Origin of the sequence: Pseudomonas sp. PB103, assembly GCF_009764635.1 — a bacterium.
Lineage (GTDB): Bacteria > Pseudomonadota > Gammaproteobacteria > Pseudomonadales > Pseudomonadaceae > Aquipseudomonas.
Genome location: NZ_RWIL01000127.1, coordinates 1 through 109226 on the forward strand (window position 1 = coordinate 1; position 109226 = coordinate 109226).

Below are 109226 nucleotides of genomic sequence, written 5' to 3' on the forward strand. Positions count from 1 at the left end.
GAACCACCGCTATCGCTGGCAAGCCAGCTCCCACATTTTTTGCAGCGGCTTTGAGGTTACTGTTCGGCCTTCAGGCGATCGCGGAAGGCTTTTGGTGAGATCCCGACCCTGCGGCGGAACAGCCGTGTGAAGTTGGTCGGATCGGAAAAACCGAGCAGTTCCGACATCTCGTAAATGGTCATGCTGGTGTACGTCAGCAGGCGCTTGGCTTCCAGCAACTGGCGTTCGTGCATGATCTGCAACGCCGGTTGCCCCGCCAGTTCACGGCACGTGCCGTTGAGGTGCGACACCGAAATTCCCAGTCGATGCGCCAGGTCTTCGACCTTCACGTGCTGGCGATAAGTCTCCTCCACCAGTTGAATGAAACCGTTGAGGTACTCGCGCTGACGCTGCGGCCGCTGGCTGGCGTTATGCCGAACAATCGCCTGGCGACTGACCCAGACCATGATCACGCTGACCAGCGCATGCATGAGCATTTCCCGCGCCGGTTGATGACCGTTGTATTCGGCCTGCAACGCACAAAACAGACTGTTCAGGTATTCGCCGTCCGCGCCTGCCGGGTAACTTTCGGTTTCGGCAAGTGCGTGTACCGCGTCGCCCAGTTGCGCCTGCAAATGGTTGATCAGCGGTGTGGCGAGGGTGACGATGAATCCTTCAACGTCCTCGGAAAAACGAAAGCCGTGCACCGACAGCGGTGGCAGGACTTGAATGGCGGGTGTCTTGAGCTGCGTGCGTTGCCCTTCGATTTCAAGCTCTGCCTGACCTTTGAAAACGAAGAGTAATTGGCACAAATCGGCGTGGCGGTGGGGTTTGATTTCCCATTGATGTTCGCGGCTGCGGGAGGAAATGGTTTCACAGTGCAGCAAGTCAGGGGTGGGCCAGTCCAGGCTTTCACCGTAGAGCTTGAACACCGGAATCGAAGGCAGGTCAGGCTTGTTCATCACTTCAATCCAGGCCTCGGGGTTTGCGGGCGATAATCGCACCGATTGGCAGAATGTACAGGTATCGGCTCAGTTTTCACCTTCAATTGACAGACCCGCAAGGGAAAAATGCAAGCACTCGATCCATAAAAATCATTCAGCGGCGATTGTCGCGTGAAGCTTGCGAGTTATAAAAACAATGAAAACGCTGAAAACCCAAGTCGCCATCATCGGCGCCGGTCCGTCCGGTTTGCTCCTCGGTCAGTTGCTGCACAACGCCGGCATCGACACTCTCATTGTCGAACGTCAGGCCCCCGACTATGTGCTCGGGCGTATCCGCGCCGGCGTGCTTGAACAAGGCATGGTAGAGCTGTTGCGTCAGGCTGGGGTGAGTCAGCGGATGGACGCTGAAGGTCTGGTTCACCACGGTTTCGACCTGGCCCTCAATGGGCAACAAGTACACATCGATTTGCATGCGCTGACCGGCGGCAAGAGCGTGATGATCTACGGCCAGACCGAAGTCACCCGCGACCTGATGGCCGCTCGTCGGGAGGCCGGTGCGCCGACTGTTTATCAAGCAAGCAATGTCGTTCCCCACGGCATGAAAAGCGACGAAGCTTTTGTCACCTTCGAAAAGGACGGCGAAACCTGGCGCGTCGATTGCGACTACATCGCCGGTTGCGACGGTTTCCACGGGGTCGCGCGGCAGTCGATTCCTGCTGAATGCTTGAAGGTGTTCGAACGGGTTTATCCGTTCGGCTGGCTGGGCATTCTTGCCGACACGCCGCCGGTGCATGAGGAACTGGTCTACGCCCGCCACGAGCGCGGGTTTGCCTTGTGCAGCATGCGGTCGGCAACGCGCACCCGCTATTACCTGCAAGTGCCGGCGGAGGAAAACGTCGATGACTGGAGCGATCAACGCTTCTGGGATGAGTTGAAACGTCGTTTGCCTGAGTCGCTGGCCGAGCAACTGGTCACCGGCCCGTCCATCGAAAAAAGCATCGCGCCGCTGCGCAGTTTTGTCGTCGAGCCAATGCAGTACGGGCGGATGTTCCTCGTCGGTGACGCGGCGCACATCGTGCCGCCGACTGGCGCCAAAGGCCTTAATCTGGCGGCAAGCGACGTCAGCACCTTGTTCAATATCCTGCTGAAGGTTTACCGCGACGGTCGCACCGAGCTGTTGGATAAATACTCGGAGATCTGCCTGCGCCGCGTGTGGAAAGCCGAACGGTTTTCCTGGTGGATGACCTCGATGCTGCACCGCTTCGACGATCACGATGCGTTCAGCCAGCGCATCAGTGCCTCGGAACTGGACTACTTTGTCAGTTCAGAAGCGGGCCGAAAAACCATTGCAGAAAATTACGTCGGACTTCCTTATGAGGCTATCGAATAGCCTGCTACCGACTTACACTGGCGAGCATCCCCGCTCGCCTGACGATCTGCGGGACTCTCACTGCCCGCAGGTTTTGCCCGTGACCAATCTCAATCACCCCGAAACGCCCAAACCGGCCATTCGCAGCGTGCTGGTCGCGCTGATGATGGCGATCTTTCTTGGTGCACTCGATCAGACCATCGTCGCCGTGTCGATGCCGGCCATTTCTGCTCAGTTCAAGGACGTCAGCCTGCTGGCCTGGGTGATTTCCGGGTACATGGTGGCGATGACCGTGGCCGTGCCGATCTACGGCAAGCTCGGCGATTTGTACGGGCGACGCAAACTGATGCTGTTCGGCATGGGCCTGTTCACCCTCGCCTCGCTGTTTTGCGGCATGGCGCAGAGCATGGAGCAACTGGTGCTGGCTCGGATCCTTCAGGGCATCGGCGCCGGCGGGATGATTTCGGTGAGTCAGGCGATCATCGGCGACATCGTGCCGCCGCGTGAACGCGGGCGCTATCAGGGTTACTTCAGCAGCATGTACGCGGTGGCTAGCGTCGCCGGGCCGGTGCTCGGTGGTTACATGACCGAATACCTGTCGTGGCGCTGGGTGTTTCTGATCAACCTGCCGCTGGGCCTCGGCGCTTACTGGGTGGCACGGCGCAACTTGCGCGGCCTGCCGATTCCGCAGCGCAAACCGGTCATCGATTATCTCGGCACACTGCTGATGATCATTGGCCTGACGGCGCTGCTGCTGGGCATTACTCAGGTCGGTCAGGGTCATTCGTGGCGCAGCGGCGAAGTGCTTGGCTTGTTCGCGTGTGCGGTGGTGGTTTTGGCGGTATTTGTCTGGCACGAACGCCGTGCGCGTGAACCGTTGCTACCGATGCACCTGTTCGCCAACCGCAATGCCTTGCTGTGCTGGTGCACGATTTTCTTCACCAGTTTCCAGGCGATTTCGTTGATCGTATTGATGCCGTTGCGCTTTCAGACCGTCACCGGTGCCGGCGCCGACAGCGCGGCGTTGCACTTGCTGCCGCTGGCGATGGGCCTGCCGATCGGTGCCTATTTCGCCGGGCGTCGCACGTCGATCACCGGGCGCTACAAACCGCAGATTCTGACCGGCGCGCTGCTGATGCCGATCTCGATTCTCGGCATGGCATTCAGTCCACCCGAGGCGACTTTCATCAGCGGCTTGTTCATGTTGCTCTGCGGCATTTCCAGCGGCATGCAGTTCCCGACCTCGCTGGTCGGCACGCAGAACTCGGTGGAGCAGCGCGACATCGGCGTGGCCACCAGCACCACCAACCTGTTCCGTTCACTGGGCGGCGCGGTGGGTGTGGCGTTGATGTCGGCGCTGCTGCTGGCGCTGTTGCAGGATTCAAGTTTCGCCCATTTGGCGAGCAGTTCGCTGATGAGCGAGGGGCATTCGGGCAACGTCTTGCTTGATGGTTTGAACGCAGCACCGGGGGATGCACAAAATGCCTTGCGCGCCGAGTTGCTGGTGACATTCCGCCATTTGCTGTGGGTGAGTGCGGCGGTGTCTTTGCTCGGGCTCGCGGCGGCGATTGCGATGCCCAATAGCCTGCTGCGCGGGCGCGAGCACGGCGCCAAATAAAACAGCAAAAGATCGCAGCCTGCGGCAGCTCCTACAGGGGAATAATCATGTAGGAGCTGCCGCAGGCTGCGATCTTTTGATCTTCAAGGGCTGTAGTAACCCACCGCCACCAGAAAATGCCCAGCCTTCTTCAGGTAGGCATGTTTATCCTCGACCTTGCCGGTGACCGGGTTCTTCCAGCGATACTCATACTCGCCGTCATCCTGCTTGCCGATCAGCGCCAGAATCGGCTCGCCGACCGGTTTGCCCTCCGGATCCTTGACCTTGCCGAAGTCGGTATTGACCAGCCGCAAATTGGTGCCATGCGCGACATAGCGCTGGGTGTTCAGGTCGACCACGAACACGTACAGATCATCCTGCAAATACCCGCCCTTGAGCGAATTGATCGCCGTCAGCGTGCCCTTCTCATCCTTGCTCAGATCGGTCGCGGCTTTGTCCAGCAGGGCTTTGGCCTGCTCGGCCGAGGCGCGCGGCAGGTAATAGCCGACCGCCAGAATCCGCTGCCCGATGCGTTGGTAGAACACATGCTTGCGCTCGACCTTGCCATCTGCCTGGTTCTGCCAGCGGTATTCGGCTTGCTGAATGCCATTGCCTTCCGGCACCCGCAACGCCTCCTTGAAGGCCTTTTGCAGATCTGGCCCGAGCACTTCACTGACGTCACGGCCGATCAGCGCTGAAGACGGCCCGCCGCTGGCAAGCATCACGCCTTTGGTATCGACCACGAATACATAGCGATCCTTGTCGACGAACTCGCCTTGGCGGCTGAACGCGGCGAAGGCCTTGTCGCCGTTGTCGTGGTAATAGGCCAGCGCTTTTTCCAGCAAGGCGATGGCGGCCTGGCTGTCATCTTTTGCGGCGGTCGCGGCGCTGGCCTGGCCGAATCCGGCCAATAACAGCAAACAGAGCCAGGCGAATTTATGCACAAACCCCATGACGCATCCCTCGTTCCTGTTGGTGTTTCAAGAGCGTAGACGGGTTGGCGTTAGACGGAGGTTGAAGATGAATCGAGAGATTGCCGCATCTTCCTGTGACAAAGGAGATTTCTGTGGTGAGGGGATTCATCCCCGATGGGTTGCGAAGCAGCCCCAAAAACTGAGCAATCGGTATTGCTGGAGAAATGCAGGGGAGCGCTCCGCACTCCATCGGGGATGAATCCCCTCACCACAAAGGCTCCCCGCATTAAGTGATCTGAGTTATGGCCGGGAATTTATTTGCTGCTGCAAGTTCTGGATCTGCGCCTGCAGTGTGTTGATGTTGCGCGTCATCTGCCCACGGAACGCGTCGAACTCAGCCGTATTGCCGCCACCCTGCGGGGCTGCCGGGCGGTTGTCCTGTTCGCTTTTGAGGACGACGATTTCCTGTTCCAGACGATCAATCGCCGCGCTCGGATTGCCCTGTTTCTTCAACGCGGCAATATCGGCGCCAAGGCTCTTGAACTGCGCCTCGAAGGACTTCAACTGCGCATCGACCTTGCTGGTGTCGGCCGGGGTGCTTTTCACCGTCGCCAGCTCCGCACTCAAGGCTTTGACCTGTGCCTGCAACTGGGTGTTGGCGTTTTGTTGTTCGGTAGTTTGCGCGGTCATCTGCGCAAGGCGCTTATCGAGATCGCTGGCCTGACCGGCGACGCCCTGCTGCTGTTTGCTCTGATCGAGCAGCTTGCCTTCAAGCTGTTTGATCTGCAGCTTCAGGGCTTCGCTGTCACTGGTGACGTTGCTCTGGCTGGCCACGACCTTGCCGGAAATGTCCTGCAGGCGCCCCGCCGCTTCTTCACTGATGCGCGCAAAGCTTTCCTGGGTCGCGACCAGTTGTTGTTCCATCAGCGAAATCTGCTGGAAACTCCACCAGGCCAAGCCGATGAAGGCAAAGAACAACGCGCCGACCAATGCCCACAGCGGCCCGGTGCTTGCGGCTTTGACCTGGACCACCGGTGGCGTGCGCGAGTGCACGGAGGTGCGCGCAGTGGTCGGAATGTCATCGTCGTCGAAGGTGTCGGCACGCAGGCTCGGGACATCGTCGAAATCGTCGTGGGCATCATTACGCATGGACATTGAGGCAACCTTTGTGAAACGCGGTGATGGCTAAATGCTGCGAAGTATAACCGCCGCAACCGCAGGGATTGACCCCCAACGGGCGGTGCGGTTCATTGCCGCCGGGCCGAATCGTTTCAACGAATGTCCTGAGCTTTCCACCACGCGCAGAACTCATCCAGCGCCGACCACAGGCTGACTTTCGGATCGTAGTCCAGATAATGCCGGGCGCGACTGATGTCGAGGGTGAAATTTTTCTTCATGACTTGCATGCCCAGCCGCGACAGCGTCGGCTCCGGACGCCCCGGCCAGAGTTTGCAAGCGCCTTCATTCAACGCGGCGACACTGTAGGCCAGCCCGTAGGACCGGTACTGGGTGACCTGTGGGACTTCCATCCTGCGCATCACGTAATTGACCACATCCCACAATGGCACCGGCGCGCCGTTGCTGATGTTGTAAGCCTTGCCCAACGCGGAGCCGGCGGCCAGCAGACTGCTGAGCATGGCTTCGTTGAGGTTTTGCACGCTGGTGAAATCGACCTTGTTCAGGCCATTGCCGATGATCGCCAGCCGGCCCTTGCGCTGCATGTTCAGCAGGCGCGGGAAGATGCTCATGTCGCCGGCGCCGGTGACGAAGCGCGGACGCAAGGCGATGGTTTCCAGACCGAACTCCTGGGCGCCGAAGACTTTTTGCTCAGCCAGGTATTTGGTCGCGGCGTAGTGATGCTTGAAGCGTTTTGGCACTTGTTCTTCGGTCAGGCTCAGGTGGTCGCGGCCATCGAAATAAATCGACGGCGAAGACAGGTGTACCAAACGGCGGACGCGTTGCTTGAGGCAGGCTTCGACGACGTTTTCGGTGACCTGCACGTTGCCCTGATGAAAGTCCTGATAACGGCCCCACAGGCCGACGGCGCCAGCGCAATGCACCACGGCTTCTACGTCGGAGCACAGCTCGCGCACCAGATCAGGATCGGTCAGATCGCCGGGCACAAATTCGGCGCCACGGCGTACCAGATGCTCGACGCTCTCGGCCCGGCGACCGTTGACCCGCACGTCCAGGCCCTGCTCCAGGGCGAAACGCGCAAAGCGCCCGCCAATGAAGCCGCTTGCGCCGGTGACCAGAATTTTCATGCAAAACTCCAACAAAAAAGCAGCTGCGAGCGTCAAGCCTCTAGCTGCAAGTTTAAAACGGTGCGCAGCGCTTGACTTGCCGCTTGCAGCTTGACGCTCGCAGCTGCTTTTAAGCCACCAGCCATTGCGCGGATGAACGCACCAATTGCTCGGTCAGCAACCCCAGCAGCTGACCGCCATTGCGCCAATGATGCCAGTACAACGGCACGTCGATCGGTTTATCTGGCAACAGTTCGCGCAATTCGCCGCGTTGCAACTGCTCGCGCACTTGCAGTTCCGGCACCAGGCCCCAGCCCAGTCCGGCCTCGGTCAGGCGGATAAAACCTTCCGAGGACGGGCACAAATGGTGCTCGAAGCCACCATCGACGCCCAGCGACGCCAGGTAGCGGTGCTGCAGGAAATCGTCCGGGCCGAACACCAGCGCCGGGGTGCGCGGCAGTTGTTCGGCGCGCACGCCATCAGGAAAATGCCGTTCGATGAACGCCGGGCTGGCCAGCGCGCGATAGCGCATCGCACCGAGCAACACGCTGCGCGCGCCGGCCACCGGCCGTTCACTGGCGCACAGGCACGCGGCGACCTCACCGGCACGCATGCGCTTGAGGCCGACGGTCTGGTCTTCGACGATCAGGTCGAGCAGCAAATGCTGCTCGGCGCAGAAATCCCCCACCGCCTGCGCCCACCACGTCGCCAGGCTGTCGGCGTTCAGCGCGATGCGCAGGCGCTCGGGCAGGCCCTCTTCGTCCAATGCCGGCACGAGGGTCTGCAAGTCGCGCTCAAGCAAGCGCACCTGTTGCACATGGTTGAGCAGCCGCCGGCCAATCTCGGTGGGCGACGGCGGTGTGCCGCGCACCAGCACCGGTTGGCCGACCCGCGCTTCAAGCAGTTTGATCCGCTGGGAGATCGCCGACTGCGACAAGCCCAACACCTGCGCGGCCCGTTCGAATCCGGCCTGCTCGACCACGGCGGCCAGAGCGGAAAGCAATTTGTAGTCGAACATCAGTTTTCCTAATGAGCGATCAGCACTATTGGTTTTTCTTATACAGGTTTCGCCCGGAGAATAGCCAGCAAGCACTCTTTACCAAGGACCACTCCAATGGCTGGCGAAATTTCACTCACAACCCTGTTGCGCAGCATGAGCCCGCAACTCAACGCCGGCGAATACGTGTTCTGCACCCTGCGTGACGGCCAGATGCCCAATGGCCTGGAGATCGTCGGCAGCTTCCGCGAACAGGAAGGCCTGACGCTGATTCTCGAACGTTCCCGCGCCGAACAGGCCGGTTTCAGCTTCGACTATGTCGCCGCGTGGATCACCCTCAACGTGCATTCGGCGCTGGAAGCCGTCGGCCTTACCGCCGCATTTGCCACGGCATTGGGCAAGGCCGGGATCAGCTGCAACGTGATTGCCGGTTACTACCACGACCATTTGTTCGTCGGTCAGGCCGACGCCGAACGCGCCATGCAAGCGCTGCGCGATCTCGCAGCCAACGCGGAGTAATGGTTATGTGGCAAAGCTATGTGAACGGCTTGCTGGTGGCGTTGGGGCTGATCATGGCGATCGGTACGCAGAACGCCTTTGTATTGGCGCAAAGCCTGCGCCGTGAACATCACCTGCCGGTGGCGGCATTGTGCGTGGTCTGTGATGCGCTGTTGGTTGCGGCCGGGGTATTCGGCCTGGCGACGGTTCTGGCGCAGAACCCGACATTGCTGGCGATTGCCCGTTGGGGCGGCGCGACGTTTTTGATCTGGTACGGCAGCCAGGCGCTGCGTCGGGCCTGTTCGAAACAGAGCCTGGATCAGGGTGAAAACCAGACAGTGCGTTCGTTGCGTGCGGTAATGCTCAGCGCTTTGGCCGTGACGTTACTCAACCCGCACGTTTATCTGGATACGGTGCTGCTGATCGGTTCTCTCGGTGCGCAGCAATCGGTGCCGGGAGCTTATGTGGTCGGCGCGGCGAGTGCTTCGCTGTTGTGGTTTTTTACCCTTGCGCTAGGCGCGGCATGGCTGGCGCCATGGTTGGCCCGGCCGAGCACCTGGCGGATTCTCGATCTGGTGGTGGCGTTGATGATGTTCACGGTCGCCGGACAACTGATATTGGCGTCGTGATTTATTCCAAACAGCTCTGGAACCTCTATCCCACACAGTTGTTGCGTGGTTAAGCCGCAACCCCGGTGCTATGATCCGAACCCTGCGCCGCAAAGAGTAAAAACTCGCCGGTGCATTTCTGGCCGCCCGTGATCGGCCTTGCGCTCACCGCAACAGACCTGATTAGGAGAATCATCATGGCTTTCGAATTGCCGCCGCTGCCTTACGCACACGATGCCCTGCAGCCGCACATTTCCAAGGAAACCCTGGAATACCACCACGACAAGCACCACAACACCTATGTCGTGAACCTGAACAACCTGGTGCCAGGCACCGAGTTCGAAGGCAAGACCCTGGAAGAAATCGTCAAGACTTCCTCGGGCGGTATCTTCAACAACGCCGCTCAGGTCTGGAACCACACTTTCTACTGGAACTGCCTGGCGCCAAACGCCGGCGGTCAACCTACCGGCGCGCTGGCTGAAGCCATCAACGCTTCGTTCGGTTCGTTCGACAAGTTCAAGGAAGAGTTCAGCAAAACCTCGATCGGCACCTTCGGTTCCGGCTGGGGCTGGCTGGTGAAAAAGGCTGACGGTTCCCTGGCCCTGGCCAGCACCATCGGCGCCGGCAACCCGCTGACCAGCGGCGACACCCCGCTGCTGACCTGCGACGTCTGGGAACACGCTTACTACATCGACTACCGCAACGTTCGTCCGAAGTATGTCGAAGCGTTCTGGAACCTGGTCAACTGGAAGTTCGTTGCTGAGCAGTTCGAAGGCAAAACCTTCACCGCTTAAGCTGCGCGCCAGTCAAAAAACCCGGCTTCGGCCGGGTTTTTTTATGCCTGTGATTCATACGCACGGCCGAAACCTGCGAACACTCAACGCTTTTGACTTCCTGTAGGAGCTGCCGAAGGCTGCGATCTTTGGCGTATTCAGGTACGCCGAAGATCAAAAGATCGCAGCCTTCGGCAGCTCCTAAATTGGGCTCGGTTTTTTCCCACTGCCTTGGCTTGCTGCCGCCGTACAGAGGGCTAACATCAAAACAGCGGAAAAAATGCTGCGAAGCGCTCAAGTTGAGGGTCGAAACTACCGACATAGTACAGATTAGGGCTAATACTCCAGACAGCAGCATTTCGGCCAACGCCACAGGCTAATTATCCTCGGCCTGATTGTCCCTTTGACTGCCAACACGGGATTGCCAATACTCATGGCAACTTGACGCTACCCGCACGGATTAAGGAATAACCCTTTGAAGCTGGAACTCAAGAACAGCTTGTCGGTGAAGTTGCTCCGGGTCGTGCTCCTGTCGGCATTGATCGTCGGCGTAGTCTTGAGCTGCGCGCAGATTGTTTTCGATGCCTACAAAACGCGTCAGGCAGTTGCCGGCGATGCCGAACGCATCCTCGACATGTTCCGCGACCCCTCGACCCAGGCGGTTTACAGCCTTGATCGGGAGATGGGCATGCAGGTGATCGAAGGCCTGTTCCAGGACGACGCCGTGCGCCAGGCCTCCATTGGCCATCCCAACGAAGCCATGCTCGCGCAGAAATCCCGCGAGTTGCAGCATTCCAACAGCCGCTGGCTGACCGACCTGATCCTCGGCCAGGAACGCACCTTCACCACGCAGCTGGTGGGGCGCGGTCCGTACAGCGAGTATTACGGCGACTTGAGCATCACCCTCGACACCGCCACCTATGGCGAAGGGTTTATCGTCAGTTCGGTAATCATTTTCATTTCCGGCGTGTTGCGCGCACTGGCCATGGGCCTGGTGCTGTATCTGGTCTATCACTGGCTGCTGACCAAACCGCTGTCGCGGATCATCGAGCACCTCACCGAGATCAACCCCGACCGCCCCAGCGAACACAAGATTCCGCAGCTCAAGGGTCACGAGAAAAACGAGCTGGGCATCTGGATCAACACCGCCAACCAGTTGCTTGAATCCATCGAACGCAACACCCATCTGCGCCACGAAGCAGAAAACAGCCTGCTGCGCATGGCCCAGTACGACTTCCTCACCGGCCTGCCAAACCGCCAGCAATTGCAGCAACAACTGGACAAGATTCTGGTCGACGCCGGCAAGCTGCAACGCCGGGTCGCGGTGTTGTGTGTAGGGCTGGACGATTTCAAAGGCATCAACGAACAATTCAGCTACCAGACGGGCGACCAGTTGCTGTTGGCGCTGGCTGATCGCCTGCGCGCCCACAGCGGCCGCCTCGGCGCCCTCGCCCGTTTGGGTGGCGATCAGTTCGCTCTGGTCCAGGCGGATATCGAACAGCCTTACGAAGCAGCGGAACTGGCGCAAAGCATTCTCGATGACCTCGAGGCGCCGTTCGCTCTCGGCGATCAGGAAATCCGCCTGCGCGCGACCATCGGCATCACTCTGTTTCCGGAGGACGGCGACAGCACCGAAAAGCTGTTGCAGAAGGCCGAGCAGACCATGACCCTGGCCAAGACCCGCTCGCGCAACCGCTATCAGTTCTACATCGCCAGCGTCGACAGCGAGATGCGTCGTCGCCGCGAACTGGAGAAAGACCTGCGCGATGCCTTGCTGCGCGATCAGTTCTATCTCGTGTATCAACCGCAGATCAGCTATCGCGATCACCGTGTGGTCGGCGTCGAAGCGCTGATTCGCTGGCAGCATCCGGAACACGGCCTGGTGCCGCCTGACCTGTTCATTCCGCTGGCGGAACAGAACGGCACGATCATCGCGATTGGCGAGTGGGTGCTGGATCAGGCCTGCAAGCAGTTGCGCGAATGGCACGATCAGGGTTTCGCCGATCTGCGCATGGCGGTGAACCTGTCGACGGTGCAATTGCACCACGCCGAGCTGCCACGGGTGGTCAATAACCTGCTGCAGATGTACCGCCTGCCGCCGCGCAGTCTGGAACTGGAAGTCACCGAAACCGGCCTGATGGAAGACATCAGCACCGCGGCCCAGCACCTGCTGAGCCTGCGTCGCTCCGGTGCACTGATCGCCATCGACGACTTCGGCACCGGCTACTCATCGCTGAGCTATCTGAAAAGCCTGCCGCTGGACAAGATCAAGATCGACAAGAGCTTCGTGCAGGACCTGCTCGATGACGACGACGATGCGACCATCGTTCGCGCGATCATTCAGTTGGGCAAAAGCCTTGGCATGCAAGTGATTGCCGAGGGCGTGGAGACGGCCGAGCAGGAAAGCTACATCATTTCCGAAGGCTGCCACGAAGGTCAGGGTTATCACTACAGCAAGCCGTTGCCGGCGCGTGAGTTGAGCGCCTACCTCAAGCAGGCACAACGCAGTAACGCGGCCATTCTTTAAAAGTCAAAAGATCACAGCCTGCGGCAGCTCCTACATAAATCGCATTCCCCTGTAGGAGCTGTCGAGTGAAACGAGGCTGCGATCTTTTGATCCGCGCAAATAAGAAATATTTCCAGCCACAACCCTTTACACATAATGCGAAAGATTTGCATTATGTCGCAGTTTTGCGCACCCCCGCGCCTGTCCTATAAACCACCGAAGCAGGATGTTCGCCATGATTCGTATGCCTCTGGCTACCGCCAGTCTGCTGGCCATCGCTATTTCCCTCGCCGGTTGCGGCGAAGGTAAAGACAAGGCCGCCGCACCGGCCGCGCCGACTCCAGCCGCCAGCACCACCGCACCTGCGGCTGCTCCTGCCGCTGCCGGTAAAGTCGATGAAGCGGCCGCCAAGGCTGTGGTCGCGCACTACGCCGACATGGTCTTCGCGGTTTACAGCGATGCCGAATCCACCGCGAAAACCCTGCAGACCGCCGTCGACGCGTTCCTCGCCAAGCCGAACGCCGACACCCTGAAAGCCGCCAAGGCCGCCTGGGTCGCTGCGCGCGTTCCGTACCTGCAGAGCGAAGTGTTCCGCTTCGGCAACACCATCATCGACGATTGGGAAGGTCAGGTTAACGCCTGGCCACTGGACGAAGGCCTGATCGACTACGTCGACAAGTCCTACGAGCACGCACTGGGTAACCCGGGCGCTACCGCCAACATCATCGCCAACACCGAAGTTCAGGTCGGCGAAGACAAGGTCGACGTCAAAGACATCACCCCGGAAAAACTCGCCAGCCTCAACGAGCTGGGCGGCTCCGAAGCCAACGTCGCCACCGGCTACCACGCCATCGAATTCCTGCTGTGGGGCCAGGATCTGAACGGCACCGGCCCTGGCGCTGGCAACCGTCCCGCCTCCGACTACCTGGAAGGCGCCGGCGCCACTGGCGGTCACAACGATCGTCGCCGTGCCTACCTGAAGTCCGTGACCCAACTGCTGGTCAGCGACCTGGAAGAAATGGTCGGCAACTGGAAGCCGAACGTAGCTGACAACTATCGCGCCACCCTGGAAGCCGAGCCGGGCGAAACCGGTCTGCGCAAAATGCTCTTCGGCATGGGCAGCCTGTCCCTGGGCGAATTGGCGGGCGAGCGCATGAAGGTTTCCCTGGAAGCCAACTCCCCTGAAGACGAGCAGGACTGCTTCAGCGACAACACGCACTACTCGCACTTCTACGATGCCAAAGGCATTCGTAACGTTTACCTGGGCGAGTACACCCGTGTTGACGGCACCAAAATGACCGGCGCCAGCCTGTCGTCGCTGGTGGCCAAGGCTGATCCGGCGGCCGACACCGCGCTGAAAGCCGATCTGGCTGCGACAGAAGCGAAGATCCAGGTCATGGTCGATCACGCCAACAAAGGTGAGCACTACGACCAGTTGATCGCTGCCGGCAACACCGCTGGCAACCAGATCGTTCGCGACGCGATCGCCTCGCTGGTCAAGCAGACCGGTTCGATCGAAGCCGCTGCCGGCAAACTGGGCATCAGCGACCTGAACCCGGACAACGCTGATCACGAGTTCTGATCAAACGCGTCCGCGTCAAAAAAGGCGACCTTCGGGTCGCCTTTTTCATCCCTGCCGTACACGACCCCATGTAGGAGCTGCCGAAGGCTGCGATCTTTTGACCTTGCTTTTAAAAAGACAGATCAAAAGATCGCAGCCTTCGGCAGCTCCTACATGGGGGTTTGCATTTGCGCTGTATCAAGCAAACGATAATTCCTCTTATTCAAACCCCCTCGCCCTGTTAGACTTTGCGCCTTTATTTTGCCCGTCCGCAGGATGTCTGATGCCCTCGCTGCCTCTTCGCTTGTCCGCACTGTTGCTGGCCCTAGGCCTGAGTGCCTGCGATGACGCCCCGCGTTTCACCAAGGCCGAGCCCGGTGAAGCGCGTTCCGGCGGTGCGGCGACCGTGCGCAAGACGGATCAGAATGCGTTCTCCCTGCCCTCGGCGAATCTGCCACCCTCGCGGCGGGTGGATTTCAGTGTCGGCAACAGCTTCTTTCGCAGCCCGTGGGTGATCGCGCCGTCGACCACCACCGCGCGCGATGGACTCGGCCCGTTGTTCAACACCAATGCCTGCCAGAACTGCCACATCAAGGACGGTCGCGGCCATCCGCCGACGCCGGATGCGGCCAACGCGGTGTCGATGCTGGTTCGGTTGTCGATTCCCGATGCACCGGAATATGCCCGGCTCATCGAGCAGGTCGGCGTGGTGCCAGAGCCCGTCTACGGCGGCCAGTTCCAAGACATGTCCGTACCGGGAGTTGCCCCGGAAGGTAAGGTGCGCGTCGACTACACGCCGGTGCCCGTGCGGTTCAAGGACGGCACCGAAGTCGAACTGCGCAAACCGGTATTGCAGATCACTCAACTCGGCTACGGCCCGATGCATCCCGACACACGTTTTTCCGCACGCGTCGCGCCGCCGATGATCGGCCTCGGCCTGCTTGAAGCGATCCCTGAGGAAGCGATCCTCGCCAACGCCGCCGCACAGGCCAAAGAAAAAAACGGCATCAATGGCCGGCCCAACCAGGTCTGGGATGACGCGTTGCAAAAAACCGTCATGGGCAAATTTGGCTGGAAAGCCGGGCAGCCGAACCTCAATCAACAGAATGTTCACGCGTTTTCCGGTGATATGGGCCTGACGACCAGCCTGAGACCGTTCGATGATTGCACCGACGCGCAAACCGCCTGCAAACAGGCGCCGAACGGCAATGGGCCGGACGGCGAGCCGGAAGTCAGCGACAACATTTTGCGTCTGGTGCTGTTCTACAGCCGCAACCTCGCCGTGCCTGCACGCCGCGGCGTCAACGAAGCAGACGTCATCGCCGGCAAAAACCTGTTCTTTCAGGCCGGTTGCGACTCGTGCCACACGCCGAAATACACCACCGCCGCCAACGCGGCCGAACCTGAACTGGCCAATCAAGTGATTCGCCCGTACAGCGATCTGCTGCTGCATGACATGGGCGACGGTCTGGCCGACAACCGCACAGAGTTCCAGGCCTCCGGCCGCGACTGGCGCACACCGCCGTTGTGGGGGATTGGCCTGACGCAAGCGGTCAGCGGCCACACACAGTTTTTGCATGACGGTCGCGCGCGCAATCTGCTCGAAGCGGTGCTCTGGCACGGCGGCGAAGCGACGGCGGCGCAGCAACAGGTTTTATCTTTCAATGCCGAGCAGCGTGCCGCGCTGCTGGCGTTTCTGAACTCACTTTAAACACTGATAAAAGAATCGGGAGCCCGACATGTTCCGTCCCAAGCTACTGTTCACCAGCCTTGCCGCGCTCGCCCTCGGCGCCTGCTCGCCGCAGGATCCGCAAGCGGTCACCTCGGCGGCCATCGCCAAATCGGTGATCCTGCCGACCTACACCCGTTGGGTCGAAGCCGACAAGCAACTGGCGGTCAGCGCCCTCGCCTACTGCCAGGGCAAAGAAACCCTGGAGACCGCCCGCGCCGACTTCCTGCACGCGCAGAAAGCCTGGGCCGAGTTGCAACCGCTGTTGATCGGTCCGCTGGCCGAGGGCAACCGCGCCTGGCAAGTACAGTTCTGGCCGGACAAGAAGAACCTTGTCGGTCGCCAGGTGGAGCAACTGGTTGTCGCCCAGCCGCAGATCGATGCCGCCGCACTGGCCAAATCGAGCGTCGTGGTGCAAGGCCTGTCGGCTTACGAGTACATCCTGTTCGACGCCAAGCCTGACGTGGCCAACGCCGATCAGAAAGCCAAATACTGCCCACTGCTGATCGCCATCGGCGAACGTCAGAAGCAACTGGCCGAAGAGATTCTGCAGAACTGGAACAACACCGACGGCATGCTTGCGCAGATGACCAAGTTCCCCAACCAGCGTTACGCCGACTCCCACGAAGCGATCGCCGATCTGCTGCGCGTGCAGGTCACCGCGCTGGACACCCTGAAGAAAAAACTCGGCACGCCAATGGGCCGCCAGAGCAAGGGCGTGCCACAACCGTTCCAGGCCGATGCATGGCGTAGCCAGTCGGCGATGACCGCGCTGGAAGCCAGCCTTGCCGCTGCCAAAACCGTGTGGGAAGGCGTCGACAACAAAGGCCTGCGCGGTCTGTTGCCGGCTGAGCAAAAGCCGTTGGCCGACAAGATCGACGCTGCTTACGCCGCTTCGCTGAAACTGTTCGACAGCACTCAGCGCTCGCTCGGCGAAATGCTCGAAGACGACGCCGGTCGTCAGCAACTCAACGACATCTACGACAGCCTCAACGTCGTCCATCGCCTGCACGAAGGCGAACTGGCCAAGGCGCTGGGCATCCAACTGGGCTTCAACGCCAACGACGGTGACTGATGAGGGCAAGTGCCATGCTGCGACGCCAGGCTCTGACTTTAGCTAGTACGCTGCTGGGAGCAGTGACACTGGGCGGCTGGACGCTGTTCAAACGCAAGGATCAGAGCCCGCTGCTGTTGTCGGCGCGCGATGACACCGACGGCAAGCACTACGCCGTCGGTTATCGACTGGATGGCACGCGGGTGTTCGCCACCGAAGTCGGCCAGCGTTGCCACGACATCATCAACCATCCGACGCAGCCGATTGCGCTGTTCGTCGCGCGGCGTCCGGGCACCGAGAGTTACCTGATCGACCTGCGCGACGGCAAGTTGCTGCAGACGGTAACCTCGCAGCCGAACCGGCACTTCTACGGCCACGCTGTGGTGCACAAGGACGGCGAGTACCTGTACGCCACCGAGAACGACACCACCGATCCTGGCCGTGGTTTGCTCGGCGTGTACAAGTTCGAAGGCGAGCGGCTGGTACACAGCGGCGAGATTTCCACCCACGGCCTCGGCCCGCATCAGGTGTCATGGATGCCCGATGGCGAGACGCTGGTGGTGGCCAACGGCGGGATTCGTACCGAGGCGGAAAGTCGCGTCGACATGAACCTCAGCGCGATGGAGCCGAGCCTGGTGCTGATGCAGCGCGACGGTACGTTGCTGAGCAAGGAAACCCTCGCCCAGCAGATGAACAGCGTGCGCCATTTGGGCATTGCCAGTGACGGCACCATCGTTGCCGGTCAGCAATTCATGGGCGCATCGCACGAGCGTTCGGAACTGCTGGCGATCAAGCGTCCGGGGCAGCCGTTCGTGGCGTTCCCGGTGCCGGAGCATCAGTTGCAGTCGATGGGGCACTACACCGCCAGTGTTGCGGTGCACAGTGAGTTGCGTCTGGTCGCACTGACGGCGCCGCGTGGCAATCGCTTCTTTATCTGGGACCTGGACAGCGGCGAAGTGCGCCTCGATGCACCGTTGCCGGATTGCGCAGGTGTGGGTGCGGTGCAGGACGGTTTTGTCGTGACCTCCGGTCAGGGCCGTTGCCGCTACTACGATTGCCGTCAGGATGAACTGCTGGCCAAACCGCTGGAACTGCCGGCAGGGCTCTGGGACAACCATCTGCACCTGATGGCCTGATACCCATAGTTAAAATTAACGCCGTCCCTGTGGCGAGGGGATTTATCCCCGATGGGTGGCGAAGCCGCCCCAAAACCTGCAACCGCAGTCTGTCGGTTTTACCGTGTCGGATGGTTTTGCGACTGCTGCGCAGCCGGTCGGGGATAAATCCCCTCACCACAGGGTTTGTGTCCGGCCGAATGTGTAAAAAGTGGCAGTTGGATTACCTGCCTCTCTCGGAGTAATGTTCGGGCCTGTCTCGCCTGATTTATCCAAGGAACTGGAAATATGCTGCGTCGCCGCATGCTGATCATGTTGGGTGTTGTGTTGCTGATCGTCCTGGTGCTGGGCGGGTACAAAGCCTTTTCGATCTACACGATGATCCAGGGCTTTTCCAAGCCGAAACCGCCGATCAGCGTCGCCGTGGCCAACGCCAACGAACGGCCGTGGCAGATGCGCTTGCCCACCGTCGGCACGCTCAAGGCATTGCAAGGCGTCGAGCTGAGTCTGGAAGTCGCCGGCACGGTCACTGAACTCAAGTTCGAATCCGGACAGAAAGTCAAAGCCGGGCAACCGTTGCTGCAACTCGACAGCGCCGTCGAAACCGCCCTGCTGGAAACCGCCAAAGCAGACTTGGGTCTGGCGCAACTGGACTTCGGCCGTGGCGCGCAACTGGTCGATAGCCGGGCCATCTCCAAAGGCGAATTCGACCGCCTCTCCGCCGTGCTGCAAAAGAACAAAGCCACGGTCAATCAGCTCAACGCGTCGCTGGCGAAAAAACGCATTCTCGCGCCGTTCAGCGGCACCATCGGCATCCGTCAGGTCGACATCGGCGACTACCTCGCCAGCGGCACCAAAATTGCGACGTTGCAGGACTTGAGCAGCCTCTACGCCGACTTCTACCTGCCCGAACAATCGGTGCCGAAACTGGCCATCGGCCAACCCGTACAGATCTCGGTTTCGGCTTACCCCGGGCAAAATTTCGCCGGCAAGATCAGCGCAATCAACCCGATCGTCGAAAGCACTACGCGCAACATCCTGATCCGCGCCACGTTGGCCAACCCCGACGGCAAACTGTTGCCCGGCATGTTTACCAGCCTCGAAGTGCTGCTGCCCGATCCGCAGAAACACATCGTCGTGCCGGAGAGCGCGATCACCTACACCCTCTACGGCAACTCGATCTACGTGGTCGGGCAGAAAAAGGCCGAAGACGGCAGCGTCGAAAAAGACGACAAGGGCCAACCCGTACTGATCGCCGAACGCCGCTTCATCGAAACCGGTGAACGCCGCGATGGCCTGGTGATGATCAACAAGGGCGTGCAGAACGGCGAACAAGTGGTGACGGCTGGCCAGATCAAACTGGACAACGGCGCGCACATCGCCATCAGCGACGACAAGACCCTCGGCGAGCAGAACAGTCCGCCCCGCGCCGACTGATCAAGGAAAACCCATGGCTTTTACTGATTCGTTCATCCGCCGCCCGGTGCTCGCCACCGTGGTCAGCCTGCTGATTGTGCTGCTCGGCTTTCAGGCCTGGAGCAAGTTGCCGCTGCGCCAATACCCGCAAATGGAAAACGCCCTGATCACGGTGACCACCGCCTACCCCGGGGCCAACGCCGAAACCATTCAGGGCTACATCACCCAACCGATGCAGCAGAGCCTGGCCAGCGCCGAGGGCATCGACTACATGACCTCGGTCAGTCGCCAGAACTTCTCGACGATCTCGATCTACGCGCGCATCGGCGCCAACACCGACCGTTTGTTCACCGAGCTGCTGGCCAAGGCCAACGAAGTCAAAAATCAGCTGCCGCAGGATGCCGAAGACCCGGTGCTGAGCAAGGAATCCGCCGACGCTTCAGCGCTGATGTACATCAGCTTCTTCAGCGAAGACCTGAGCAATCCGCAGATCACCGACTACCTGTCACGGGTGATCCAGCCAAAACTGGCGACCCTGCCGGGCATGGCCGAAGCGGAGATTCTCGGCAATCAGGTGTTCGCCATGCGCCTGTGGCTCGACCCGATAAAACTTGCCGGTTTCGGCCTCAGCGCCGCCGACGTGACCAACGCTGTGCGCCAGTACAACTTCCTCTCCGCCGCCGGCGAAGTGAAAGGCGAGTACGTGGTGACCAGCATCAACGCCAACACCGAGCTGAAATCCGCCGAAGCCTTCGCCGCCATTCCGCTCAAGGTCAGTGGCGACAGCCGCGTGCTGCTCAGCGATGTCGCGCGGGTGGAAATGGGCGCGGAAAACTACGACTCGATCAGTTCGTTCGGCGGCACGCCATCGGTGTACATCGGCATCAAGGCGACACCGGGCGCCAACCCGCTGGACGTGATCAAGGAAGTGCGCAAGATCATGCCGGAGCTGGAAGCGCAGCTGCCGCCGAACCTCAAGAGCGAGATTGCTTACGACGCCACCCTGTTCATCCAGGCTTCTATCGACGAGGTGGTAAAAACCCTGTTCGAAGCGGTGCTGATCGTCATCGTCGTGGTGTTCCTGTTCCTTGGCGCGTTGCGCTCGGTGGTGATCCCGGTGGTCACTATTCCGCTGTCGATGATCGGCGTGATGTTCTTCATGCAGATGATGGGCTACTCGATCAACCTGCTGACGTTGCTGGCGATGGTGTTGGCCATCGGCCTGGTGGTGGACGATGCGATTGTCGTGGTGGAGAACATTCACCGGCACATCGAGGAAGGCAAAACACCGTTTGACGCGGCCCTTGAAGGCGCGCGGGAAATCGCCATGCCGGTGGTGTCGATGACCATCACGCTGGCGGCGGTGTATGCGCCGATCGGTTTTCTCACCGGCCTGACCGGGGCGCTGTTCAAGGAGTTCGCGCTGACGCTGGCCGGGGCGGTGGTGATTTCCGGGGTCGTCGCCCTGACCCTGTCGCCGATGATGTGCGCCTATCTGCTGCGCCACGAACAGAACCCCAGCGGTCTCGCCCATCGCCTCGACCGCCTCTTCGACGGCCTCAAGCGCCGCTATCAAAGCACGCTGCACGGCACGCTGAACACGCGCCCGGTGGTGCTGGTGTTTGCAGTGATCGTACTGTGCCTGATTCCGGTGTTCCTCAAGTTCACCAAATCTGAACTGGCGCCGGACGAGGATCAGGGCATCATTTTCATGATGGCCACCGCCCCGCAGCCAACCAACCTTGATTACCTGAGCACCTACACCGACGAGTTTATCAAGATCTTCAAGGAATTCCCGGAGTACTACTCCTCGTTCCAGATCAACGGCTACAACGGTGTGCAGGCCGGCATCGGCGGCTTCCTGCTCAAGCCGTGGAACGAGCGCAGCCGCACGCAGATGCAGATCCTCCCCGAGGTGCAGGGCAAACTGGGCGCGATCCCGGGATTGCAGATTTTCGGTTTCAACCTGCCCTCCCTGCCCGGCACCGGCGAAGGCTTGCCGTTCGAATTCGTGGTCAACACGGCCAACGATTACGAGCTTCTGCTGCAAGTGGCTGACCGGATCAAGAAACGCGCGATGGAGTCGGGCAAGTTCGCCTTCGTCGACCTCGACCTGGCGTTCGACAAACCGGAAGTGGTGGTCGACATCGACCGCGCCAAAGCGGCGCAGATGGGCGTGTCGATGCTCGATCTGGGCAGCACCCTGGCAACGCTGCTCGGCGAGGCGGAAATCAATCGCTTCACCATCGAAGGGCGCAGCTACAAGGTCATCGCCCAGGTTGAACGGCCGTACCGCGACAACCCGGACTGGCTGAACAACTACTACGTGAAAAACACCCAGGGCGAATTGCTGCCGCTGTCGACGCTGATCAAGGTCAGCGACCGTGCCCGACCGCGCCAGCTCAACCAGTTCCAGCAACTCAACGCGGCGAAGATTTCCGGGTTTCCGCTGGTGAGCATGGGCGAAGCCATCGACACGGTGTTGCAGATCGCCCGCGAAGAAGCACCGGCCGGTTTTGCTTTCGACTACGGCGGCGCCTCACGGCAGTTCGTCCAGGAAGGGAGTGCCTTGTGGGTGACGTTTGCTTTGGCGCTGGCGATCATTTTTCTGGTGCTGGCAGCGCAGTTCGAGAGCTTCCGCGATCCGCTGGTGATTCTGGTGACGGTGCCGCTGTCGATCTGCGGGGCGCTGATTCCGCTGTTCCTTGGCTGGTCGAGCATGAACATCTACACCCAGGTCGGGCTGGTGACGCTGATCGGGCTGATCAGCAAGCACGGGATCCTGATCGTCGAATTCGCCAATCAACTGCGCAAGGACAAAGGCCTGAGCGCGCGCGAGGCGGTGGAGGAAGCGGCAGCGATTCGTCTGCGGCCGGTGCTGATGACCACCGCGGCGATGGTGTTTGGCATGGTGCCGCTGATTCTGGCCACCGGTGCCGGGGCGGTCAGCCGTTTTGATATCGGCATGGTGATTGCGACGGGGATGTCGATCGGTACCTTATTTACCCTGTTCGTCCTGCCGTGCATCTACACCCTGCTGGCAAAACCCGACAAAGCCTGACCCCTGTAGGAGCTGCCGCAGGCTGCGATCTTTTGATCTGAACTGTAAAACAAAATCAAAAGATCGCAGCCTGCGGCAGCTCCTACAGGGGAACAAAAAAGGCCTCGCATCTGCGAGGCCTTTCATTTGGGCTTCAATCGATTCAACTTTGTGGCCTCATCCCTTGAGACAATCCGAACATGAACAGCAACAAATCATGGTCGGGTTTGCTGGCCACGGAGGCTTTGGCCACCCGTGGTACTGCGCAGTGATCATCCGTTGTGGATGCACCGATGACTTGCATGCGGGGCTGCTCCCAAGCCGCCACCGCCAATGAAGCAACTGCCAAGGCTCCAACCAAAAACAAACCTCGTGCAATTTCTAGTTTCATCGCTATAAACCTTTGATAGCGCTGCCAAACGCCGTCTCATAAAAGTAGACGAGTTTTTTCCAGTCCGTATCGTTGAACGACGAATGGCGGCGCAATTGCTTCATGTCATGGGCGGCGGCGCGATGGGCGGTCAGACGTTGGCGGCACTTTTCCAGATCGATCAATGCCACTTCGACCTTGGCCGATTCGCCCTCGCCCGTCACCCGTACAAAGACGTGTTTGATATAGATGCAGCTGTGCTGCCAACGGCCCTTGTGCATACGCGCAAGGTTTTCGGCGAGGTCTTTGAGTACGCGCTCGTAAACGGCTTCGCCGTATTGCGCACGACCACCCGCCGCTTCCCACTTTTCCAGTTCGTCAAAACCGTCCAGCGACTTGGTCACCAGCAGCGCACGCCACTTGTATTGCGGGTCAGGCTGCGCGCCACAGAAAACGATTTCCGGCACGCGCACTCCCAGTTTGCTCACGCCGGTCAGCGCGTCGAGCTCACGCAATACCGTCGGGCGGCCAAACGGGTGCAGCCAGCTGCGGTAAATGTGTCCAGTCTGGCGTTTGGCATACAGCAGTTGCCCGTCACGTCCGATGACTCGTTGCACACCACTTTCGCCACCACGGCGGACGTTGGGCTCTTCGACCCACTCACCCTGCTGGTTCCAGTAATAGTCAAAGCGATCCTGCGGAGCGACGTCCGTTTCTGCTGCAAATTGCACTGCCATCCCACTACCTCTTGCGTAATACGTAAACCCGCCACATGGCATAGAGCGGGATGAAATCCAGTTGTTCCTGAATGCGGAACCCTGCTTCTTCAAATTCTTTTTCAACCGTAACAGCCGGTAACACAAAACGGTTCTGGTAACCTTCCTGCCCACGCTTGGCCTCGGCCTTCTTGCGTTTCCAGGCCTTGAAATTGCCATCCACCCACAGCGAAATGATCACGCTGTCACGGGTGACGCGCTCAAATTCACGCAGAATGGCCCGTCGATGCTCGGCTTCACCGATGTGATGGAGCAAACGCATGCAGAAAATGCTGTCGACGGCGTTATCAGGCAAGGCAATGTCGAACGCAGAGGTGTGCAAGGGTTGTACCCGTTTCACCACATCGGCCGGTTGCGCCTGCATCGCGGTCTTGATCATCGACTCGGAGTTGTCCGCGCCGATGATCACCCGGTTCGGTTTTTCCGCCAGCAGTGGCCAGAAACGACCCGCACCACACGGCAAATCCAGCACCAGCCCCGGCTCACCGGCCAATGTCAGCGCCTTGCGTGCCAGTTGTTCATCACGCCAGTGAGACAAGCGACGACCGAGATTGGCTTGATGCTTTTGCAGATATTTCTGCGCATGCGTGTCGTCGTACTTTTCGGAAAAATCGAGCTTGATCGGACCGGCCATCACCAGGACTCCTGAATTACTGATGCCCCCACCTTAAGCAGGGGCGTGTCAGCGTCAGGTCATCCATTTGTGAAAAAAATGTCCGGTAAACCTACAAACTATTTCAAGGTTATACAGGATTTAGACAGGTTGGCGGGAGTGGCTGGATGCCACCACTGCGTGTCAGACTTTGCCCAGATCAACCTCAAAACGACAGCCATTGGGCTCCATGGTGCTCAGGTTCACCGTCCAGCCCTGGTTCTCGCAGATGCGCTGGACCAGTGACAATCCAAGGCCCAGGCCTTCGCCACGGTTTTCGGTGCCGCGCACAAACGGCTGGAACATTGCCTCGCGTTTTTCTTCGGGAATTCCGACGCCCGAATCCTCGACGACAAAACCGTTAGCGTTGAGCGTCAGGCGAATGAAGCCCTGTTCGGTGTAGTGGCAGGCATTGCGCAGGAGATTGCCCATCACCGCTGTCAGCAAGGTGGCGTTGTAACAGGTGTCCGGCGGGTTGCCAGGTTCGAACTGCAGCTTCAGCCCTTTGCTTTTGATGGGCTCGCGCCATACGCACAGCAGGTTATCGGCGACCTGAGCGAGAGTGTGTTGCGGCGCCATGCCGGCGTCTTCACGCTGAGCACGGGCGAGCATCAGGAAGGTCTGCACCAGTTCGCGCATTTCCTCACTGGCCCGGGCAATGCGCTCGACCTGAGAACGGCCGCGCTGATCGATCGCCGGGTTTTCCAGCAACAGCTCACACGAACTCGCCAGCACCATCAGCGGCGTGCGCAATTCGTGGCTGACGTCACTGGTAAACAAGCGCTCGCGGGTCAGTGCCTGACGCAAACGTCCCAGCGTGGCATCGAAGGCCACCGCCAACTCACCGACTTCATCAGCAGCGTAATCCGGGGCCAGTGGAGGCGCCAGTCCAAGCAACTGGTCGCGATGGCGCACTTGCCGCGCAAGACGCACCACCGGCGCCATCACTTTGCGCGCCAGCACCCAGCCGAGGAATACCGCCAGCGCCAGACTGAGCACGAAGCCCACCAGCACCACGGCAAACAGCACGCGCTCACGCTCTTCGAAATCGCTTTGATCCTGCAGCAGTACATAGCGACGACCGTCGACGATCTCGACCATCGCGTGATACGACAATTGTTCGCGGAAGACTTCGTGGAAGCCGGAATCCAGATGGCGCAGATCTTTCGGCAACTCGAAATCGCCCGGGCCGCCACTGAAATAGAACAACTGATCCGGCTCGGGACGATGGCTCCAGTCCGAGACGTTGTCCATCAGCAGCAAACGCTGCAAATCGCCGCCCAGCCCGGCGGAAATCAGTTTCTCCTCGACCAGATGCACCGTCGCAACGATGCCCATGGCGAAGGCGCCGGCCACCAGTGCGCTCATCAGCGCGAAAGCGATGATGATCCGTTGAGAAAGGCTCTGTCTAAACTCCATTACGCATCGGCCAGGCGGTAACCCACGCCGTGCACGGTATGCAGCAGTGGCTTGGCGAACGGCTTGTCGATCACCTGACGCAACTGGTGAACGTGGCTGCGCAGGCTGTCACTGTCCGGGCAATCATCGCCCCACAGCGCTTCTTCGAGCACTTCGCGACGCAACACGTGCGGGCTCTTCTGCATCAACACTGCCAGCAGCTTGAGGCCAACCGGGTTGAGTTTCAGCAGTTTGCCTTCGCGGGTCACTTCCAGCGTATCGAGGTCGTAACTCAGGTCGCCAACCTGCAACGCCCGGCGTCCGCCGCCCTGAGCCCGGCGCATCACCGCTTCGACGCGCGCGGCCAGCTCGGACAAGGCAAACGGCTTGATCAAGTAATCGTCGGCACCGGACTTGAAACCCTGCAAACGATCATCGAGTTGATCGCGGGCGGTGAGCATGATCACCGGGGTGTCGCGGCGGGCATCTTCGCGTAGGCGCTTGCACAGCGTGTAGCCGTCAATCCCCGGCAACATGATGTCGAGAATGATCAGGTCGTAATGTTCGGTTGCCGCCAGATGCAGGCCCGACAGACCGTCCTGCGCGCAGTCGACGGTATAGCCTTTGAGGCCCAGATAATCGGCCAGATTGGCGAGGATGTCGCGGTTGTCTTCGACCACCAGGATTCGCATGGGCACCTCTTCCGTACACAGTAATGGCCGTCTTGGCCCGCGCAGCTTACGGCCAACTCAGCCTCAGGGCTAGGCTGAAAACCACTGAAATCGACGCTCTCAACCAAATTTGCGGGTTAACAAGATTTTCACTATCGGTTCACAACCTGACTACAGTGACAACGCGACACTCTCGCGCCATTAGATATAAGGAATGTAGACAATGGACTCTTTGAAGATGGCGCCCCTGCGCCTTCTGCTGCTGATCACCGGTGCCTGGCTGGTGATCTTTTCCGCGACTCGCGCTGTCCTCCTGCTGGCTCATCTGGATGAGGCCGGTGGCGGAGCCTTTTCGGTATTCGGCATCGGTCTGCTTTACGACCTTGGCTTTCTGGCGTATGCAGCACTGCCGATGGGCCTGTACTTGTTGCTGTGCCCGCCGGCGTTATGGCGTCGTCGCGGCCATCGCTGGTTTCTGCAAGGCCTGTTCACCGTCAGCCTGTTCGCCATGCTGTTCGTTTCAGTGGCCGAATGGCTGTTCTGGGACGAATTTGGCGTGCGCTTCAACTTCATCGCCGTCGACTACCTGGTGTATTCCGATGAAGTGCTGAACAACGTCTTGGAGTCGTACCCGATCGGCACGTTGCTGAGTATTTTGGCGCTGTTGGCCGTCGCCATCAGTTTTGCTCTGCGCAAGCCGTTCAAGGCTGCGCTGGACGCTCCGCTGCCACCGTTGCGTGGACGTTTGCTCAACGCATTGGCTTTGCTGGTGGTCGCCGGCCTGAGCCTGCAACTGCTCAGCCAGGACGCCCCGCGCGCGCAAGGTGGCAATGCCTACCAGAACGAATTGGCGAGCAATGGCCCGTACCAGTTCTTCGCCGCATTCCGTAACAACGAGCTGGATTACACGCAGTTTTACAGCAGCCACACGCCTGACGTGGTCGCCCGGCAGATTCGCGCCGAACTGAGCGAACCCAACGCCCGTTTCATCGGCCAGGATCCGCAGGATATCCGCCGAATGATTGACAACCCCGGCACTGCGCGCACGCCGAACATCGTGCTGGTGACCATCGAAAGCCTCAGCGCCAAGTATCTAGGCAGCAATGGTGACGAGCGTAACCTGACGCCGAACCTCGATGCCTTGCGCAAACAGAGCCTGTACTTCAACAATTTCTACGCCACTGGCACCCGTACCGACCGCGGCCTGGAAGCCATCACTCTGGCCATTCCACCGACACCGGGCCGTTCAATCGTCAAGCGCATCGGCCGTGAAAGCGGCTTCGCCAGCCTTGGCCAGCAACTGAGTGCGGTGGGTTACGACAGCGTGTTCGTTTACGGCGGACGCGGTTACTTCGACAACATGAACGCGTTTTTCAGCGGCAATGGTTATCGCGTAGTCGACCAGAGCAGCGTCGATGAGGCCGACATTCACTTCAAGAACGCCTGGGGCATGGCCGACGAGGACCTGTACAAACAGACCCTGAAACTGGCCGACGCGGACTACGCCAAGCAACAGCCATTCCTGTTGCAATTGATGACCACCTCTAACCATCGTCCTTATACCTATCCGGACAATCGAATCGACATCAAATCCGGCAACGGTCGCGATGGCGCGGTGAAGTACACCGACTATGCGATCGGCCAGTTCCTTGAGCAGGCGCGGCAGAAACCGTGGTTCGACAACACGATCTTCATCTTCATCGCCGACCACACGGCGGGCAGCGCAGGTAAAGAAGACTTGCCGATCGCCAACTACCAGATTCCGCTGTTCATCTATGCGCCTAAGATGATCGAGCCGCGCGAGAGTAGCCAGCTGGCCAGTCAGATCGACCTTGCGCCGACACTGCTCGGTTTGCTGAACATGGACTATCAGTCGACGTTCTTCGGTCGCAATTTGTTGCAGGAAAATCCGCTGCCACCGCGCGTGGTGGTCGGTAACTATCAGCATCTGGGCCTGTTCGACGGCAAGGATCTGGCGATCCTCAGTCCGCGTCAGGGCCTGCGTCGGCATGATGATGCGCTGACCGAAAGCCGCGAATCCCGAGCGACCAGCGATGACCCGCTGATCAGCCGCGCGATCACCTATTACCAATCCGCCAGTTATGGCTTCAAGCAACAGCTGCTTGGCTGGAAAGCACCCAAGGAGGGTGCTCCGCAAGTCAGCGAACGTTAATCGAACCGCCCCGGGCTGATGTTCCGGGGCGTTTTCTTTTGTTCAGGATCCGTCATGTCATCAAACGTTGTACGTCCCACCCCTCGCCCGCTGAACTGGTGGATATGCCTGGGGATACCTGCCGTAGCGGCAATCGCTCTGGTTTTGCTGGAGCTGACCGATCTGGACATGAATCTGGCCCAGCTGTTTTATGACCCTACCGCCGGCGACTTTATCGGGCGGCACAGTTACTTCCTCGAAAATATCCTCCACGACCGCGCCAAAGAGGTGGTGATCGCGTTTTCGGTGTTTGCGGTGATTGGCTTTATTGCCGCGTTTTTCGTTGAGCGGTTGAAACCGTTCAAGCGCGAATTGGGCTGTCTGGTGTTGTCGCTGGGGCTGGCGACTTCGTTCGTTACGCCGATGAAAGCGGTGACGGCGGTGCAATGCCCGTGGAGCCTTGAGCAATTTGGCGGCCATGAGACTTACAGCAAGTTGATGGAACATCGTCCGCAGACCAACAAGCCTGGGCGTTGCTGGCCGGGTGGGCATGCCGCTACGGGGTTTACCTTGTTTGCGTTGTTCTTTGTACTGCGTGATCGTCGTCCGCGTTTGGCCAAGCAGGCGTTTATCTTTGCCTTTGCGCTGGGTTCGGTGTTTTCGATCAGCCGGATGATGCAGGGCGCGCATTTCTTTTCGCACAACGTGTGGACGGCGATTTTCTGCTGGCTGATTTGTCTGGGGTCGTATTACTGGGTGCTGTATCGCCCGGCGGTGAAGGCTGAGGCTGTCGTCAGAGCACAACCCGTCCGCGCCTGATCTGACGCCATCGCTGGCAAGCCAGCTCCCACAGAGTCCAAGGTGAAATACATATTGTGTGAACCTTACAAATCCCTGTGGGAGCTGGCTTGCCAGCGATGGTCGCACCTCGGTCTGAAGCCACACCAAATCGAAGGCAATAAAAAACCCCGCTGACTCGCGTCAGCGGGGTTTTGCGTTACGGGGGTAAGGCTGGCTTACATCATGCCGCCCATGCCACCCATGCCGCCCATGTCTGGCATGCCGCCGCCAGCGCCGCCGTCTTTCTTCGGCGCGTCAGCTACTGCAGCTTCGGTGGTCAGGATCAGACCGCCGATCGACGATGCCGCTTGCAGAGCGGAACGAGTCACCTTGGTTGGATCCAGGATGCCCATTTCGATCATGTCGCCGTATTCGCCAGTCGCAGCGTTGTAACCGAAGTTACCGGTGCCGTTCTTGACTTCGTTGACCACAACGCTTGGCTCGTCACCGCTGTTGGCAGCGATCTGACGCAGCGGAGCTTCAACAGCGCGACGCAGAACAGCGATACCGACGTCCTGATCAGCGTTGTCGCCTTTCAGGTCGTTCAGGGTTTGCAGAGCGCGGATCAGCGCAACGCCACCGCCAGGTACCACGCCTTCTTCAACGGCTGCACGGGTTGCGTGCAGGGCGTCTTCAACGCGGGCTTTCTTCTCTTTCATTTCTACTTCGGAACCAGCGCCAACCTTGATTACTGCAACGCCGCCGGACAGCTTGGCCAGACGCTCTTGCAGTTTTTCACGGTCGTAGTCCGAGGAAGTTTCGGCAACCTGAGCGCGGATCTGAGCGATACGCGATTCGATGTCGCCAGCAACGCCAGCACCGTCAACGATGATGGTGTTTTCCTTGGAGATGGTCACGCGCTTGGCGCTGCCCAGGTTTTCCAGGGTGGCTGCTTCCAGGCTCAGGCCGATCTCTTCGGAGATAACGGTACCGCCGGTCAGAACAGCGATGTCCTGCAGCATGGCCTTGCGACGGTCGCCGAAGCCTGGCGCCTTGACGGCTGCGACTTTGACGATGCCACGCATGTTGTTCACAACCAGAGTCGCCAGGGCTTCGCCTTCAACGTCTTCGGAAACGATCAGCAGTGGACGGCCAGCTTTGGCAACGGCTTCCAGCACTGGCAGCATTTCGCGGATGTTCGAGATCTTTTTGTCGACCAGCAGGACCAGTGGGTTGTCCAGTTCGGCAACCATGGTTTCCGGCTTGTTGACGAAGTACGGGGACAGGTAGCCACGGTCGAACTGCATGCCTTCTACAACCGACAGTTCGTTTTCCAGGCCAGTGCCTTCTTCAACGGTGATCACGCCTTCTTTACCGACTTTTTCCATGGCTTCGGCAATGATGTCGCCGATGGAGTTGTCGGAGTTGGCCGAGATGGTACCTACCTGAGCGATTGCCTTGGTATCAGCGCAAGGCTTGGACAGGTTCTTCAGCTCTTTGACGATAGCGATGGTCGCTTTGTCGATACCGCGCTTCAGATCCATCGGGTTCATGCCGGCAGCGACGGCTTTCAGGCCTTCGTTGACGATCGACTGAGCCAGAACGGTAGCGGTAGTAGTACCGTCACCAGCGTCATCGTTGGCACGGGAGGCAACGTCTTTGACCAGCTGCGCGCCCATGTTTTCGAAACGGTCTTCGAGTTCGATTTCTTTAGCGACGGAAACGCCGTCCTTGGTGATGGTCGGAGCGCCGAAGCTCTTCTCGATGATCACGTTACGGCCTTTCGGGCCCAGGGTCGCTTTTACTGCGTCAGCCAGGACGTTGACGCCCTTGAGCATTTTTTTACGGGCGGAATCGCCAAACAGAACTTCTTTAGCAGCCATGATCGATATTCCTTAAATACTTTGTAGTAGCGGGAAAATGAGCGGGGAAATCAGCCTTCCAGTACAGCGAGAATCTCGTTCTCAGCCATTACCAGCAGGTCTTCGCCGTCGACTTTCACTGTGTTGCTGCCGGAGTAAGGACCGAACACAACCTTGTCACCGACTTTAACGGCCAGCGCACGCACTTCACCGTTTTCCAGAGTCTTGCCTGGGCCTGCAGCGACGATCACACCGTGGTTGGCTTTTTCAGCAGCCGAACCTGGCAGGACGATACCGCCAGCGGTTTTCTTTTCTTCTTCGCTGCGACGGATTACGACGCGGTCATGCAGAGGACGAAGCTTCATTGTCGATCTCTCCTAATTGTGGTTTTCATCGGCCGGTGTATTCCCGGCGGGTTTAACAAATCCGGCCTTCGCCGGTTGCGCCTCGTCGAGCGAGACGCGGAAGACTGACTGGCGCAAATGCCAGAAACCTTTCGGTGACCGATACATAAGGGCGCATAAGCTTATTACAAGGGCGAGGCTAAAAAAATTTCACCGAGGCTCGTCATAAAAGCAGCCCACAAATGAACGCGGCACCCGAAGGTGCCGTGTCGATATAGCCGTTACTTGGTGTCGCGGTGTTCGAACTCGCCTTCGATGACATCACCCTCGCGGCCCAGAGGCTCGCGCGGCGCAGGACCGCCACGGGGTTGCAGGTCGTCGGCGAATGCGCGTTGGCGCATGGCCTGGTCTTCGGCACGCTGGCGCATTTTGTTTGCCAGCAACCGGCGGCTGAGTGGCAGCAGCATCACCAGACCGACCACGTCGCTGATGAAGCCCGGCAGGATCAACAGGCCACCGGCCAATGCCAGCATCAGGCCTTCGAGCATGGTTTGCGCGGGCAGTTCGCCGCGATTCAGGCTTTCACGGGCGCGCAGGGCCGTGGCCAGACCGGCGACGCGCAGTACGAACACGCCGAACATCGAGCCGACAATGATCAGCAGCAGGGCCGGGAAAAACCCGATAGACCCTGCCACTTTGACGAATACGAACAGCTCCAGCACCGGAAACAGCAGAAAGAGCAACAGAAAAGGGCGCATCAAAGTTTCCTCAACGCAAGAAATGCCTTGCAGTAAGCCTTAGATGACGTCGCCCTTTCGTGAATTCAAGCACCAGCCATCTCATTTTTTGGCCAGACCTCGGCGTGAGCCAGAGAAACCAAGGCTTCGCGCACTTGTGTCGGCGTATTACAAGGCGTTGGGAACGGCAGCCAATACAGCGCCTGACCGATGCGCAGGTGCATGCCTTCGGTGTCGATACCAGCCAGTTGCGCCGGCACGGTTTTCGGCAGACCGGCAAGATCGACGTAATGCGCGATGGCTTTGCCGTGGTCGCTGTTCATGTGCTCGACCATGCTGATCTCAGCCTTGCCGGCGAACGGGTTGGCCAGGGTCAGTTGATCGACCCAGTGAATCGCGCCGAACCCGCCGATGTAGCGATGCCGCACCGGCGTCAGCACCCAGAAATCGAAATCGTGGGCCTTGTGGTAATTCTGCGAGTCAGGGAAATAGCGGTAGTAACGCTCGGCAGCCGCTTCGATGGCCGCGGCGTCTTCAAGCTTTTGCGCTTCGGCGAGATAGGTCAGGCGACCAACGGCTTGCACGTCGTCGGCTTCACGCTCACCCACCAACAGCGAGCATTTCGGATCTTTCTGCAGGTTGTGGGTGTGCTGGGCGATGCGGCTGATCAGGATCAGCGGGCGGCCCTGCTCGTCCAGGCAGTACGGCACCACGGAGCCAAAGGGAAAACCGGGCATCGATTTGGAGTGCGTCGACAGCACTCCGCGGTATTCCTTGAGAAGCAATTCTCGGGCATTCTTCGCCACTTCAACGCTCAATTTATGACTCCTTAAATAGAATCCGTCGAAAAAACGGACAGGCGTCGGGGATAAAGTCCCTGTCACGCCATCGGGCAATTCTCATGTGCAATCGCGCCCAGGCCGGTGCAGATCGGGAGTCGCTGACAATAAAAACTACTCAGACCTGCTATCGGGGCATGCGAATGCAACTCAACGACAAAGTAATCATTATCACTGGCGGTTGCCAGGGTTTGGGCCGCTCCATGGCCGAGTATTTCGCCGGCAAAGGCGCGAAACTCGCGCTGGTCGACCTCAATCAGGAAAAACTCGACGACGCGGTGGCCGCTTGCAAGGCCAAGGGCGTCGAGGCGCGCAGCTACCTGTGCAACGTGGCCAATGAAGAACAGGTCGAGCACATGGTCGCTCAGGTTGCCGCCGATTTCGGTGCGATTCACGGCCTGATCAACAACGCCGGGATCCTCCGTGATGGCCTGCTGTTGAAGGTCAAGGACGGAGAAATGACCAAGATGAGCCTGGCACAGTGGCAGGCGGTGATCGACGTCAACCTGACCGGCGTGTTCCTCTGCACCCGTGAGGTGGCGGCGAAAATGGTCGAGCTGAAGAACACTGGCGCGATCATCAACATTTCGTCGATTTCGCGGGCGGGCAACGTTGGCCAGACCAACTATTCGGCGGCCAAGGCTGGCGTGGCAGCGGCGACGGTGACCTGGGCCAAGGAACTGGCGCGTTACGGGATTCGCGTGGCGGGGATTGCGCCGGGCTTCATCGAAACCGAGATGACCCTGGGCATGAAGCCGGAAGCGCTGGAGAAGATGACCTCGGGGATTCCGCTCAAGCGTATGGGCAAGCCGGAAGAGATTGCGCATTCGGCGGCGTATATCTTCGAGAACGACTATTACACTGGCCGGATTCTGGAGATGGATGGCGGCTTGCGTATCTGAAGCAAGATCAAAAGATCGCAGCCTGCGGCAGCTCCTACATGGGATTTCTGTAGGGCTGCCGAAGGCTGCGATCTTTTTCGATTAATCGTCGCTGATGGTGATGTTCGGCATCGCCGGCGTTGCCGCTTCCTGCAACACGATCCGCGCGCCAACGTGGCGGGCCAGTTCCTGATAAACCATGGCAATCTGGCTGTCCGGCTCGGCGATCACCGTTGGTTTGCCGCCATCGGCCTGCTCGCGGATCAGCATCGACAATGGCAGCGAAGCCAGCAGTTCGACACCGTACTGGGTCGCCAGCTTCTCACCACCACCCTCACCGAACAGATGCTCGGCATGCCCGCAGTTCGAGCAGATATGCACGGCCATGTTTTCCACCACGCCCAGCACTGGAATGTTGACCTTGCGGAACATTTCCACGCCTTTGCGCGCGTCGAGCAGGGCCAGATCCTGTGGCGTGGTGACGATCACAGCGCCCGCCACCGGGACTTTCTGCGCCAAGGTCAGCTGGATATCGCCGGTGCCTGGCGGCATGTCGATGACCAGATAATCCAGGTCGCCCCACGCGGTTTGCGTGACCAGTTGCAGCAGCGCGCCGGAGACCATCGGCCCGCGCCAGACCATCGGCGTGTTGTCGTCAGTCAGGAACGCCATCGACATCACTTCGACGCCATGGGCCTTGAGCGGCACAAACCACTTCTGATCCTTGACCTCAGGGCGGGTGCGTTCGGGGATACCGAACATGATGCCTTGGCTCGGGCCGTAGATATCGGCGTCGAGAATGCCGACCTTGGCGCCTTCACGGGCCAGCGCCAGGGCGAGGTTGGCGGCGGTGGTCGACTTGCCCACACCGCCCTTGCCCGAGGCCACGACAACCACGTTCTTGACGTTGGCCAGCCCCGGGATCTGCGCCTGGGCCTTGTGCGCGGCGATCACGCTGTTGACTTCAACCTTGGCCATCACCACGCCGTCGAGGTTTTCGATGGCCAGTTGCAGCAATTGCGCCCAGCCACTCTTGAACAGACCGGCGGCGTAACCGAGTTCCAGCTGCACATTGACGCGATCACCGACGATTTCGATGTTCTTCACGCATCCGGCGCTGACCGGGTCCTGGTTCAGGTAAGGGTCGGTGTATTGGCTGAGGACGGCTTCCACCGCTGCGCGAGTGACGGCGCTCATGGGCAACTCCGATAACAAGACTGGGAAAAGATGGCGGGTATCGTACCGTGCTGATTCATTTGAGTTCAGGAGATTTATAGCCAAACACACTCAGTTGAGCTGGAAAACCATTGTGGTGAGGGGATTTATCCCCGACCGGCTGCGCAGCAGTCGTGAAATCATTGAACACGGTATGCCTGATTTACCGAGTTGTCTGGTTTTGGGGTGGCTTCGCCACCCATCGGGGATAAATCCCCTCGCCACAAATGTACTCAAAGTACCCAGCGGCGCAGGGGTGAAAAATATGCGCCAGCGCTTTATAGTGGCCGACCTCCGTTTCATCAAGTAGCGAAGCCCCACATGTCCGAACCACGCAAGATCCTCGTCACCAGCGCCCTGCCCTACGCCAACGGTTCGATTCACCTTGGCCATATGCTGGAATATATCCAGACCGATATGTGGGTGCGCTTCCAGAAGCATCGCGGCAATCAATGCATCTACGTCTGCGCCGACGACGCCCACGGTTCGGCGATCATGCTGCGCGCGGAAAAAGAAGGCATCACCCCGGAACAACTGATCGCCAACGTGCAGGCTGAACACAGCGCCGACTTTGCCGAGTTCCTGGTTGATTTCGACAACTTCCACTCCACTCACGCCGAAGAAAACCGTGAGCTGTCGAGCCAGATCTACATCAAGCTGCGTGACGCCGGGCACATCGCCCAACGCTCGATCACCCAGTATTTCGACCCGGAAAAGAAAATGTTCCTGGCCGACCGCTTCATCAAGGGCACCTGCCCGAAATGCGGCACTGAAGACCAGTACGGCGACAACTGCGAAAAATGCGGCGCGACCTACGCCCCGACTGATCTGAAGGATCCGAAGTCGGCGATCTCTGGCGCCACCCCGGTGCTCAAGGATTCCCAGCACTTCTTCTTCAAACTGCCGGACTTCCAGGAAATGCTGCAAGCCTGGACCCGTAGCGGCACCCTGCAGGACGCGGTCGCCAACAAGATCGCCGAATGGCTGGACGCCGGCCTGCAACAGTGGGACATCTCCCGCGATGCGCCGTACTTCGGTTTCGAGATTCCGGGCGAGCCGGGCAAGTATTTCTACGTGTGGCTGGACGCGCCGATCGGCTACATGGCCAGCTTCAAGAATCTTTGCGAGCGCACGCCGGATCTGGATTTCGACGCGTTCTGGGCCAAGGATTCCACCGCCGAGCTGTACCACTTCATCGGCAAGGACATCGTCAACTTCCACGCGCTGTTCTGGCCGGCGATGCTCGAAGGCGCGGGCTACCGCAAGCCGACCGGCATCAACGTACACGGCTACCTGACCGTCAACGGCCAGAAGATGTCCAAGTCGCGTGGCACGTTCATCAAGGCCCGTACGTACCTCGATCACCTGTCGCCGGAATACCTGCGCTACTACTACGCGGCCAAACTGGGCCGTGGCGTCGATGACCTTGACCTGAACCTCGAAGACTTCGTGCAGAAGGTCAACTCCGACCTGGTCGGCAAAGTGGTCAACATCGCCAGCCGTTGCGCCGGTTTCATTCAGAAGGGCAACGGCGGCCTGCTGGTCGACAACAATGCCGCACCGGAGCTGACCGAGGCTTTCCTCGCCGCTGCACCAGGCATTGCTGACGCCTACGAAGCCCGCGACTTCGCCCGCGCCATGCGTGAAACCATGGCCCTGGCCGACCGCGCCAACGCCTGGATCGCCGACAAGGCCCCATGGTCGTTGAACAAGCAGGAAGGCAAACAGGATGAAGTGCAGGCGATTTGCGCCACCGCCATCAACCTGTTCCGCCAACTGGTGATCTTCCTCAAACCGGTGCTGCCGCTGCTGGCCGCCGATGCCGAGGCGTTCCTCAACGTCGCCCCGCTGACCTGGAACGACCACACCACCCTGCTGGCCAACCACCAGCTCAACGAATTCAAGCCGTTGATGACCCGCATCGACCCGGTAAAAGTGCAAGCCATGAGCGACGCCTCGAAAGAAGACCTCACCGCCAGCCAGACCGACACCGGCGCCGCTGCCCCGGCCGGCAATGGCGAACTGGCCAAGGATCCGCTGTCGGCGGAAATCGACTTCGATGCTTTCGCCGCGATCGACCTGCGCGTCGCGCTGATCGTCAAAGCCGAACACGTGGAAGGTGCCGACAAGCTGCTGCGCCTGACACTGGACATCGGTGACGAGCAACGCAACGTGTTCTCGGGGATCAAAAGCGCTTATCCGGATCCGTCCAAGCTCGACGGTCGCCTGACCATGATGATTGCCAACCTCAAGCCACGGAAAATGAAGTTCGGTATCTCCGAAGGCATGGTGATGGCAGCCGGCCCTGGCGGTGAAGAGATCTACCTGCTGAGCCCGGACAGCGGCGCCAAGCCGGGTCAACGCATCAAGTAACACTTGGCAGTGAATCGATCCCACAAGCGTGCCCGGCATGCCTGTGGGATTTTTCATATCTGGCCGGATAATGCCTAACCTTAAGAGACAGCCGCCCGTTTCGCTGGCAAAACCATGACCGAACTTGTGCTTACGCTCATCAGTGCTGCGCTGCTCAACAACTTCGTGTTGCACTGGCCGCTGGGCGTCGATCCGCTGTTGGCGGGAAGTCGCCGGCAGGTGCATGCGTTGGGGCTGGCAACGTTGTGCCTGATGTCGATCGTTGGAGTCATCGGTTATGCGATCTGGCACTTTTTACTGGTGCCGCTGCAACTTGAGGCACTGCGCCTGTTGGTGTTTCTGCCGTTGAGCGTCTTGCTGATCGCGCCGCTGTTGAAACTGTTGGCGCGCGGGTTGCCGAATCTGCATTTCGAAGGGTTATGGCCGCTGTTGTTGGGCAATGCCGGTGTGCTTGGACTGGCCTTGATCAATGCGCAAAACGATCAAGGCCTGCTCCACGCGACAGCGCTGAGCCTTGGCGCCGGGCTGGGTTTCTGGCTGGTGCTGAGCCTGTTCTGCGATTTGCGTGAGCGCACGGCCGACAATGACATTCCCCTGCCCTTTCGTGGCTTGCCGATCGACCTGATCGGCGCCGGATTGATCGCAGTGATTTTTCTCGGATTCAGTGGACTGATCAAAACATGAGTCTGATTCAACGCATCGACGCCCTCCTGCCGCAGACCCAATGCGGCAAGTGCGGCCACCCCGGATGCAAACCGTACGCTGAAGGCATCGCCGACGGCGAGCCGATCAACAAATGCCCGCCCGGTGGCGACGAAACCATCGCAGCGTTGGCCGAGCTGTTGAAAGTGCCAGTGCTGGAGCTCGATATCAGTCGCGGTTCGGCGCCGCCGCAGGTCGCCTATATCCGCGAAGCCGAATGCATCGGCTGCACCAAGTGCATTCAGGCCTGCCCGATCGACGCCATCGTCGGCGCGGCGAAATTGATGCACACGGTGATCATCGATGAGTGCACCGGTTGCGACCTGTGCGTCGCGCCGTGCCCCGTCGATTGCATTGAAATGCATCCTTTGCCCTTGAACACATTGCCGGTGGTCGGTGGCCTGGCCTTCAGCCTGGAAGATCAGCGCGCGCGAGCAGCCAAACGCGATCACGCGCGGCTGCGATTCGAGCGACGCAATGATCGATTGCTGCGCGAAGAACAGCAAAAGCAGGCCGAGCGTGAAGCCCGCGCCAAACGCACTGCGCAGCCAGAGGCGACTACAAGCGATCCGGTGCAGGCAGCGCTGGAACGCGTGCGTGCGCAAAAAGCCGCGACGGCCGATGCCGCCCTGAAGAAAGCCAAGATCGATGTGGCGATGAGCCGTGCACAGCTGCACAAGTCGCTGAAAGCTTTTGGCCACCCGCCGACCTTCGAGCAACAGTCGCAATTGATCGTGCTCCAGCAACAGTTCGAAGCGGCCGAGCAGGCGTTGGCGAAACTCGAAAGCATTGCGCCACCTGCCCCGACAGTGATCGCGCCGGCGAAAGATGCCGACCTCAAACGCGCAAAAATCCAGTTGGCCATGCGCCGTGCCGAATTGAAAAAGGCACAAACCGCCGAAGCCACTCCTGAACAGATCGCCGCACTGGAACAAGCACTGCGCGATGCTGAGCAGGCTTTGCACGACGCCGAAGCCACAAGCGATCAACCAGTGCCTGACTTGGTGCGCGTCGAAAAACGCCCGATCGACAACCAGCTTCGCCAGTTGAAAACCGAATTGGCCTACGCCCGCGCCGACCTCAACAAACTCGAACGCCGCGCCGACACGCCCGACGACATCCTCGACAAGGCCCGCGCCCGCCTGCAAAACGCCGAGCGCCAGGTGCAAGACCATGTCGCCCCTTGAGGCACCCGACGATCGCCTGCGACAAGCGATGAAGCTTGTGCTGCTTGCCCTGCTGCCGGGGCTGCTGGTGATGTTCTGGTGGTACGGTTGGGGCGTATTGATCAACCTGGTGCTGGCCGTTGCCACGGCTATGACCGTCGAGGTGATTGTCACTCGATTGCGCCGCCAACCCTTACAGCCGACGCTGAGTGATGGCAGCGCGATCGTCAGCGCAACATTGCTCGCCGCCGCGTTGCCGCCCTATTGCCCGTGGTGGCTGACAGCGACGGCGGTGGCTGCAGGCCTGCTGTTCGGCAAGCATTTGTACGGCGGTGTCGGCAAAAATCCGTTCAATCCGGCGATGCTTGGTTTTGCCTTGGCCATGGTGATGTTCCCGCAACCGATGACCCATTGGCCGGCGCACGGCCTGGATCTTTCGGCAGCGGTTCAACAAGTGTTCAATATCGGTCAGGCGCCGGACGCCTGGGTGCAGGCCACTGCACTGGACAGTCTGCGCATCAACAAAAGCCTGACCATGGATGAACTGTTCGCCAGTCATTCGGCGTTCGGGCATTTCGGCGGTCGCGGGGTGGAATGGGTAAACCTGGCGTTTCTCGGCGGCGGGCTGTTTTTGCTGCAGCGCCGCGTGATCGCCTGGCATGCACCGGTCGGCATGCTCGCCAGTCTGTTTGTGGTCAGCCTGCTGTGCTGGAACGGTTCGGGATCGGACTCGCATGGTTCACCGCTGTTTCATCTGCTCAGCGGTGCAACCATGCTGGGCGCGTTCTTCATCATTACCGAACCGGTCTCGGGCGCCAGAAGTGCTTTCGCCCGCCTGTTGTTTGGCGTCGGCGTCGGGCTGCTGACTTACCTGATCCGCACGTGGGGCGGCTACCCTGACGGCGTGGCGTTTGCGGTGCTGCTGATGAATCTCTGCGTACCGACGCTGGAGCGTTTTGCCGCCAGCCGCCAGCCATCGGTGCAGTCATGAATCGGGCAACCCAACTGGTGACGCTGGGGCTGCTGGCACTCGTCGGTATCAGTGCAACCTATGTTGTACAGCGCATCAATGCGCCGCAGATCAGCGCGCAACAGCGCTTGCTCGACAGCCGCAAACTGCTCGACGTCCTCCCCGCAGAAGCCTACGACAACCAACCTTTGGCGCAGCCGTTGGCGTTGGTCGACCCTGCGCTTGCCCACAGCACGCTGACCGGCGGTTATCGTGCGACCAAGACCGGGCAAACGGTGGCCATATTGCTGCGCAGTGAAACTCAGGGCTATGCCGGCCCACTTGAACTGCTGATCGCGATTGATGCCAACGGCAAACTGCTCGGAGTGAAAACCCTCAGGCAAAACGAGACGCCTTCATTGGGCGGGCCTATCGGCGACTGGCCCAACAGTTGGCTGCAGATGTTTTCCGGGAAAAGCATTGGCGATCCGCCAGACGCAGGCTGGGCGTTGAAAAAGGATCAGGGCCAGTTCGATCAGATGGCCGGCGCCACCATCACCTCCCGCGCTGCGATCAATGCCATCCACGATGCCTTGCGCTACTTTGATCAGCATCGCGCGCAATTACTGGGGAGTGGCGCATGAACCGGTCAACGGCCCTGTCGAACTCAATGATGCTGGTGCTACTGCTGGGGGCCACGAATTCGTTGGCCGCAGCGCTGGGGACAATGCTGATGTTTGCCGTTGTGCTTGGCGGTTTCAGTTTGTGCATGGCCCCCCTGCGTTCGCGCATGGACGGCTCAAGAGCCTTGATGGCGAGTCTGTTGCTCGCGGCGACGTTAACCGATTGCGCTGACCTCCTTGCCCAACGCTGGTTTCTGCCATGGCAGCAGGCTTTCGGCCTTTATGGCGGATTGATCGCGCTGCAATGCGTGGTGCTGGAACACAGCGGTTTCTTTCGCCAGCCGCTGGCACAACGCTGCAGGTTTTGCGCACGGTCTGCCGGCTTGATGTTGCTGCTCGCCGTGCTGCGCGAACTCATTGGTCACGGCACTCTCGGCCGGGGATTGTCAGAACACTGGCACGGTCTGATTTTATTCCGCGACGGTCTGCCTCTGGTAACCCTGGTACCCGGCGCATTCCTGCTGCTGGGGCTGTTGCTTGCCGCCCGGGAGGCGTGCACCCGCTCGAACTCAATTTCCAAGGAATCGCATCGCCCATGAATGCCGCAAAACGTCTTGAGATCTTTCGCAGACTGCATGAAGACAATCCCGAGCCGAAGACTGAACTGGCGTATTCCTCGCCTTTCGAATTGCTGATTGCGGTGATTCTCTCGGCGCAATCGACCGATGTCGGCGTCAACAAGGCCACGGCGAAACTGTTCCCGGTCGCCAATACACCGGCAGCGATTCATGCCTTGGGCGTCGAAGGGTTGTCCGAATACATCAAGACCATCGGCCTCTATAACAGCAAAGCGAAAAACGTCATCGAGACCTGCCGCTTGCTGGTCGAGCGCCACGGCAGTGAAGTGCCACAAACGCGCGAAGAGCTGGAAGCCTTGCCCGGCGTGGGTCGCAAGACTGCCAACGTGGTGCTCAACACCGCATTTCGTCAATTGACCATGGCGGTCGACACGCACATTTTTCGCGTCAGCAACCGCACCGGCATCGCCCCGGGCAAGAATGTGGTCGAAGTTGAAAAAAAGCTGATGAAGTTTGTACCCAAGGAATTCCTGCTCGATTCCCATCACTGGCTGATTCTGCACGGACGCTACGTGTGCCTGGCGCGCAAGCCACGCTGCGGCAGCTGTCGGATCGAAGATTTGTGCGAGTACAAAGACAAAACCTCGGACGATTGACTGGCTATTAGGTTTATCGATTCGTCGATTGAAAAAATCTTTTTTACCCGCCGCTGGATTGTCGATATAAGGGGCGCCAAAGGCATTATTCGCCGGGAGTCAGCTTATGAGTAGCGACAAAGAGCAACTGGATATAGATGACGATATCGCTGCAGAAACTGATGACGCCGAACCTGTGGTCGAAGTCGCCAAGACCAATCTGAGCAAGCGCCGCACTATTGATAACATGTTGGAGGAGCGCCGTTTGCAGAAGCAATTGGCCGATTACGATTTTGATGACTGATACTTGAAAGCCTCCCGAACGGAGGCTTTTTTTTTGCCTGCTACCCGCTGAAACCGATCGGCCCATGATCCTGTCGTGCGGCGAAATGATCAGACGAGCCCATTACGCTGCGCCAACTCAATCAGATCCACCAGAGATCGCGCATTAAGCTTGAGCAACAAGCGCGTCTTGTAGGTGCTGACAGTCTTGTTACTCAGAAACATGCCATCGGCGATTTCCTTGTTGGTTTTACCCCGCGCCAATTGTTGCAGGACCATCATTTCTCGCCCGGAAAGGCGATCGACCATATCGGCTTCGCTGGCATTGCCCAAACTGGTACGCACTGTATGCAATGCCTGATTGGGGAAATAACTATAGCCCGACAATACCGCCTTGATCGCACTGAGCAACTCCGTCAAATCCTGCTGTTTGCAAACATAACCCGCAGCGCCCGATTGCATGCACCGCATGGAAAAGTGCCCCGGTGCCTGAGACGTCAACACCAGGACTTTCATCGGCATGGCCACTGAACTTAATCGTGCAATAACTTCCAGGCCATCAAGTTTGGGAATGCCGATATCCAGTATCACGATGTCAGGCATTTGTTCGCGCGCCAGTTGCAACGCATCCACACCATTATCGGTTTCCGCGATGACTTCGTAGCCATGACGCTCCATCAGCATACGTACCGCAAGACGAATGACGGGGTGATCATCCACGATCAGCACTTTATTCATGGGCAGGTCCAATTTCGCTGTTCGAATTTCTAGAACCCGCACCTTAGCTCAGTCATATCGCCCGTGGCATGACGGAGTTCCCTTGCACTTGCAGCGAAAGACGTGCCCTACAGTCAATGAAGATTATTCCTACAAAAAATGCATTTGAAACGTTCAGGCAAGCGGAACTTGATGCTTGCCGGTTATTTTTCTCACCCGGTGACGTTCCTCTACATCCGGTCTGACACCCATGGAATCCTTCTCCTGCCAGCGGCCAACGGGTGCCTGTTTGCAAGCTGCAAGTCGCAAGCCGCGAAAACAACGGCGCGTCAAAAACTATGCAACAAGAAACTTCAAGACAGCAGATAGCTTTTGATACCGGCCACTGACACTAATAACATCCGTTAGACCCGGAACAAACTAACAGACAACTTAAAACAACCTGGAGCGTCACCCAATGAGAAGAAAAAACATACTGAACATAAAAAGAAAAATATCCAACCCGATGACGGTAATAGCCATATTCGCTTTTATCTCAGAGACTTCGGCTGCGGTTTCATTGCCTTTTCTGGACAATGCCGAACGGGAGATTTACATCTGGTTTCTTATCAGTTTTCCTTTTTACCTGTTACTTCTTTTCTTCATCACACTCAACTTCAACTACCGCTCTCTCTACGCCCCTTCTGACTTCGACAAGGACGACCACTTCCTGAAAGCGTTTGAGGACAACAAACCCATCGGACGCCAACGGCGCGCAGACAATTCACCCGATCCTCCCCTGGCAGGGTGCCGCGTAAACTCCCCTTGGGTCGAGTACTGCATTCAACTGTCGAAATCAACGAACACATTGTCCGTCATTGATGTGCGCCTGATGAGCACCCAGAGTGAATTCGAGCAGTTAAAGGAGGACTTTCCACTGCCCGGCAAACACTCGCCGCGCATTATTCTGTTCCTCACTGACTCGACATCAGATGCACAACTCAAGCCCGTCATCCTCTGCCACATCAAACACATCAGGAAGACCGCAGGCAGCACGATCTACATGGTGTACAACGCGAGCACGCAGGTGGCGACAACGCTGAGAGGACATTGACCGGCGGGTGTAAAGCTTGCAAGAAAGACACGCCAGCATTGGCGCAAGACACTGCACGAGAAAGATTCGCCAAGTGAAGACTTTTGAACAACAACGCCCTTGCCAGAGTGATAAGGGCGTTGTTTTTATTGCGCGTCTGAAGGGATCAGAACAGCTTGCGGCCCTTGTTGGCAGCAATACGCATGCGCAGCGCGTTGAGCTTGATGAAGCCCGCCGCGTCGGCCTGGTTGTAAGCACCGCCGTCTTCTTCGAAGGTCGCGATGTTGGAATCGAACAGCGAATCGTCGGACTTGCGGCCAGTGACGATCACGTTGCCTTTGTACAACTTCAGGCGCACAACGCCGTTCACGTTGACCTGCGAAGCGTCGATCATCTGCTGCAGCATCAGACGCTCTGGGCTCCACCAGTAACCGGTGTAGATCAGGCTGGCGTATTTCGGCATCAGCTCGTCTTTGAGGTGAGCGACTTCGCGGTCCAGGGTGATCGATTCGATGGCGCGGTGAGCGCGCAGCATGATGGTGCCACCCGGGGTTTCGTAGCAGCCACGGGACTTCATGCCGACGTAACGGTTTTCGACGATGTCGAGACGGCCGATACCGTGAGCGCCACCGATCTTGTTCAGCGTCGCCAGCACGGTAGCCGGGGTCATTTCGACGCCGTCCAAGGCAACGATGTCGCCGTTACGGTAAGTCAGTTCAAGGTATTGTGCTTTGTCAGGAGCGTTCTCCGGGGAGACGGTCCATTTCCACATGTCTTCTTCGTGCTCGGTCCAGGTGTCTTCCAGCACGCCGCCTTCATAGGAGATGTGCAGCAGGTTGGCGTCCATCGAGTACGGGGACTTCTTCTTGCCGTGACGCTCGATCGGGATCGCATGCTTCTCGGCGTAGTCCATCAGCTTCTCGCGGGACAGCAAGTCCCACTCACGCCAAGGGGCAATCACTTTTACGCCAGGCTTGAGTGCGTAGGCACCCAGCTCGAAACGCACCTGATCGTTGCCCTTGCCAGTCGCGCCATGGGAAATGGCGTCAGCGCCGGTTTCGTTGGCGATTTCGATCAGGCGCTTAGCGATCAGCGGACGTGCGATGGAAGTACCCAGCAGGTACTCACCTTCGTAAACGGTGTTGGCGCGGAACATCGGGAACACGAAATCACGCACGAACTCTTCGCGCAGATCGTCGATGTAGATTTCTTTGACGCCCATGGCCTGAGCCTTGGCGCGGGCCGGCTCGACCTCTTCGCCTTGACCGAGATCAGCGGTGAAGGTCACCACTTCACAGTTATAAGTATCCTGCAGCCACTTGAGGATCACCGAAGTGTCCAGGCCGCCGGAATACGCCAGAACGACCTTGTTTACGTCCGCCATGCCATCACTCCACGGGGTTCTACGGAAAGCCGAGGAGTCTACCGCTCAAACGCGATAATTTACAGAGGCGCGACAGCTTAAGACGACAAAGCGACAGAATCTGTCGAGAGCGCGACGATGACCGGCGGGTCAGGAAGTCGCTGCAGTGCTGGCTGGGGTGCTCGCTTGCGGCGCCGGAGCGGTGACCGGAGCCACGCGCGCCAGTTTGACATTGACCCGGCGGTTCTTCGCGCGATTGGCCGCATTGCTGTTCGGCACAATCGGGTATTGCTCGCCATGGAAACGCACGGTGATCTGCGATTCCTGAATGCCGTTGGCCTTGAAGAAGTCGACCACCGCCAGCGCCCGACGGCGTGACAGTTCGCGGTTGGTCAGGCGATTGCCGCTGTTGTCGGAATGGCCATCGAGTTCGATGTGATTGACCGTCGGATCAGCCTTCATGAACTCAAGCATCACCTGCAGCTTGGCCTTCGCGGCGGCGTCCAGATCAACGCCTTCGCCGGGGAAGCCGATTTGCGACTGCTTGATCTGCTCGAAATTCTGCGGCAGCAATTTCGCCACGCAGGACTGATAGTCGTTAAACGCCTTGCTGAATTTCACCGGCAATAAACGTACTTCCGACACGCGGCCATCGCCTGAAGCACGACGCACGACCGGACTGCGACCGTCGAGCAGACCGCTGATCAGACCGCCGGCCTGGGACTGCGAACTGCTGAACAATACGTTGCCACTGCCAAGCCTGACATTGCCCAGGTTGATGTCGCCACGCCCCGGCTGCCATGGCGCGGCCGCGGCCAGCAGAGTCGCCGAACCGCCGCCAAGCATGGCGTTGTAGGCATTCAGACGGAAGATCGCCTGCTCGCCCGCCTTGCGCACGAACTCGCCCGAGCCGAAATCGGTGATCGGCTGGCTCAGGCGACATTCGAACTTGTCGCCGGCGACCGTCCACTCAATGTTCTCCAGACGTGTCTGGTACGTGAGCGCCATCGCGGGGAGGCTGGCAAACACACTGAGCAAGGCTAAATAACGCTGGCGCACGGGAGGCTCCATTGGCTTCTGAAACACAAAGACCGATTCACACTATGTTTACGGCATACCTACGGGATATCGGAAGCTTCCCGCAAAACTTGATAGCGAGTGCCTGCAAGAGTCTTTTCCGGTAGCATTCGCCTCAGTTTGACCCGCCTGGAATCCCCTCATGTCCGACCGCCTGACCCTGCTGCGTCCCGACGACTGGCACATTCATCTTCGCGATGGTGCCGTGTTGACCAATACCGTTGCCGATGTTGCGCGCACTTTTGGCCGCGCGATCATCATGCCCAACCTGGTACCTCCGGTGCGCAACGCCGCTGAAGCCGACGGCTATCGGCAGCGGATTCTTGCTGCCCGCCCGGCCGGCAGTCGCTTTGAGCCGCTGATGGTGCTGTACCTCACCGACCGCACCCAGCCCGAAGAAATTCGTGAAGCCAAGGCCAGCGGTTTTGTCTACGCCGCCAAGCTGTACCCGGCCGGGGCAACCACCAACTCCGATTCCGGCGTGACCAGCATCGACAAGATTCTGCCGGCGATCGAAGCCATGGCCGAAGTCGGCATGCCGCTGTTGATCCACGGTGAAGTCACCCGTGGCGACGTCGATGTGTTCGACCGCGAAAAGATTTTCATCGATGAGCACATGCGCCGCGTGGTCGAGCGCTTTCCAACGCTCAAAGTGGTGTTCGAACACATCACCACCGCCGACGCCGTGCAGTTCGTCAACGAGGCTTCGGCCAACGTTGGTGCGACCATCACTGCGCATCACCTGCTCTATAACCGCAACCACATGCTGGTGGGCGGAATTCGGCCGCACTTCTATTGCCTGCCGATCCTCAAGCGCAACACACACCAGGAAGCCCTGCTCGACGCCGCCACCAGCGGCAGCGCGAAGTTCTTCCTTGGCACCGATTCGGCACCGCACGCCCAGCACGCCAAGGAAGCCGCTTGCGGCTGCGCCGGCTGCTACACAGCGTACGCCGCCATCGAAATGTACGCCGAAGCCTTCGAACAGCGTAACGCGCTGGACAAACTCGAAGCCTTCGCCAGCCTCAACGGCCCGCGTTTCTACGGCCTGCCGGCAAACACCGATCGCATTACCCTGGTTCGTGAAGAATGGACCGCCCCGACCAGCCTGCCGTTTGGCGAGCTGACCGTTATCCCGCTGCGCGCCGGTGAAAAACTGCGCTGGCGCCTGCTGGAGGAACACGCGTGAGTGAAGACCATTTCGACGACGAACTGGACGGTCAAAGTGGTGGTGGCGGTTCCCGTCACCCAATGGCAGCACGCTTTCGCGGCTATCTGCCGGTAGTCGTCGACGTAGAAACCGGTGGCTTCAACTCGGCTACCGATGCGTTGCTGGAGATTGCTGCGACCACCATCGCCATGGATGAAAAGGGTTTCGTATACCCCGACCACACCTACTTCTTCCGCGTTGAGCCGTTCGAAGGCGCCAACATCGAAGCAGCAGCGCTGGAGTTCACCGGGATCAAGCTCGATCACCCACTGCGCATGGCCGTCAGTGAAGAAACCGCGCTGACCGACATCTTCCGTGGCATTCGCAAAGCGCTGAAGGCCAACGGCTGCAAGCGCGCGATTCTGGTCGGCCACAACAGCAGCTTCGACCTCGGCTTCCTCAACGCTGCGGTCGCGCGCCTGGACATGAAGCGCAACCCGTTCCACCCATTCTCCAGCTTCGACACCGCAACACTGGCCGGTCTGGCCTACGGTCAAACCGTACTGGCAAAAGCCTGCCAAGCCGCCGACATCGACTTCGACGGCCGTGAGGCGCACTCCGCGCGTTACGACACCGAGAAAACCGCTGAGCTGTTCTGTGGCATCGTCAACCGCTGGAAACAGATGGGCGGCTGGGAAGATTTCGACGACTGATCCTCGTTGAGTAAATCCCGCGCATAAAAAAACCGGCCACTTGGGCCGGTTTTCTTATTAATGCTTGTACAGTTTGAATTCTCGATCAATCCACACGACATAAAAAATCCGATGGTTCTTGTAACCCACCATCGCTACACGCTCGAAAGCCCGAAACACCAACAATCTGACATCACCTGTTAAAAAAGCAGGTATCCCCACTTTCAGGCTGTTTCTCTCAATTGTTTCACACCCATACCGATGCCTGTGCTCCTTGCGCAATTCTCTCCAAGGCATCTTTCCCAGGATCCTGAGACGCTCAAGCATTTTCGACCGTTCTACGGCCTCGCAATCTTGAATGCACCAGCCATTCTGCAAATACTCAAATGAGAAAACCGGAGGTCGCGCTTCCGATGAGTCCATTTCGATTGTGGACGTCCGTGCCGTTACTATCACCGCCGCATCGCGTTCCCTGCGTTTGAACTTGGCCATTTTTCAGTTCACCAAATGCTCCCGAAAATACTCCTGCATCTCGCAGGCGGGAATTTCTCTGCTGAACTCCCCTTCCTTGAAGTTTTTACGCCATGGGGCCTCTTCATGCGTCAACTGACGCAGTTTCCACGCCGAGAATTGGCCATAAACGTCGAACACTTCGTTGAGCAGAGTTTGTTGTTTCGTACTGAAAACATCGGGATTGAAATCACTTGGAGGAGGAATGGCACTCGATCCAAATTGGCTGAATCTTCGATACAGATCCGGAACCACTGGCCCGTGCATCCACGCTTCCAGCTTTTCAGGGAAGAGAGCCTCACCATGGACTGCCAGACTGAACCCTTGCGCGTAATAAACCATTTTTTGAATCTTGAGATTGGAGATCTCGCCCTCATGCCCTTCCAGGCAGAGGAAATAATCCGCAACGTCCAAGCTACTCGGCATTTGAATCCCCTTCTGCATCATGCAATCCATTGCACCGTTCTTACTGAACTGAGGCGCGATTCAGGCCAAGGCAATCGCCCTCTTCACCCGTTATCGCTCGACCATCACCCTATCCAACCACTGTTCAGTCATCCAGTATTTTTCCCAGGAATTTGAAACAAATAATGCCGAGAGATTGCTGCTCACAATTCTGCGCATAAAAAAACCGGCCACTTGGGCCGGTTTTTTTGTACCTCGACGTTGCGCCTTACAGGGCAGCAGCGTTCTCGGTCAGGTAGGCAGCAACGCCTTCTGGCGAAGCGTTCATGCCTTTGTCGCCTTTTTTCCAGTTGGCAGGGCAGACTTCGCCGTGCTCTTCGTGGAATTGCAGAGCGTCGACCAGACGGATCAGCTCTTCCATGTTACGGCCCAGCGGCAGGTCGTTGATGATCTGCGAGCGGACAACGCCTTTGTCGTCGATCAGGAACGCGCCACGGAACGCTACGCCGCCTTCCGACTCAACGTCGTAGGCTTTAGCGATGTCGTGCTTCATGTCGGCAGCCATGGTGTATTTCACCTGGCCGATGCCGCCATTGTTCACTGGAGTGTTGCGCCATGCGTTGTGAGTGAAGTGCGAGTCGATCGACACAGCGATCACTTCAACGTTGCGGGCCTTGAAGTCAGCCATGCGGTTGTCCAGAGCGATCAGCTCGGACGGGCAGACGAAGGTGAAGTCCAGTGGGTAGAAGAACACCAGGCCGTATTTGCCTTTGATGGCCGAGGACAGGGTGAAGCTGTCAACGATCTCGCCATTGCCGAGTACGGCCGGGACGGTGAAGTCAGGGGCTTGTTTGCCTACGAGTACGCTCATTGATATCTCCTGGTGTAAAAACTTGAAGTTCAGGGTTTGCGCCAGCCTGCCATCCTCAGACGACAGCCCTGTGACACGAACCCCCTTCGCAAGGGCCGACCATCATACACTGCGAATTTGGCCTGTCCTTAACGGTTTTTCAAAGCAGGCGCAGAACGGCGCTGCATTTACGGGGCCAGGCAAATCGCCAGCAAATGCCGTTCGTCAGTCACAGCTGTCAATCTGCTGAAGCGCCCGGAAAGCACTTTGACAATCATTCTCGTTAACATTAAGATCCATCGCAATTGAGTCACAACCAGCGACGGTTCTCACTTATGTATGTTTGTCTCTGCACTGGCGTCACCGACGGACAGATCCGCGAAGCGATCTATGAAGGTTGCTGCAGCTATAAAGAAGTCCGCCAGGCCACCGGCGTCGCCAGCCAATGCGGCAAATGTGCCTGCCTTGCCAAGGAAGTGGTCCGTGAAACCCTGACCAAGCTGCAAACCGCTCAGGCTGCGATCCCCTACCCGGTAGAATTTACTGCTGCGTAATAACACCCCATTTCAAAGAACCGGACTTATGTCCGGTTTTTTTATGCCTGTAAATCAACTGCTTAGGCTCTAGACGCGGAACACAAACATTCTTATTCCGATTAATTTTCATATATTATTCAATAACTTAGGTTTGACACTTATAAGTACGAAGCTCAAACTCTGCCGTATATACAACGAATACAGGGCAGGACTCCGATCATGAAAGGCGACATCACAGTCATCCAGCATCTCAACAAGATCCTTGCCAATGAGCTGGTCGCGATCAATCAGTACTTCCTGCATGCACGCATGTACGAAGATTGGGGTCTGAACAAGCTCGGCAAACATGAATACAAAGAATCCATCGACGAGATGAAACACGCGGACAAGCTGATCAAGCGCATCCTGTTCCTTGAAGGCCTGCCAAACGTGCAGGACTTGGGCAAGCTGCACATCGGCGAGCACACCAAGGAAATGCTGGAGTGCGATCTGCGTATCGAGAAGACCGGCCACGCTGACCTGAAAACCGCGATCGCGCATTGCGAAACCGTCGGCGACTTCGGTAGCCGTGAACTGCTCGAAGACATTCTCGAATCCGAAGAAGAACATATCGACTGGCTGGAAACCCAACTGGGCCTGATCGATAAAGTCGGTCTTGAGAACTATCTGCAATCGCAGATGGGCGAAGAGTAGGAGCTGCCGCAGGCTGCGATCTTTTCAGATTGCACCGGCAACTTGCAGTAACGTTTCGGACGCACTAAAAAGCCCCGCCCTCTTTCGAGGTGCGGGGCTTTTTATTGGCTGAAGATCAAAAGATCGCAGCCTCGTTTCACTCGACAGCTCCTACACAAGCAGGAGGTGTCGGGTGAAACCCAGCCTTATCAGGCTTCGGACTTGTTCGCCGCTGCTGCTTCAACAGCCGACTTGATGGTGCTTTGCAGCGAACCGTCTGCAGCCATCTCGGTCATGATGTCGCTACCGCCGACCAGCTCACCACCGACCCACAGTTGCGGGAAAGTCGGCCAGTTGGCGTACTTAGGCAGGTTGGCGCGGATTTCCGGGTTCTGCAGGATGTCCACGTACGCAAACTTTTCGCCACACGCCATGACAGCCTGCGCAGCTTTCGCGGAGAAGCCACACTGTGGGGCATTCGGCGAGCCTTTCATGTAAAGCAGAATGGTGTTGTTGGCAATCTGCTCTTTAATCGTTTCGATGATATCCATGGAGCACCTCGGCTGAACTTTCCGACTCATGGGTCGGCACGGTGACGCATTGTAACGGAATCCCGAGCGCCATGCTCGGTCTCCCCGACGGTCACGTTCAAGCCGCCGCCACCGTCACCGGCACGCCGTTCAGCGCAGCATTGCCGGACAACTCGTCGAGCTGACACTCATCGGTCAGGTCATTGGCGCTCGAACCCGGCTGACTACTGGCAATCGCCATCTGCACGCCCGGGCGCGCATGGCCCCAGCCGTGCGGCAGGCTGACAACGCCTTTCATCATGTCCAGACTGCCGAGCACTTCCACTTCGATCTGCCCGACCCGCGAACTGACGCGTACCCGCTGACCGTCGTTGAGCCCACGGCTGGCGAGATCGTCCGGGTGCATCAGCAATTGATGACGCGGCTTGCCCTTCACCAGGCGGTGATAGTTATGCATCCACGAGTTGTTGCTGCGCACATGGCGGCGGCCAATCATCAACAGCTCATCGGCGGCCGGCGCCTGTAATGCAGCAAAACGCGCAAGGTCAGCGAGAATCTCTGGCGGAGCGGCCTGCACTCGCTGATTCGGCGTTTTCAGGCGTGACGCCAGATTCGCTTTCAGCGCACCCAAATCAATCCCGTGAGGATGATCAAACAGCGTTGCCAGCGAGAGTTTTTGCTCGCTGGCGTCACCGTACCGGCCCATGCGCAGGCCCATGTCGATCATCTTCGCCGGCGGCATCGTCGGCTTCAGCTCTTTGCCGGTTTTCTCGGCAAACGCCTTGGCCAGGCCAACGAAGATCTCCCAGTCATGCAGCGCGCCTTGGGGCTTGGCGAGGATCGCACGGTTGAAGCGCGTGACGTTACGCACTGCGAACAGATTGAACGTGGTGTCGTAGTGATCGTTCTCCAGCGCCGAGGTCGACGGCAGGATCAGGTCGGCGTAACGCGTGGTTTCGTTGATGTACAGATCGATACTGAGCATGAACTCCAACCCGTCCAGCGCCTGTTCCAGCTGGCGTCCGTTCGGCGTCGACAACACCGGATTACCCGCCACGGTGATCAGCGCGCGGATCTGCCCCTCGCCCTCGGTGAGCATTTCTTCAGCCAGCGCTGAGACCGGCAACTCACCGCCGTATTCGGGACGCCCGGAAACACGGCTCTGCCACTGGTTGAAATGCCCACCCGAAGTCGACGCCACCAAGTCCACGGCGGGTTCGGTGCACAGCGCACCGCCAACTCGGTCGAGGTTGCCGGTGACCAGATTGATCAACTGCACCACCCAATGGCAAAGCGTGCCAAAGGCCTGGGTTGAAACGCCCATGCGTCCATAGCAAACCGCACTCGGCGCCGCAGCAAAATCCCGCGCCAGTTGGCGGATCTGCTCGGCAGGTACGGCGCACAATGGGCTCATTGCCTCGGCGGTGAACGTCTGCACCGCAGCGCGCACCTCGTCCAGGCCATCAATCGGCAGATGACTGTCGCGGGTCAGCTCTTCACTGAACAGCGTGTTGAGCACGCCAAACAACAACGCCGCATCACCGCCCGGGCGCACGAACAAATGCTGATCGGCCATCGCCGCCGTTTCGCTGCGCCGTGGATCGACCACAACGACTTTACCGCCCCGCGCCTGGATTGCCTTTAAACGTTTCTCAACATCTGGCACGGTCATGATGCTGCCGTTGGACGCCAACGGGTTGCCGCCGAGGATCAGCATGAAGTCGGTGTGATCGATGTCCGGAATCGGCAGCAGCAGCCCGTGGCCGTACATCAGATAGCTGCTCAGGTGATGCGGTAACTGATCGACCGACGTCGCCGAATAGCGATTGCGCGTTTTCAGCAATCCCAGGAAATAATTGCTGTGGGTCATCAGCCCGTAGTTGTGCACGCTCGGGTTGCCTTGATAGACCGCCACCGCGTTCTGGCCGTGACGCTCTTGAATCGCCGCCAGTTTCTCGGCCACCAGCGCAAAGGCTTCGTCCCATGCGATCGGCATCCATTCGCTACCCACGCGACGCATCGGCTGACGCAGGCGATCCGGATCATTCTGGATATCTTGCAGCGCCACAGCTTTGGGGCAGATGTGGCCACGGCTGAAAGTGTCCAGCGCATCGCCCTTGATCGAGGTGATCGCGACGTTGCCATCGGTTTCAGTGGTCTCGATGGTCAGGCCGCAAATGGCCTCACACAGGTGGCAGGCACGGTGATGGAGAGTCTTGGTCATGGCCAGTCTCTGTCTTGTTCTGGGCGGGCAATTACGCCTGCGGGAACAAAACTATGGCCCTCGCACCGATCAGGCGCCAGCGACGTTCGTCTTGTGAATCGACGGTTATCAGGTGCGCCGATAGACCGCCGCGATCAACTGGAGGGCAATTGGGGCGGCGCGGCCAACTGGATTTCCTGGATGGTTTCGATCTGCTCGTGGGCGACGTGGACGCCAGTGAGTTCGCCGATCAACCGCCAATGCTCGTCGAGCCCGGCGCTGATGGTGGCCATGCGATCAATCATGTGGCGGCCGGCGGATTTGACCACGTCGTCTTCGCTGCGCAGCAGTTCGAAAGACATTGAAGTGACCGATGCGGTGAGATGGGTCAGAGAGCGAGCCGTGTGGCCCAGCAATTCCATTAACAGTTTTTCTTTCGATTCCATGCGGAGGCTTCCTGCGTCGCTCGAAAGTTATTTATAACCCAGCACTTTGCTTTAGCAAATGTTTCAGGCTGAGCATCCGACCAAATGGTGGCATGGCGCCACGATCGCAAACCGACCCAGCTGACTCGATCCGCGCCACGCCGCATTGCCAAGCCCCGCGAGGCCAGTGTACAAAGAAGCTCGCGGCGGCCCTGAACCCGGCTGCCAATGCGCGACTGCAACATCCTGTGCACCCTTCGATTCCCGCAAAAACCGTAGCCTATTGGAAAAACGCGACATTTAGTGTCAATATCGCGCCTCCCCCTATTTCGTCGCCCCGTGCGGCTTACGCCGCAGGTCTCGCCCGTTGTTCCGTTAAACAAGGCTTTGAGCATCTGCGGTTTGTAGCAAAAAGGTAGTCAATGATGAGCGCAAGGCACTTTCTCTCCCTGATGGATTGCACGCCCGAAGAGCTGGTCAGCGTGATCCGTCGAGGCGTTGAGCTCAAGGACCTGCGTAACCGCGGCGTACTGTTCGAGCCTCTGAAAAACCGCGTGCTGGGCATGATCTTCGAGAAATCCTCGACCCGTACGCGGATCTCCTTCGAGGCGGGCATGATCCAGCTCGGCGGCCAGGCGATCTTTCTTTCGCCACGTGACACCCAACTGGGCCGTGGCGAGCCGATCGGCGACTGCGCCATCGTCATGTCGAGCATGCTCGATGCGGTGATGATCCGTACCTTTGCCCACAGCACCCTGACCGAATTCGCCGCCAATTCGCGCGTGCCGGTGATCAACGGCCTGTCCGATGACCTGCACCCGTGCCAGTTGCTGGCCGACATGCAGACGTTCCTTGAGCATCGCGGTTCGATTCAGGGTAAGACCGTGGCCTGGATCGGCGACGGCAACAACATGTGCAACAGCTATATAGAAGCGGCCATCCAGTTCGACTTCCAGTTGCGCGTCGCCTGCCCGGAAGGCTACGAACCCAACCCCGAATTTGTCGCCAAGGCTGGCGATCGCGTGACCATCGTCCGTGACCCGCAAGACGCCGTGCGCGGTGCACACCTGGTGAGCACCGATGTCTGGACTTCGATGGGTCAGGAAGAGGAAACTGCCAAGCGCCTCAAGCTGTTCGCGCCGTTCCAGGTCAACCGTGCCGTGCTCGACCTCGCTGCCGAGGACGTGCTGTTCATGCACTGCCTGCCGGCGCACCGTGGCGAAGAAATCAGTCTCGACCTGCTTGATGACCCGCGCTCCGTCGCTTGGGATCAGGCAGAAAACCGTCTCCACGCACAGAAGGCCCTGCTCGAGTTCCTCGTCGAACCGGCATATCACCACGCATGAGCCATGAATTACTGCTGAACCTGCGCAACCTCGCTTGCGGCTATCAAGATCAACGTGTGGTGCAGAACCTCAATCTGCACCTCAACGCCGGTGACATCGGCTGTTTGCTGGGCTCGTCCGGCTGCGGCAAGACCACTACCCTGCGCGCCATCGCCGGTTTCGAGCCGGTGCACGAGGGCGAAATCACCCTTGGCGGCGAGACTATTTCCAGCGCCGGCTTCACTCTGGCACCGGAGAAACGCCGGATCGGTATGGTGTTTCAGGACTACGCGCTGTTTCCGCACCTGAGTGTTGCGGACAACATCGCCTTCGGTATTCGCAAGCACCCGAACAAGGCGCGTGTGACCGAAGAGCTGCTCGAACTGGTCAACCTGAAGAATCTCGGCAAGCGCTTCCCGCACGAGTTGTCCGGCGGCCAGCAACAACGTGTCGCCCTCGCCCGTGCGTTGGCGCCGGAGCCGCAATTGCTGCTGCTCGACGAGCCGTTCTCCAACCTTGATGGCGAGTTGCGGCGCAAGCTCAGCCATGAGGTGCGCGACATCCTCAAGGCCCGTGGCACCAGTGCGATTCTGGTGACTCACGACCAGGAAGAAGCCTTTGCCGTCAGCGATCACGTTGGCGTGTTCAAGGAAGGTCGACTGGAGCAGTGGGACACGCCTTACAACCTGTATCACGAACCGGCAACGCCGTTTGTGGCGAGTTTTATCGGTCAGGGCTACTTCATTCGCGGCCAGCTCGGCAGCCCGGAATCGGTGCAGACCGAGTTGGGTGAGTTGCGCGGTAATCGGGCTTATACCTGGCCGATTGGCGGGGCGGTGGATGTATTGCTGCGTCCGGATGACATTGTTTATGCGCCGGACAGTGAGTTGAAAGCGCGGATTGTTGGCAAGACCTTCCTGGGTGCTTCGACGTTGTATCGTCTGCAATTGCCGACTGGGGCGCAGCTGGAATCGATTTTCCCGAGCCATGCTGATCATCAGGTGGGTGCGCAAGTGGGGATTCGGGTTGCCGCCGAACATCTGGTGTTGTTTCAGGCATCGGGCAGCACCGCTGCACAGATTCCCGCGGTGGAAAACGGCGTCCGCCGCTACAGCACTGCCCTCTGATCCAACACCGAATCGAAATGTGGGTGGCTTTTGTGGCGAGGGGATTTATCCCCGATGGGGCGCGAAGCGGCCCTTAATCCTGCCAGCGCGGAGCATCTGTTGCTCCGCATGCAATGGTTTTGGGGCTGCTACGCAGCCCATCGGGGATAAATCCCCTCGCCACAAAGTTTCACTCCTACAAGGGGTTCGGACTCATCCCAAGATCAGGGTGCCGCTGGCAACCAGCGTCGCATTGCCGCCGATCTTCACCCGCTCGCCTTCCAGCCGACAAAACAACTCCCCGCCCCGCGCCGAACGCTGGCATGCGGTCAGGCTCGATTTGCCCAGACGCTTGGACCAATACGGAATCAAGCTGCAGTGCGTCGAACCGGTCACCGGGTCCTCATTGATGCCAATTGCCGGGGCGAAATAGCGCGAGACGAAATCGTGCTGATTGCCGCGCGCCGTGACGATCGCGCCCAGCCACGGCAGCTTGGCCAACGCGACCATGTCCGGCTTGCAATCGAGCACGGCCTGCTCCGACTCCAGCACCACAAACAGTTCGTTGGAGCCAAGTACATCCACCGCCTCAACGCCAAGCGCGCGCTCGACATCCAGGGTTACACCAATCTCTGACGGCACGATCGACGGGAAGTCCAGCCACAAGCGGCCATCTTCGCGACTGACACTCAACGGCCCGGATTTGCTGGTGAAGTCGATACGCTCGGCGGTTTCCTTGTAGATATCGAACAGCACATGGGCGCTGGCCAACGTTGCGTGGCCGCATAACGGCACTTCAGTGGTCGGAGTAAACCAGCGGATATGCCAGGCCGAGCCCTCGCGCACCAGAAACGCGGTTTCCGCCAGATTGTGTTCGGCCGCGATCTTCTGCATCAGCTCATCGGCAAGCCACGCATCCAGCCGATAAACCATCGCCGGGTTGCCACTGAACGGCCGATCACTGAATGCGTCGACCTGATGAAACTCGAGCTGCATAACCTTCTCCTTAAGTCAGTCGGCAGAGCATGCAGCGTGGGCCGGATCAGCGCCAGAGACAGAACCGGCCAATTTTCTTCATACAGAGCAGGCGAGCATCACGCGCGACCGATGTCGGCGAATTTCGCCTGGGTATGTTCGGCGAGTACAGCGGGCGCCAATTCGACTTCCAGCCCACGCCGACCGGCGCTGACATAAATAGTCGCAAAACCTTGAGCCGAATTATCGATGAAGGTGCGCAGGCGTTTTTTCTGCCCCAACGGACTGATGCCGCCCAACAGATAACCGGTGGAACGCTGGGCTGCTGCCGGGTCAGCCATCTCGACTTTTTTCACCCCCGCAGCGTGTGCCAGCCCCTTGAGGTCAAGGCTTCCGACGACCGGCACCACGGCCACCAACAACTCGCCTTTTTCACTCGCCGCCAGCAACGTTTTAAACACCTGCGCAGGTTCAAGGGCGAGTTTTTCTGCGGCCTCCAGCCCATACGACGCCGCTTTGGGATCATGTTCGTAACTGTGCACGCGATGTTCGGCACGAACTTTTTTCAACAAGTCCAACGCAGGGGTCATGGCAGCTCCAGGCTCGGCAGTGGCAGAAAAATCCTCCGGCGGATTCTAGGACATCACGCTGTAAAAGGCTCTATCACGGCCTGTAATTGCGGGGCTTTGCACAAGATTGGCAGTCATGCAAAAGCGTCCCTGCGCGCGGTCATTCACGTGACTGATAGTTCTATTGTGACTGACGGTTCACTTTCGACCTTTGACAGGTTTGTTTCTTGTCTATATTTTTTCGAATCTGAATAATGTAAGAATTATCGTCATCGCAGCACCCAGCAGTAAACCGGCAACGGAATGGGGATTCCTACCCGGCGAAAATCGCGCCCTGCCCTGACGGCATAGCGCCAGACAACAACAAAAACGAGGTTTTCAATGACAACTGCTTTACAGCAACCATCGCTCTCGAGCCAATGCATGGCCGAGTTTCTGGGTACTGCCCTGCTGATCTTTTTTGGTACCGGCTGTGTCGCCGCGCTCAAAGTCGCGGGCGCCAGCTTCGGCCTGTGGGAAATCAGCATCATCTGGGGCGTCGGCGTGAGCATGGCGATCTACCTCACGGCTGGGGTTTCCGGCGCGCATCTGAACCCCGCCGTGAGCATCGCGCTGGCCATTTTCGCCGACTTCGAAAAGCGCAAACTGCCGTTCTATATTCTTTCGCAAATCGCTGGCGCCTTCTGCGGCGCGCTGTTGGTTTACACGCTGTACAGCAATCTTTTCTTCGATTACGAACAAACTCACCAAATGGTTCGCGGCTCGGCCGCCAGCCTTGAGTTGGCCTCGGTGTTCTCGACCTTCCCGAATCCGGTGCTGTCGACTGCTCAGGCATTTCTGGTCGAGATGATCATCACTGCCATTCTGATGGGCGTGATCATGGCCCTGACTGACGACAACAACGGCCTGCCGAAAGGCCCGATGGCGCCGCTGCTGATCGGTTTGCTGATCGCGGTGATCGGCAGTTCGATGGGCCCGCTGACCGGTTTCGCGATGAACCCGGCACGTGACTTCGGTCCGAAACTGATGACTTTCTTCACCGGCTGGGGTGAAATTTCCTTCACTGGCGGCCGCGATATTCCGTACTTCCTGATTCCGATTTTTGCACCGATTGTCGGTGCCTGCCTCGGCGCTGCCGGGTATCGCGGGCTCATCGCCCGTCACCTGACCGGCGCCACACCTGCTACAAAGGATGCAGAACCGGCCATTGACGGCAAACCAAGAACTTCTTGAAACAGTCGGCGCAGGCTCCTGCCCTTTAGAGCCTGCGTCACGGCCCACTCTCCCTTATTTCGTCCAAGGCAATCGACATGACCGACATTCAGAATAAGAACTACATCATTGCCCTCGATCAGGGTACGACCAGCTCCCGCGCGATCATTTTCGACCGCGATGCGAACGTGGTCTGCACCGCGCAGCGCGAATTCGCTCAGCACTACCCGCAGGCCGGTTGGGTCGAACACGATCCGATGGAAATTTTCGCCACCCAGAGCGCAGTGATGGTTGAAGCGCTGGCCCAGGCCGGTCTGCACCACGACCAGGTCGCCGCCATCGGCATCACCAACCAACGTGAAACCACCGTGGTCTGGGACAAGACCACCGGTCGCCCGGTGTACAACGCCATCGTCTGGCAGTGCCGCCGCAGCACCGAGATCTGCCAGCAGCTCAAGCGCGATGGCCATGAGCAATACATCAGCGACACCACCGGCCTGGTCACCGACCCGTACTTCTCCGGCACCAAGCTGAAGTGGATCCTCGACAACGTCGAAGGCAGCCGCGAGCGTGCGCGCAACGGCGAACTGCTGTTCGGCACCGTCGATAGCTGGCTGATCTGGAAATTCACCGGCGGCAAAGTACACGTCACCGACTACACCAACGCCTCGCGCACCATGCTCTTCAACATTCACTCGCTGGAGTGGGATTCGAAGATGCTGGAGATCCTCGACATCCCGCGCGAAATGCTCCCGGAAGTGAAAGCGTCCTCGGAAATCTACGGTCGCACCAAGAGCGGCATCGCCATCGGCGGTATCGCCGGCGACCAGCAAGCGGCGCTGTTCGGTCAGATGTGCGTAGAGCCAGGTCAGGCGAAAAACACCTACGGCACCGGCTGCTTCCTGCTGATGAACACCGGCGACAAAGCGGTGAAATCCCAGCATGGCATGCTCACCACCATCGCTTGCGGCCCGCGTGGCGAAGTCGCTTACGCACTGGAAGGCGCGGTATTCAACGGCGGTTCGACCGTGCAGTGGCTGCGCGACGAACTGAAGATCATCAACGACGCCCACGACACCGAATACTTCGCCAATAAAGTGAAGGACAGCAACGGCGTGTACCTGGTACCGGCATTCACCGGTCTCGGCGCTCCGTACTGGGACCCGTATGCCCGTGGCGCGCTGTTCGGCCTGACACGCGGCGTGCGTGTGGATCACATCATCCGCGCGGCGCTGGAATCGATCGCCTACCAGACCCGCGACGTGCTCGACGCCATGCAACAGGACTCCGGCGAACGCCTCAAAGCCCTGCGTGTGGACGGTGGTGCGGTGGCGAACAACTTCCTCATGCAGTTCCAGGCCGACATCCTCGGCACGCAGGTCGAGCGTCCGCAAATGCGCGAAACCACGGCACTCGGTGCGGCGTATCTGGCCGGTCTGGCGTGCGGCTTCTGGGGCAGCCTGGAAGAACTGCGCGGCAAAGCGGTGATCGAACGTGAGTTCGAGCCGAGCCTGGACGAAGTCGAGAAAGAGAAGCTGTACAAAGGCTGGAAAAAAGCCGTCAGCCGCACCCGTGACTGGGCGCGTGAAGACGCTGAATAAGCCAACCTTCAGAGACTGATAGGCAACTAACTGGTAGGGAGCGGATTCCTGCGGCATCATGGGCAAATTTTGCACGGCAGCCCAAAGGAAGCCCCATGAATCTGCCTCCCCGTCAGCAGCAAATTCTCGAGCTGGTCCGCGAACGCGGCTATGTGAGCATCGAGGAAATGGCCACGCTGTTCGTTGTTACCCCGCAAACCATTCGCCGCGATATCAATCAACTCGCGGAAGCCAATCTGTTGCGTCGCTACCATGGCGGCGCCGCCTATGATTCCAGCGTCGAAAACACTGCCTATGCGATGCGCGCCGATCAGATGCGCGATGAAAAACAACGCATCGGTGAAGCCATCGCCGCACAGATCCCCGATCATGCCTCGCTGTTCATCAACATCGGTACGACCACCGAATCGATTGCCCGCGCCCTGCTCAATCACAATCACCTGAAGATCATCACCAACAACTTGCACGTGGCCTCGATGCTCAGTGCCAAGGATGATTTCGATGTGTTGCTGACTGGCGGCAATGTGCGTCGTGATGGCGGTGTAGTGGGTCAGGCGAGTGTGGACTTCATTAATCAGTTCAAGGTTGATTTCGCGCTGGTCGGGATTAGCGGTATTGATGAAGACGGCAGTTTGCTGGACTTTGATTATCAGGAAGTTCGGGTTTCCCAGGCGATCATTGCCAATGCGCGGCAGGTGATTCTGGCGGCCGACTCGAGCAAGTTCGGGCGGAATGCGATGATTCGGTTGGGGCCGATCAGTTTGATTGATTGTCTGGTGACCGATCAGCAGCCGGTGCCGGCGTTGGCGCAGTTGTTGAGTCAGCACAAGATTCGGTTGGAAGTCGTTTAACCCCCCCCCAAGATCAAAAGATCGCAGCCTTCGGCAGCTCCTACATGGGTTCACTTGACCTGTAGGAGCTGCCGAAGGCTGCGATCTTTTTGCTTTTAATGTTCGAAAATTTTCTTTTAACCGCCCTTCGATGAGTTTTTTCAATCGAACGTGACTGGCTGCGCGCGTGTTTATGGGCTACCATTTTCGCAAATGAACATTAATGTTCGATTTCCAATATAGAAAATCAAAAGAGCCCGAGGCCAGCCGATGTCCACCTCTACCTTGCGTACGCCCCCACTCTCCGAGATCTACGACATTGCCGTTATCGGCGGCGGGATCAATGGCGTGGGGATCGCAGCGGATGCCGCCGGTCGCGGGCTTTCGGTGTTCCTTTGCGAAAAGGACGACCTCGCCAGCCACACTTCGTCGGCCAGCAGCAAGCTGATCCACGGTGGCCTGCGCTACCTCGAACATTACGAATTCCGTCTGGTGCGCGAAGCATTGGCCGAGCGTGAAGTGCTGCTGGCCAAGGCCCCGCACATCGTCAAGCCAATGCGCTTCGTGCTGCCGCACCGTCCGCACCTGCGTCCGGCGTGGATGATTCGTGCAGGCCTGTTCCTGTATGACAACCTCGGCAAGCGCGAAAAGCTGCCAGGTTCGAAAAGCCTGAAGTTCGGTGCCGACAGCGCGCTGAAAAGCGAAATCAAGAAAGGCTTCGAATACTCCGACTGCTGGGTCGACGATGCTCGCCTGGTGGTACTCAACGCCATGGCCGCTCGTGAAAAAGGTGCCCACGTCCATACCCAGACTCGCTGCGTCAGCGCCCGCCGCGCCAAAGGTTTGTGGCACTTGAACCTGGAACGCGCCGACGGCAGCCTGTTTTCGATCACCGCCAAAGCGCTGGTGAACGCGGCAGGCCCGTGGGTTGCCAAGTTCATCCGTGACGACCTGAAGATGGAATCGCCGTACGGCATCCGTCTGATTCAGGGCAGCCACATCATCGTGCCGAAACTGTACGAAGGCGATCACGCGCACATTCTGCAAAACGAAGATCAGCGCATCGTTTTCACCATTCCGTACCTGAACAACCACTTCACCCTGATCGGCACCACCGACCGTGAATACACTGGCGATCCGGCAAAAGTGGCGATTACCGATGCCGAAACCGATTACCTGCTGAAAGTGGTCAACGCACACTTCAAAAAGCAGCTGAGCCGCGACGACATCCAGCACAGCTACTCGGGCGTACGTCCGCTGTGCAACGACGAGTCCGATAACCCGTCGGCGGTCACCCGCGATTACACCCTGGCCCTGTCTGGCAACAGCGAAGAAGCGCCACTGCTGTCGGTGTTCGGCGGCAAGCTGACCACCTACCGCAAACTCGCCGAATCGGCGATGGCGCAGTTGATGCCGTTCTTCACTCAGATGCGTCCAAGCTGGACAGCCACGGCCAACCTGCCCGGCGGCGAAGACATGACCACGCCGCAAGCCTTGAGCGCGCTGATTCGCGACAAGTACGACTTTGTGCCGAGCGAGATCGCCCGGCGTTGGTCGACCACGTACGGCAGCCGCACCTGGCGCATGCTCGAGGGCGTTGAAACCCTCGCCGACATGGGCGAGCACATTGGCGGCGGGCTCTACACCCGTGAAGTCGATTACCTGTGCAGCGAAGAGTGGGCGACCTCGGCGCATGACATTCTGTGGCGTCGTAGCAAGCTGGGGTTGTTTACCACTCCGGCGGAGCAGGAGAAGCTTGCGGCGTATCTGGGTAAGGTTGAGCAGAACCGTAGCAAGATTGAAGCGGCGTGATTTGAACATTGGTTAAACAAAAAGCCCCTGAATCGCAAGGTTCAGGGGCTTTTTGTTGCGGCGTAACTTACTTTGCCTGCCACTACCCCTGTGGCGAGGGGATTTATCCCCGATGGACTGCGAAGCAGTCCTCCCTTTTGCATTTAAAGAGAGGCCGCTTCGCGACCTATCGGGGATAAATCCCCTCGCCACAGGGTTGTGTGGTGCTTGGGCGATCATCCAATGAGCGTAGTGATTGAAAGATTGTTCGGTTTTCCGAACGCGACTTCCGGGTCGATTCGGTTAACCGGATCAGCCGGGCTCAAAAAAACTGCCTTAAAAATTTAATAACCTTATAAATCATCGACTTAACCATTCGCGACTGGTCTGGCACGACTCATGCTCTACACTCTCTCGACGAATGCCTGTTGTGCCAACACTTCAGGAGCCGTCAGGCATTCGAAGCACAAAAGGGCCGACGAACTGGCTCCATAAAAAAAACAATGTCGAGGAAAATTTGATGCGCATCGTTCCCCATATCCTGGGCGCAGCCATTGCTGCCGCTCTGATCAGCACGCCAGTTTTCGCCGCCGAACTCACCGGCACCCTGAAGAAAATCAACGATTCGGGCACCATCACGCTCGCTCACCGCGACAGCTCTATTCCGTTTTCCTACATTGCCGATGCTTCCGGCAAACCAGTGGGCTACTCCCACGACATTCAAGTGGCCATCGTTGAAGCCCTGAAAAAAGACCTGAACAAGCCCGATCTGCAGGTCAAGTACAACCTGGTGACCTCGCAAACCCGTATCCCGCTGATCCAGAACGGCACCGCGGATATCGAGTGCGGCTCGACCACCAACAACGCCGAACGCGCTCAGCAAGTCGATTTCACCGTGAACATCTTCGAAATCGGCACCCGTCTGCTGGTCAAGAAAGACAAGGATGGCAAGCCGTCCTACGCTGACTTCGCTGACCTGAAAGGCAAAAACGTCGTGACCACCGCGGGCACCACGTCCGAGCGCATCATCAAAGCGATGAACGCCGACAAGCAGATGGGCATGAACATCATCTCCGCCAAAGACCACGGCGAATCCTTCAACATGCTGGAAAGCGGCCGCGCCGTTGCCTTCATGATGGACGACGCCCTGCTGGCCGGCGAAGAAGCCAAGGCCAAGAAGCCGGCCGACTGGATCATCACCGGTACCCCGCAGTCGTTCGAAGCCTACGCGTGCATGGTTCGTAAAGACGACCCGGCCTTCAAGAAAGCTGTCGATGACGCCATCGTCGCCCTGTACAAGTCTGGCGAGATCAACAAGATCTACAGCAAATGGTTCGAGAGCCCGATCCCACCAAAAGGCCTGAACCTGAACTTCCCGATGAGCGACAAGGTAAAAGATCTGATCGCCACCCCGAGCGACAAGCCGGCGCCTGACGTAAAAATCTGATTCCTGACTAACCTTATCACCTGAGGGAGCCACCCTCCCTCAGGCGTCTGTTACTACCTGCTGGCTGTACTGTGGAACACTCGACCTGGCGGTTTCCGAGCCGATCGCGTGTGCCCGGCGTTCAACGTCGGGCGGGAAAGGATCTTCCCCAAGCGGGTGCTTGTACATCGATCGATTTCGAGGGGAGACCCTAATGAATTACAACTGGGACTGGGGCGTGTTCTTCAAGTCCACCGGCGTCGGCAGCGAGACTTATCTCGACTGGTACGTCACCGGTTTGGGCTGGACCATTGCCATTGCCATCGTGGCATGGATCATCGCCTTGCTGCTGGGGTCCATTCTGGGCGTCATGCGCACGGTGCCAAACCGTATCGTATCGGGCATCGCGACCTGCTACGTGGAACTGTTTCGCAACGTGCCGCTGCTGGTTCAGCTGTTCATCTGGTACTTCCTGGTGCCTGATCTGCTGCCGCAAAACCTGCAGGACTGGTACAAACAGGATCTCAACCCGACCACCTCGGCTTACCTGAGCGTTGTCGTGTGCCTGGGCCTGTTCACCGCTGCCCGCGTCTGCGAACAAGTGCGCACTGGCATCCAGGCGCTGCCACGCGGCCAGGAAGCCGCCGCCCGCGCCATGGGTTTCAAGCTGCCACAGATCTACTGGAACGTGCTGCTGCCCCAGGCCTACCGCATCATCATTCCGCCGCTTACCTCGGAATTCCTCAACGTCTTCAAGAACTCCTCCGTGGCGTCCCTGATCGGCCTGATGGAACTGCTCGCGCAAACCAAACAGACCGCTGAGTTTTCGGCCAACCTGTTTGAAGCCTTCACCCTGGCCACGCTGATCTACTTCACCCTGAACATGAGCCTGATGCTGCTGATGCGCGTGGTCGAGAAGAAAGTCGCGGTGCCCGGCCTGATCTCCGTGGGGGGTAAATAATGGACTTCGATTTCAGCGGCATCATCCCCGCCATCCCGGGCCTGTGGAACGGCATGGTCATGACCTTGCAGTTGATGGTCATGGGCGTGGTCGGCGGCATCGTGCTGGGTACCATCCTTGCGCTGATGCGCCTGTCGTCCAGCAAACTGATGTCGCGCGTCGCCGGCGCTTACGTGAACTACTTCCGTTCGATCCCGCTGCTGCTGGTAATCACCTGGTTCTACCTGGCGGTACCGTTCGTGCTGCGCTGGATTACTGGCGAAGACACACCGATTGGCGCGTTCACCTCCTGCGTCGTGGCCTTCATGATGTTCGAAGCTGCGTACTTCTGCGAAATCGTCCGGGCCGGTGTGCAGTCGATCCCCAAAGGCCAGATGGCCGCCGCACAAGCGATGGGCATGACCTATGGCCAGACCATGCGTCTGATCATCCTGCCCCAGGCGTTCCGCAAGATGACGCCGCTGCTGCTGCAACAGTCGATCATCCTGTTCCAGGACACCTCGCTGGTTTACACCGTGGGCCTGGTGGACTTCCTCAACTCCGCCCGCTCCAGCGGCGACATCATTGGCCGGTCCAACGAGTTCCTGATCTTCGCCGGTGTCGTCTACTTCATCATCAGCTTTTCCGCCTCGCTGCTGGTCAAGCGTCTGCAAAAAAGGTTCGCCGTATGATCTCTATCAAGAACATCAACAAGTGGTATGGGGACTTCCAGGTGCTGACTGATTGCAGCACCGAGGTCAAAAAAGGCGAAGTGATCGTGGTCTGCGGCCCGTCGGGCTCCGGCAAATCGACCCTGATCAAATGCGTCAACGCACTGGAGCCGTTCCAGAAAGGCGACATCGTCGTCGACGGCACCTCGATTGCCGACTCGAAGACCAACCTGCCAAAACTGCGTTCGCGCGTCGGCATGGTGTTCCAGCATTTCGAACTGTTTCCGCACCTGACCATCACCGAAAACCTGACCATCGCGCAGATCAAGGTGCTGGGCCGCAGCAAGGAAGAGGCGACCAAGAAAGGTCTGCAACTGCTCGAACGCGTTGGCCTGTCGGCGCATGCCCACAAGCATCCGGGGCAACTGTCCGGTGGTCAGCAACAGCGTGTGGCGATTGCCCGTGCGCTGGCGATGGACCCGATCGTCATGCTGTTCGACGAACCGACTTCGGCGCTCGACCCGGAGATGGTCAACGAAGTGCTCGACGTGATGGTGCAACTGGCCCACGAAGGCATGACCATGATGTGCGTGACCCACGAAATGGGTTTTGCGCGCAAAGTGGCCGACCGGGTGATTTTCATGGACGCCGGCAAGATCATCGAAGACTGCCCGAAAGAGGAATTCTTCGGCGACATCAGCGCCCGCTCCGAACGCGCGCAGCACTTCCTCGAGAAAATCCTGCAGCACTAAAAGCCACACACCCGTCCCCCCTCTGTGGGGTGCGGGCTGCCTGACAATGAGATCCCCTGTGGCGAGGGGATTTATCCCCGATGGGCTGCGCAGCGGCCCCAGCATTTCAAAGTCGAACCGCATGCAATGGTTTGACGACTGCTGCGCAGCCGATCGGGGATAAATCCCCTCGCCACAGAGTCCACCTGCAAACCAGCGGTGATTCACAAACAAGTGTTGTGGTTGACCCAAGGCATCTGTGATGAAATGCGACCCCAATCTCTATCGCGCCGCACCGCCATCACTTGCCGTGAAGCCCCGTCTGATTCGTCATTTGTTCCTGCCGCCACTGATCATCGCCCTGATGGTCGGCCTGGGTTTTATCGGCTTCTGGACCAGTGAACATTTCGGCATCCGCAGCCTCGGCGAGAACGGCCAGCGTCAACTCGAACTGCACGCCCGCGCGGTCGAAAGCGAGATCAGCAAATACACCTACCTGCCCAGCCTGCTGGAACTCGAAACCAGTGTCTCGCAGCTGCTGGCCGACCCGACTCCGCAATACCGGGAAACGGTCAACGCTTACCTTGAAGGCCTGAACCGACGCAGCCGCAGTCGAGCCATCTACGTCATGGACACTACCGGCCGGGTCATGGCCACCAGCAACTGGCGCGATGTCGACAGTTATCTGGGTGAAGACCTGTCCTTCCGCGCCTATTTCCAGAAAGCCGTGCGCGGCGAACCCGGGCGTTTCTACGGCATTGGCAGCACCAACGGCGAACCTGGTTATTACCTCGCCCACGGCCTCGAAGAGCACGGCAAAATCATCGGCGTCGCCGTGGTCAAAGTGCGTCTGGAAGCCATGGAAGAACGCTGGCAGCGCGCGCGTCTGGAAGCCTTCGTCAGCGATGAAAACGGCATCATCATTCTCTCCAGCGATCCGGCCCGCCGCCTCAAGTCGGTGATTCCACTGAGTGAAATCACCAAAGAAAAACTCGCGCGCAGCCTGCAGTATTACTGGTTCCCGCTCAACGAACTGCAACCGTTGGCTCGCGAAACCTTGTCCGAAGGCGTGGAGAAACTGACCTTCCCTGCCAACAGCGAAGTGCAGTCCGGCGAAGACGACATCAGCTACCTGGCGCAGACCCGACCGCTGAGCGACACGCCGTGGAATTTCACTCTGCTCACGCCATTGCAGGATTTGCGTCGCGAGGCGATCAACCAAGGCATTCTGGTCGCCGTGGCGTTCGCTTTGGTCGCCTTCCTGCTGATCGCCTGGAACGAGCGGCGCAAGGTCATCGCCACCCGCCTCGCTGCCCGCGAAGCCTTGCAGGAGGCCAACAATCAACTGGAGCGTCGGATTACCGAACGCACCACCGACCTGCGCGCCAGCAACGAGCGACTGAAGAGTCAGATCCGCGAACGCCGCCAGGCGGAAGAGACCTTGCGCCGCGCGCAGGACGAGCTGGTACAGGCCGGCAAACTCGCCGCCATCGGCCAGATGTCGACCAGCATCGCCCACGAATTGAACCAGCCACTGGCCGCGATGCGCACGCTGTCGGGCAACACCGTACGCTTTCTGGAGCGCGGTCAGCTCGATGTCGCCAGCACCAACCTCAAGACCATCAACGACCTGATCGACCGCATGGGTCGGATCACCGCCAGCCTGCGCTCGTTCGCCCGGCGTGGTGACAATCAGGGCCAGGCCAGCCTCGGCAAAGCCGTGGACGCGGCGCTGCAATTGCTCGGTGCGCGCCTGGAGAGCTCGGCGCTGGACCTGCATCGGCAGTTCATTGACGTTCAGGTGCAGATCGACCAGACCCGCCTCGAGCAGATTCTGGTCAACCTGATCGGCAACGCCCTCGATGCCATGCAGGCGCAACCGCTGCCCGAGCTGTGGCTGGAAGGCGAAGAATTCAACGGCAAATATCGCCTGCGCGTGCGCGACAACGGTCATGGTGTCGACGCCGAAGCGCGCAAGCATTTGTTCGAGCCGTTCTTCACCACCAAGCCCGGCGAACAAGGCCTGGGCTTGGGCCTGACCCTTTCCGCCAGCCTCGCCGCCGCCACCGGTGGGCATCTGGGTGTTGAACACCCGGCCAGCGGCGGCACCACTTTCGTCCTCAGTTTACCGTTGGTAAGCCCTACTCCCGCCGAGCCAATATGAACCCCGAACTCAGTGTACTGATCGTCGAAGACGACCCCCATGTGCTGCTCGGCTGCCAACAGGCGCTGACCCTTGAAGACATTCCCTGCGTCGGCGTCGGCAGTGCCGAAGAAGCGCTGGAGCGAGTCGGCGACAACTTTGCCGGCATTGTCATCAGCGACATCCGCCTGCCGGGCATCGATGGCCTGGAACTGCTGACCCGCCTCAAGCAACGCGACCGCAGCCTGCCGGTGGTGTTGATCACCGGCCACGGCGACATCTCCATGGCCGTCGGTGCGATGCAGAAAGGCGCCTACGACTTCATGGAAAAACCGTTCTCGCCGGAGCGGCTGGTCGATGTCGCGCGACGTGCGCTGGAACAACGCAGCCTCGCCCGTGAAGTGTCGTCGCTGCGCCGGCAATTGGCTGAACGTGATTCCCTTGAAGGACGCATCATCGGCCGCTCGCCAGCCATGCAGAACCTGCGCGAACTGATCGCCAACGTCGCCGACACCTCGGCCAACGTGCTGATCGAAGGCGAGACCGGCACCGGCAAAGAACTGGTCGCCCGTTGCCTGCACGATTTCAGTCGGCGCCACAGCAAACAGTTCGTCGCGCTGAACTGCGGCGGTCTCCCGGAAAACCTCTTCGAAAGCGAAATATTCGGTCACGAAGCCAATGCGTTCACCGGCGCTGGCAAACGGCGCATCGGCAAGATCGAACACGCTGACGGCGGCACGCTGTTCCTCGATGAAGTGGAAAGCATGCCGCTGCCGTTGCAGATCAAATTGCTGCGCGTCTTGCAGGAGCGCACCCTCGAACGCCTCGGTTCAAACCAGAGCGTGGCGGTGGATTGCCGGGTGATCGCGGCGACCAAGTCCGACCTCGACGAATCGAGCAGGGCCGGCGAATTTCGCAGCGACTTGTACTACCGCCTCAACGTGGTGACGCTGGAATTACCGCCCCTGCGCGAACGCCGCGAAGACATCCTGCAACTATTCGAACACTTCACCCAGCAGTCGGCCCTGCGCTTCGATCGTGCGCTACCGGAGCTGGACAACCAGACCCTGTCGAACCTGATGAGCCACGACTGGCCGGGCAACGTGCGTGAACTGCGCAACGTCGCCGAGCGGTTTGCTTTGGGTTTGCCGGCGTTCAAGAAGTCCGGTGCCAACAGCGGCGGACAAGGGTTGGGGTTTGCCGAAGCGGTAGAAGCGTTCGAGCGCAACCTGCTCAGCGACGCCCTGCAACGCAGTGGCGGCAACTTGACCCAGGCGAGCCTGGAATTGGGCATGGCCAAGACCACGCTGTTCGACAAAGTGAAAAAATACGGCCTGAGCCATTAAGCGAGAACGACGTGGACCTGTTTTTCAAAGCCCTGTTGGGCGCCGCGGTGGTGCTGATCATCGCGGCGCTGTCGAAGACCAAAAACTATTACATCGCAGGCTTGGTGCCGTTGTTTCCGACGTTTGCGCTGATTGCGCATTACATCGTCGGCAAGGGACGTTCGATCGAGGATTTAAAGACCACGATCGTGTTCGGGATGTGGTCGATCATTCCGTATTTTGTGTATCTGGCGACGTTGTACGTGATGGTGGATCGGATGCGGTTGGAGGCTTCGTTGGCAGTGGCGGCCGTCGCGTGGCTGATGGCTGCCACCGTGCTGGTAACCGTTTGGGTCCGCCTGCACAGCTAACCCATGTAGGAGCTGCCGCAGGCTGCGATCTTTTGATCTTGCCCTTAAAAAGATCAAAAGATCGCAGCCTTCGGCAGCTCCTACATGGGAATGTGTTTAGCCGTTGACGGTGCCACCTTTTGACTCGGCCATGATCTGGCGGATCGCGCCGACAAATGTGTCTACCGGTTGTCCGCCCGTCACTGCGTACTGACCGTTAAACACCACCGTCGGCACCGAACTGACCCCGCGCTGCAGCCACCGCTGTTCTTCTTCACGCACCTCGTCGGCAAACTCGTCCGTCGCCAGAATCGACTCGGCGCGCTGACGATCCAGCCCGACACTTTCCGCGATCTGCACCAGTTGGCCGTGATCGGAAGGATTGCCGCCATCGCTGAAATACGCCTTGAACAACGCCTCTTTCAACGGCAGCTGCAAACCCTCAAGCCCCGCCCAATGCAGCAAGCGATGCGCATCGAAGGTGTTATAAATGCGGCTGTTGCCATCGGTGCGAAAGGCAAACCCCAGTTCAGCGCCACGGGCGCGAATGGCTTCGCGGTTTTTCTGCGATTGCTCCGGCGTCGAGCCGTACTTTTCCTGGATGTGTTCGGCGATGTTCTGCCCGTCGATACCCATTTTCGGATTCAGCTCGAACGGCTGGAAACGGATCTCGGCCTGCACTTCGTTGCGCAAGATCTCCAGCGCTTGCAGCAAGCCATACAAACCGACAACGCACCACGGACAAGAGACATCGCTGACAAAATCGATTTTCAAAGCGGAATTCATCAAACACCTCGCAGGGGAAATCGTGCGGGAAAGTTTGCACGATACACCCTGATCACCCTGCAAATGTAGGAGCTGCCGAAGGCTGCGATCTTTTTGATCTTAAGGACAACGTCAAAAGATCGCAGCCTTCGGCAGCTCCTACAGGGGATGTATTCCAAATGTGGGAGCTGGCTTGCCAGCGATGGGGCCTCCAGGGGCGACCATATCTGATGGTTACAGCAGATTCCCGCCCACCACCGGCTCAATCTGCGCCCAATGCGAAGTGTCTTCTCGGTGCTGCTGCAAATAAGGCAACACCGCTGCCAATAACGGTTCCTTGAATGCCTCTTGAAACCGATGCGCCAACCCCGGAATCAGCTTCAATTGACTGCCGCGAATATGCGCCGCCAGATGCACACCATGCATCACCGGCAACAACGGATCCGCCGTGCCGTGCACTACCAGCGTCGGTACGCGCAACTGGTTAAGCAATGCAACACGGCTCGGTTCGGCGAGGATCGCCATGATCTGCCGCTTCACACCCTCGGGGTTGAACGCACGGTCATACGAGGCCGCTGCCTGTTGCAACAAAGCCCGCCGATCATCGGTCACCGCCGGGCTGCCCAGCGCCGCCAACAAATCAGCCTGTTGCTCCAGCGCCACCTGGCGATTCGGTGCGCCACGCCGCGACAACAACTGCACCAGCGCTGCACTCGGCGCCGGCAAGCCTTCAGCGCCCGAGGTGGTCATGATTAACGTAAGGCTCTCGACCCGCTGCGGCGCCATGGCCGCCATGTGTTGGGCGATCATGCCGCCCATGCTCGCGCCCAATACGTGGAATTGCTCGACGTGCAGCGCGTCCATCAGGCCCAGCGCATCGTCGGCCATGTCGGTCAGGCTGTACGGCGCCGACACTGGCAGACCGAGTTTGTAGCGCAGCACTTCGAAGGTCAGGTTGGCCTCCTCCGGCGCCTGGCGCCAGGTCGACAGACCGACATCGCGGTTGTCATAACGGATCACCCGAAAGCCCTGCTGACACAGCGCGACCACCACCTCGTCCGGCCAGTGAATCAACTGCCCGCCCAGGCCCATCACCAGCAGCAACGCCGGATCCGACGCGCGACCAATGCTTTGATAAGCAATGCTGACTTGTTGCAGATCGACGTGCTCGGTCGGCACGTTGACATCGCAACGCGCGGCCGCCATCGACGGCGCACCGAACAAAAGCGCGGCCAACATGGCCGCGACTGATAAAAACAACTTGTGCATGAAAAACACCGAAACGCAGAACCCCAGTAGAGCGCGAGTCTGATGAAGTTTGTTCAAGCGCGCTGCCACAGTTGCGTGACAGTTTGATGAAGAGTGCCGAGCGGTCATTGCGCCGCTCGCTCAGTCGCGGTCGACAGCCTCGCCAACATGAGACAAACTCACCACCATCGCTGAATCAGCAAATTTTGTTCATGGAGCCATCGGTGCTTGAGATCCGTCACTTGAAAACCCTTCATGCCCTGCGCGAAGCCGACAGCCTCGTCGACGCGGCTGATCGCCTGCACCTGACGCAGTCGGCGCTGTCCCACCAGTTCAAGGAACTGGAAGAGCGCATGGGCATGCAACTGTTCGTGCGCAAGACCAAACCGGTGCGTTTCACCAGCGCCGGTCTGCGCCTGCTGCAACTGGCCGATGCAACCCTGCCGCTGCTGCGCGCCGCCGAGCGTGACATCAGTCGTCTGGCCGGTGGCACTGCCGGGCGTCTGCACATGGCGATCGAATGCCACAGCTGCTTTCAGTGGCTGATGCCGACCATCGACCAGTTCCGCGATGCCTGGCCGGAAGTCGAACTCGACCTCGCCTCGGGCTTCTCCTTTGCGCCACTGCCGGCGCTGGCGCGCGGTGATCTGGATCTGGTGGTGACGTCCGACCCGCTGGAAATTGCCGGCATCACCTATGTGCCGCTGTTTACCTATGAGGCAATGCTGGCGGTGGCCAATCAGCACGCGTTGGCGAGCAAGCCGTACATCGTGCCGGAGGATTTGCTCACGGAAACGCTGATCACCTATCCGGTGGAACGCGATCGTCTGGACATCTTCACGCGCTTCCTCGAACCGGCGGATATCGAACCGGCGCAGGTGCGTACCTCGGAGCTGACGGTAATGATGATGCAACTGGTCGCCAGTGGCCGTGGCGTGTGCGGCATGCCGCATTGGGCGCTGCATGAATACAGCTCGCGCGGCTACGTGAAGGCCAAGCGGCTGGGTGAGAAAGGGCTGTTTGCCACGCTGTATGCAGCGATCCGCGCGGACATGCTGGATGCGCCGTACATGCGCGACTTTTTGCTGACGGCGAAGGACACTTCGTTCTCGACATTGGATGGGGTTAGCGCAGTTCGCTGATCACACCAGAGAGAAACACTGTGGCGAGGGGATTTATCCCCGATGGGTTGCGCAGCAGCCCCAAAATCTATGCATGCGGTATTTCAGGTAAAACGTGGTGAATGGTTTTGGGGCTGCTTCGCAACCCAACGGGGATAAATCCCCTCGCCACAAGAGATCCATTTGCCACAAAGGGGTGTTCACTGGCGAATGAGTTCACGCCACATATGGATCTTGTCGAAGTAGTCTTCGCCAACCCGCACCGCCAATGGCTCAAGGCCAAACTGGATAAAGCCGCAACGCTCATAAAGTTTGAACGCAGCATCATTCCCGGCAGTAACGGTCAACTGAACGACCTTCAGCGCAGGATGGTTCTGCGCTTCGGCCAGTGCCGCCTGCACCAGTTCAAACCCCAAACCGCGCTGGCGAAAATCCGCCGACACATACATCCCGAACAACGTGGCTTTGTGCCGAGCCTTTTCCCGAGGCTCGAAGGCCAGCCCGACAATCCCGGCCAGCGTCCCAGCCTCAAAAGCCCCGAGCACCACATCGAGCTTGCTGGTCAGCCGCGCCTCCCACCAGCTTAACGGCATCACCGCCCGCTCGCGCACGCTGGAGGTGAACGCCTGCGGATGGCGATCATAGGCCTCAAGCATCAACGCCCGATAAGCCAGGGCATGACTGGCGTCCAGCCGTTCGATCCACATGATTCAAGCCGTCCTGCGTTGCTCGATCATCAGCCGTACCGCGAGCCCGGCCAAGACAAAACCCATGAAATAGCGCTGCATCGCCAACCACGTCGGGTTGCGCACGAACCACGACGCAATCCCCGCCGCGAACAACGCGATCAACAGATTGACGGTGAAACTGACGCTGATCTGCGTCAGCCCCAGAATGATGCTTTGAGTAAACACCGAACCGTGCTCAGGTGAGATGAATTGCGGAAACACCGAGAGATAAAACACCGCAATCTTCGGGTTCAGCGCGCTGGTGAGAAAGCCCATGGTGATCAGTTTGCGTGACGAATCCGGTGGCAATTGCTGCGCTTCGAACGGCGAACGCGCACCGGGTTTCACCGCTTGCCAGGCCAGCCACAACAGGTACAGCGCCCCGGCCCACTTCAACACTTCGTAGGCCATCGGCACGGCGAGGAACACCGCCGTCAAACCCGCTGCCGCGGCAAACATATGCACAAAGAACCCGGCGACCACACCCAGCAACGAGGTCACCCCGGCCTTGCGCCCCTGGCAGATCGAACGCGAGATCAGATAAATCATGTTCGGCCCGGGCGTCAGCACCATCAGCAACGCGGCGGCGGCGAATATCAGCAAGTCTTGAAGCGGGATCATGGCAACGTCCTTTGCATGGATGATCAAGCGATGGCGGTCAGCGAGGCTCGATAAAACGGCAGGATCTTATCCCGTGTCAATGGCGCCAAAACGACATCGCCGTCGGTGGTCGGGTCGATCCAGATCACTTCTTCGATCTCCGCTGCCGGGGAAACGACGACGTTGATCGTCAGAAGAAAGAGGTCTGCCTGTACGACAAATCCCGGCTCGTTGGCGGCCGGCGCAGAAAACTGGCCGAGGAAGATCGCCTGCGCCGGATCGATCCGCAGGTCCAGCTCTTCTCCCAGCTCACGGGCCAAAGCATGCACCGGCAGTTCATGCGCTTCGATCTTGCCGCCCGGTTGCATGAATGCAGTGGTGCCGCGTTTGCGAACCAGCAGGGTGCGACCGTCCGAACCGATCAACAGGGCGGCGGCGATGCGAATAATGGAAGGAGTAGCACCGGAAAGCGTCGACATAAAAACGGCCCTTGTTTCGAAAAATGCAAAGGATCCCACGCAAACCCGCCATACGCCACACAACCCTGTAGGAGCTGCCGAAGGCTGCGATCTTTTGATCTTGATCCTGAAAGAAAACAAGATCAAAAGATCGCAGCCTTCGGCAGCTCCTACAGGATGGGGCGGGTCGTCAGCCATGTTCAATGATTGCCCGGTCGCGGTGACTGGGCCAGTATGCGCAGCAGCATCCGGCCGGCCATTCAAGGTAAATCGATGACACTTTCCTTCGACGACATCACCTGGCATCGCACCGTCGGGCAATTGATCGAGGCGCTCGACAAGCCGAATTTCTGGGCGCAACTGGTGCGTTTGCTCGACCAGTACATGCCGTTCGATAGCTGGGTGGCGCTGCTGTTCAGTTCAGACCAGCACCCGCAAGTGTTCGCCGCCAGCCCCGGCGAAGAAGGCATTCCGGACGCCTTGTTTGAAGATTATCTGCGTGGGCTGTACTTGCTCGACCCGTTCTATATCGCCAGTCGCGAGCAATCACGTTCGGGACTGTTCCGCCTGTGGGAAGTGGCGCCCGAGCATTTCGAGCTGACCGAGTATTACCAGCGATACTTTCGTCTGAATGTCGTCGCCGACGAAATCCAGTTCAATTGTCAGCTTGAGGGCGATCGCACGCTGTGCCTGTCGCTGGGCAGCAAACAGCGTTTCAGCAGCGAGCAGATTGCCTTGTTGTCGTTGATCCAGCCGTGGGTGCTCGCGCTGTTGCGCCAGCGTCTGCCCTATGAACTCAGCGAAAGCGTGGCCCCAGCCTCCGCCGATTGGCGGCTGCAACTGGAAACCTCGGTGCAACAACTCAAGGGCGCGCAACTGACCGCCCGCGAACTGGATGTCGGGCGATTGATGCTCAGCGGTTGCTCCAGTAAAGAAATCGCCCGTAAGCTGGAAATCTCCGTAGAAACCGTGAAAGTCCATAAGAAACACATGTACAGCAAGCTGGGGATCAAATCCCAGTCCGAGCTGTTTTCGATTTTTCTTCAGGCCCAGAACGCCTGAAACAGCGCTGAAATGCTCTCCTGTGGGAATCGATTCCTGTGGTGAGGGGATTTATCCCCGATGGGTGGCGAAGCCGCCCCAAAGTCTATGCATGCGGTCTTTCTGTTAAACCGCAGTGAATGGTTTTGGGGCTGCTACGCAACCCGTCGGGGATAAATCCCCTCACCACAATAGATCCCACCAGCAGGCCCACCTGCTAGCCCGCCTGCTGCCACAGGGTTGCAACCCACTGAGTCCGAACCAGGGAAACCGTATGAGCCTGTCACTCCTGAGCCGCTACGCCTTCTTTGCCGTCTGCGTGATTTTCACCCTCGCCAGCCTGCCTTTCCTCGACCACGACTGGCTGTGGCCGATCACCGCCGTCACCAGCGTCCTCAGCCTGCTCGGTCTGTTCGACCTGCTGCAGACCCCGCACGCGGTGCGGCGCAACTACCCGATCCTCGGCAACATCCGCTATCTGGTCGAAGGCATCCGTCCGGAAATCCGCCAATACCTGCTGGAATCCGACAGCGACGCCCTGCCCTTCTCCCGCGCCCAGCGCTCGCTGGTCTACTCGCGAGCGAAAAACGAAACCGCCGACAAACCGTTCGGCACGCTGATCGACGTTTATCAAGCGGGTTTCGAATTCATCGGCCACTCGATGCGCCCGGCGCCACTGAGCGACCCGAGCAGCTTCCGCGTCACCGTCGGCGGCCCGCAGTGCTCGCAGCCGTACTCGGCGTCGGTGTTCAACATCTCGGCGATGAGTTTCGGCTCACTCAGCGCCAACGCCATTCGCGCATTGAACCAAGGCGCCAAGCTCGGCAACTTCGCCCACGACACCGGCGAAGGCAGCATCAGCCCGTATCACCGCGAACACGGCGGTGATCTGACCTGGGAACTGGGCAGCGGCTACTTCGGTTGCCGCACCAGCGATGGCCGTTTCGACCCGGAACGCTTCGCCACCCAAGCGCAAAACCCACAAGTGCGGATGATTGAAATCAAGATGAGCCAAGGCGCCAAACCCGGCCACGGCGGCATCCTGCCCAAACACAAAGTCACCAAGGAAATTGCTGAAACCCGCGGGATCATGATGGGCGAAGACTGCGTGTCGCCATCACGCCACAGCGCGTTTTCCACGCCGATCGAAATGATGCATTTCATCCAGCAACTGCGTGAACTGTCCGGCGGCAAACCGGTGGGTTTCAAGTTCTGCCTCGGCCATCCGTGGGAGTTCATGGGCATCGCCAAAGCCATGCTGGAAACCGGCATCCTCCCGGACTTCATCGTTGTCGACGGCAAGGAAGGCGGCACCGGCGCAGCGCCCGTGGAATTCACCGACCACATCGGCGTGCCGATGCGCGAAGGCCTGCTGTTCGTCCACAACACCTTGGTCGGGCTGAATCTGCGCGACAAGATCAAACTCGGCGCCAGCGGCAAAATCGTCAGCGCCTTCGACATCGCCAGCGTGCTGGCCATCGGTGCCGACTGGGCCAACTCGGCGCGCGGTTTCATGTTCGCCATCGGCTGCATTCAGTCGCAAAGCTGCCACACCAATAAATGCCCGACCGGCGTCGCCACTCAGGACGCTTTGCGCCAACGTGCACTGGTGGTACCGGACAAAGCGCAGCGGGTGTTCAACTTCCATCGCAGCACGCTGAAAGCGCTGGCGGAAATGCTCGCGGCGGCGGGGCTTGAACATCCGTCGCAACTGTCGGCCAAGCATTTGGTGCGGCGCATGTCGGCGACCGAGATCAAGCTGTTCTCGCAGTTGCATGTGTTCCTCAAACCGGGTGAATTGCTCACCGGGGAAGTGAATGGCGAGTTCTATTCACGGATGTGGCAGATGGCGCGGGCGGACAGTTTTGAGCCGAATGAACCCGCCGCGGCCTGAAACGATTACCAGCGCAGCGACCTGATCCGCGGCGGCTCGTTCATGACGATGAAGCCGTAGTCGCCGATCAGGTAAATCCGGTAGTACTGGCTCTCCACTAGCGCCGGATATCCCAAGTAACCGACGCGCGTGGCATTGCGCCGCTCGCGCTCGGCGACAACGTTAATGATGCCGACGCTTGGCAGGTTTTCCGCGAGCAGGTAGTAGTCGACGTTCAGCAGATAAGGCAAAACCGGCAAGCGCTTGAACGAGCCGGCCGCGCCGATCAGCCAGTGTTCGGAATAGCTCACCGACATGTAAATCCGCTTGGCTTCACGCAGTTCCCGATGCGCGGCGATGTCGTGGCTGAGGCTGTAGAGCGCATGGTTGGCGAAGGTTTTCTGCATCGTCAGCACGCGTCCGTAAGCAAAGGACAGCGACAGCGTTGCCAGCAGCGGGACGATCAGCAGTAAGGGTAATCGTCGGTGCTGCGACGCCAGGCCAAGATGGGCAAGGTAGAACAGCAACACCAGCAGTACGCCGAAGCCCATCAGCGTGCGCGCACCTTCATTGAAATCGCGGAAGATCAGGGTGATGCCGGGGATCAGCAGCATGAGGACTGGCAGGGTCAGCAGGCTGATCAGCTTGAACGCCAGAGCCTGTTTACGGTGCTGGAAAACCTGCGTGCTGATCCGCACAGCGCCGAACAATGCACACAGCACCAACCCGGCGAATACCCACGCGTAACCGCTGTGAAAGAGCAACGCGACTTTGTCTGAAACCCGCCCGATATTGATGCCCATCTGCAGCAACGGATCGGCACTCCATTGCAGCAATTCGCCACGTCCGGACTCCATGAACGGGTACGCGGTGATGGCGTAAATCAGTATCCCCAGAACCAGTTGCGCGAGTTTGCAGCCGAGCATTTCCAGCACATCGGTTTGACGGGCAATTGCCCGAACCAACTCTACTGCGCATAGCCCGAGGAACACGTTGAGGCTGATCTGGTACAGCCCGATCGCCAGCGCCAGCAACGTCGCCGGGACCAGCCAGCGTTGCACTTTGGACGAGCCATGAAAGGTGATCGCGTAAATCACCGCAACCAGACTGAGCGCCATGCTTGGGCCGTCGTATTGATAGGACAGATTCTGCAGCAGGAACGGGTTGTACCAGAGCGGCAACGCAACCAGGCAACTGGCCAGCGTCGGTTCAGGGAAGTAGTGAAAGGTCAGGCGAGTCAGGGCCAGGCTCATAGCCACAGTGGCGATGATTAGCGGCAGCGGAAAGATGTCCGGCGCAGCGCCGGTGAAGGTCAGCGCCTGATAGAACCAATCGGCGAACAATCTCCCCTGCCCGGCCCAGGCATCGCCAGCCGCGAGAGCACGCCAGTTGTCGTCGATGTAGGGGAAGTCAGCGAGGATCAACGGCAGGACATACAGCGAAGTCGCGAGCAAGAAGAACAGCACGACCTGACGGCGGCCGAGTTCTCGCACAAGAAAATCGCTGATTTTCATGGCCGCGCCTCTGGGTGGAGATAAAGCTTTGAACCTGCACCGTGGTTTTGTATCGCCTTATCAGACCGGTGGTTACTTGGGTCCCGGCAGGATTTGGATAGGCATCCCTCTGGTGACTGCTTTACCAGTAGTGACCAATTTTCATGTGATGACTGCTGCTTCACCTGTGGCGAGGGGATTTATCCCCGATGGGTTGCGAAGCAGCCCCAAGACCATTCACCGCCGACCGCATGCACAGGTCTTAGACTGCTGCGCAGCCGATCGGGGATAAATCCCCTCGCCACAGGTTCATACGATCCTTAAGAACAGCGTCCACAAAAAAGCCCCGATCTCTCGACCGGGGCTTCGTCGTTACAGCGCTTACGACTTACGAAGCCGAACGCGCCGCACCTTGCGACACTTGTGTCGGTTGCAGCTTGAACACATAGAACAACACCGTCAGCAGCACCAGGAATGCTGGCCCGACATACAGCGCCACGCGCGTGTCCGGGAAGTACGCCATCAGGCCGACCACCAGCACCAGAAATGCCAGCGCAAAGTACGAGCTGACCGGATACAGCCACATCTTGTACTTGAGGCCGGCACGCTCGCTGGCGCTCAGGCCTTTGCGGAATTTCAGTTGCGCCAGCAGGATCATCACCCAGGTCCAGATCGCGCCGAAGGTCGCAATCGAGGTCACCCATACGAAGACTTTTTCCGGCACCAGATAGTTGAGCATTACGCCCAGGAGCAATACCGCGATCGACAGCAACAGCGCACGACGCGGCACACCGTTGTTCGAGGTTTTGGCGAAACCAGCCGGCGCCTGACCGTTCTGCGCCAGGCTGTAGAGCATGCGCCCGGTGCTGAAGATGCCGCCGTTGCACGACGACAGTGCGGCGGTGATCACCACGAAGTTGATGATGCCGGCAGCGGTTTTGATGCCCAGACGTTCAAACGTCATTACAAACGGGCTGCCCTGCGTGCCGATTTCATTCCACGGGTAGATCGACAGGATCACGAACAGTGCGCCAACGTAGAACAGCAGAATCCGCCAGAACACCGAGCCGATTGCGTCGGGAATGGTCTTCTGCGGGTTCTTCGCTTCACCGGCGGTCAGGCCGATCATTTCGACGCCGAGGTAGGCGAACATGACCATTTGCAGCGACATCAATACGCCGGTCACGCCATTCGGCATGAAGCCGCCGTGCGCCCACAAGTTGGAAATGCCCAGCGCCACGCCGTCATTGCCGAAACCGAAGGCGATGATGCCAACGCCGCCGATGACCATGGCAATGATCGTGACGATCTTGATCAGGGCGAACCAGAATTCGAACTCACCGAAGGCTTTCACCGCGATCAGGTTGATCGAGCCCATGCTGACCAGCGCCGCCAAGGCCCAGATCCAGCGCGGCACATCGGGGAACCAGATGCCCATGTACACCGCCACCGCGGTGATTTCCGCGACGCAAGTCACCAGCCACAGGAACCAGTAATTCCAGCCAGTGAGAAAACCCGCCAACGGGCCGAGGTAGTCTTGAGCGTAGCGGCTGAACGAGCCGGCGACCGGGTTGTGCACGGCCATTTCGCCGAGGGCGCGCATGATCACCAGGATCGCCAGGCCGCCGAGAATGTAGGAAATCATGATCGCCGGGCCGGCCATTTCGATGGCCTTGGCCGAACCTAAAAACAGACCGACGCCGATACAGGCACCGAGCGCCATCAGGCGAATGTGCCGTTCGCCGAGTTCGCGTTTGAGCGGACCGCCCTGAGCGGTGTCGCCGTGAGGCAGGTGATTGCCAACTGGCATGGGGGTGCAACCTCGTCTTGTTATTGGATATGACCACCGAGTGTCGCAGCGTCGGCCGGTAAGCCTTGGCTGCCCTGAAACCGCGTCGGCCTCGTGGGCAAACGCGTCTTGTAGGACAAAACCTGCAAGATCAGCGGGGCGTGCAGTATAAAAAGCCTTGGGCAGGGCTTTTCACTCTATAAACCACAACATTCAGCGACAACTCTCGGCATAAGCCCGGTTTGCGGAGAGGCATTCCCTGCGTTTCGTAGGAATATTCGCCGCCGAAAAAGGCGGCGAGTATTGCACAGCATTGGTGCACCGTCATGCCCCTGCCTTAGTGCAATTGATCCCGCGAAGGCTCTAGCTCAGAACTCTGTGGCTCACATTGCCCTGTGGTGAGGGGATTTATCCCCGATGGCCTGCGCAGCAGGCCCAAACCTGCCAATGAGATATATCTGGAGAAATCAGGTGCCTGCTTTGGGGGCGCTTCGCACCCAATCGGGGATAAATCCCCTCACCACAAATACTTCGCTGGATTCAGAAATTTCGCACAGCAGTTACAGATTCAGAACTGCCCACCCGGAACTAGCCTCGAGGGTTCGACAAACCAACACAAGGAAGTGAAGTGCCTAACTATCCAAATTCATACCGCCTACGCCAAGGCCGATTCTCCGTACCCGGCCGCGCCTACTTCATCACCTCAGTGATTCACCAGCGCCAACCCGTCTTCGCCGATTGGCAAACAGGCCGGTTACTGGTGGCAGAGCTTCGTAAGGCACATGACCAAAGCTGCGTAGAGTCCATCGCCTGGGTGGTGATGCCTGACCATTTTCATTGGCTGGTGCAATTGCAAAGTGGCACGCTTGCGGAAGTCATTGGCGGAATAAAGGCCCGTTGCACTCAGGCAATTAATCAAAATACCGGGAGACAGGGGCCGTTGTGGCAGAGCGGTTTTCACGACCGTGCGATTCGTGATGATGAGGATTTGCTGCCGTTCGCCCGGTACATCGTGGCCAATCCATTGCGGGCTGGTTTGGTCAAGAAGATAGGTGACTACCCGCTCTGGGATGCATGCTGGCTGTAACCCCCCCTTTCAACTGTTCACATTACCTGTGGTGAGGGGATTTATCCCCGATGGACTGCGCAGCAGGCCCGCTTTTCGTGGGGAAAAACAGGGGCGCTTCGCGCCCCATCGGGGATAAATCCCCTCGCCACAAAAACCCCTGTACTAAATGGATTCCTTACTACGGATGAATGAGTTGCCCCTCATTCCAGATTTATTCAGCAACTCCCCACCCCCAACCCATCACAATTTTTTCACCACTGCCAACCACCGTCTAAGCTTCAAACAAGTCCGATCAATCTGCGTGAATGGATCAATCGACTATGGGCGCTTTGTGGCAAACCGATTCGAGTAAAACCGTGGTTCCGACTGAGAGTGTGGATCAAGCGCCTGTCCCCAAAAAACCACGCCGTCCTCGGCATGGCTGGAAGGCTTTCTGGTTGCTGCTGCTGATTATTGCCATCGTGGTTGGCATGGGGGCGGCCAAGGAGATGCGCACCTCTCGTTTCCAGTCCACTGAGGTCAGCAAATACGCCGCATCGCTGACTTACACACTGGAGCCCGGGCCCAGTGAAGCGATTCACTACCCCGGTAATGGGCCATTCGATTTGCGCCTGGGTTACAGCTCCCTCGATGAATTCCTGCCGCGCCTGCTCAAACGCAATTATGTGATCACCGAGCAGACCCGCTTCTCCCCCGCCCTGCTCAGCTACACCGACAAAGGCCTGTTCGTGCCCTACTCGGAAAAGATCCAGGCCGGCCTGACCATCACCGATTGCCGCGCCGCGCCTCTGTATAAATACAACTACCCCCAGCAACTCTATTCCAACTTCGCGGCGATTCCGCCCGTGGTGGTCAACAGCCTGCTGTTCATCGAAAACCGCTTTCTGCTCGACCCCAAACAGCCCCGCGCCAACCCGGCCGTGGACTGGCCGCGATTCGGCATGGCGGCGTGGTCGCAAGTGGCGAAACTGCTGCACTTGCCCGGTCAGTCGGCAGGCGGCAGTACCTTGGCGACGCAACTGGAAAAGTATCGGCACTCGCCGGATGGCCTGACCGTATCGGGCGCGGAGAAGATCCGCCAGATGGTTTCCGCCAGCGTGCGCGCTTATCAGGCCGGACCTGAAACACTGACTTCGCGGCAGAACATCGTCCGCGATTACCTCAACAGTGTGCCGCTGTCGGCAGTCCCGGGGCACGGCGAAGTACACGGTATGGCCGAAGGTTTGCGCGTCTGGTACGGCAGCGATTTCAACAAGGCCAACGAACAACTGAACAGCCCGGCCACCGACCCGAAAACCATGGCCGACAAAGGTCTGGCCCTGCGCGAAATGCTCTCGTTGATGATCGCCCAGCGCCGCCCTTCGCATTACCTGACCAAGGGCCGCGAAGAACTCGCCGACCTCACCGACAGCCACCTGCGTCTGCTCAAGCAGAACGGCGTCATCGACAACGCGCTGGCCGATGCCGCACTCGCCAGCAAGGTCACGTACCGCGACTGGCAAACCCAGCCAACCATCCAGCCGATTGAAACCAACAAAGGCATCAGCGTCGCCCGCAGTCGTTTGGCGAGCATGCTCAACCGGCCGCTGTATGACCTTGATCGTCTCGACCTGTCGGCCACCAGCACCCTGCAAGGCGACCTGCAAATGCAGGCCACCGAGTACCTGAAAAAACTCGCCGACCCGGCCTTCGCCGCCGAAATCGGCCTGATGGGCGAGCGTCTGCTGACGCCGACCAGCACCACGCAAGTGCGCTACAGCTTCACCCTGTTCGAGTTGACCCCGGACGGCTCGCGCGTACGCATCCAGACCGACAGCACCGATCAGCCGTTCGACATTAATGAAGGCAGCAAACTCGAACTCGGCTCGACGGCGAAAATGCGTGTGCTGACGACTTACCTGCAAATCATCGCCGAACTGCACGACAAATACGCCGGCATGACCGTGCCGGAATTGAAGAAAGTCGACGTGCCGGATCAGGATCGCCTGAGCCAGTGGGTCATCGATTATCTGGTGCAAAACAAGGATCGCGATCTGTCGAAAATGCTCGGCGCCGCGCTTGACCGCAAATACTCGGCAAGCCCCGGCGAAGCGTTTTTCACCGGTGGCGGTCTGCATGTGTTCCATAACTTTCGCAAGGAAGACAACGGCCGCATGCCGACCCTGCGCGATGCCCTGCGGGAGTCGATCAACCTGCCGTTCATTCGCCTGATGCGCGATGTGGTGCGCTACGTCACCTACTCCGGCCCCAACAGCAGCGCCGAACTGCTCAAGGATGACCGCGACCCCCGGCGTCAGGAATACCTGGCCAGTTTCGCCGACCGCGAAGGCACGTCGTTCCTGCTCAAGTTCTGGAAAAAGTACAAAAACAAAGACACTCCAGCGCGCCTCGACACCTTCCTCGACAGCATGCGCCCAACCCCGATCCGCATGGCGGCGGTGCATCGTTATCTGTTGCCGGACGCGAGCCAGGAAGACTTCAACACCTTTGTGCGTGCGCACCTCAAAGGCGCCAAACTCACCGAAAAACTCACCGATGATCGCTTGATCCGTCTCTACGATTCCTATGGCCCGGGCAGCTATGATTTGCCCGATCAGGGCTTCATCGCCAAGGTTCACCCGTTGGATTTGTGGATGATGGGCTACCTGCTGCATAACCCGGACGCGACGTTCAGCCAAATCGTCAAAGCCAGCCACTTCGAGCGTCAGGAAGTCTATAGCTGGCTGTTCAAGAGCAAACACAAAGGCGCGCGCGACAGCCGCATTCGCACCATGCTCGAAATCGAAGCGTTCCTTGAAATCCACCAGCGCTGGCAGAAAGTCGGCTACCCGTTCGATCACTTGGTGCCATCGCTGGCGACGGCGATCGGCAGCTCCGGCGACCGCCCTGCGGCACTGGCCGAACTGATCGGCACCATCCTTAACGATGGCGTGCGCATGCCGACCCTGCGCATCGACAGCCTGCACTTTGCCGCCGGCACACCGTACGAAACCCGCGTGACCAACGATCCGCATGTCGGCAAACGGGTGATGCCATCCGAAGTCGCCACGGCCATGCGCGAGGCGCTCTCGCAAGTAGTTGACTCCGGCACCGCCAAGCGTGTTTCCGGCAGCTTCAGAACCGCCGACGGCACACCGCTGGTCATGGGCGGCAAGACCGGCACCGGCGACAACCGCATCGAAGCCATCGGCTCGGGCGGGCGGATTCTCAGTTCGAAATCGATCAACCGCACGGCAACCTTCGTGTTCTACATCGGCGACCATCATTTCGGCACGCTCACCGCATTTGTACCGGGGCGCTCGGCGGAGAACTTCAAGTTCACCTCGGCGCTGCCCGTGCAGGTGCTCAAAGGCATGGCACCGATTCTGTCGCCGTACCTGCAACCTGATTCGCACACCCAGTGCGAGGCGCCCGCCGTCGCCCAGCGCAACTGAAATCTGCGGTAAAACCCGCCTCCAAGTGAACGCAACTGTGGCGAGGGAGCTTGCTCCCTCGCCACAAAAGTCTGTGTGCACACAAGCCGATACACAAGCGATAACTATGTACCGCACACCCGGCCAGACAGCCGCGCAAACTGAAATCCTTTCGACGCCAAAAGGATTTTGCGCATGTCTGACTCCCGTGCTCGGGGCATCCACTTCGAGACCTTGAAAAAGGCCATCCCCCACGTACTGATCAAGGCCTCGGCGACACGCCGCGCCGAGCTGCGCGAGATCCGGCCGGTGCTGCCGGCCTGGCTCACCAAGGCGTCCTCAGACCAACAACAGACACTCAGGAACGCCACCGAAGCCCTGCACCTGCGTCAGAACCAACGGGACGCCCTGTTCGACAAAATCCAGAGCATCGACAGCTTTGCGAAAAAACTGCTGGAACCTGAACTGCAGAAACTTGACCCCAGTTTCGATGCCGACAACACCTGGCTGCGCTTGTACGCACCAAAAAGCCTGGGCATTTTCGGTCTGAAAAGTGAAGCGCTGACGGTTAAAACCCTCTCGCTTTTGCAAGCGGCGTTGCACAACTTCGAATATGACGAAACCCGACCGGGGTTCTATGACACGAACTCGTGTTTTATCAGTCGCCCGGATGCCAATGGCCATTTCGAACCGATCGCTACCCCGGTCAGCGTCGACGTTTTCGCGCGCCTGTGCCGGCGTCTGAACATCGGCGAGCAGTATCAGCGCTACCTGACAGACTTCCTGCGTCCGCCGAACAATCGCCTTGTCGAAAATCTGCTGCGGCAGATCAATGGCGCGTACTGCAAGCAATCCCTGCAGACAGCAGCCTGTCTGGCGCTGATCAAAAAAGACATCGGCCAGGCCGAATACAATCAGCTGATGAAAGTCGTCAAAGGCGACAGCGTCATCATGGACGGCAAGAAACAACTGCGATTTTGCGGCTTAAGCATCATGGGGCTGCGCCTGAGCGATTGCGTGTTGTTCATCCCGTGCGAGTTACATCGCTACAGCACCGGGTCGATAATCGCCTGGATCCCGGGGGATCCCGAACACCCGGTCAAACGCTACGCCAGCTTCGAGGCATTCCAACAGGAACTGACCCGCCAACTGAGCGCCCGTACCAGCAACATTGCCACCGATGCCGGCTCGCCAACGTCCTATCAACTGTTCTTCAGCCGTTTCGTTGCGCAGAAGGACAGGTCGTATTACTTCAGACGCTTTAACGAGACTGTCAGCGATGGCCCGCCACGGTCTTTTGTCGAGAAGTGGCGCCATCACGAGCTGGTGCAACTGGGCGAACGACTGATACTCCACGCAGACATCCCACCACCGCGCGAATACGGAGTTCGTCAGGATCCGCTGGAGGCGCCGAATTTCCACATCACCGACTGCACCTTGCCGGGCAAAGGCCCTTGGGAGGACTTCGAACTGTGGCCGGTGTTGCATGAAACAACCCTCGATCAAATGATCAGCGACGCCAGAGTCATCGCCGTGCCCAACGCCGACGAGGACACCAAGGCACGTTCCGAACGCTGGGCCAATTATCTGAATATCGGCTTTGTCGCCCTCGGCGCCTTTGCGCTGGTGGTGCCCGGACTGGGCGAACTGATGCTGGTGGTGACGGCAGGTCAATTGCTTTACGAGGTGTTGGAAGGTGCCGTGGAACTGAGCGAAGGTGACCGGCAAGCAGGCTGGGCCCACCTCACCGACGTCATCGAAAATCTCGCGGCTGGCATTGCGCTGGCGCCGGTTTTTCACTTCACCGTTTCACCCTTCATCGAAAGCCTGAAAGCAGTGCGCCTGCCAAGCGCAAAGACTCGCCTGTGGAAACCTGATCTGGTGCCGTACCGATTCAAAGGCAAGCTGCCGCCCGAACTCGCGCGGGGCGAGCACGGGCTGTACGCGCACGAAGGTAAATCCCTGCTGCGGGTCGGCGAACATCATTACCAACTGTCGAAACAGGCGACGACCGATGCACTGGTCGTGCGCCACGCCACGCGCCCGGATGCTTTTGAAGTTCCGGTTCGGCACAACGGTTCCGGCAGTTTTGTACTCGAAGGAGAAACGCCTCGAAGCTGGGACGACACCACGTTGATGCGCCGGCTGGGCCATTCGGTCGAAGCGTTTACCGATCCGCAGGAACTGGAGCTGATTCGACAAACCAGCGGCACTTCGCCCGACGTGTTGCGCCGCATGTACCACGAAAATGCGCCCATACCGCCTTTGCTGGCCGACACCGTGCAGCGTTTCAATATCGAGCGCGATGTGCAGGCCTTCGTCGACAACGTCAGCAGCGATGACCCGGTCAGGCAGGCCCGGGCCAGACGTGATCCGGCCAGCCAGCTGCAAATCATCGAAGCTCAAGGACTGTGGCCTGCCGACGTCCCCCTGCGGGTCAGCAACAATCGCGGCGAGACACTCTGGCAATCAGCAGCGGCCAGGTTAGCTCAAGGCCGAAAACTGGTGGTTCAGTTGAGTGATCAACAACTCAACGGTGGGCAGGGTTTGAATACAGTCCTGCAAACGCTGGAGGCGAATGGCGCACCGATTGCCCTCGACGCAGCGCCCGCCGAGCGTGAAGCGCATCTGCAGACACGCATTGCCGACAGCGCAAAAAGTCTGCGTCGGCAATTATTCGAGCAGCGTTACCAACCTCAGGAACGAACGTTCAACCCGGCGCGAACAGTGTTGACCGAGGCATTCCCTGCGCTGCCGGCGCCGCTCGCCGACACCTTGCTGGGCAACGCCACGCCAGCCGAACTCGACCTGATGAAGCAGCAACAACGCTTGCCGTTGCGCCTTAGGCAACTGGGCAACGAATTGCAATTTGAAACCCGCAGCACTCATGCCTGGCAAGGTTTTCATCATGACTGGCTGGCGACCGCCGACACCGAACGCCTGGCCCTCAATGCCCTGCGTATCCACAGCGATGCGCTGGCCCGACTGCGCATTGAAGTTCGCCAGCAATCGCTGGATGGCGAGCTGATTTGCAGCGTTGGCTCCGCAGACGCCACGACAGTAAACACACTGATCAAGGACGCCGATTCTCGCTACACCGCGCATGACGCTCAAGGCCAGCATCTGCAAGACCGGCCGGGCGATCTGTTTCAAGCAATCCTCAACGCCCTGCCCGCTGATCAGCGCCAGGCACTGGGTTATCGCCTCGATGACGCCGCCGGTTTCAAACACTGGATTCTGGCGAAAACCGAGCCGGCGAGCGTACGTCGCACGTTGCTCGCCGAACCACCGATCAGTGACCGCGTAGCGACTGAAACCACTATTTTGCTCGGTGGTCCCGGTTACTCCAGAGCCGGGCAAACCCTGCTCGACCGTATTCAGGACATTTACCCGCACCTCAATGAAAACGAAGTGCAAGGTTTCGCCCAAGCGCTAAGCACCCAGGGCGATGCCGAGTCGGGCATCCGGCGTATCGAAAACGACCTTGACACATTGCGCATCGCCCTCGACACCTGGCGCTTCGAGGAAGTGATCAACTGGCACTCCGGCAATGGTGGCACGCATAACCTGACGTTTATGCTCGACGGCGGCCTGCATCTGTCCGAAAGACTGATGGCCTGTTTTGAACGTAAAGCCACGGTGTTTGGCGAACGCAGCGTCGCACCGCAAGCCGGTTATACGCTGGATCTTTCCTCTGAAATGCGTCGCTACAATCTTGAGCACTGGTGGAAAAAACTACCGGACATCAAGCCTTATCTCGATCAGATCACCACCCTCTCCCTCGACAACGTGCCCCTCGCCACCGACGGATCGGGACTGCTCAAGGACTTTCATCACCTGCGTCAATTGAGCGCCAGAAACTGCGAGTTGAAGCAACTGCCGAAAGACATCGGCCGCATGCGTCAACTGGAAACCTTGCGCCTCTCGGGCAACCAGATTCAGTTGACGCCGCAAACCGTGGAGGAACTGAAGAACCTCACACGCCTGCAAACCCTGCGTCTGGATCTGAATCCCTTGGGCCTGGCCCCCAATGTCAGCCGAATGCCGCGTCTGGGCATCCTGACGATGAACGAAACCGGGCTGACCACCTGGCCTGAGGGCCTGTTTGAAAAGCACCGGCCACGACAGTTTTTCCTCGACATGCTGGGCAATCCGATCGAGGAAGTTCCGCGTGTCGTACCAGGTTCCAACAACGCTTTCATCATCGCCCGCACCCGTCTGATTGCCAGTGAGTTGTCTGACGTCAATCGTGTTCTCTACGAGAAATATCGCACCTCCGTCGGCCTTATCCCCGAACATGTCACGTCGACAACCACCACCGAAATGATCAGACGTTGGCCTTTGAAGACCGATGCGTTATTCAACCGTATGCCGGGAGTCGGCATTTATCGCCCGGAAGCGTGGCCCGATCTGGCCTCCGAACCGAACTCACGGGGCTTCTTCAAAATCATCGATGACCTGACCCAATCGGCGGATTATCGCAGCGGCGGCTCGGCACTGGAGCAATTGAGCGAGCGCGTCTGGCGAATGATCCATGCAATCGATATCGACAAAAACCTGCGTCAGGATCTGTTCGAGATGGCCATCGCGCCAGTCAATTGCCGGGATGCCGGGGCACAGGTGTTCAATCAGATGGGCATCAAGGTGCTGGCGGCCGAAGCCCGGTTGTCTTCGACCTCAAGAGACATGCTCGAACAAAAACTGGTGACATTGGCCCGAGGCGCTGCGCGACTGGATTACGTCAATGATGTCGCCCAAGCGGACATCCAGAGCCGTGGCGGTAATCCCGACGTTGTCGAGGTGTACCTGGCCTATCAGACGGGGCTGGCGCTACGCCTCGATCTGCCGTGGCAGTCGCAGAACATGCTGTTTCGCATCACTGCAGGTGTCGATCAGGCGAAAATCGACCTGGCATTCGAAACGGTCAACGCGATGGAGACTGGCGACGGCCTGATCAACCGCATGCTCGAACAGCCGTTCTGGGCCGACTATCTGCGCGAGGCTCATCCCGACAGTTACTACGCCAACAAGGCCCGCTTCGAGGAACGGTCATCACAGCTCGACGACTTGCGTACGGCACAAGCCGACTGGGCAAGCGCCAACGATCCTTACCAGCAAAAAGCGGCTTTGCGTGACAAGCTCAAGGATCTCGCACGAATACTGGGCGTCCCCAAAGAGCAAGTGCTGACCGGGCAACCCATGCCGGATTCTGTATACGAACATCTGATCAATGATCTGGGCGATCAGGAGCAGCAACTCAGCCGCCAGCAAACCCGCGATGCGTTGAAAAAGCTCGCACTGCCCCCCGGTTAACCGACCTCGGAATCCCAGATGACCGTGACGTTGCCTTTGTACGTTGCCGCGCCGCCGGACAACATGTGTTCGACATCCGCCTGCTCGACCGCGAAGTGCAACGTCCCCGGTTTGCGGTCAACGTAAACGCCCGGCTGGAACAGTTCGGTACCTGTGCCGCTGACCCGCAACGGTTGGCGGATTACTGCGCCGCCAGCTGCCGATGTCAGACCAGCGGGCAACGTCACTGCAATCTGCAACGGTACGGAACGACCTCCTCGTTCCTCCAGACCACAGGTATCGCCTACCAGGAACTCGCACGTCATCTGCATTTTGAAACGGGAGCTTGTCGAGATATTAAAGGTCTGGTCACGGAACAAACGCGTCGGCTTACGTCCTTGATTCAGCCAGGCCTGCCAGCCGCCCAGAGGCACCAATTCGACACGAGTGCCACCCGGTGGAATATCGACTTTGAGGGTGTGCTGCACCTCCAGCTCAAAGTTCAAGGTCAATGCGGAATCGGTTGGCAACATGATGTCGCCGAAATCAAAATCCGCTCCGGGGCCTAGTGTGTAGGTCAGAGTACCCATGTATTTACCCGAGGACATTTCCAGCGGGCTGGGGGTTTCCAGTTCATAGGCGAAATCCAGGTAGTCATAACGCAGCCACGGGATATCAAACTTTGCCTGACGTGAGCAGATGCCTTCAGTAGGGGTTTTCCAGAAAAAAGCGTAAGCGAAAGACCACACCACACCGACACCGCTGTATGTGCAAGGTGGTGGTGTGTTGACCCATGTTCCATCCCAGAGCTTCCAGTGCGCATCGCGAGGAGTGTCTGTCGGGCCCACCAGTTTCATGATGTCTTCAGTGAGGTATTTTGAACCGAGCCCGGCAATTCGTACTTTCAGCGTTTTCGTTTCAGCCGTGCCCTGATGTGTCACCGTCAGATCGCGCCACTGGGTCGGGACTTTGAACATGGCACCCTGACGAATCGATGGATGATTCGCCACAATCGGGCCGGCAGAATAGAAGCGGATCGGCACCTGCAAACTGAACATCTCATTGTCTTTGCATTGCTGGGCATAGCCCGCGCAATAACCGCTGGACGGTGTGTCATTGATGAATTTGTTGCGGTGCGGATACGCCGAATCCGGCTTGAAAGATGCGTTGATCGAAACCTGTTCGGCTGTCGCCGATGACAACCACACGAAAACCAAAGCCAGCGAGAATGCACCTCGCCGGAATACTCGAAAAAGAATCATCCATTGCACCTCATGCAGGCCGTCAATCATTACTCTGATCGGCGGCCGGTTTTGACGAGATCAGCCGACCTCGGAATCCCAAACAACCGTGACGTTGCCTCTATACGTGGCAGCCTCGCCGGACAACATGCGCTCGACATCAGCCTGCTTGATGTCAAAGTGCAAAACCCCCGGTTTGCGGTCGACATAAATTCCGGGCTGAAAAAGCTCGCTGCCCACGCCACTCACACGCAACGGCTGACGAACGACCGGCTGGCCATCCGCCGAGGTCAGGCCGGTGGGCAAAGTCACCGCAACTTGCAACGCCACGATGCGACCTCCCGGCTCCTCAAGACCGCAGACATCACCCACGGTGAACTCGCACGTCATCTGCATTTTGAATTGCGAGCTGGTCCAGATATTGAAGGTCTGGTCACGGAACAATCGCGTCGGTTTACGCCCCTGATTCAGCCAGGCCTGCCATCCGCCCTCGGGGATCAATTCAACCTTATTGCCACCCGGAGGAATTTCGACCTTGAGCATGTGCTCGACGACCAGGGTGAAATTGAGCTGAAGCAGATCGTCATTGGGGATCATGAGGTCACCCATGTCGAAATCCTTGCCGGGGCCCACCGAGTACTCGATGCTGCCGTGGTATCGACCCGATTTCATCGTGAGCGGGCTGGGAGTGCGCAGTTCATAACCGAAAACAAAGTAGTGATAGTAGAAGTCAGGAATCGCAAACCGCGCCTGCTTGGCACATACACCGGCATTGACCGGAACTCTCCAGAAACTGTTGTAACCGAAGGGACCCAGCGTGTACCAGCCCACACCATCACAAGGTGCTGGTGCGTAAGCCCATCCGCCCCCCGTCCACAAAAGATTCCAGGCGTCACGAATGCTGCCGCCTGCCTGGCCCTCCACAAGATCCATTACCGGTGTTCTGACACCTGCCTCATGACCTACGCCGGCGATGCGAAGCTCCAGTGTTTCCCGGGCGCCGGATTCATGGGTCACTTCGATCTGCTGCCAATGGGAAGGTACTTTGGCCATGCCGCCCTGGCGCGGGTCGGTGTGAAACGCCTGAATCGTGTGACTGGCGTTGAAAGTAATTGGCGCAATCAGCGTGAACAAACCTGCCGGCTTGCAAACAATGGGCAACTGCAGGCAAAACCCTTCCGAAGGTGTCTGGTTAATAAACTCATTGATTTGCGGGTTTGAGGAGTCAGGTCGAAACAACGCTTCGATGTCTTTGACCGCTGCAGACGCCGATACGACGGTGAAACTCACCGCTAGCGCCACCGTCACGCGTAGATACAAGTTGATCATGGTTTTTTACCGCTTCGGGTCGGAGTGAGGGCGATCAAGCACCGGGTAAAACGGCGTTGAACATCATGTTGACGTTGCCGAAGTACTTACCCGGTTTGTAGACGCCATCACCGGGGGGCTGCGGAGTGATTTCCAGCAACACCCGGCGCCCCTGCCGGCTGTCCGCCGCAGACACCACTTCAACTGCCTCGCCCACCTTCAATTCTCTGCCGTTGAACACCACCTGCAATTCGATCTCGTGGCCGGACTCGCCGCTGGACAGATACGCCAGACCGTCCAGACGTGCCTCGATCGCCCCGCCTTCGTTTTTCACATCAAAATCCTTGCGCAGACCACCGAGCGTCGAGTTGAGCAAACTCCACGGCAGCCGCTGTTCGCGACTGATCCAGCCAGGGTCTGCGGGCAACACATGGAACCCTGAAGAGGGAATGCTCACCGACACTTCAAATTCCTGCACCTCGCGCGCCGCGTGGGCACAGGTGCAGGCCAGCAACAAACCGGTCAGCGTCACCAGTGCAATTTTTCGCCTGTTCATGATCGTTCCTCTGCCATCCAAATCGCGGTGTGTCTAACCCTTCACGTCGACTTTCTTTTTCGCCGCGCCTTCAACTACCGTGAAGCGGTAATTGCGCCCGGCCTGCTTGTCGAAACGGAACGTGCGGCCCGCCAGAATGTGGTGTTTGGTGGTCGGCTGACAGTCCTGGTCATTGCCCACGGCACAGTCCCTGAACTCGTCGATGACCACCACGCTGTTGCCGTTATTGCGGATTTGATATTGGTCGTTGCGGTCATCAATGACGCTGTCGAACCGGGTGTTTTTCGGCCGCACGAAAAACACCGTGCCGTAACCGGCCAGCACCGTAACGCCGGCCGCGAAGTCTTTTTTGTAGTCCGCCTGCTCTTCATCCGTGAGCGCAAATTCGTCGGCGGCCTCAGGCACCACCGGCACAAAACGGACGCGAAAATAGCGTTCCTGGTCGCGCGCGCCCATGTACAACAAGCGCGTGCCTTGAGTACCGTTGGCCGGCACGATCAGCCGCGCCGGGCTGGCCATCAGGCCGTCGCGTGCTGTGGCGCCGGCTTGGGATTGCAGAGGGATTTCGCGGGCAGCGCCCTGCTCATCGAAGATCATTTCGAGAATATTGATCTTGATGAACGCGGTACTGTCGCCGCCATTGAAGATGCGTTTCAGGTAGGTGCTTTTGTCGGCATCCAGATAGTCGTAAACCACGCCAACGTTGATCTGCGGAGCAGCAAAAGCGAGGGGTGCACACAAGAAAAAACCAATTGCCAACAAACGTTTCATGTTCGATTTGCCTCTGTATTTTCAACACAGCCGCAACGGGCTGTCACAGCGAGTGACGGGTTTAAGGTCGGATCAGCCAGCGGTTTCATTGGCAATAGCGTTGTCCGCCAACGTATCCGGCGTGCAGCGCAAATCGCCAATCATCAGCACGTTGTTTTCCACCCGGGCGGCATCGGTGTTCAAACGGAACCGGCAGAGCAATTGATCGCCCTGACGCACTTCCAGGGTCGGCGCGCCGGCGTTCATTTCCATCGAAAAGAACCCGTCGACTTCGCTCACGCCACGGCTGGCGTGGTTGATGATGTGGTGGCCCTTGAGCGGTTGACCTTTGGGGTCGATCAAGCGGCCGAGAACGGTCAGGGTTTTCATCACGCGGATCTTTCGATAGTCCACGCCGCCCTTGTTCAAGTGGTAACTCATGCGCGCAGGCTGGATGGCCGCGGCCGGGACGTCGTTGCCTTCGAAATCGAAGCTCACCGTGCCGTTTTTGTACGCGGTGATCGGGATGAAGTTGCGCCCCGGCCGCAGGTTGGCGCTGCCACCGCTCAAGTCATCGGCGCGCAGGGCGATGTCGTCCAGATCAGACTCGACATCAACGATCATCCCGGCGCCACCTCGGTCGTGTTGGCTGGTCATGGCGATGTATTGGCCACTCAGCGCCACGGTGCTGTCGAGGTTCAAACCGCCGGAAAAATTGTTGTTATACGAAGAGCGCTGAATGAAGCCGTCGCCGTTGACCGCGTCGCTCTGAAAGCTGCCAGTCCCGGAAAGCCCCAGACCGTAAGTGTCGGTGATCGCCGTGGCCGAGACGCTCTGCAACAAGTGATCCTGCAAGTCTTTGCGATAGGTGACGGACGCATTGTTGTCACGCCCACCATCGCGCGAAGTTCGCGAACCGAGGCTGCCGGAAATCTGCTCGCCCGGCCCGCCCAGCGCCAGGCTGACACTCAGGTCGACCCCGCGATTGCGCGCATCGCCGCTGCTGAAACTGCCCGGGCGGTCGAACACCGAAAATCGCCAGTTGGCATCGCTGCCAAACAATTCGCCGCGCTGCGTCCAGCCGAGATCGAGACCGACACCTTCGATATTGCCGTCACTGTGCGAGACCCGCGCGTTGATCGAACTTTTGTTGCTGACCCGATGATTGACCGACAGCGCCGAGTTGCTGGTCTGGCCGATGAACACGTTGCGCTGCCGTACTCGCGTGCCGTCGGGCAGGGTTTCGTAGGTGTTGGTGGTGTCGAGCCAGCTGCGGTTGTGGGTCAGGAAAATACTGCCCGAGCCGTAGCTGTACATGCCTTGCAGATCGAGGCCGGTGCCGTGGTCTTCGGTTTGGTAAACATTGCCGAACACACTGGTGTTGTTGGCCAGCGTCCAGTCGATTGAACTGCCGTACTGCAGTTTTTCGCTGATCTGCCGCCCGGAGAATCCGACGATGACTCGCGGATGCAGCAAGTAGTTAAACGCCGCGCCCGCCGTCATGCCGCCGGACGCCTGATCGTCCCAGTTGCTCCAGAGCTTGCTCTCGCGCCCGGCGAACACGTTGTAGCGCCAGCGCTCGTCATGATTGCGCCAGTTGTTCGGTTTGTAGATCAACTCGGACGTGGTGGAGGTGATCTGGCCGTCTTCGATCAGGCGCACTTCAACTTCATAGATGCCGCCGGGCAACGGCCGGGTGTCGAGGGTTTGCAGACCGGCGTCGACCGGTTGCGTGTTGATCAACATGCCGTTGCGATAAATCTCCACCGAAGCCTGGCGGTTCGCGGTGACGTAGAGCGGATAAACGCTGGGCTTCGGATTGTCGATGGCGAGGCTGTCGGAGCTGCCGTACATGGCGCCCACCGCCGTGTCGGGGCTGACACCGAACGAACGCGGCTGGCGAGTCAGGCCTTCGGAATCGGGCATGAAATAGCCGAGGCGGACAAAACTGCCTTGCAGCTCTTTCTGGCTATAGAGCTCTTGCACGGCGTGATACATCTGCTCGTCCGAGCCACCGAGACGGGCCATTTGTACGTTCAAACTTTGTGTCCAGTTGCCGAGGCTGCTGCTGGTGACCAGACCGTAACGGCCTCCGAGGTCCTGATCCTGACCACCGTTGAGGTTGAGCTGGTTGCGCACAATCAACCCGGTGCTGCCGGACTTCGGTTGCAGGTAATAGCGCGGCGCCTGGCTGTCGCGCTCGGCATTCTCGGTGACGATCGATACCAGCGAATTTTCCAGGTTGTAGTGCACGGCGAGCATCTGCGCCGGGCAACTGCCCTGACAGTTACCCAGCACCACACCCCGACCGAGATAGTCGGCCCAGACATCGCGTTCGATGGCAGTGAAGTTACTGTCGGCGCTCTCGGTAAATTCGAGCAGGGTGATGCGATCATCGCGTGATAGAACAATCATCGCTTCGCCCAGAAACTGTTGGTCCAACTCCACACGCACCGCAAGTGGCACATCAAAGAAGTGTTCTTCGAATTCACTCGGCAACCCTTTTGCCTGCGCCAGCAAGTTACGTGGCGTATGACGGTCATCCGTAGGCGCAGCCAAGGCATTGGCACATAAAAAAAGTGCAAGCGCTGCCGCGATGGGTGTCATCGGAAACATGAACTTAGTTACTCTTTTTGTTTGATCGGCCAAACGCCGACCGAACGCTAATAAATAACGACCGGCCGGGCGTACCCATTGCCAAAGACTGACAGTGGTCGAAAGCGCTTTATGGCGTAATGCGCGGAATGGCGTCGAACATCACCACCGGCGTGGCGGTGTACAGACCGGATTGGCCATCGGCCGGTTTGGCGGCGGTGATCACCAGATCGGCACGCATGCCGCCGTTGGATTCGGTGTCGCCGACAACTTCTTCAGACGCGCCGGTGAGGGTTTTACCGTTGAAGGTGTACGTCAGCGCAATGGTATTGGCACCGTTGAACAGAGGCTGTGGGCCACCTTCAACGTAAGCGCCGACCGAACCCTGGGTGTGCTGGATGTCATAGGTACCGCGCACCGGGGACAACGTGCCTGCGCCGATGACGTAACGCATTTCTTCGTTTTTACCGAAGTTCGGATCGACCGGTTGTGCGTGGAACACCTTGCTCGGAATGTCCGCGACGATATTAATCGCCGTGCGCGATTCTTCAGCCGCAAAGGCCACCGAAGCACCCAGTGTCAGCATGGCCAGAGGAGTAGCGATTGCAAGTTGCTTGAGCATGATTAACTTCCTGTCATTTCGTTGTGGGAGATGGCTGAAGTCCTGAACCGCTTACAAGGTCTGAAGAATGAAGCCAGCTGGGCTCAGACATGTAAGAAAGTGGACATTCAACGCCGAGGAATATTCCGCTATTCCCACCACGAAATAAGCAGGCCGTTTCTGACGCACGCGTAGCCCAAGTGCTATTTGACTTGAAAGAAAAAAAGTAACTTTCAAGAAAAACACCTGAGCAACTGTAAGACCGATACTACATCAGGACAAAATGACAAAGTGGCAAGCTATGCAACTTCTGTAAGAACCAAACTACACGCGCAATAAAATAAGGAGGCGATCGATGCTTTAGAGTAATTAATCAAACTAATGGAAAGTTGTATAGGCATTTATTGTTACCGGCGCCGCGAAAAAATCCTGCTCAGGTGCCCCTTGCGCTATCTGCGAGCTCGTGCAGACCCGCACGACCGTTGGTCATTTCAGCTTGATCAAGTCATAAGATATATCTTAAGTTGTATCTAAACACGACGAGAGAAGACTGAAATGAGAGACCATCATTCCCCCCACCGCGAACACGGCGACGGCCGTGACGGCTTCGAAAAACGTCCCGGTCGCGAGCGCGGCGGCCGCGGCCCACGGGTGTTCGCCCCCGGTGATTTGAAATTGCTGCTGCTGGCGCTGATCGCCGAACAGCCGTGCCACGGCTACGACCTGATCCGCCAGATCGAAGGCATGTTCGACGGTGCATACAGCCCGAGCCCCGGCGTGATCTACCCGACCCTGACCTTTCTCGAAGAAAGCGACCTGATTGCCGGTGACGCCGAGGGCGGTAAAAAACGCTACAGCGTCACCGAGGCCGGTCGTTTGTCTTTAAGCGAACAAGCCGTGGCGCTGGATGGCGTGCGCATGCGCATCGACGTCAGCAAACGCTCATTGCGTGGCCACGACCGCCCCGCCGAAATTCACGAAGCCGTGCACAACTTGCGTCACGCCCTGCAAATGCACCACGGCCGCTGGAGCCCGGAAGAAATCCTGCGCGTGCGTGACCTGCTCAACGACACCGCCAAAGCCATCGTCGACGGCCCTGCCGTTCAACCTGCCTCGGAGAAAGCCGAATGACTGCAGTCGATACCCAAACCATTCACCGCGTGATGCACGAAATCAAACGCCGCAAGCTTGAAGTGTTGCGCGTAGTCGACCTGACGCCGCGCATGCGCCGCATCACCCTCGGTGGGCCGGAGCTGGCCGGGTTTATCAGCCTGGGCACCGACGATCACGTCAAACTGCTGTTCCCGCAGAACGCCGAACAGACGACGGCGCTGGAAACCATGGTGCTCGGCGCCGGCAAGGACGATGGGCCGAAGCCAGAGATGCGCGACTACACGCCGCGCCGTTATGACCTTGATGCGCTGGAGCTGGACATCGACTTCGTTCTGCATGGTGACGGCCCTGCGTCGACCTGGGCCGAGCAAGCTGCACCGGGGCAATTCCTGCACATCGGCGGGCCGCGTGGCTCGATGATCGTGCCGGATATCTTCGACAGCTACCTGCTGATCGGCGACGAAACTGCCCTACCCGCCATCGCTCGTCGCCTTGAAGGTTTGGCGGCCAATCGCAAAGCCTTGGTCGTGATCGAGGTGGAAAACGGTGCTGAACAGCAAGTGCTAGAGAGCGCGGCGCAGATCAATGTGATCTGGGTATTGCGTGAAGGTGGCAAGGACAACCTGCTGAGCACGGTGAAGCAATTGCAGGCGCCCAAAGGCAATCTGTATGCGTGGGTGGCGACGGAGACCAAAGTCTCACGGCAGATTCGCCGGGTGCTGATTGATGAACATGGGTTGGATGAGCAACTGATCAAAGCCGTCGGCTACTGGCGCGCCGAGGGCACTTCTGAAGAGGAGTGACACAAATCCCCTGTGGCTGGGAATTACCTGTTTCTGGTGATCCCCTGTGGTTGATGATTACCTGTGGTTAGTGATTACCTGTGGTTAGTGATTACCTGTGGTTAGTGATTACCTGTGGTTAGTGATGACCTGTGGTTAGTGATGACCTGTGGCGAGGGGATTTATCCCCGCTGGGCTGCGAAGCAGCCCTGAAACCGGGCACTGCGGATTACCTGACACAACTCATTGAATGTTTTGGGGCCGCTTCGCAGCCCAACGGGGATAAATCCCCTCGCCACAGGTTTCTCATTTACCACAGGTTCCTCACTGATCTAAAGATCGGGTTGCGCGCCAGCGGTCGAGGCCGATCACCAGCAACCCAATCACCACAAACCCGACCAATATCCCCCCGGCATTGATCAGCACCTGTGGATAACCCAGTACCGCCACATCAATGAACGGATACGCATACGCGCCAAGCAAATGCCCGCGCAGCAAGGCGTAGATGAAATACACCAGCGGATAAATCAGCCACACCGGCAGATGCCACCAGCGCAACGTGCCCTTCGGCACACACGACCACCAATACCCCAGAAACAGCAGCGGCATTACGTCGTGCAGCAGCTCATCGGCAACAAACTGCCAACCTTCCGGGTGCCACAAATGCCGTAGCAAAAGGCTGTAGGCCAGACCGACCACGGCAATACTCACGGCAATCCCACTGCTCACCCACGGCTGCAAAAACCAACGGCGCACGGCGGATTCACGCTCGGTCACGGCACAGGTCAACACCGTCGCCACCAGCGTATTAGTGAGGATCGTGAAGTAACTGAAAAAACTCACCAGCCCGCCCAACAGGCTGGCGCCGACGCTCAAACGCGCAAAAAAAATCAGATAAAGCTGAATGCCCAGCCCCGCCCAGCCCAATACGGCAGCGCAGGTGATCAGGCGTCGCCGCCGGACGGCGTCCATTTCAGAGCGGTCGCTTGGTGCGCATCAACTTCACGTACAGGCGCTCGACCTTCTCCCGCGCCCACGGGGTTTTGCGCAGGAACGTCAGGCTCGACTTGATGCTCGGATCGCTCTTGAAGCAGCGAATATCAATGCGCTCGGCCAGCCCCGACCATTCGTAATGACTCACCAAAGCGTTGAGGATCTGTTCGAGGGTGACGCCGTGCAGCGGATCGGGGGTTTGGTCGTTCATGCCAGGCCTTTGGGCGAAGTGAAAAATGCGGAAGCCGCGCACCTTAGCCGAGGGGGTGGTTCGGTGGAAGGGCTTCCTTCAAATGTAGGTCAAGGTCAAAAGATCGCAGCCTTCGGTAGCTCCTACAGGTGTACGCATTTCAATGTAGGAGCTGCCGAAGGCTGCGATCTTTTCGCACTGTTACCAAATCCGAAAGGATGCATGTTTATAAAAGGCCTTTGTCTTTTTGTTACAGATCATTATCCTGCCGCCCTTCCGCTGAATCGCTTCACTGCCTGCGACATATTGAAGCGCACGAATTGCACCCCCGAAAACACCAAAAAAAGACTTATCCATGCCCGATTTTTCCTTCTCCCGAGACAGCGCTATCTCAGCCCTGCGCACCCTTGGCGGCTGCACCGCACTAGGCCTTGCCACCTGCGCTCAAGCGGCGCCCGCGTTCGACAGTGAATCACCGTACATGCTCGGTGACTGGAACGGCACGCGCACCGAACTCTCGGAAAAAGGCTACGACTTCAAGCTCGATTACACCGGCGAAATGGGCAGCAACCTGCACGGCGGTTACGACCATGACCGCACCGCGCGTTACAGCGATCAGTTCGGTCTGGGCACGCACCTGGATCTGCAAAAGATCCTCGGCTGGGACGACGCCGAGTTTCAACTGACCATCACCAAGCGCAGCGGCAACAACATCAGCAACGATCGCATCAACGATCCGCGCGTTGGCGGCTTCACTTCGGCCCAGGAAGTCTGGGGCCGTGGCCAGACCACGCGCCTGACGCAGATGTGGTATCAGCAGAAATTCTTCGATCAGAAACTCGACATCAAGGTCGGCCGTTTCGGCGAAGGCGAAGACTTCAACAGCTTCCCGTGCGACTTCCAGAACCTCGCGTTCTGCGGCTCGCAGGTCGGCAACTGGGTCGGCGGCATCTGGTACAACTGGCCGGTCAGCCAATGGGCACTGCGCGTCAAATACCACCTGACCCCAGAGTTGTACGCGCAGGTCGGTGCCTACGAGCAAAACCCATCGAACCTCGATCGCGGCAACGGCTTCAAACTCAGCGGCAGCGGCACTCAGGGCGCGATCCTGCCGATCGAACTGGTGTGGACGCCGAAGCTCAACGGCCTGCCGGGCGAATACCGCGCCGGTTACTACTACAGCAACGCCAAAGCCACCGACGCTTATAAAGATCAGAACGGCCAGCCGGCGGCCCTCAGCGGCGAAGCTTATCGCAGCGCGTCGAGCAAACACGGTGTCTGGCTGGGCATTCAGCAGCAAGTCACCAGCGTTGCCAGCGATAACAGTCGCGGTTTGAGCGTGTTCGCCAACGGCACGATGCACGACAAGAAAACCAACGCGATCGACAACTACGTGCAGGCCGGCATCACCTACAAAGGCCCGTTCGATGCGCGCGCCAAGGATGACATCGGCTTCGCCCTCGCCCGCGTACACGTCAACCCGGCCTACCGCAAAAACGCCGAAGCGACGAATCAGGCCAACGCCGTATACGACTACGACGATCCGTCCTTCCTGCCACCGCAAGACACCGAATACAGCGCCGAGCTGTATTACGGCGTGCACGTGACCAACTGGCTGACCGTACGCCCGAACCTGCAATACATCCGCCACCCCGGTGGCGTGAACAACGTCGACGACGCCCTGATCGGCGGGATCAAAATCCAGTCCTCGTTCTAACCGACACCCCAAAAACCTGTGGGAGCTGGCTTGCCAGCGATAGCGATTTCACATTCGACATCAACGTCGCCTGATGCACCGCCATCGCTGGCAAGTCGAATCGTCGCACCGCAGCTCCCACAGGGATCGAAGAAAATTCGTTAGCTAGACAAGTTTTTATCTGAACCATGCCCGCGCTCAATCGTCATCTACAGTGACTACAGCGCGGGACTACATAAACGTCACGGAGAATCACACTATGAGCACCGAAAGTGCTTCGAGTCGGGGCCGTTTGCTACCGAGCCTGCTCGGCATTCTGCTTCTACTGATGGGCCTGGCCATGTTGGCCGGAGGGGTCAAGCTGAGCATGCTCGGCGGCTCGTTGTATTACCTGCTGGCCGGTATCGGCATTGCGCTGAGCGGCATCCTGTTGCTGATGCGCCGTCGCGCGGCGCTGGGCCTGTACGCCATCGTCCTGTTTGCCAGCACCGTTTGGGCGCTGTGGGAAGTCGGTCTGGACTGGTGGCAACTGGTGCCACGTCTGGCCCTGTGGTTTGTCCTCGGCTTCGTGATGTTGCTGCCGTGGTTCCGTCGTCCGCTGCTGCTTGACGGCCCGGCGCCGATGGGCACTCGCGGTCTGACCGTGGCCGTGGTTCTGGCCGGTCTCACCGCGCTGATCAGCCTGTTCACCCACCCGGGCGAAACCTTCGGCGAACTGGGCCGCGACACCGCCGACACCACCAGCACCGCACCAGCGATGCCCGATGGCGACTGGCAGGCCTATGGCCGCACCGAATTCGGTGACCGTTATTCGCCACTGAAGCAGATCACCCCGGCCAACGTCGGCAAGCTGCAAGAAGCCTGGCGCATCCAGACCGGCGACTTGCCGACGGCGGATGACCCGGTCGAGCTGACCAACGAAAACACCCCGCTGAAAGCCAACGGCATGGTCTACGCCTGCACCGCGCACAGCAAAGTGTTGGCCCTGGATCCGGACACCGGTAAAGAACTGTGGCGCTTCGACCCGCAGATCAAGAGCCCGGTCGGCTTCAAAGGCTTCGCCCACATGACGTGCCGTGGCGTGTCGTACTACGACGAAGCCGCGTACGCCAAAACTGAAAACGCAGCGTCCGCGGTGATTTCGGAAGCTGGCAAAGCCGTTGCTCAGGCTTGCCCGCGTCGTCTGTACCTGCCAACCGCTGATGCCCGCCTGATCGCACTGAACGCCGACACCGGCAAAATCTGCGAAGGCTTCGGCACCAACGGTGTGGTTGACCTGACCCAAGGCATCGGCCCGTTCACCGCTGGTGGCTACTACTCCACCTCGCCGGCCGCGATTACTCGTGATCTGGTGATCATGGGCGGTCACGTCACCGACAACGAATCGACCAACGAGCCATCGGGCGTGATCCGCGCTTTCGACGTGCGCGACGGTCACCTCGTATGGAACTGGGACAGCGACAAGCCAGACGCCACCGAGCCTTTGGCACCGGGCGAAACCTACAGCCGCAACTCGGCGAACATGTGGTCGCTGGCCAGCGTCGACGAAAAACTCGGCATGGTTTACCTGCCACTGGGCAACCAGACTCCAGACCAGTGGGGCGCTGACCGCACCCCGGGCGCCGAGAAATTCAGCGCCGGTATCGTTGCTCTGGACCTGGCCACCGGTAAAGTGCGCTGGAACTACCAGTTCACCCACCACGACCTGTGGGACATGGACGTTGGCAGCCAGCCAACCCTGCTCGACATGAAAACCGCCGACGGCGTGAAACCGGCGCTGATCGCCCCGACCAAACAGGGCAGCCTGTACGTCCTCGACCGTCGTGACGGCACGCCGATCATTCCGATCAAGGAAATCCCGGTACCGCAAGGCGCCGTGAAAGGCGACCACACCGCACCGACCCAAGCGCGTTCGGATCTCAACCTGCTGGCCCCGGAACTGACCGAAAAAGCCATGTGGGGCGCGAGTCCGTTCGACCAGATGCTGTGCCGCATCCAGTTCAAAGAACTGCGTTATGAAGGCCAGTACACCCCGCCGTCGGAACAGGGCAGCCTGATCTACCCGGGTAACGTGGGTGTGTTCAACTGGGGCGGCGTTTCGGTCGATCCGGTTCGCCAAATGCTGTTCACCAGTCCGAACTACATGGCCTTCGTTTCGAAAATGGTGCCACGCGAGCAAGTCGCCGCCGGCAGCAAACGCGAAAGCGAAACCGCTGGCGTGCAACCGAACACTGGCGCGCCATACGCCGTGATCATGCACCCGTTCATGTCGCCACTCGGCGTACCGTGCCAGGCCCCGGCCTGGGGCTACGTTGCCGGTATCGACCTGACCACTAGCAAAGTCGTGTGGAAACGCAAAAACGGCACCAGCCGCGACAGCTCGCCAATCCCGATCGGCTTCACCTTGGGCGTGCCGAGCATGGGCGGCTCGATGGTCACGGCTGGCGGCGTAGGCTTCCTCAGCGGCACCCTCGACCAGTACCTGCGCGCGTACGACGTGAACAGCGGTAAAGAGCTGTGGAAATCGCGTCTGCCGGCGGGTGGTCAAGCGACCCCAATGACCTACACCGGCAAGGACGGCAAGCAATACGTGCTGCTCGTTGTCGGCGGTCACGGCTCGCTGGGCACTAAAATGGGCGATTACATCATTGCCTACAAACTGCCGGAATAAGCTTCAACGGCGGTAAAACAAAGGCGATGCCCCACAAGGGACATCGCCTTTTTTGTGCACCACATATCCATGTAGGAGCTGCCGAAGGCTGCGATCTTTTGACTTTGATTCTTAAAAGCCAGATCAAAAGATCGCAGCCTTCGGCAGCTCCTACAGGGTGGAATGGGTTGGCTGTGGGAAGTGTGCTCGTCCTACAAATGCTGGTGATTGTGCGGAGTTTTTCCCACAAGTCGCGTCGGTTGTGCCTCGGAAGTGGGGTGGATAGGCTCTGAGGGTCGCTGCAAATTCAGCGAACGGGCGTCGCGGCCCGATAACTGATGCATAATCGCCAACCTCACGGCACCTCGGTGCCTGTAGCTTGTGTCATGGCGGCTGTGCGCGGGATACCGTCCTTGGAGGTATGCCGATTTCTCAGTTATCGGTCCGCGAACCCGCGTACAGCTGCCACCTCAGATTGCGTCGCGGCAATCGAAGGCAGCTCCACTTTCACCAACTGAGTATTCACCATGATCAAACCAACACCCAATCCGCCCGCAGCGGACGACAACACCCCCTACGAATTCCCCGGCTCAAAAAGATTCCACGACGCCGCCGAACGCGCCCTCGACCACTACCTCAAACCCAACGCCTTAACCCTGCGCTTCCACAAACCCAGCACCATGTTCCAGGTCGCCCCGGATCAGGACAACGAAAGCCTGCTGGTACACGCCTGCGAATCCCTGGCCCAAGCCAGCCTCATGACCAGCGACATCGCCGCCTACATCGAACTGCCGCAGCGACGCACCATTCTAGCGATCCAGCAAATCATCATGCTCGCCGAACTCGCGGTGAACCGCGCACTGGATAACCACGAAATCCCCACCCAAAACTGACACCGACCTGTAGGAGCTGCCGAAGGCTGCGATATGTTGACTTTGGTTTTTAAAAGCCAGATCAAAAGATCGCAGCCTTCGGCAGCTCCTACAGGGTGAAATATGTTGGTTTGTGGGAAATGTGCTCGTCCTACCAATGCTGGTGATTGAACGGAGTTTTTCCCACAAGTCGCGTCGGTTGTGCCTCGGAAGTGGGGTGGATAGGCTCTGAGGGTCGCTGCAAATTCAGCGAACGGGCGTCGCGGCCCGAGCAGTTCATTCGATTTGATGCATAATCGCCGACCCAAACGGGAGCGCTCAGGTGCTTGTTGTTTGGTTTGATGGTGGCTGTGCGCGGGATACCTTCGGGTATGCCGAGATTGCCGAATGGCTCGGTCCGCGAACCTGCGTACAGCTGCCACCCTTTGTCGCGTCGCGGCGATTGAGAGTGACAGCCCCACTCATCATTCGGAGCTTCACCATGATTAAACCAACCCCCAATCCGCCCGCAGCGGACGACACCACCCCCTACGAATTCCCCGGCTCAAAAAGATTCCACGACGCCGCCGAACGCGCCCTCGACCACTACCTCAAACCCAACGCCCTAACCCTGCGCTTCCACAAACCCAGCACCATGTTCCAGGTCGCCCCCGACCAAGACAACGAAAGCCTGCTGGTACATGCCTGCGAATCCCTGGCCCAAGCCAGCCTCATGACCAGCGACATCGCCGCCTACATCGAACTGCCGCAGCGACGCACGATTCTGGCGATCCAGCAAATCATCATGCTCGCCGAACTCGCGGTAAACCGCGCACTGGATAACCACGAAATCCCCACCCAAAACTGACACCGACCTGTAGGAGCTGCCGAAGGCTGCGATCTTTTGATCTGGATTTTAAAAACCAAAGTCAAAAGATCGCAGCCTTCGGCAGCTCCTACATGTGAATCGAGTTCATCCGCCAGAACCAGGTCGGCTGGCAGGCCGCCATCGCGAGCAAGCTTTGCTCCTACAAAAGCAAGATCAAAAGATCGCAGCCTTCGGCAGCTCCTACATTTGAATCGAGGTCATCCGCCAGAACCAGGTCGGCTGTCAGGCCGCCATCGCTGGCAAGCCAGCTCCCACAGGAATTGAGTTCACCCAATAAATTTTCGCATCGCGCCCGCTCTTCACCACTCAACACGATGAGCGCAAGCTCGGGTGAAGCTTTTGATCTTGATCCACGAGCGACGTCGGAAGGCTGAGCGGAGGGATTGATCCGGGGGTCGGAGCGCAGCGACCGTTTGGCGCAGCCAAACACATCGAGAGGAGGTGCAGCGAAGCAAACCGTAGGCGATGCCCCCCGGATCAATCCCGCAGCGAAGGAACCCCGAGCCCCAGCGAGCGGGCCGAACGCAGGAGCAAAGCCTTTTCGGTTACCTTTTCGGCGTTTGGAAAAGGTGACTCGCCGTAAGGGCGAAACCTCA

The 109226-nt window shown here is 58.9% G+C and carries 96 protein-coding genes; 53 read left to right on the forward strand and 43 right to left on the reverse strand.

Features of this window, described 5'->3' with window-relative positions:
• Positions 1–56: 56 nt before the first annotated feature.
• On the reverse strand, positions 57–941 hold the full coding sequence (locus EJA70_RS23085; protein ID WP_158833746.1) for a helix-turn-helix domain-containing protein: 885 nt from the start codon (positions 939–941) through the stop codon (positions 57–59).
• A 187-nt stretch (positions 942–1128) separates the two neighbouring features.
• Between EJA70_RS23085 and pobA the strand changes: the two genes are divergently transcribed.
• Both pobA and EJA70_RS23095 read left to right on the forward strand, forming a co-directional pair.
• Positions 1129–2313 (forward strand): 4-hydroxybenzoate 3-monooxygenase, encoded by a 1185-nt coding sequence (gene pobA / locus EJA70_RS23090; RefSeq protein WP_371924617.1) that lies wholly within the window; start codon positions 1129–1131, stop codon positions 2311–2313.
• Between the two features lie 79 nt (positions 2314–2392).
• Positions 2393–3910: an MDR family MFS transporter gene (locus tag EJA70_RS23095; protein WP_158833750.1), complete on the forward strand. Its 1518-nt coding sequence runs from the start codon at positions 2393–2395 to the stop codon at positions 3908–3910.
• 83 nt (positions 3911–3993) lie between these two features.
• On the opposite strand, the gene EJA70_RS23100 is transcribed toward EJA70_RS23095, so the two are convergent.
• The 4 genes from EJA70_RS23100 to EJA70_RS23115 all read right to left on the reverse strand — a co-directional run bounded on the left by EJA70_RS23100 (position 3994) and on the right by EJA70_RS23115 (position 8064).
• Positions 3994–4842, reverse strand: coding sequence for a cache domain-containing protein (locus tag EJA70_RS23100; RefSeq protein WP_158833752.1), 849 nt, complete (start codon positions 4840–4842; stop codon positions 3994–3996).
• A gap of 261 nt (positions 4843–5103) precedes the next feature.
• Entirely contained in the window at positions 5104–5958 is an 855-nt protein-coding gene (locus EJA70_RS23105) for an ATPase (protein ID WP_158833754.1), read from the reverse strand.
• A gap of 116 nt (positions 5959–6074) precedes the next feature.
• The gene (locus tag EJA70_RS23110) at positions 6075–7067 is read right to left on the reverse strand and encodes an NAD(P)-dependent oxidoreductase (protein WP_158833756.1); all 993 of its coding nucleotides are present in this window, start codon (positions 7065–7067) and stop codon (positions 6075–6077) included.
• A 109-nt stretch (positions 7068–7176) separates the two neighbouring features.
• The gene (locus tag EJA70_RS23115; protein ID WP_158833758.1) at positions 7177–8064 is read right to left on the reverse strand and encodes a LysR family transcriptional regulator ArgP; all 888 of its coding nucleotides are present in this window, start codon (positions 8062–8064) and stop codon (positions 7177–7179) included.
• Positions 8065–8160: 96 nt separating this feature from the next.
• Here EJA70_RS23115 and EJA70_RS23120 point away from each other — a divergent pair, with 96 nt between their 5' ends.
• From EJA70_RS23120 to EJA70_RS23130, 3 genes are all read left to right on the forward strand, one after another.
• Positions 8161–8562 carry an ACT domain-containing protein gene (locus EJA70_RS23120; protein ID WP_158833760.1) on the forward strand — a complete coding sequence of 134 codons (402 nt, stop codon included), beginning with the start codon at positions 8161–8163 and terminating at the stop codon, positions 8560–8562.
• A 5-nt stretch (positions 8563–8567) separates the two neighbouring features.
• On the forward strand, positions 8568–9170 hold the full coding sequence (locus EJA70_RS23125) for a LysE/ArgO family amino acid transporter (RefSeq protein ID WP_008085477.1): 603 nt from the start codon (positions 8568–8570) through the stop codon (positions 9168–9170).
• Positions 9171–9346: 176 nt separating this feature from the next.
• A complete protein-coding gene (locus EJA70_RS23130; RefSeq protein WP_008085479.1) occupies positions 9347–9943 on the forward strand; it encodes a superoxide dismutase in 597 nt (198 codons plus the stop codon).
• Here the strand turns inward: EJA70_RS23130 and EJA70_RS23135 are convergent.
• Positions 9933–10295 carry a hypothetical protein gene (locus EJA70_RS23135; RefSeq protein ID WP_158833762.1) on the reverse strand — a complete coding sequence of 121 codons (363 nt, stop codon included), beginning with the start codon at positions 10293–10295 and terminating at the stop codon, positions 9933–9935. The two genes, EJA70_RS23130 and EJA70_RS23135, sit on opposite strands and share 11 nt — an antisense overlap.
• A 102-nt stretch (positions 10296–10397) precedes the next feature.
• Here EJA70_RS23135 and EJA70_RS23140 point away from each other — a divergent pair, with 102 nt between their 5' ends.
• The 7 genes from EJA70_RS23140 (at position 10398) to EJA70_RS23170 (ending at position 22364) form a co-directional block, all read left to right on the forward strand.
• Positions 10398–12449, forward strand: coding sequence for a bifunctional diguanylate cyclase/phosphodiesterase (locus EJA70_RS23140; RefSeq protein ID WP_158833764.1), 2052 nt, complete (start codon positions 10398–10400; stop codon positions 12447–12449).
• 214 nt (positions 12450–12663) lie between these two features.
• On the forward strand, positions 12664–14010 hold the full coding sequence (locus EJA70_RS23145; protein WP_008085485.1) for an imelysin family protein: 1347 nt from the start codon (positions 12664–12666) through the stop codon (positions 14008–14010).
• A gap of 262 nt (positions 14011–14272) precedes the next feature.
• The gene (locus EJA70_RS23150; RefSeq protein ID WP_158833765.1) at positions 14273–15700 is read left to right on the forward strand and encodes a di-heme oxidoredictase family protein; all 1428 of its coding nucleotides are present in this window, start codon (positions 14273–14275) and stop codon (positions 15698–15700) included.
• Positions 15701–15728: 28 nt separating this feature from the next.
• A complete protein-coding gene (locus EJA70_RS23155; protein WP_158833767.1) occupies positions 15729–16793 on the forward strand; it encodes an imelysin family protein in 1065 nt (354 codons plus the stop codon).
• Between the two features lie 14 nt (positions 16794–16807).
• Positions 16808–17908: a DUF1513 domain-containing protein gene (locus tag EJA70_RS23160; protein ID WP_158833769.1), complete on the forward strand. Its 1101-nt coding sequence runs from the start codon at positions 16808–16810 to the stop codon at positions 17906–17908.
• Between the two features lie 267 nt (positions 17909–18175).
• Positions 18176–19324: an efflux RND transporter periplasmic adaptor subunit gene (locus tag EJA70_RS23165; RefSeq protein WP_158833771.1), complete on the forward strand. Its 1149-nt coding sequence runs from the start codon at positions 18176–18178 to the stop codon at positions 19322–19324.
• A 13-nt stretch (positions 19325–19337) separates the two neighbouring features.
• A complete protein-coding gene (locus EJA70_RS23170) occupies positions 19338–22364 on the forward strand; it encodes a multidrug efflux RND transporter permease subunit (protein WP_158833773.1) in 3027 nt (1008 codons plus the stop codon).
• Positions 22365–22506: 142 nt separating this feature from the next.
• On the opposite strand, the gene EJA70_RS23175 is transcribed toward EJA70_RS23170, so the two are convergent.
• The 5 genes from EJA70_RS23175 to colR all read right to left on the reverse strand — a co-directional run bounded on the left by EJA70_RS23175 (position 22507) and on the right by colR (position 26231).
• Positions 22507–22734 (reverse strand): hypothetical protein, encoded by a 228-nt coding sequence (locus EJA70_RS23175; protein WP_045123044.1) that lies wholly within the window; start codon positions 22732–22734, stop codon positions 22507–22509.
• 2 nt (positions 22735–22736) lie between these two features.
• Complete coding sequence (locus EJA70_RS23180; RefSeq protein ID WP_158833775.1) at positions 22737–23450, reverse strand: lipopolysaccharide kinase InaA family protein; 714 nt, start codon at positions 23448–23450, stop codon at positions 22737–22739.
• Between the two features lie 4 nt (positions 23451–23454).
• On the reverse strand, positions 23455–24123 hold the full coding sequence (locus EJA70_RS23185) for a class I SAM-dependent methyltransferase (protein ID WP_008079371.1): 669 nt from the start codon (positions 24121–24123) through the stop codon (positions 23455–23457).
• Between the two features lie 162 nt (positions 24124–24285).
• Positions 24286–25560, reverse strand: a complete 1275-nt coding sequence (locus EJA70_RS23190) for a HAMP domain-containing sensor histidine kinase (protein ID WP_158833777.1) — start codon at positions 25558–25560, stop codon at positions 24286–24288.
• Positions 25560–26231 (reverse strand): two-component system response regulator ColR, encoded by a 672-nt coding sequence (colR, locus tag EJA70_RS23195; RefSeq protein ID WP_158833779.1) that lies wholly within the window; start codon positions 26229–26231, stop codon positions 25560–25562. Before colR ends, EJA70_RS23190 begins: the two co-directional genes overlap by 1 nt.
• A 202-nt stretch (positions 26232–26433) precedes the next feature.
• Here colR and EJA70_RS23200 point away from each other — a divergent pair, with 202 nt between their 5' ends.
• The gene (locus EJA70_RS23200) at positions 26434–28383 is read left to right on the forward strand and encodes an LTA synthase family protein (protein ID WP_158833781.1); all 1950 of its coding nucleotides are present in this window, start codon (positions 26434–26436) and stop codon (positions 28381–28383) included.
• Between the two features lie 54 nt (positions 28384–28437).
• Complete coding sequence (locus EJA70_RS23205) at positions 28438–29181, forward strand: phosphatase PAP2 family protein (protein ID WP_158833783.1); 744 nt, start codon at positions 28438–28440, stop codon at positions 29179–29181.
• Between the two features lie 197 nt (positions 29182–29378).
• On the opposite strand, the gene groL is transcribed toward EJA70_RS23205, so the two are convergent.
• From groL to EJA70_RS23225, 4 genes are all read right to left on the reverse strand, one after another.
• Positions 29379–31025, reverse strand: a complete 1647-nt coding sequence (gene groL, locus EJA70_RS23210; RefSeq protein WP_008079375.1) for a chaperonin GroEL — start codon at positions 31023–31025, stop codon at positions 29379–29381.
• A gap of 50 nt (positions 31026–31075) precedes the next feature.
• Entirely contained in the window at positions 31076–31369 is a 294-nt protein-coding gene (locus EJA70_RS23215; RefSeq protein WP_003227685.1) for a co-chaperone GroES, read from the reverse strand.
• A 260-nt stretch (positions 31370–31629) separates the two neighbouring features.
• Positions 31630–32106, reverse strand: coding sequence for an FxsA family protein (locus EJA70_RS23220; protein WP_158833785.1), 477 nt, complete (start codon positions 32104–32106; stop codon positions 31630–31632).
• Between the two features lie 65 nt (positions 32107–32171).
• Complete coding sequence (locus tag EJA70_RS23225; RefSeq protein WP_158833788.1) at positions 32172–32903, reverse strand: HugZ family protein; 732 nt, start codon at positions 32901–32903, stop codon at positions 32172–32174.
• A gap of 164 nt (positions 32904–33067) precedes the next feature.
• Between EJA70_RS23225 and EJA70_RS23230 the strand changes: the two genes are divergently transcribed.
• Positions 33068–33826, forward strand: a complete 759-nt coding sequence (locus EJA70_RS23230) for an SDR family oxidoreductase (protein ID WP_016986667.1) — start codon at positions 33068–33070, stop codon at positions 33824–33826.
• A gap of 81 nt (positions 33827–33907) precedes the next feature.
• Here the strand turns inward: EJA70_RS23230 and apbC are convergent, their stop codons facing one another.
• Positions 33908–35002, reverse strand: coding sequence for an iron-sulfur cluster carrier protein ApbC (gene apbC, locus EJA70_RS23235; protein ID WP_158833790.1), 1095 nt, complete (start codon positions 35000–35002; stop codon positions 33908–33910).
• A 339-nt stretch (positions 35003–35341) separates the two neighbouring features.
• Between apbC and metG the strand changes: the two genes are divergently transcribed.
• The 8 genes from metG (at position 35342) to EJA70_RS30875 (ending at position 42350) form a co-directional block, all read left to right on the forward strand.
• Complete coding sequence (metG, locus tag EJA70_RS23240) at positions 35342–37393, forward strand: methionine--tRNA ligase (protein WP_158833792.1); 2052 nt, start codon at positions 35342–35344, stop codon at positions 37391–37393.
• Between the two features lie 114 nt (positions 37394–37507).
• Positions 37508–38077, forward strand: a complete 570-nt coding sequence (locus tag EJA70_RS23245; RefSeq protein ID WP_158833794.1) for an electron transport complex protein RnfA — start codon at positions 37508–37510, stop codon at positions 38075–38077.
• Positions 38074–39282 carry an electron transport complex subunit RsxB gene (rsxB, locus tag EJA70_RS23250; RefSeq protein WP_158833796.1) on the forward strand — a complete coding sequence of 403 codons (1209 nt, stop codon included), beginning with the start codon at positions 38074–38076 and terminating at the stop codon, positions 39280–39282. Before EJA70_RS23245 ends, rsxB begins: the two co-directional genes overlap by 4 nt.
• Positions 39269–40252, forward strand: a complete 984-nt coding sequence (locus EJA70_RS23255; RefSeq protein WP_158833798.1) for an RnfABCDGE type electron transport complex subunit D — start codon at positions 39269–39271, stop codon at positions 40250–40252. Before rsxB ends, EJA70_RS23255 begins: the two co-directional genes overlap by 14 nt.
• Positions 40249–40854, forward strand: a complete 606-nt coding sequence (locus EJA70_RS23260; RefSeq protein WP_158833800.1) for an RnfABCDGE type electron transport complex subunit G — start codon at positions 40249–40251, stop codon at positions 40852–40854. Before EJA70_RS23255 ends, EJA70_RS23260 begins: the two co-directional genes overlap by 4 nt.
• Positions 40851–41432 (forward strand): Rnf-Nqr domain containing protein, encoded by a 582-nt coding sequence (locus EJA70_RS23265; RefSeq protein WP_158833802.1) that lies wholly within the window; start codon positions 40851–40853, stop codon positions 41430–41432. The genes EJA70_RS23260 and EJA70_RS23265 overlap by 4 nt, the downstream gene beginning before the upstream one ends.
• Positions 41429–42067: an endonuclease III gene (gene nth / locus EJA70_RS23270; RefSeq protein ID WP_008079405.1), complete on the forward strand. Its 639-nt coding sequence runs from the start codon at positions 41429–41431 to the stop codon at positions 42065–42067. Before EJA70_RS23265 ends, nth begins: the two co-directional genes overlap by 4 nt.
• 106 nt (positions 42068–42173) lie before the next feature.
• A complete protein-coding gene (locus tag EJA70_RS30875) occupies positions 42174–42350 on the forward strand; it encodes a PA3496 family putative envelope integrity protein (RefSeq protein WP_008079412.1) in 177 nt (58 codons plus the stop codon).
• Between the two features lie 89 nt (positions 42351–42439).
• Here EJA70_RS30875 and EJA70_RS23275 read toward each other — a convergent pair whose 3' ends face one another.
• Positions 42440–43066 carry a response regulator transcription factor gene (locus EJA70_RS23275; protein WP_053123410.1) on the reverse strand — a complete coding sequence of 209 codons (627 nt, stop codon included), beginning with the start codon at positions 43064–43066 and terminating at the stop codon, positions 42440–42442.
• Positions 43067–43502: 436 nt separating this feature from the next.
• On the opposite strand from EJA70_RS23275, the gene EJA70_RS23280 reads away from it, so the two are divergent.
• Positions 43503–44138 (forward strand): hypothetical protein, encoded by a 636-nt coding sequence (locus EJA70_RS23280; protein ID WP_158833805.1) that lies wholly within the window; start codon positions 43503–43505, stop codon positions 44136–44138.
• 145 nt (positions 44139–44283) lie between these two features.
• Here the strand turns inward: EJA70_RS23280 and EJA70_RS23285 are convergent, their stop codons facing one another.
• On the reverse strand, positions 44284–45501 hold the full coding sequence (locus EJA70_RS23285; RefSeq protein WP_007916658.1) for an argininosuccinate synthase: 1218 nt from the start codon (positions 45499–45501) through the stop codon (positions 44284–44286).
• 129 nt (positions 45502–45630) lie between these two features.
• Positions 45631–46539: an OmpA family protein gene (locus EJA70_RS23290; RefSeq protein ID WP_158833807.1), complete on the reverse strand. Its 909-nt coding sequence runs from the start codon at positions 46537–46539 to the stop codon at positions 45631–45633.
• 160 nt (positions 46540–46699) lie between these two features.
• Here EJA70_RS23290 and pyrC point away from each other — a divergent pair, with 160 nt between their 5' ends.
• Positions 46700–47746 (forward strand): dihydroorotase, encoded by a 1047-nt coding sequence (gene pyrC / locus EJA70_RS23295; protein ID WP_008079419.1) that lies wholly within the window; start codon positions 46700–46702, stop codon positions 47744–47746.
• A complete protein-coding gene (gene rnt / locus EJA70_RS23300) occupies positions 47743–48420 on the forward strand; it encodes a ribonuclease T (protein WP_007916667.1) in 678 nt (225 codons plus the stop codon). The genes pyrC and rnt overlap by 4 nt, the downstream gene beginning before the upstream one ends.
• 57 nt (positions 48421–48477) lie before the next feature.
• Here rnt and EJA70_RS23305 read toward each other — a convergent pair whose 3' ends face one another.
• The 3 genes from EJA70_RS23305 to EJA70_RS23315 form a co-directional block, all read right to left on the reverse strand.
• Positions 48478–48891 (reverse strand): hypothetical protein, encoded by a 414-nt coding sequence (locus EJA70_RS23305; RefSeq protein WP_158833809.1) that lies wholly within the window; start codon positions 48889–48891, stop codon positions 48478–48480.
• A gap of 3 nt (positions 48892–48894) precedes the next feature.
• Positions 48895–49353, reverse strand: a complete 459-nt coding sequence (locus tag EJA70_RS23310; RefSeq protein WP_256677720.1) for a Panacea domain-containing protein — start codon at positions 49351–49353, stop codon at positions 48895–48897.
• A 229-nt stretch (positions 49354–49582) separates the two neighbouring features.
• On the reverse strand, positions 49583–50185 hold the full coding sequence (locus EJA70_RS23315) for a peroxiredoxin (protein ID WP_003227723.1): 603 nt from the start codon (positions 50183–50185) through the stop codon (positions 49583–49585).
• Positions 50186–50499: 314 nt separating this feature from the next.
• Between EJA70_RS23315 and EJA70_RS23320 the strand changes: the two genes are divergently transcribed.
• Both EJA70_RS23320 and bfr read left to right on the forward strand, forming a co-directional pair.
• On the forward strand, positions 50500–50718 hold the full coding sequence (locus tag EJA70_RS23320) for a bacterioferritin-associated ferredoxin (RefSeq protein WP_003227725.1): 219 nt from the start codon (positions 50500–50502) through the stop codon (positions 50716–50718).
• 201 nt (positions 50719–50919) lie between these two features.
• Complete coding sequence (gene bfr / locus EJA70_RS23325) at positions 50920–51393, forward strand: bacterioferritin (RefSeq protein ID WP_007916671.1); 474 nt, start codon at positions 50920–50922, stop codon at positions 51391–51393.
• Between the two features lie 188 nt (positions 51394–51581).
• Here bfr and grxD read toward each other — a convergent pair whose 3' ends face one another.
• The 3 genes from grxD to EJA70_RS23340 all read right to left on the reverse strand — a co-directional run bounded on the left by grxD (position 51582) and on the right by EJA70_RS23340 (position 54551).
• A complete protein-coding gene (gene grxD / locus EJA70_RS23330) occupies positions 51582–51923 on the reverse strand; it encodes a Grx4 family monothiol glutaredoxin (RefSeq protein WP_008079424.1) in 342 nt (113 codons plus the stop codon).
• A gap of 97 nt (positions 51924–52020) precedes the next feature.
• A complete protein-coding gene (locus tag EJA70_RS23335) occupies positions 52021–54126 on the reverse strand; it encodes a molybdopterin oxidoreductase family protein (RefSeq protein WP_158833813.1) in 2106 nt (701 codons plus the stop codon).
• Positions 54127–54260: 134 nt separating this feature from the next.
• A complete protein-coding gene (locus EJA70_RS23340) occupies positions 54261–54551 on the reverse strand; it encodes a hypothetical protein (RefSeq protein ID WP_158833815.1) in 291 nt (96 codons plus the stop codon).
• A 404-nt stretch (positions 54552–54955) separates the two neighbouring features.
• On the opposite strand from EJA70_RS23340, the gene argF reads away from it, so the two are divergent.
• Positions 54956–55876 carry an ornithine carbamoyltransferase gene (argF, locus tag EJA70_RS23345; protein WP_158833817.1) on the forward strand — a complete coding sequence of 307 codons (921 nt, stop codon included), beginning with the start codon at positions 54956–54958 and terminating at the stop codon, positions 55874–55876.
• A complete protein-coding gene (locus EJA70_RS23350; RefSeq protein WP_008079427.1) occupies positions 55873–56982 on the forward strand; it encodes an ABC transporter ATP-binding protein in 1110 nt (369 codons plus the stop codon). The genes argF and EJA70_RS23350 overlap by 4 nt, the downstream gene beginning before the upstream one ends.
• A 192-nt stretch (positions 56983–57174) precedes the next feature.
• On the opposite strand, the gene EJA70_RS23355 is transcribed toward EJA70_RS23350, so the two are convergent.
• The gene (locus tag EJA70_RS23355) at positions 57175–57957 is read right to left on the reverse strand and encodes a PhzF family phenazine biosynthesis protein (protein WP_158833819.1); all 783 of its coding nucleotides are present in this window, start codon (positions 57955–57957) and stop codon (positions 57175–57177) included.
• Between the two features lie 98 nt (positions 57958–58055).
• Positions 58056–58526 (reverse strand): Cys-tRNA(Pro) deacylase, encoded by a 471-nt coding sequence (gene ybaK, locus EJA70_RS23360; RefSeq protein WP_003227741.1) that lies wholly within the window; start codon positions 58524–58526, stop codon positions 58056–58058.
• Positions 58527–58886: 360 nt separating this feature from the next.
• Here ybaK and EJA70_RS23365 point away from each other — a divergent pair, with 360 nt between their 5' ends.
• The 11 genes from EJA70_RS23365 (at position 58887) to EJA70_RS23415 (ending at position 71546) form a co-directional block, all read left to right on the forward strand.
• Positions 58887–59738, forward strand: a complete 852-nt coding sequence (locus EJA70_RS23365; protein WP_158833821.1) for an MIP/aquaporin family protein — start codon at positions 58887–58889, stop codon at positions 59736–59738.
• A 77-nt stretch (positions 59739–59815) separates the two neighbouring features.
• Positions 59816–61318: a glycerol kinase GlpK gene (gene glpK / locus EJA70_RS23370; protein WP_008079432.1), complete on the forward strand. Its 1503-nt coding sequence runs from the start codon at positions 59816–59818 to the stop codon at positions 61316–61318.
• A gap of 95 nt (positions 61319–61413) precedes the next feature.
• On the forward strand, positions 61414–62169 hold the full coding sequence (locus EJA70_RS23375; protein WP_007916700.1) for a DeoR/GlpR family transcriptional regulator: 756 nt from the start codon (positions 61414–61416) through the stop codon (positions 62167–62169).
• Between the two features lie 249 nt (positions 62170–62418).
• Entirely contained in the window at positions 62419–63960 is a 1542-nt protein-coding gene (gene glpD / locus EJA70_RS23380; protein WP_158833823.1) for a glycerol-3-phosphate dehydrogenase, read from the forward strand.
• A gap of 499 nt (positions 63961–64459) precedes the next feature.
• Complete coding sequence (locus EJA70_RS23385) at positions 64460–65386, forward strand: glutamate/aspartate ABC transporter substrate-binding protein (protein ID WP_008079434.1); 927 nt, start codon at positions 64460–64462, stop codon at positions 65384–65386.
• Positions 65387–65579: 193 nt separating this feature from the next.
• The gene (locus EJA70_RS23390) at positions 65580–66326 is read left to right on the forward strand and encodes an amino acid ABC transporter permease (RefSeq protein ID WP_158833825.1); all 747 of its coding nucleotides are present in this window, start codon (positions 65580–65582) and stop codon (positions 66324–66326) included.
• On the forward strand, positions 66326–66997 hold the full coding sequence (locus tag EJA70_RS23395) for an amino acid ABC transporter permease (protein WP_158833827.1): 672 nt from the start codon (positions 66326–66328) through the stop codon (positions 66995–66997). The genes EJA70_RS23390 and EJA70_RS23395 overlap by 1 nt, the downstream gene beginning before the upstream one ends.
• On the forward strand, positions 66994–67728 hold the full coding sequence (locus tag EJA70_RS23400) for an amino acid ABC transporter ATP-binding protein (RefSeq protein ID WP_007963947.1): 735 nt from the start codon (positions 66994–66996) through the stop codon (positions 67726–67728). Before EJA70_RS23395 ends, EJA70_RS23400 begins: the two co-directional genes overlap by 4 nt.
• 241 nt (positions 67729–67969) lie before the next feature.
• Positions 67970–69871, forward strand: a complete 1902-nt coding sequence (locus EJA70_RS23405; protein WP_158833829.1) for an ATP-binding protein — start codon at positions 67970–67972, stop codon at positions 69869–69871.
• Positions 69868–71196 carry a sigma-54 dependent transcriptional regulator gene (locus tag EJA70_RS23410; RefSeq protein WP_008079441.1) on the forward strand — a complete coding sequence of 443 codons (1329 nt, stop codon included), beginning with the start codon at positions 69868–69870 and terminating at the stop codon, positions 71194–71196. The genes EJA70_RS23405 and EJA70_RS23410 overlap by 4 nt, the downstream gene beginning before the upstream one ends.
• A gap of 11 nt (positions 71197–71207) precedes the next feature.
• Positions 71208–71546: a GlpM family protein gene (locus EJA70_RS23415; RefSeq protein WP_008079444.1), complete on the forward strand. Its 339-nt coding sequence runs from the start codon at positions 71208–71210 to the stop codon at positions 71544–71546.
• A 96-nt stretch (positions 71547–71642) separates the two neighbouring features.
• Here the strand turns inward: EJA70_RS23415 and EJA70_RS23420 are convergent, their stop codons facing one another.
• Both EJA70_RS23420 and EJA70_RS23425 read right to left on the reverse strand, forming a co-directional pair.
• Positions 71643–72311 (reverse strand): DsbA family oxidoreductase, encoded by a 669-nt coding sequence (locus tag EJA70_RS23420; protein WP_158833831.1) that lies wholly within the window; start codon positions 72309–72311, stop codon positions 71643–71645.
• A 213-nt stretch (positions 72312–72524) separates the two neighbouring features.
• Positions 72525–73559, reverse strand: coding sequence for an alpha/beta fold hydrolase (locus tag EJA70_RS23425; RefSeq protein ID WP_158833833.1), 1035 nt, complete (start codon positions 73557–73559; stop codon positions 72525–72527).
• Positions 73560–73762: 203 nt separating this feature from the next.
• Here EJA70_RS23425 and metR point away from each other — a divergent pair, with 203 nt between their 5' ends.
• Positions 73763–74680 (forward strand): transcriptional regulator MetR, encoded by a 918-nt coding sequence (gene metR, locus EJA70_RS23430; protein ID WP_008087231.1) that lies wholly within the window; start codon positions 73763–73765, stop codon positions 74678–74680.
• A gap of 179 nt (positions 74681–74859) precedes the next feature.
• Here the strand turns inward: metR and EJA70_RS23435 are convergent, their stop codons facing one another.
• The 3 genes from EJA70_RS23435 to EJA70_RS23445 are packed head-to-tail and all read right to left on the reverse strand — an operon-like array spanning position 74860 to position 76466.
• Complete coding sequence (locus tag EJA70_RS23435) at positions 74860–75366, reverse strand: GNAT family N-acetyltransferase (RefSeq protein ID WP_158833835.1); 507 nt, start codon at positions 75364–75366, stop codon at positions 74860–74862.
• A gap of 3 nt (positions 75367–75369) precedes the next feature.
• Positions 75370–76008, reverse strand: a complete 639-nt coding sequence (locus EJA70_RS23440) for a LysE family translocator (protein WP_158833837.1) — start codon at positions 76006–76008, stop codon at positions 75370–75372.
• 23 nt (positions 76009–76031) lie between these two features.
• Positions 76032–76466 (reverse strand): NUDIX domain-containing protein, encoded by a 435-nt coding sequence (locus EJA70_RS23445; RefSeq protein ID WP_158833876.1) that lies wholly within the window; start codon positions 76464–76466, stop codon positions 76032–76034.
• Between the two features lie 252 nt (positions 76467–76718).
• Here EJA70_RS23445 and EJA70_RS23450 point away from each other — a divergent pair, with 252 nt between their 5' ends.
• Together EJA70_RS23450 and EJA70_RS23455 are read left to right on the forward strand one after the other, a co-directional pair.
• Positions 76719–77507 (forward strand): LuxR C-terminal-related transcriptional regulator, encoded by a 789-nt coding sequence (locus EJA70_RS23450; protein ID WP_158833839.1) that lies wholly within the window; start codon positions 76719–76721, stop codon positions 77505–77507.
• A 253-nt stretch (positions 77508–77760) separates the two neighbouring features.
• A complete protein-coding gene (locus EJA70_RS23455) occupies positions 77761–79380 on the forward strand; it encodes an FMN-binding glutamate synthase family protein (RefSeq protein WP_158833841.1) in 1620 nt (539 codons plus the stop codon).
• Positions 79381–79385: 5 nt separating this feature from the next.
• On the opposite strand, the gene EJA70_RS23460 is transcribed toward EJA70_RS23455, so the two are convergent.
• Together EJA70_RS23460 and EJA70_RS23465 are read right to left on the reverse strand one after the other, a co-directional pair.
• Positions 79386–80873 carry a glucosyltransferase domain-containing protein gene (locus EJA70_RS23460; protein ID WP_158833843.1) on the reverse strand — a complete coding sequence of 496 codons (1488 nt, stop codon included), beginning with the start codon at positions 80871–80873 and terminating at the stop codon, positions 79386–79388.
• A gap of 367 nt (positions 80874–81240) precedes the next feature.
• Positions 81241–82662, reverse strand: coding sequence for an amino acid permease (locus tag EJA70_RS23465; protein ID WP_158833845.1), 1422 nt, complete (start codon positions 82660–82662; stop codon positions 81241–81243).
• 607 nt (positions 82663–83269) lie between these two features.
• Here EJA70_RS23465 and EJA70_RS23470 point away from each other — a divergent pair.
• The 3 genes from EJA70_RS23470 (at position 83270) to EJA70_RS23480 (ending at position 92436) form a co-directional block, all read left to right on the forward strand.
• Positions 83270–83728 (forward strand): transposase, encoded by a 459-nt coding sequence (locus EJA70_RS23470; RefSeq protein WP_158833847.1) that lies wholly within the window; start codon positions 83270–83272, stop codon positions 83726–83728.
• Positions 83729–84030: 302 nt separating this feature from the next.
• Positions 84031–87144: a transglycosylase domain-containing protein gene (locus tag EJA70_RS23475; protein WP_158833849.1), complete on the forward strand. Its 3114-nt coding sequence runs from the start codon at positions 84031–84033 to the stop codon at positions 87142–87144.
• Between the two features lie 174 nt (positions 87145–87318).
• Complete coding sequence (locus EJA70_RS23480; protein WP_158833851.1) at positions 87319–92436, forward strand: NEL-type E3 ubiquitin ligase domain-containing protein; 5118 nt, start codon at positions 87319–87321, stop codon at positions 92434–92436.
• On the opposite strand, the gene EJA70_RS23485 is transcribed toward EJA70_RS23480, so the two are convergent.
• From EJA70_RS23485 to EJA70_RS23510, 6 genes are all read right to left on the reverse strand, one after another.
• Entirely contained in the window at positions 92433–93677 is a 1245-nt protein-coding gene (locus tag EJA70_RS23485; protein ID WP_158833878.1) for a hypothetical protein, read from the reverse strand. The genes EJA70_RS23480 and EJA70_RS23485 overlap by 4 nt on opposite strands.
• Before the next feature lie 60 nt (positions 93678–93737).
• On the reverse strand, positions 93738–94985 hold the full coding sequence (locus EJA70_RS23490) for a hypothetical protein (RefSeq protein ID WP_158833853.1): 1248 nt from the start codon (positions 94983–94985) through the stop codon (positions 93738–93740).
• Positions 94986–95019: 34 nt separating this feature from the next.
• The gene (locus EJA70_RS23495; RefSeq protein WP_158833855.1) at positions 95020–95520 is read right to left on the reverse strand and encodes a CS1 type fimbrial major subunit; all 501 of its coding nucleotides are present in this window, start codon (positions 95518–95520) and stop codon (positions 95020–95022) included.
• A 33-nt stretch (positions 95521–95553) separates the two neighbouring features.
• Positions 95554–96291 carry a molecular chaperone gene (locus EJA70_RS23500; RefSeq protein WP_158833857.1) on the reverse strand — a complete coding sequence of 246 codons (738 nt, stop codon included), beginning with the start codon at positions 96289–96291 and terminating at the stop codon, positions 95554–95556.
• Positions 96292–96363: 72 nt separating this feature from the next.
• A complete protein-coding gene (locus tag EJA70_RS23505; protein WP_158833859.1) occupies positions 96364–98886 on the reverse strand; it encodes a CS1-pili formation C-terminal domain-containing protein in 2523 nt (840 codons plus the stop codon).
• A gap of 109 nt (positions 98887–98995) precedes the next feature.
• Positions 98996–99487: a CS1 type fimbrial major subunit gene (locus EJA70_RS23510; RefSeq protein WP_158833861.1), complete on the reverse strand. Its 492-nt coding sequence runs from the start codon at positions 99485–99487 to the stop codon at positions 98996–98998.
• A 534-nt stretch (positions 99488–100021) separates the two neighbouring features.
• Between EJA70_RS23510 and EJA70_RS23515 the strand changes: the two genes are divergently transcribed.
• A complete protein-coding gene (locus EJA70_RS23515) occupies positions 100022–100597 on the forward strand; it encodes a PadR family transcriptional regulator (protein WP_053123477.1) in 576 nt (191 codons plus the stop codon).
• Complete coding sequence (locus tag EJA70_RS23520) at positions 100594–101382, forward strand: siderophore-interacting protein (RefSeq protein ID WP_158833863.1); 789 nt, start codon at positions 100594–100596, stop codon at positions 101380–101382. The genes EJA70_RS23515 and EJA70_RS23520 overlap by 4 nt, the downstream gene beginning before the upstream one ends.
• A 303-nt stretch (positions 101383–101685) precedes the next feature.
• Here the strand turns inward: EJA70_RS23520 and EJA70_RS23525 are convergent, their stop codons facing one another.
• Together EJA70_RS23525 and EJA70_RS23530 are read right to left on the reverse strand one after the other, a co-directional pair.
• Positions 101686–102333, reverse strand: coding sequence for a Pr6Pr family membrane protein (locus EJA70_RS23525; RefSeq protein WP_158833865.1), 648 nt, complete (start codon positions 102331–102333; stop codon positions 101686–101688).
• Between the two features lies 1 nt (position 102334).
• Positions 102335–102565, reverse strand: coding sequence for a VF530 family DNA-binding protein (locus tag EJA70_RS23530; RefSeq protein WP_158833867.1), 231 nt, complete (start codon positions 102563–102565; stop codon positions 102335–102337).
• 334 nt (positions 102566–102899) lie between these two features.
• On the opposite strand from EJA70_RS23530, the gene EJA70_RS23535 reads away from it, so the two are divergent.
• The 4 genes from EJA70_RS23535 to EJA70_RS23550 all read left to right on the forward strand — a co-directional run bounded on the left by EJA70_RS23535 (position 102900) and on the right by EJA70_RS23550 (position 108609).
• Positions 102900–104261, forward strand: a complete 1362-nt coding sequence (locus EJA70_RS23535) for a carbohydrate porin (protein WP_158833869.1) — start codon at positions 102900–102902, stop codon at positions 104259–104261.
• Positions 104262–104499: 238 nt separating this feature from the next.
• Complete coding sequence (locus tag EJA70_RS23540; protein WP_158833871.1) at positions 104500–106911, forward strand: glucose/quinate/shikimate family membrane-bound PQQ-dependent dehydrogenase; 2412 nt, start codon at positions 104500–104502, stop codon at positions 106909–106911.
• A gap of 506 nt (positions 106912–107417) precedes the next feature.
• Positions 107418–107783: a DUF6124 family protein gene (locus tag EJA70_RS23545; protein WP_158833873.1), complete on the forward strand. Its 366-nt coding sequence runs from the start codon at positions 107418–107420 to the stop codon at positions 107781–107783.
• 460 nt (positions 107784–108243) lie between these two features.
• Positions 108244–108609, forward strand: coding sequence for a DUF6124 family protein (locus EJA70_RS23550; RefSeq protein ID WP_158833875.1), 366 nt, complete (start codon positions 108244–108246; stop codon positions 108607–108609).
• Positions 108610–108769: 160 nt separating this feature from the next.
• Here EJA70_RS23550 and EJA70_RS30940 read toward each other — a convergent pair.
• A partial coding sequence (locus tag EJA70_RS30940; protein WP_218574215.1) for a hypothetical protein occupies positions 108770–109226 on the reverse strand: 457 nt, incomplete at its 5' end.

What these genes read in the sequence shown, in the direction of transcription:
- EJA70_RS23085 (WP_158833746.1), bottom strand. Translation starts at nt 941, where the DNA reads ATGAACAAGCCTGACCTGCCTTCGATTCCGGTGTTCAAGCTCTACGGT.
- EJA70_RS23100 (WP_158833752.1), bottom strand. Translation starts at nt 4,842, where the DNA reads ATGGGGTTTGTGCATAAATTCGCCTGGCTCTGTTTGCTGTTATTGGCC.
- EJA70_RS23105 (WP_158833754.1), bottom strand. Translation starts at nt 5,958, where the DNA reads ATGTCCATGCGTAATGATGCCCACGACGATTTCGACGATGTCCCGAGC.
- EJA70_RS23110 (WP_158833756.1), bottom strand. Translation starts at nt 7,067, where the DNA reads ATGAAAATTCTGGTCACCGGCGCAAGCGGCTTCATTGGCGGGCGCTTT.
- EJA70_RS23115 (WP_158833758.1), bottom strand. Translation starts at nt 8,064, where the DNA reads ATGTTCGACTACAAATTGCTTTCCGCTCTGGCCGCCGTGGTCGAGCAG.
- EJA70_RS23120 (WP_158833760.1), top strand. Translation starts at nt 8,161, where the DNA reads ATGGCTGGCGAAATTTCACTCACAACCCTGTTGCGCAGCATGAGCCCG.
- EJA70_RS23125 (WP_008085477.1), top strand. Translation starts at nt 8,568, where the DNA reads ATGTGGCAAAGCTATGTGAACGGCTTGCTGGTGGCGTTGGGGCTGATC.
- EJA70_RS23130 (WP_008085479.1), top strand. Translation starts at nt 9,347, where the DNA reads ATGGCTTTCGAATTGCCGCCGCTGCCTTACGCACACGATGCCCTGCAG.
- EJA70_RS23145 (WP_008085485.1), top strand. Translation starts at nt 12,664, where the DNA reads ATGATTCGTATGCCTCTGGCTACCGCCAGTCTGCTGGCCATCGCTATT.
- EJA70_RS23150 (WP_158833765.1), top strand. Translation starts at nt 14,273, where the DNA reads ATGCCCTCGCTGCCTCTTCGCTTGTCCGCACTGTTGCTGGCCCTAGGC.
- EJA70_RS23155 (WP_158833767.1), top strand. Translation starts at nt 15,729, where the DNA reads ATGTTCCGTCCCAAGCTACTGTTCACCAGCCTTGCCGCGCTCGCCCTC.
- EJA70_RS23160 (WP_158833769.1), top strand. Translation starts at nt 16,808, where the DNA reads ATGCTGCGACGCCAGGCTCTGACTTTAGCTAGTACGCTGCTGGGAGCA.
- EJA70_RS23165 (WP_158833771.1), top strand. Translation starts at nt 18,176, where the DNA reads ATGCTGCGTCGCCGCATGCTGATCATGTTGGGTGTTGTGTTGCTGATC.
- EJA70_RS23170 (WP_158833773.1), top strand. Translation starts at nt 19,338, where the DNA reads ATGGCTTTTACTGATTCGTTCATCCGCCGCCCGGTGCTCGCCACCGTG.
- EJA70_RS23175 (WP_045123044.1), bottom strand. Translation starts at nt 22,734, where the DNA reads ATGAAACTAGAAATTGCACGAGGTTTGTTTTTGGTTGGAGCCTTGGCA.
- EJA70_RS23180 (WP_158833775.1), bottom strand. Translation starts at nt 23,450, where the DNA reads ATGGCAGTGCAATTTGCAGCAGAAACGGACGTCGCTCCGCAGGATCGC.
- EJA70_RS23185 (WP_008079371.1), bottom strand. Translation starts at nt 24,123, where the DNA reads ATGGCCGGTCCGATCAAGCTCGATTTTTCCGAAAAGTACGACGACACG.
- EJA70_RS23190 (WP_158833777.1), bottom strand. Translation starts at nt 25,560, where the DNA reads ATGGAGTTTAGACAGAGCCTTTCTCAACGGATCATCATCGCTTTCGCG.
- colR (WP_158833779.1), bottom strand. Translation starts at nt 26,231, where the DNA reads ATGCGAATCCTGGTGGTCGAAGACAACCGCGACATCCTCGCCAATCTG.
- EJA70_RS23200 (WP_158833781.1), top strand. Translation starts at nt 26,434, where the DNA reads ATGGACTCTTTGAAGATGGCGCCCCTGCGCCTTCTGCTGCTGATCACC.
- EJA70_RS23205 (WP_158833783.1), top strand. Translation starts at nt 28,438, where the DNA reads ATGTCATCAAACGTTGTACGTCCCACCCCTCGCCCGCTGAACTGGTGG.
- groL (WP_008079375.1), bottom strand. Translation starts at nt 31,025, where the DNA reads ATGGCTGCTAAAGAAGTTCTGTTTGGCGATTCCGCCCGTAAAAAAATG.
- EJA70_RS23215 (WP_003227685.1), bottom strand. Translation starts at nt 31,369, where the DNA reads ATGAAGCTTCGTCCTCTGCATGACCGCGTCGTAATCCGTCGCAGCGAA.
- EJA70_RS23220 (WP_158833785.1), bottom strand. Translation starts at nt 32,106, where the DNA reads ATGCGCCCTTTTCTGTTGCTCTTTCTGCTGTTTCCGGTGCTGGAGCTG.
- EJA70_RS23230 (WP_016986667.1), top strand. Translation starts at nt 33,068, where the DNA reads ATGCAACTCAACGACAAAGTAATCATTATCACTGGCGGTTGCCAGGGT.
- apbC (WP_158833790.1), bottom strand. Translation starts at nt 35,002, where the DNA reads ATGAGCGCCGTCACTCGCGCAGCGGTGGAAGCCGTCCTCAGCCAATAC.
- metG (WP_158833792.1), top strand. Translation starts at nt 35,342, where the DNA reads ATGTCCGAACCACGCAAGATCCTCGTCACCAGCGCCCTGCCCTACGCC.
- EJA70_RS23245 (WP_158833794.1), top strand. Translation starts at nt 37,508, where the DNA reads ATGACCGAACTTGTGCTTACGCTCATCAGTGCTGCGCTGCTCAACAAC.
- rsxB (WP_158833796.1), top strand. Translation starts at nt 38,074, where the DNA reads ATGAGTCTGATTCAACGCATCGACGCCCTCCTGCCGCAGACCCAATGC.
- EJA70_RS23255 (WP_158833798.1), top strand. Translation starts at nt 39,269, where the DNA reads ATGTCGCCCCTTGAGGCACCCGACGATCGCCTGCGACAAGCGATGAAG.
- EJA70_RS23260 (WP_158833800.1), top strand. Translation starts at nt 40,249, where the DNA reads ATGAATCGGGCAACCCAACTGGTGACGCTGGGGCTGCTGGCACTCGTC.
- EJA70_RS23265 (WP_158833802.1), top strand. Translation starts at nt 40,851, where the DNA reads ATGAACCGGTCAACGGCCCTGTCGAACTCAATGATGCTGGTGCTACTG.
- nth (WP_008079405.1), top strand. Translation starts at nt 41,429, where the DNA reads ATGAATGCCGCAAAACGTCTTGAGATCTTTCGCAGACTGCATGAAGAC.
- EJA70_RS30875 (WP_008079412.1), top strand. Translation starts at nt 42,174, where the DNA reads ATGAGTAGCGACAAAGAGCAACTGGATATAGATGACGATATCGCTGCA.
- EJA70_RS23275 (WP_053123410.1), bottom strand. Translation starts at nt 43,066, where the DNA reads ATGAATAAAGTGCTGATCGTGGATGATCACCCCGTCATTCGTCTTGCG.
- EJA70_RS23280 (WP_158833805.1), top strand. Translation starts at nt 43,503, where the DNA reads ATGAGAAGAAAAAACATACTGAACATAAAAAGAAAAATATCCAACCCG.
- EJA70_RS23285 (WP_007916658.1), bottom strand. Translation starts at nt 45,501, where the DNA reads ATGGCGGACGTAAACAAGGTCGTTCTGGCGTATTCCGGCGGCCTGGAC.
- pyrC (WP_008079419.1), top strand. Translation starts at nt 46,700, where the DNA reads ATGTCCGACCGCCTGACCCTGCTGCGTCCCGACGACTGGCACATTCAT.
- EJA70_RS23305 (WP_158833809.1), bottom strand. Translation starts at nt 48,891, where the DNA reads ATGGCCAAGTTCAAACGCAGGGAACGCGATGCGGCGGTGATAGTAACG.
- EJA70_RS23310 (WP_256677720.1), bottom strand. Translation starts at nt 49,353, where the DNA reads ATGCAGAAGGGGATTCAAATGCCGAGTAGCTTGGACGTTGCGGATTAT.
- EJA70_RS23315 (WP_003227723.1), bottom strand. Translation starts at nt 50,185, where the DNA reads ATGAGCGTACTCGTAGGCAAACAAGCCCCTGACTTCACCGTCCCGGCC.
- EJA70_RS23320 (WP_003227725.1), top strand. Translation starts at nt 50,500, where the DNA reads ATGTATGTTTGTCTCTGCACTGGCGTCACCGACGGACAGATCCGCGAA.
- bfr (WP_007916671.1), top strand. Translation starts at nt 50,920, where the DNA reads ATGAAAGGCGACATCACAGTCATCCAGCATCTCAACAAGATCCTTGCC.
- grxD (WP_008079424.1), bottom strand. Translation starts at nt 51,923, where the DNA reads ATGGATATCATCGAAACGATTAAAGAGCAGATTGCCAACAACACCATT.
- EJA70_RS23335 (WP_158833813.1), bottom strand. Translation starts at nt 54,126, where the DNA reads ATGACCAAGACTCTCCATCACCGTGCCTGCCACCTGTGTGAGGCCATT.
- EJA70_RS23340 (WP_158833815.1), bottom strand. Translation starts at nt 54,551, where the DNA reads ATGGAATCGAAAGAAAAACTGTTAATGGAATTGCTGGGCCACACGGCT.
- argF (WP_158833817.1), top strand. Translation starts at nt 54,956, where the DNA reads ATGAGCGCAAGGCACTTTCTCTCCCTGATGGATTGCACGCCCGAAGAG.
- EJA70_RS23350 (WP_008079427.1), top strand. Translation starts at nt 55,873, where the DNA reads ATGAGCCATGAATTACTGCTGAACCTGCGCAACCTCGCTTGCGGCTAT.
- EJA70_RS23355 (WP_158833819.1), bottom strand. Translation starts at nt 57,957, where the DNA reads ATGCAGCTCGAGTTTCATCAGGTCGACGCATTCAGTGATCGGCCGTTC.
- ybaK (WP_003227741.1), bottom strand. Translation starts at nt 58,526, where the DNA reads ATGACCCCTGCGTTGGACTTGTTGAAAAAAGTTCGTGCCGAACATCGC.
- EJA70_RS23365 (WP_158833821.1), top strand. Translation starts at nt 58,887, where the DNA reads ATGACAACTGCTTTACAGCAACCATCGCTCTCGAGCCAATGCATGGCC.
- glpK (WP_008079432.1), top strand. Translation starts at nt 59,816, where the DNA reads ATGACCGACATTCAGAATAAGAACTACATCATTGCCCTCGATCAGGGT.
- EJA70_RS23375 (WP_007916700.1), top strand. Translation starts at nt 61,414, where the DNA reads ATGAATCTGCCTCCCCGTCAGCAGCAAATTCTCGAGCTGGTCCGCGAA.
- glpD (WP_158833823.1), top strand. Translation starts at nt 62,419, where the DNA reads ATGTCCACCTCTACCTTGCGTACGCCCCCACTCTCCGAGATCTACGAC.
- EJA70_RS23385 (WP_008079434.1), top strand. Translation starts at nt 64,460, where the DNA reads ATGCGCATCGTTCCCCATATCCTGGGCGCAGCCATTGCTGCCGCTCTG.
- EJA70_RS23390 (WP_158833825.1), top strand. Translation starts at nt 65,580, where the DNA reads ATGAATTACAACTGGGACTGGGGCGTGTTCTTCAAGTCCACCGGCGTC.
- EJA70_RS23395 (WP_158833827.1), top strand. Translation starts at nt 66,326, where the DNA reads ATGGACTTCGATTTCAGCGGCATCATCCCCGCCATCCCGGGCCTGTGG.
- EJA70_RS23400 (WP_007963947.1), top strand. Translation starts at nt 66,994, where the DNA reads ATGATCTCTATCAAGAACATCAACAAGTGGTATGGGGACTTCCAGGTG.
- EJA70_RS23405 (WP_158833829.1), top strand. Translation starts at nt 67,970, where the DNA reads ATGAAATGCGACCCCAATCTCTATCGCGCCGCACCGCCATCACTTGCC.
- EJA70_RS23410 (WP_008079441.1), top strand. Translation starts at nt 69,868, where the DNA reads ATGAACCCCGAACTCAGTGTACTGATCGTCGAAGACGACCCCCATGTG.
- EJA70_RS23420 (WP_158833831.1), bottom strand. Translation starts at nt 72,311, where the DNA reads ATGAATTCCGCTTTGAAAATCGATTTTGTCAGCGATGTCTCTTGTCCG.
- EJA70_RS23425 (WP_158833833.1), bottom strand. Translation starts at nt 73,559, where the DNA reads ATGCACAAGTTGTTTTTATCAGTCGCGGCCATGTTGGCCGCGCTTTTG.
- EJA70_RS23435 (WP_158833835.1), bottom strand. Translation starts at nt 75,366, where the DNA reads ATGTGGATCGAACGGCTGGACGCCAGTCATGCCCTGGCTTATCGGGCG.
- EJA70_RS23440 (WP_158833837.1), bottom strand. Translation starts at nt 76,008, where the DNA reads ATGATCCCGCTTCAAGACTTGCTGATATTCGCCGCCGCCGCGTTGCTG.
- EJA70_RS23445 (WP_158833876.1), bottom strand. Translation starts at nt 76,466, where the DNA reads ATGTCGACGCTTTCCGGTGCTACTCCTTCCATTATTCGCATCGCCGCC.
- EJA70_RS23450 (WP_158833839.1), top strand. Translation starts at nt 76,719, where the DNA reads ATGACACTTTCCTTCGACGACATCACCTGGCATCGCACCGTCGGGCAA.
- EJA70_RS23455 (WP_158833841.1), top strand. Translation starts at nt 77,761, where the DNA reads ATGAGCCTGTCACTCCTGAGCCGCTACGCCTTCTTTGCCGTCTGCGTG.
- EJA70_RS23460 (WP_158833843.1), bottom strand. Translation starts at nt 80,873, where the DNA reads ATGAAAATCAGCGATTTTCTTGTGCGAGAACTCGGCCGCCGTCAGGTC.
- EJA70_RS23465 (WP_158833845.1), bottom strand. Translation starts at nt 82,662, where the DNA reads ATGCCAGTTGGCAATCACCTGCCTCACGGCGACACCGCTCAGGGCGGT.
- EJA70_RS23475 (WP_158833849.1), top strand. Translation starts at nt 84,031, where the DNA reads ATGGGCGCTTTGTGGCAAACCGATTCGAGTAAAACCGTGGTTCCGACT.
- EJA70_RS23480 (WP_158833851.1), top strand. Translation starts at nt 87,319, where the DNA reads ATGTCTGACTCCCGTGCTCGGGGCATCCACTTCGAGACCTTGAAAAAG.
- EJA70_RS23485 (WP_158833878.1), bottom strand. Translation starts at nt 93,677, where the DNA reads ATGATTCTTTTTCGAGTATTCCGGCGAGGTGCATTCTCGCTGGCTTTG.
- EJA70_RS23490 (WP_158833853.1), bottom strand. Translation starts at nt 94,985, where the DNA reads ATGATCAACTTGTATCTACGCGTGACGGTGGCGCTAGCGGTGAGTTTC.
- EJA70_RS23495 (WP_158833855.1), bottom strand. Translation starts at nt 95,520, where the DNA reads ATGAACAGGCGAAAAATTGCACTGGTGACGCTGACCGGTTTGTTGCTG.
- EJA70_RS23500 (WP_158833857.1), bottom strand. Translation starts at nt 96,291, where the DNA reads ATGAAACGTTTGTTGGCAATTGGTTTTTTCTTGTGTGCACCCCTCGCT.
- EJA70_RS23505 (WP_158833859.1), bottom strand. Translation starts at nt 98,886, where the DNA reads ATGTTTCCGATGACACCCATCGCGGCAGCGCTTGCACTTTTTTTATGT.
- EJA70_RS23510 (WP_158833861.1), bottom strand. Translation starts at nt 99,487, where the DNA reads ATGCTCAAGCAACTTGCAATCGCTACTCCTCTGGCCATGCTGACACTG.
- EJA70_RS23515 (WP_053123477.1), top strand. Translation starts at nt 100,022, where the DNA reads ATGAGAGACCATCATTCCCCCCACCGCGAACACGGCGACGGCCGTGAC.
- EJA70_RS23520 (WP_158833863.1), top strand. Translation starts at nt 100,594, where the DNA reads ATGACTGCAGTCGATACCCAAACCATTCACCGCGTGATGCACGAAATC.
- EJA70_RS23525 (WP_158833865.1), bottom strand. Translation starts at nt 102,333, where the DNA reads ATGGACGCCGTCCGGCGGCGACGCCTGATCACCTGCGCTGCCGTATTG.
- EJA70_RS23530 (WP_158833867.1), bottom strand. Translation starts at nt 102,565, where the DNA reads ATGAACGACCAAACCCCCGATCCGCTGCACGGCGTCACCCTCGAACAG.
- EJA70_RS23535 (WP_158833869.1), top strand. Translation starts at nt 102,900, where the DNA reads ATGCCCGATTTTTCCTTCTCCCGAGACAGCGCTATCTCAGCCCTGCGC.
- EJA70_RS23540 (WP_158833871.1), top strand. Translation starts at nt 104,500, where the DNA reads ATGAGCACCGAAAGTGCTTCGAGTCGGGGCCGTTTGCTACCGAGCCTG.
- EJA70_RS23545 (WP_158833873.1), top strand. Translation starts at nt 107,418, where the DNA reads ATGATCAAACCAACACCCAATCCGCCCGCAGCGGACGACAACACCCCC.
- EJA70_RS23550 (WP_158833875.1), top strand. Translation starts at nt 108,244, where the DNA reads ATGATTAAACCAACCCCCAATCCGCCCGCAGCGGACGACACCACCCCC.